This window comes from Ruegeria sp. G2, assembly GCF_056533505.1.
In genome coordinates, this window is sequence record NZ_JBQFON010000001.1 from 508,757 (window position 1) to 621,197 (window position 112,441).

Annotated in this window: 116 protein-coding genes, 1 tRNA gene, 1 other RNA gene and 2 pseudogenes (2 of these 120 cut by a window edge); 72 read left to right on the forward strand and 48 right to left on the reverse strand. The window is 54.9% G+C overall.

Annotation, left to right across the window (positions count from 1 at the left end; translation table 11 throughout):
- Positions 1-107: the beginning of a type I glyceraldehyde-3-phosphate dehydrogenase gene (gene gap, locus ACR0DU_RS02470; protein WP_170770706.1), read on the reverse strand. The gene continues 895 nt to the left of window position 1, outside the view; the window shows 107 of its 1,002 coding nt (coding positions 1-107); its start codon is at positions 105-107; its stop codon lies beyond the left edge, outside the window.
- Between the two features lie 180 nt (positions 108-287).
- Here gap and ACR0DU_RS02475 point away from each other — a divergent pair, with 180 nt between their 5' ends.
- Both ACR0DU_RS02475 and ACR0DU_RS02480 read left to right on the forward strand, forming a co-directional pair.
- The gene (locus tag ACR0DU_RS02475; protein WP_480872299.1) at positions 288-1,259 is read left to right on the forward strand and encodes a DUF808 domain-containing protein; all 972 of its coding nucleotides are present in this window, start codon (positions 288-290) and stop codon (positions 1,257-1,259) included.
- Positions 1,260-1,378: 119 nt separating this feature from the next.
- Positions 1,379-1,687, forward strand: coding sequence for a hypothetical protein (locus ACR0DU_RS02480; RefSeq protein WP_480872300.1), 309 nt, complete (start codon positions 1,379-1,381; stop codon positions 1,685-1,687).
- Positions 1,688-1,741: 54 nt separating this feature from the next.
- Here ACR0DU_RS02480 and tkt read toward each other — a convergent pair whose 3' ends face one another.
- Positions 1,742-3,766 (reverse strand): transketolase, encoded by a 2,025-nt coding sequence (gene tkt, locus ACR0DU_RS02485; protein ID WP_480872301.1) that lies wholly within the window; start codon positions 3,764-3,766, stop codon positions 1,742-1,744.
- Between the two features lie 235 nt (positions 3,767-4,001).
- Here tkt and ACR0DU_RS02490 point away from each other — a divergent pair, with 235 nt between their 5' ends.
- Genes ACR0DU_RS02490 through ACR0DU_RS02500 form a run of 3 tightly spaced genes read left to right on the forward strand, consistent with a single transcriptional unit; the run spans position 4,002 to position 5,577 of the window.
- On the forward strand, positions 4,002-4,835 hold the full coding sequence (locus ACR0DU_RS02490) for a hypothetical protein (RefSeq protein WP_480872303.1): 834 nt from the start codon (positions 4,002-4,004) through the stop codon (positions 4,833-4,835).
- Positions 4,835-5,227, forward strand: coding sequence for a cell division protein ZapA (locus ACR0DU_RS02495; protein ID WP_480872305.1), 393 nt, complete (start codon positions 4,835-4,837; stop codon positions 5,225-5,227). Before ACR0DU_RS02490 ends, ACR0DU_RS02495 begins: the two co-directional genes overlap by 1 nt.
- Positions 5,227-5,577, forward strand: coding sequence for an MliC family protein (locus tag ACR0DU_RS02500; protein WP_010439860.1), 351 nt, complete (start codon positions 5,227-5,229; stop codon positions 5,575-5,577). Before ACR0DU_RS02495 ends, ACR0DU_RS02500 begins: the two co-directional genes overlap by 1 nt.
- Before the next feature lies 1 nt (position 5,578).
- Here the strand turns inward: ACR0DU_RS02500 and grxD are convergent, their stop codons facing one another.
- From grxD to ACR0DU_RS02525, 5 genes are all read right to left on the reverse strand, one after another.
- Entirely contained in the window at positions 5,579-5,941 is a 363-nt protein-coding gene (gene grxD, locus ACR0DU_RS02505; protein ID WP_170539459.1) for a Grx4 family monothiol glutaredoxin, read from the reverse strand.
- Between the two features lie 249 nt (positions 5,942-6,190).
- Positions 6,191-6,427 (reverse strand): BolA/IbaG family iron-sulfur metabolism protein, encoded by a 237-nt coding sequence (locus tag ACR0DU_RS02510; protein WP_039530494.1) that lies wholly within the window; start codon positions 6,425-6,427, stop codon positions 6,191-6,193.
- Between the two features lie 142 nt (positions 6,428-6,569).
- A complete protein-coding gene (purL, locus tag ACR0DU_RS02515) occupies positions 6,570-8,729 on the reverse strand; it encodes a phosphoribosylformylglycinamidine synthase subunit PurL (protein WP_480872306.1) in 2,160 nt (719 codons plus the stop codon).
- Positions 8,730-8,919: 190 nt separating this feature from the next.
- Complete coding sequence (locus tag ACR0DU_RS02520; protein ID WP_480714988.1) at positions 8,920-11,157, reverse strand: mechanosensitive ion channel family protein; 2,238 nt, start codon at positions 11,155-11,157, stop codon at positions 8,920-8,922.
- A gap of 268 nt (positions 11,158-11,425) precedes the next feature.
- Entirely contained in the window at positions 11,426-12,334 is a 909-nt protein-coding gene (locus ACR0DU_RS02525; RefSeq protein WP_170469946.1) for a LysR family transcriptional regulator, read from the reverse strand.
- 169 nt (positions 12,335-12,503) lie between these two features.
- Here ACR0DU_RS02525 and ACR0DU_RS02530 point away from each other — a divergent pair, with 169 nt between their 5' ends.
- The 10 genes from ACR0DU_RS02530 (at position 12,504) to ACR0DU_RS02575 (ending at position 23,920) form a co-directional block, all read left to right on the forward strand.
- Positions 12,504-15,923 (forward strand): indolepyruvate ferredoxin oxidoreductase family protein, encoded by a 3,420-nt coding sequence (locus tag ACR0DU_RS02530; RefSeq protein ID WP_480872308.1) that lies wholly within the window; start codon positions 12,504-12,506, stop codon positions 15,921-15,923.
- Between the two features lie 78 nt (positions 15,924-16,001).
- Positions 16,002-16,880: a lysophospholipid acyltransferase family protein gene (locus ACR0DU_RS02535; RefSeq protein ID WP_480872309.1), complete on the forward strand. Its 879-nt coding sequence runs from the start codon at positions 16,002-16,004 to the stop codon at positions 16,878-16,880.
- Positions 16,881-16,888: 8 nt separating this feature from the next.
- Entirely contained in the window at positions 16,889-17,698 is an 810-nt protein-coding gene (locus tag ACR0DU_RS02540; RefSeq protein WP_480454827.1) for a glutamate racemase, read from the forward strand.
- A 94-nt stretch (positions 17,699-17,792) separates the two neighbouring features.
- Positions 17,793-18,821 carry an N-acetyl-gamma-glutamyl-phosphate reductase gene (gene argC, locus ACR0DU_RS02545; protein WP_480872311.1) on the forward strand — a complete coding sequence of 343 codons (1,029 nt, stop codon included), beginning with the start codon at positions 17,793-17,795 and terminating at the stop codon, positions 18,819-18,821.
- A gap of 7 nt (positions 18,822-18,828) precedes the next feature.
- Positions 18,829-19,275 (forward strand): cytochrome c maturation protein CcmE, encoded by a 447-nt coding sequence (gene ccmE / locus ACR0DU_RS02550; RefSeq protein ID WP_170778730.1) that lies wholly within the window; start codon positions 18,829-18,831, stop codon positions 19,273-19,275.
- 123 nt (positions 19,276-19,398) lie between these two features.
- Positions 19,399-20,010, forward strand: coding sequence for a holin-associated N-acetylmuramidase (locus tag ACR0DU_RS02555; RefSeq protein WP_480872313.1), 612 nt, complete (start codon positions 19,399-19,401; stop codon positions 20,008-20,010).
- Positions 20,001-20,579 carry a holin family protein gene (locus ACR0DU_RS02560; RefSeq protein WP_480872314.1) on the forward strand — a complete coding sequence of 193 codons (579 nt, stop codon included), beginning with the start codon at positions 20,001-20,003 and terminating at the stop codon, positions 20,577-20,579. Before ACR0DU_RS02555 ends, ACR0DU_RS02560 begins: the two co-directional genes overlap by 10 nt.
- A gap of 74 nt (positions 20,580-20,653) precedes the next feature.
- Entirely contained in the window at positions 20,654-22,618 is a 1,965-nt protein-coding gene (locus tag ACR0DU_RS02565; RefSeq protein WP_170779295.1) for a heme lyase CcmF/NrfE family subunit, read from the forward strand.
- On the forward strand, positions 22,615-23,070 hold the full coding sequence (locus tag ACR0DU_RS02570; protein ID WP_480872316.1) for a cytochrome c-type biogenesis protein: 456 nt from the start codon (positions 22,615-22,617) through the stop codon (positions 23,068-23,070). Before ACR0DU_RS02565 ends, ACR0DU_RS02570 begins: the two co-directional genes overlap by 4 nt.
- Positions 23,071-23,143: 73 nt before the next feature.
- Positions 23,144-23,920, forward strand: a complete 777-nt coding sequence (locus ACR0DU_RS02575) for an enoyl-CoA hydratase-related protein (RefSeq protein ID WP_170469967.1) — start codon at positions 23,144-23,146, stop codon at positions 23,918-23,920.
- Positions 23,921-23,928: 8 nt separating this feature from the next.
- On the opposite strand, the gene bmt is transcribed toward ACR0DU_RS02575, so the two are convergent.
- The gene (gene bmt, locus ACR0DU_RS02580) at positions 23,929-24,942 is read right to left on the reverse strand and encodes a betaine--homocysteine S-methyltransferase (protein WP_480651171.1); all 1,014 of its coding nucleotides are present in this window, start codon (positions 24,940-24,942) and stop codon (positions 23,929-23,931) included.
- Between the two features lie 122 nt (positions 24,943-25,064).
- Positions 25,065-25,385, reverse strand: a complete 321-nt coding sequence (locus ACR0DU_RS02585) for a DUF1476 domain-containing protein (RefSeq protein WP_480872318.1) — start codon at positions 25,383-25,385, stop codon at positions 25,065-25,067.
- A gap of 187 nt (positions 25,386-25,572) precedes the next feature.
- Between ACR0DU_RS02585 and purC the strand changes: the two genes are divergently transcribed.
- The 6 genes from purC (at position 25,573) to ACR0DU_RS02615 (ending at position 33,819) form a co-directional block, all read left to right on the forward strand.
- Entirely contained in the window at positions 25,573-26,328 is a 756-nt protein-coding gene (gene purC / locus ACR0DU_RS02590; protein ID WP_010439911.1) for a phosphoribosylaminoimidazolesuccinocarboxamide synthase, read from the forward strand.
- A gap of 101 nt (positions 26,329-26,429) precedes the next feature.
- Positions 26,430-26,660, forward strand: coding sequence for a phosphoribosylformylglycinamidine synthase subunit PurS (purS, locus tag ACR0DU_RS02595; protein WP_010439914.1), 231 nt, complete (start codon positions 26,430-26,432; stop codon positions 26,658-26,660).
- Between the two features lie 26 nt (positions 26,661-26,686).
- Complete coding sequence (purQ, locus tag ACR0DU_RS02600) at positions 26,687-27,355, forward strand: phosphoribosylformylglycinamidine synthase subunit PurQ (RefSeq protein WP_480872320.1); 669 nt, start codon at positions 26,687-26,689, stop codon at positions 27,353-27,355.
- Between the two features lie 36 nt (positions 27,356-27,391).
- The gene (locus ACR0DU_RS02605; protein ID WP_480872322.1) at positions 27,392-29,170 is read left to right on the forward strand and encodes a sensor histidine kinase; all 1,779 of its coding nucleotides are present in this window, start codon (positions 27,392-27,394) and stop codon (positions 29,168-29,170) included.
- Positions 29,171-29,181: 11 nt separating this feature from the next.
- Positions 29,182-30,516: a sigma-54-dependent transcriptional regulator gene (locus ACR0DU_RS02610; protein ID WP_010439922.1), complete on the forward strand. Its 1,335-nt coding sequence runs from the start codon at positions 29,182-29,184 to the stop codon at positions 30,514-30,516.
- A 510-nt stretch (positions 30,517-31,026) separates the two neighbouring features.
- Positions 31,027-33,819: an Rne/Rng family ribonuclease gene (locus ACR0DU_RS02615; RefSeq protein WP_480872324.1), complete on the forward strand. Its 2,793-nt coding sequence runs from the start codon at positions 31,027-31,029 to the stop codon at positions 33,817-33,819.
- A 55-nt stretch (positions 33,820-33,874) separates the two neighbouring features.
- On the opposite strand, the gene ACR0DU_RS02620 is transcribed toward ACR0DU_RS02615, so the two are convergent.
- Complete coding sequence (locus tag ACR0DU_RS02620) at positions 33,875-34,108, reverse strand: sulfurtransferase TusA family protein (protein ID WP_480872326.1); 234 nt, start codon at positions 34,106-34,108, stop codon at positions 33,875-33,877.
- Between the two features lie 105 nt (positions 34,109-34,213).
- Between ACR0DU_RS02620 and ACR0DU_RS02625 the strand changes: the two genes are divergently transcribed.
- The 4 genes from ACR0DU_RS02625 (at position 34,214) to ACR0DU_RS02640 (ending at position 38,565) form a co-directional block, all read left to right on the forward strand.
- Positions 34,214-34,966, forward strand: a complete 753-nt coding sequence (locus tag ACR0DU_RS02625) for a cytochrome c biogenesis CcdA family protein (RefSeq protein WP_010439928.1) — start codon at positions 34,214-34,216, stop codon at positions 34,964-34,966.
- 87 nt (positions 34,967-35,053) lie between these two features.
- Entirely contained in the window at positions 35,054-36,265 is a 1,212-nt protein-coding gene (locus ACR0DU_RS02630; protein WP_480872328.1) for a hypothetical protein, read from the forward strand.
- Complete coding sequence (locus ACR0DU_RS02635; RefSeq protein ID WP_480872329.1) at positions 36,262-37,611, forward strand: cytochrome P450; 1,350 nt, start codon at positions 36,262-36,264, stop codon at positions 37,609-37,611. The genes ACR0DU_RS02630 and ACR0DU_RS02635 overlap by 4 nt, the downstream gene beginning before the upstream one ends.
- A 72-nt stretch (positions 37,612-37,683) precedes the next feature.
- Positions 37,684-38,565: a fructose bisphosphate aldolase gene (locus ACR0DU_RS02640; protein WP_480872331.1), complete on the forward strand. Its 882-nt coding sequence runs from the start codon at positions 37,684-37,686 to the stop codon at positions 38,563-38,565.
- Positions 38,566-38,577: 12 nt separating this feature from the next.
- Here ACR0DU_RS02640 and ACR0DU_RS02645 read toward each other — a convergent pair whose 3' ends face one another.
- Genes ACR0DU_RS02645 through fumC form a run of 4 tightly spaced genes read right to left on the reverse strand, consistent with a single transcriptional unit; the run spans position 38,578 to position 41,028 of the window.
- A complete protein-coding gene (locus ACR0DU_RS02645; protein WP_480872333.1) occupies positions 38,578-39,180 on the reverse strand; it encodes a DNA-3-methyladenine glycosylase I in 603 nt (200 codons plus the stop codon).
- A 59-nt stretch (positions 39,181-39,239) separates the two neighbouring features.
- Positions 39,240-39,461 (reverse strand): ribbon-helix-helix domain-containing protein, encoded by a 222-nt coding sequence (locus ACR0DU_RS02650; protein ID WP_480872335.1) that lies wholly within the window; start codon positions 39,459-39,461, stop codon positions 39,240-39,242.
- Positions 39,458-39,634, reverse strand: a complete 177-nt coding sequence (locus ACR0DU_RS02655; RefSeq protein WP_010439938.1) for a DUF4169 family protein — start codon at positions 39,632-39,634, stop codon at positions 39,458-39,460. The genes ACR0DU_RS02650 and ACR0DU_RS02655 overlap by 4 nt, the downstream gene beginning before the upstream one ends.
- Complete coding sequence (fumC, locus tag ACR0DU_RS02660) at positions 39,634-41,028, reverse strand: class II fumarate hydratase (RefSeq protein WP_480714969.1); 1,395 nt, start codon at positions 41,026-41,028, stop codon at positions 39,634-39,636. The genes ACR0DU_RS02655 and fumC overlap by 1 nt, the downstream gene beginning before the upstream one ends.
- A 207-nt stretch (positions 41,029-41,235) precedes the next feature.
- Between fumC and ACR0DU_RS02665 the strand changes: the two genes are divergently transcribed.
- On the forward strand, positions 41,236-41,799 hold the full coding sequence (locus ACR0DU_RS02665; protein WP_480872336.1) for a hypothetical protein: 564 nt from the start codon (positions 41,236-41,238) through the stop codon (positions 41,797-41,799).
- Between the two features lie 28 nt (positions 41,800-41,827).
- On the opposite strand, the gene ACR0DU_RS02670 is transcribed toward ACR0DU_RS02665, so the two are convergent.
- From ACR0DU_RS02670 to ACR0DU_RS02700, 7 genes are all read right to left on the reverse strand, one after another.
- The gene (locus tag ACR0DU_RS02670) at positions 41,828-42,298 is read right to left on the reverse strand and encodes an SspB family protein (protein WP_480872338.1); all 471 of its coding nucleotides are present in this window, start codon (positions 42,296-42,298) and stop codon (positions 41,828-41,830) included.
- A 76-nt stretch (positions 42,299-42,374) separates the two neighbouring features.
- Positions 42,375-43,625 (reverse strand): chromate efflux transporter, encoded by a 1,251-nt coding sequence (gene chrA / locus ACR0DU_RS02675; protein WP_480872340.1) that lies wholly within the window; start codon positions 43,623-43,625, stop codon positions 42,375-42,377.
- Positions 43,622-44,437, reverse strand: coding sequence for a chromate resistance protein ChrB domain-containing protein (locus ACR0DU_RS02680; RefSeq protein WP_480872342.1), 816 nt, complete (start codon positions 44,435-44,437; stop codon positions 43,622-43,624). The genes chrA and ACR0DU_RS02680 overlap by 4 nt, the downstream gene beginning before the upstream one ends.
- Positions 44,438-44,564: 127 nt before the next feature.
- Positions 44,565-44,999 (reverse strand): ester cyclase, encoded by a 435-nt coding sequence (locus ACR0DU_RS02685; protein ID WP_480872344.1) that lies wholly within the window; start codon positions 44,997-44,999, stop codon positions 44,565-44,567.
- Positions 45,000-45,098: 99 nt separating this feature from the next.
- Positions 45,099-45,445: a transfer-messenger RNA gene (gene ssrA / locus ACR0DU_RS02690) on the reverse strand.
- Positions 45,446-45,481: 36 nt separating this feature from the next.
- Positions 45,482-45,844 (reverse strand): DUF4345 family protein, encoded by a 363-nt coding sequence (locus ACR0DU_RS02695; RefSeq protein ID WP_480872345.1) that lies wholly within the window; start codon positions 45,842-45,844, stop codon positions 45,482-45,484.
- 48 nt (positions 45,845-45,892) lie between these two features.
- Positions 45,893-46,624 (reverse strand): FadR/GntR family transcriptional regulator, encoded by a 732-nt coding sequence (locus ACR0DU_RS02700; protein WP_480872347.1) that lies wholly within the window; start codon positions 46,622-46,624, stop codon positions 45,893-45,895.
- Between the two features lie 89 nt (positions 46,625-46,713).
- Between ACR0DU_RS02700 and ACR0DU_RS02705 the strand changes: the two genes are divergently transcribed.
- The 17 genes from ACR0DU_RS02705 (at position 46,714) to ACR0DU_RS02785 (ending at position 62,824) form a co-directional block, all read left to right on the forward strand.
- Positions 46,714-47,505, forward strand: a complete 792-nt coding sequence (locus tag ACR0DU_RS02705) for a DUF2182 domain-containing protein (protein ID WP_480872349.1) — start codon at positions 46,714-46,716, stop codon at positions 47,503-47,505.
- A 4-nt stretch (positions 47,506-47,509) separates the two neighbouring features.
- Complete coding sequence (locus ACR0DU_RS02710; RefSeq protein ID WP_010439955.1) at positions 47,510-48,214, forward strand: DUF1326 domain-containing protein; 705 nt, start codon at positions 47,510-47,512, stop codon at positions 48,212-48,214.
- Positions 48,184-48,720 carry a DinB family protein gene (locus ACR0DU_RS02715; protein ID WP_480872351.1) on the forward strand — a complete coding sequence of 179 codons (537 nt, stop codon included), beginning with the start codon at positions 48,184-48,186 and terminating at the stop codon, positions 48,718-48,720. Before ACR0DU_RS02710 ends, ACR0DU_RS02715 begins: the two co-directional genes overlap by 31 nt.
- Before the next feature lies 1 nt (position 48,721).
- On the forward strand, positions 48,722-49,816 hold the full coding sequence (locus ACR0DU_RS02720; RefSeq protein WP_480872352.1) for a dimethylsulfoniopropionate demethylase: 1,095 nt from the start codon (positions 48,722-48,724) through the stop codon (positions 49,814-49,816).
- Positions 49,817-49,865: 49 nt separating this feature from the next.
- Positions 49,866-50,861 (forward strand): acryloyl-CoA reductase, encoded by a 996-nt coding sequence (gene acuI, locus ACR0DU_RS02725; RefSeq protein ID WP_170470038.1) that lies wholly within the window; start codon positions 49,866-49,868, stop codon positions 50,859-50,861.
- A gap of 186 nt (positions 50,862-51,047) precedes the next feature.
- Positions 51,048-51,611, forward strand: coding sequence for a ribosome recycling factor (gene frr / locus ACR0DU_RS02730; protein WP_170470041.1), 564 nt, complete (start codon positions 51,048-51,050; stop codon positions 51,609-51,611).
- Positions 51,612-51,620: 9 nt separating this feature from the next.
- Complete coding sequence (locus ACR0DU_RS02735; RefSeq protein ID WP_170770779.1) at positions 51,621-52,352, forward strand: isoprenyl transferase; 732 nt, start codon at positions 51,621-51,623, stop codon at positions 52,350-52,352.
- A complete protein-coding gene (locus ACR0DU_RS02740) occupies positions 52,349-53,131 on the forward strand; it encodes a phosphatidate cytidylyltransferase (protein ID WP_480872354.1) in 783 nt (260 codons plus the stop codon). The genes ACR0DU_RS02735 and ACR0DU_RS02740 overlap by 4 nt, the downstream gene beginning before the upstream one ends.
- On the forward strand, positions 53,131-54,303 hold the full coding sequence (dxr, locus tag ACR0DU_RS02745; protein WP_480872356.1) for a 1-deoxy-D-xylulose-5-phosphate reductoisomerase: 1,173 nt from the start codon (positions 53,131-53,133) through the stop codon (positions 54,301-54,303). The genes ACR0DU_RS02740 and dxr overlap by 1 nt, the downstream gene beginning before the upstream one ends.
- A gap of 5 nt (positions 54,304-54,308) precedes the next feature.
- Positions 54,309-55,661 carry an RIP metalloprotease RseP gene (gene rseP, locus ACR0DU_RS02750; RefSeq protein ID WP_480872358.1) on the forward strand — a complete coding sequence of 451 codons (1,353 nt, stop codon included), beginning with the start codon at positions 54,309-54,311 and terminating at the stop codon, positions 55,659-55,661.
- 347 nt (positions 55,662-56,008) lie between these two features.
- Positions 56,009-58,369 (forward strand): outer membrane protein assembly factor BamA, encoded by a 2,361-nt coding sequence (gene bamA / locus ACR0DU_RS02755; RefSeq protein WP_480605551.1) that lies wholly within the window; start codon positions 56,009-56,011, stop codon positions 58,367-58,369.
- Positions 58,370-58,441: 72 nt separating this feature from the next.
- Positions 58,442-58,960, forward strand: a complete 519-nt coding sequence (locus ACR0DU_RS02760) for an OmpH/Skp family outer membrane protein (protein WP_480605554.1) — start codon at positions 58,442-58,444, stop codon at positions 58,958-58,960.
- Between the two features lie 72 nt (positions 58,961-59,032).
- Positions 59,033-59,506, forward strand: a complete 474-nt coding sequence (gene fabZ, locus ACR0DU_RS02765; RefSeq protein WP_010439978.1) for a 3-hydroxyacyl-ACP dehydratase FabZ — start codon at positions 59,033-59,035, stop codon at positions 59,504-59,506.
- Positions 59,503-60,288, forward strand: a complete 786-nt coding sequence (lpxA, locus tag ACR0DU_RS02770) for an acyl-ACP--UDP-N-acetylglucosamine O-acyltransferase (RefSeq protein WP_170470062.1) — start codon at positions 59,503-59,505, stop codon at positions 60,286-60,288. The genes fabZ and lpxA overlap by 4 nt, the downstream gene beginning before the upstream one ends.
- Before the next feature lie 3 nt (positions 60,289-60,291).
- Positions 60,292-61,086, forward strand: a complete 795-nt coding sequence (locus ACR0DU_RS02775; protein WP_480872360.1) for an LpxI family protein — start codon at positions 60,292-60,294, stop codon at positions 61,084-61,086.
- Positions 61,086-62,243 carry a lipid-A-disaccharide synthase gene (gene lpxB, locus ACR0DU_RS02780; protein ID WP_480872362.1) on the forward strand — a complete coding sequence of 386 codons (1,158 nt, stop codon included), beginning with the start codon at positions 61,086-61,088 and terminating at the stop codon, positions 62,241-62,243. The genes ACR0DU_RS02775 and lpxB overlap by 1 nt, the downstream gene beginning before the upstream one ends.
- Positions 62,243-62,824 (forward strand): cadmium resistance transporter, encoded by a 582-nt coding sequence (locus tag ACR0DU_RS02785; RefSeq protein WP_170470071.1) that lies wholly within the window; start codon positions 62,243-62,245, stop codon positions 62,822-62,824. Before lpxB ends, ACR0DU_RS02785 begins: the two co-directional genes overlap by 1 nt.
- Here the strand turns inward: ACR0DU_RS02785 and mnmA are convergent.
- Positions 62,821-63,966, reverse strand: a complete 1,146-nt coding sequence (gene mnmA / locus ACR0DU_RS02790; protein WP_170539558.1) for a tRNA 2-thiouridine(34) synthase MnmA — start codon at positions 63,964-63,966, stop codon at positions 62,821-62,823. The two genes, ACR0DU_RS02785 and mnmA, sit on opposite strands and share 4 nt — an antisense overlap.
- Positions 63,967-64,096: 130 nt before the next feature.
- On the opposite strand from mnmA, the gene sciP reads away from it, so the two are divergent.
- From sciP to ACR0DU_RS02815, 5 genes are all read left to right on the forward strand, one after another.
- Complete coding sequence (sciP, locus tag ACR0DU_RS02795) at positions 64,097-64,390, forward strand: CtrA inhibitor SciP (RefSeq protein ID WP_170470893.1); 294 nt, start codon at positions 64,097-64,099, stop codon at positions 64,388-64,390.
- A gap of 84 nt (positions 64,391-64,474) precedes the next feature.
- Positions 64,475-65,191 (forward strand): response regulator transcription factor CtrA, encoded by a 717-nt coding sequence (ctrA, locus tag ACR0DU_RS02800; RefSeq protein ID WP_170470075.1) that lies wholly within the window; start codon positions 64,475-64,477, stop codon positions 65,189-65,191.
- Between the two features lie 125 nt (positions 65,192-65,316).
- Positions 65,317-67,569 carry an NAD-dependent DNA ligase LigA gene (gene ligA / locus ACR0DU_RS02805; protein WP_480872365.1) on the forward strand — a complete coding sequence of 751 codons (2,253 nt, stop codon included), beginning with the start codon at positions 65,317-65,319 and terminating at the stop codon, positions 67,567-67,569.
- Complete coding sequence (recG, locus tag ACR0DU_RS02810; protein WP_480872366.1) at positions 67,566-69,656, forward strand: ATP-dependent DNA helicase RecG; 2,091 nt, start codon at positions 67,566-67,568, stop codon at positions 69,654-69,656. The genes ligA and recG overlap by 4 nt, the downstream gene beginning before the upstream one ends.
- A gap of 110 nt (positions 69,657-69,766) precedes the next feature.
- A complete protein-coding gene (locus ACR0DU_RS02815; protein WP_010440002.1) occupies positions 69,767-69,889 on the forward strand; it encodes a hypothetical protein in 123 nt (40 codons plus the stop codon).
- Between the two features lie 187 nt (positions 69,890-70,076).
- Here the strand turns inward: ACR0DU_RS02815 and ACR0DU_RS02820 are convergent, their stop codons facing one another.
- A complete protein-coding gene (locus ACR0DU_RS02820; protein WP_170470084.1) occupies positions 70,077-70,715 on the reverse strand; it encodes a MarC family protein in 639 nt (212 codons plus the stop codon).
- Between the two features lie 57 nt (positions 70,716-70,772).
- Complete coding sequence (locus ACR0DU_RS02825; protein WP_480872368.1) at positions 70,773-71,225, reverse strand: iron-sulfur cluster assembly scaffold protein; 453 nt, start codon at positions 71,223-71,225, stop codon at positions 70,773-70,775.
- Between the two features lie 48 nt (positions 71,226-71,273).
- Here ACR0DU_RS02825 and hisI point away from each other — a divergent pair, with 48 nt between their 5' ends.
- Positions 71,274-71,663, forward strand: a complete 390-nt coding sequence (gene hisI, locus ACR0DU_RS02830; protein WP_480605567.1) for a phosphoribosyl-AMP cyclohydrolase — start codon at positions 71,274-71,276, stop codon at positions 71,661-71,663.
- 29 nt (positions 71,664-71,692) lie between these two features.
- On the opposite strand, the gene gluQRS is transcribed toward hisI, so the two are convergent.
- The 4 genes and pseudogenes from gluQRS to ACR0DU_RS02850 all read right to left on the reverse strand — a co-directional run.
- On the reverse strand, positions 71,693-72,538 hold the full coding sequence (gene gluQRS / locus ACR0DU_RS02835) for a tRNA glutamyl-Q(34) synthetase GluQRS (protein ID WP_480872370.1): 846 nt from the start codon (positions 72,536-72,538) through the stop codon (positions 71,693-71,695).
- Positions 72,535-73,149 carry a class I SAM-dependent DNA methyltransferase gene (locus tag ACR0DU_RS02840; RefSeq protein WP_480872372.1) on the reverse strand — a complete coding sequence of 205 codons (615 nt, stop codon included), beginning with the start codon at positions 73,147-73,149 and terminating at the stop codon, positions 72,535-72,537. The genes gluQRS and ACR0DU_RS02840 overlap by 4 nt, the downstream gene beginning before the upstream one ends.
- Positions 73,150-73,187: 38 nt before the next feature.
- A complete protein-coding gene (trmFO, locus tag ACR0DU_RS02845; protein WP_480872374.1) occupies positions 73,188-74,528 on the reverse strand; it encodes a methylenetetrahydrofolate--tRNA-(uracil(54)-C(5))-methyltransferase (FADH(2)-oxidizing) TrmFO in 1,341 nt (446 codons plus the stop codon).
- Between the two features lie 251 nt (positions 74,529-74,779).
- Positions 74,780-75,574 (reverse strand): annotated as a pseudogene (locus ACR0DU_RS02850) (enoyl-CoA hydratase); the annotation flags it as partial.
- A gap of 49 nt (positions 75,575-75,623) precedes the next feature.
- On the opposite strand from ACR0DU_RS02850, the gene ACR0DU_RS02855 reads away from it, so the two are divergent.
- A complete protein-coding gene (locus ACR0DU_RS02855) occupies positions 75,624-76,067 on the forward strand; it encodes a PaaI family thioesterase (RefSeq protein WP_480872376.1) in 444 nt (147 codons plus the stop codon).
- Between the two features lie 59 nt (positions 76,068-76,126).
- Here ACR0DU_RS02855 and ACR0DU_RS02860 read toward each other — a convergent pair whose 3' ends face one another.
- Complete coding sequence (locus ACR0DU_RS02860) at positions 76,127-76,354, reverse strand: DUF1127 domain-containing protein (protein WP_010440019.1); 228 nt, start codon at positions 76,352-76,354, stop codon at positions 76,127-76,129.
- Positions 76,355-76,453: 99 nt separating this feature from the next.
- Here ACR0DU_RS02860 and ACR0DU_RS02865 point away from each other — a divergent pair, with 99 nt between their 5' ends.
- Entirely contained in the window at positions 76,454-77,857 is a 1,404-nt protein-coding gene (locus ACR0DU_RS02865) for an aminotransferase-like domain-containing protein (protein ID WP_480872378.1), read from the forward strand.
- Between the two features lie 3 nt (positions 77,858-77,860).
- Here ACR0DU_RS02865 and ACR0DU_RS02870 read toward each other — a convergent pair whose 3' ends face one another.
- Positions 77,861-78,226, reverse strand: coding sequence for a nuclear transport factor 2 family protein (locus ACR0DU_RS02870; RefSeq protein WP_480872380.1), 366 nt, complete (start codon positions 78,224-78,226; stop codon positions 77,861-77,863).
- A 245-nt stretch (positions 78,227-78,471) separates the two neighbouring features.
- Between ACR0DU_RS02870 and rplM the strand changes: the two genes are divergently transcribed.
- A complete protein-coding gene (rplM, locus tag ACR0DU_RS02875; protein WP_010440027.1) occupies positions 78,472-78,930 on the forward strand; it encodes a 50S ribosomal protein L13 in 459 nt (152 codons plus the stop codon).
- A gap of 6 nt (positions 78,931-78,936) precedes the next feature.
- Positions 78,937-79,422, forward strand: a complete 486-nt coding sequence (gene rpsI / locus ACR0DU_RS02880) for a 30S ribosomal protein S9 (protein ID WP_010440030.1) — start codon at positions 78,937-78,939, stop codon at positions 79,420-79,422.
- Positions 79,423-79,482: 60 nt separating this feature from the next.
- On the opposite strand, the gene ACR0DU_RS02885 is transcribed toward rpsI, so the two are convergent.
- The 10 genes and pseudogenes from ACR0DU_RS02885 to ACR0DU_RS02930 all read right to left on the reverse strand — a co-directional run bounded on the left by ACR0DU_RS02885 (position 79,483) and on the right by ACR0DU_RS02930 (position 89,991).
- A complete protein-coding gene (locus ACR0DU_RS02885) occupies positions 79,483-80,643 on the reverse strand; it encodes an ABC transporter substrate-binding protein (RefSeq protein WP_480872381.1) in 1,161 nt (386 codons plus the stop codon).
- Between the two features lie 30 nt (positions 80,644-80,673).
- Positions 80,674-82,560: an AMP-dependent synthetase/ligase gene (locus ACR0DU_RS02890; RefSeq protein WP_480872383.1), complete on the reverse strand. Its 1,887-nt coding sequence runs from the start codon at positions 82,558-82,560 to the stop codon at positions 80,674-80,676.
- Between the two features lie 5 nt (positions 82,561-82,565).
- Positions 82,566-83,339 carry an ABC transporter ATP-binding protein gene (locus ACR0DU_RS02895; protein WP_480872384.1) on the reverse strand — a complete coding sequence of 258 codons (774 nt, stop codon included), beginning with the start codon at positions 83,337-83,339 and terminating at the stop codon, positions 82,566-82,568.
- The gene (locus ACR0DU_RS02900) at positions 83,336-84,100 is read right to left on the reverse strand and encodes an ABC transporter ATP-binding protein (RefSeq protein WP_480872385.1); all 765 of its coding nucleotides are present in this window, start codon (positions 84,098-84,100) and stop codon (positions 83,336-83,338) included. The genes ACR0DU_RS02895 and ACR0DU_RS02900 overlap by 4 nt, the downstream gene beginning before the upstream one ends.
- Entirely contained in the window at positions 84,097-85,194 is a 1,098-nt protein-coding gene (locus ACR0DU_RS02905) for a branched-chain amino acid ABC transporter permease (RefSeq protein WP_480454863.1), read from the reverse strand. The genes ACR0DU_RS02900 and ACR0DU_RS02905 overlap by 4 nt, the downstream gene beginning before the upstream one ends.
- A gap of 5 nt (positions 85,195-85,199) precedes the next feature.
- On the reverse strand, positions 85,200-86,075 hold the full coding sequence (locus tag ACR0DU_RS02910) for a branched-chain amino acid ABC transporter permease (RefSeq protein ID WP_480872386.1): 876 nt from the start codon (positions 86,073-86,075) through the stop codon (positions 85,200-85,202).
- A 42-nt stretch (positions 86,076-86,117) separates the two neighbouring features.
- On the reverse strand, positions 86,118-87,146 hold the full coding sequence (locus ACR0DU_RS02915; RefSeq protein WP_480872388.1) for an alcohol dehydrogenase catalytic domain-containing protein: 1,029 nt from the start codon (positions 87,144-87,146) through the stop codon (positions 86,118-86,120).
- 211 nt (positions 87,147-87,357) lie between these two features.
- On the reverse strand, positions 87,358-87,876 hold the full coding sequence (locus tag ACR0DU_RS02920) for a hypothetical protein (RefSeq protein WP_480872390.1): 519 nt from the start codon (positions 87,874-87,876) through the stop codon (positions 87,358-87,360).
- 222 nt (positions 87,877-88,098) lie between these two features.
- Positions 88,099-88,857, reverse strand: a pseudogene (locus ACR0DU_RS02925) (IS5 family transposase).
- A gap of 102 nt (positions 88,858-88,959) precedes the next feature.
- Positions 88,960-89,991, reverse strand: a complete 1,032-nt coding sequence (locus tag ACR0DU_RS02930) for a LacI family DNA-binding transcriptional regulator (protein WP_480872392.1) — start codon at positions 89,989-89,991, stop codon at positions 88,960-88,962.
- Positions 89,992-90,104: 113 nt separating this feature from the next.
- On the opposite strand from ACR0DU_RS02930, the gene ACR0DU_RS02935 reads away from it, so the two are divergent.
- The 5 genes from ACR0DU_RS02935 to ACR0DU_RS02955 are packed head-to-tail and all read left to right on the forward strand — an operon-like array spanning position 90,105 to position 96,058.
- Positions 90,105-91,616 carry a tripartite tricarboxylate transporter permease gene (locus ACR0DU_RS02935; RefSeq protein WP_480872394.1) on the forward strand — a complete coding sequence of 504 codons (1,512 nt, stop codon included), beginning with the start codon at positions 90,105-90,107 and terminating at the stop codon, positions 91,614-91,616.
- A complete protein-coding gene (locus ACR0DU_RS02940) occupies positions 91,613-92,068 on the forward strand; it encodes a tripartite tricarboxylate transporter TctB family protein (RefSeq protein WP_170778629.1) in 456 nt (151 codons plus the stop codon). The genes ACR0DU_RS02935 and ACR0DU_RS02940 overlap by 4 nt, the downstream gene beginning before the upstream one ends.
- A gap of 41 nt (positions 92,069-92,109) precedes the next feature.
- Positions 92,110-93,069, forward strand: coding sequence for a Bug family tripartite tricarboxylate transporter substrate binding protein (locus ACR0DU_RS02945; RefSeq protein ID WP_480872396.1), 960 nt, complete (start codon positions 92,110-92,112; stop codon positions 93,067-93,069).
- 59 nt (positions 93,070-93,128) lie between these two features.
- Complete coding sequence (gene sauS / locus ACR0DU_RS02950) at positions 93,129-94,550, forward strand: acylating sulfoacetaldehyde dehydrogenase (protein ID WP_480872398.1); 1,422 nt, start codon at positions 93,129-93,131, stop codon at positions 94,548-94,550.
- Complete coding sequence (locus ACR0DU_RS02955) at positions 94,547-96,058, forward strand: AMP-binding protein (protein ID WP_170778622.1); 1,512 nt, start codon at positions 94,547-94,549, stop codon at positions 96,056-96,058. The genes sauS and ACR0DU_RS02955 overlap by 4 nt, the downstream gene beginning before the upstream one ends.
- 236 nt (positions 96,059-96,294) lie before the next feature.
- Here ACR0DU_RS02955 and ACR0DU_RS02960 read toward each other — a convergent pair whose 3' ends face one another.
- From ACR0DU_RS02960 to ACR0DU_RS02970, 3 genes are read right to left on the reverse strand one after another with little or no spacing between them, the layout of a single operon-like run.
- Positions 96,295-96,777, reverse strand: a complete 483-nt coding sequence (locus tag ACR0DU_RS02960; protein ID WP_480872400.1) for a glycine cleavage T C-terminal barrel domain-containing protein — start codon at positions 96,775-96,777, stop codon at positions 96,295-96,297.
- Positions 96,774-97,385, reverse strand: a complete 612-nt coding sequence (locus tag ACR0DU_RS02965) for a hypothetical protein (RefSeq protein WP_480872402.1) — start codon at positions 97,383-97,385, stop codon at positions 96,774-96,776. The genes ACR0DU_RS02960 and ACR0DU_RS02965 overlap by 4 nt, the downstream gene beginning before the upstream one ends.
- A 12-nt stretch (positions 97,386-97,397) precedes the next feature.
- Complete coding sequence (locus tag ACR0DU_RS02970) at positions 97,398-98,960, reverse strand: trimethylamine methyltransferase family protein (protein ID WP_480872403.1); 1,563 nt, start codon at positions 98,958-98,960, stop codon at positions 97,398-97,400.
- Between the two features lie 107 nt (positions 98,961-99,067).
- Between ACR0DU_RS02970 and ACR0DU_RS02975 the strand changes: the two genes are divergently transcribed.
- From ACR0DU_RS02975 to ACR0DU_RS02985, 3 genes are all read left to right on the forward strand, one after another.
- Positions 99,068-99,940: a LysR substrate-binding domain-containing protein gene (locus ACR0DU_RS02975; protein ID WP_480872405.1), complete on the forward strand. Its 873-nt coding sequence runs from the start codon at positions 99,068-99,070 to the stop codon at positions 99,938-99,940.
- A gap of 72 nt (positions 99,941-100,012) precedes the next feature.
- Positions 100,013-100,549 (forward strand): dihydrofolate reductase family protein, encoded by a 537-nt coding sequence (locus ACR0DU_RS02980; RefSeq protein WP_480872407.1) that lies wholly within the window; start codon positions 100,013-100,015, stop codon positions 100,547-100,549.
- Positions 100,546-101,118, forward strand: a complete 573-nt coding sequence (locus ACR0DU_RS02985) for a TetR/AcrR family transcriptional regulator (RefSeq protein WP_480872409.1) — start codon at positions 100,546-100,548, stop codon at positions 101,116-101,118. The genes ACR0DU_RS02980 and ACR0DU_RS02985 overlap by 4 nt, the downstream gene beginning before the upstream one ends.
- A gap of 372 nt (positions 101,119-101,490) precedes the next feature.
- On the opposite strand, the gene ACR0DU_RS02990 is transcribed toward ACR0DU_RS02985, so the two are convergent.
- The 4 genes from ACR0DU_RS02990 to ACR0DU_RS03005 all read right to left on the reverse strand — a co-directional run bounded on the left by ACR0DU_RS02990 (position 101,491) and on the right by ACR0DU_RS03005 (position 103,544).
- On the reverse strand, positions 101,491-102,570 hold the full coding sequence (locus ACR0DU_RS02990) for a hypothetical protein (protein ID WP_480872411.1): 1,080 nt from the start codon (positions 102,568-102,570) through the stop codon (positions 101,491-101,493).
- A 167-nt stretch (positions 102,571-102,737) separates the two neighbouring features.
- Positions 102,738-102,926 (reverse strand): HupE/UreJ family protein, encoded by a 189-nt coding sequence (locus ACR0DU_RS02995; protein WP_170770845.1) that lies wholly within the window; start codon positions 102,924-102,926, stop codon positions 102,738-102,740.
- Positions 102,927-102,942: 16 nt separating this feature from the next.
- Positions 102,943-103,104 carry a HupE/UreJ family protein gene (locus ACR0DU_RS03000; protein ID WP_480872412.1) on the reverse strand — a complete coding sequence of 54 codons (162 nt, stop codon included), beginning with the start codon at positions 103,102-103,104 and terminating at the stop codon, positions 102,943-102,945.
- Between the two features lie 350 nt (positions 103,105-103,454).
- A tRNA-Ser gene (locus ACR0DU_RS03005) sits at positions 103,455-103,544 on the reverse strand.
- Positions 103,545-103,667: 123 nt separating this feature from the next.
- On the opposite strand from ACR0DU_RS03005, the gene ACR0DU_RS03010 reads away from it, so the two are divergent.
- The 9 genes from ACR0DU_RS03010 (at position 103,668) to ACR0DU_RS03050 (ending at position 111,118) form a co-directional block, all read left to right on the forward strand.
- Complete coding sequence (locus ACR0DU_RS03010; protein WP_480872414.1) at positions 103,668-104,510, forward strand: DUF2059 domain-containing protein; 843 nt, start codon at positions 103,668-103,670, stop codon at positions 104,508-104,510.
- Entirely contained in the window at positions 104,510-105,316 is an 807-nt protein-coding gene (locus ACR0DU_RS03015; protein WP_480872416.1) for a DUF2059 domain-containing protein, read from the forward strand. Before ACR0DU_RS03010 ends, ACR0DU_RS03015 begins: the two co-directional genes overlap by 1 nt.
- A gap of 209 nt (positions 105,317-105,525) precedes the next feature.
- Positions 105,526-106,137, forward strand: coding sequence for a 50S ribosomal protein L21 (locus ACR0DU_RS03020; protein ID WP_170539672.1), 612 nt, complete (start codon positions 105,526-105,528; stop codon positions 106,135-106,137).
- A gap of 11 nt (positions 106,138-106,148) precedes the next feature.
- Positions 106,149-106,418, forward strand: a complete 270-nt coding sequence (gene rpmA / locus ACR0DU_RS03025; RefSeq protein ID WP_010440093.1) for a 50S ribosomal protein L27 — start codon at positions 106,149-106,151, stop codon at positions 106,416-106,418.
- 95 nt (positions 106,419-106,513) lie between these two features.
- A complete protein-coding gene (locus ACR0DU_RS03030; RefSeq protein ID WP_010440095.1) occupies positions 106,514-107,122 on the forward strand; it encodes a LysE family translocator in 609 nt (202 codons plus the stop codon).
- Positions 107,119-107,655, forward strand: a complete 537-nt coding sequence (locus ACR0DU_RS03035; protein ID WP_010440096.1) for a GNAT family N-acetyltransferase — start codon at positions 107,119-107,121, stop codon at positions 107,653-107,655. Before ACR0DU_RS03030 ends, ACR0DU_RS03035 begins: the two co-directional genes overlap by 4 nt.
- A 37-nt stretch (positions 107,656-107,692) precedes the next feature.
- Complete coding sequence (obgE, locus tag ACR0DU_RS03040) at positions 107,693-108,727, forward strand: GTPase ObgE (protein WP_480872417.1); 1,035 nt, start codon at positions 107,693-107,695, stop codon at positions 108,725-108,727.
- Positions 108,715-109,821, forward strand: coding sequence for a glutamate 5-kinase (gene proB, locus ACR0DU_RS03045; protein ID WP_480872419.1), 1,107 nt, complete (start codon positions 108,715-108,717; stop codon positions 109,819-109,821). Before obgE ends, proB begins: the two co-directional genes overlap by 13 nt.
- 34 nt (positions 109,822-109,855) lie before the next feature.
- Positions 109,856-111,118 carry a glutamate-5-semialdehyde dehydrogenase gene (locus ACR0DU_RS03050; RefSeq protein ID WP_480872421.1) on the forward strand — a complete coding sequence of 421 codons (1,263 nt, stop codon included), beginning with the start codon at positions 109,856-109,858 and terminating at the stop codon, positions 111,116-111,118.
- On the opposite strand, the gene ACR0DU_RS03055 is transcribed toward ACR0DU_RS03050, so the two are convergent.
- The gene (locus tag ACR0DU_RS03055; protein ID WP_480872422.1) at positions 111,115-111,711 is read right to left on the reverse strand and encodes a histidine phosphotransferase family protein; all 597 of its coding nucleotides are present in this window, start codon (positions 111,709-111,711) and stop codon (positions 111,115-111,117) included. The two genes, ACR0DU_RS03050 and ACR0DU_RS03055, sit on opposite strands and share 4 nt — an antisense overlap.
- A 42-nt stretch (positions 111,712-111,753) precedes the next feature.
- On the opposite strand from ACR0DU_RS03055, the gene ACR0DU_RS03060 reads away from it, so the two are divergent.
- A complete protein-coding gene (locus tag ACR0DU_RS03060) occupies positions 111,754-111,936 on the forward strand; it encodes a DUF3553 domain-containing protein (protein WP_010440107.1) in 183 nt (60 codons plus the stop codon).
- A 104-nt stretch (positions 111,937-112,040) separates the two neighbouring features.
- Positions 112,041-112,441 carry the 5' portion of an L-ornithine N(alpha)-acyltransferase gene (gene olsB / locus ACR0DU_RS03065; RefSeq protein WP_170683861.1) on the forward strand. 355 nt of this gene lie beyond the right edge of the window, so the window shows 401 of its 756 coding nt (coding positions 1-401); it begins with the start codon at positions 112,041-112,043; its stop codon lies beyond the right edge, outside the window.

Below are 112,441 nucleotides of genomic sequence, written 5' to 3' on the forward strand. Positions count from 1 at the left end.
GCGTTGACCTTGATCACTTCGATGTCGTTACGCGCCGATGCGGCGATGTGCGACAGTGTACAGCGGCCGATGCGGCCAAAACCATTGATACCGACCTTGATGGTCATCCGACGTCTCCAAACTGCGCTTGTGTTGCTGGCCATATAGCCGTGAAAACCGAATCTCAAAAGGGCAAAAATGGCATATTTTTAAGGTGTTAGCGCAAACCTGCGCCGGTTGCGCTAACGCTTGCGCTAAGGGTTGTATCAGGTAGTGTCGGCAACAGCGGATAAACAAGAGGATGCGCGATGAGTGGTCTGTTGGCCCTGTTGGATGATGTGGCAGGCATTGCAAAGGTTGCAGCGTCATCAGTGGACGATGTCGTAGCGGCGGCTGGCAAGGCCGGGGCCAAGACTGCCGGTGTAATAATCGACGACGCGGCGGTAACTCCTAAATACGTGCAGGGGTTCGCGCCGGCACGAGAATTACCCATCATCTGGCGCATCGCTCGCGGATCGGTTTTCAACAAGATTGTCTTGCTGTTGCCCGTGGCACTGCTGTTGGCGAACTTTGCGCCATGGCTGATTACACCTTTGCTGATGATAGGTGGCTCGTATCTGTGCTTTGAGGGCGCCGAGAAGATTTTTCATGTCTTGTTCCCGCATGGCAGTCACGTCATCGAAGAAGACATGAAAAATCGCGACCCAGGGCATTTGGAAGAGCAGAAAGTCAAGGGGGCAATCAAGACCGATTTCATTCTGTCCGCCGAGATCATGACCATTGCATTGGCGGCTATCGAAGCGCCCAACATCTGGATGCAGGCTACGACGCTTGCGGTGGTTGGGTTGGGTGTGACTCTGGCAGTTTACGGTTCGGTTGCGCTGATAGTGAAGATGGATGATGTCGGGTTGTATCTGGCTAAGAACGCACCGACGCCCGTAGGCCGAGGTCTTGGTCGGGGCTTGGTCAAAGCCATGCCCGGCGTGATGAAGACACTTTCAATCGTTGGAACTGCCGCGATGCTCTGGGTCGGAGGATCGATTATCATCCACGGGATGGAGGTTCTGGGCTTTGGCTGGTTGGGCCATCATATTCATGACTGGGCTTATGCGGTGGGACACGCAGTGCCTGCCCAATGGGAAAAAGCCGCCGAATGGATCGCAAAAGCGACAATGGATGGGGTGTTCGGTTTGGCTTGGGGATTTGTGTTGATCCCGTTGGCGACGAAGGTCATTGCGCCGATGATCGGGAAGTTTTCAGGTAAGCCTGAATCTCACTGAATCGAAGGCATGAAGTGATGGAGCTAAGTCATCTACCAGCTTTTCGACCGGTTCAATACCGCACCCGGTTTAAGTTGAGGGGGCTCGCTGCCAAACGTAAAGCAGCGGCGTTGGCTGCAATGAACCTTGGTGCGGAACAAATGCCGTTTGAACCGAACGCACCGTATCTGGTTCTGCATATTCGGATCGACACGGCGGACAAAGCTGCCGAACGTTCCGAGTGGGCAGGCGGGCGAATGTTCAACCTGCTTACGGGTCAATCTGCGCACTTCATTCCGCTTTATGGAACGCATGTGCGGCAAGTTTTGTCTTGGGCAGGGCAAAACGTACCCGGAGGGATCGTGCCAGCGGAACGGTACGAACTGCGATTGGACTTTGCGAAATTGGCATATGAGGCGTTAAGGGCGAAATTGGGCCAGCCAAAATAGCAAAGGGCGGCCGAGAAAGCCGCCCTTTGTATCTACAACTGTTGAGCCGAGTGCTTACAGCCCCATCAGTTCTTTTACCTTCGCGACAGCCGCTTCTGCGGTAATGCCAAAGTGCTTATACAACTCACCTGCCGGGGCTGATGCACCAAAGCTCGACATGCCAATAAACCCAGCTTTGGCTTCGCGGCCACGTTCACCCAGCAACCAGCGGTCCCATCCGCCAGCGCGTACGGCGGCCTCGATGCCAACGCGGACGGCACCGGCAGGTAGGACGCGCTTACGGTAGGCTTCATCCTGTTCGGCAAACAGCTCCATGCAAGGCATTGATACGACGCGGGTGCCAATGCCCTCGGCCTCCAGCATCGCTTTGGCTTCCATGGCCAGCGAAACCTCGGATCCGGTAGCGATCAGTATGGCCTGACGTTTGGCTTCTGCGTCAGCGAGCACATATGCGCCTTGTGAGGTCAGGTTTTTACCTTTGTGCTCGGTCCGCACTGTTGGCACGCCCTGACGGGTCAGCGACAGGACCGAGGGGCTGTCTTTGAAGGTAAGTGCCAGTTCCCAAGCTTCGGCAGTCTCAACAGTGTCAGCGGGGCGGAAGACATAGGTGTTTGGCGTTGCGCGCGAAATCGCCAGATGTTCCACCGGCTGGTGGGTCGGGCCGTCTTCGCCCAGACCAATCGAGTCATGTGTCATCACAAAGACCGTAGGCACCTTCATCAAGGCAGCCAAACGCATGGAAGGGCGGGCATAGTCAGTGAAAGCCATGAAGGTGCCGCCATAGGGACGGATGCCCCCGTGCAGAGCCATGCCGTTCATGGCAGCTGCCATGCCGTGTTCGCGGATGCCGTAGTGGATGTAACGACCTTTGCGGTTTTCTGGCAGGAACACGCCCATATCCGCTGATTTGGTGTTGTTTGAACCGGTCAGGTCAGCCGAACCACCGATGGTTTCTGGCATGATCGGGTTCACCACGTTCAGAACCTTTTCGGACGACGCTCGGGTTGCCAGTTTCGGCTGATCTTCCGACATCTGTTTCTTGAATGACCGGATGGCACCAGCCAGTTTCTTCGGCGCTTCAAACGCATAGGCACGGTTGAATTCCGCCTGCTTACGCTCGGAGATTTGCGCGAAACGCTCTTCCCATGACGCGCGCTCGGCAGCACCACGTGTACCGATAGCTTCCCATGCGGCTTTGACCTCTGTTGGGATGACAAACGCGTCATGCGGCCAGCCATAGCCGTCTTTGGCCGCCTTCAACTGATCCTGATCGGTCAGCGCGCCGTGGCCTTTCGAAGTGTCCTGCGCCGCGTGGCCAAGTGCTATGTGGCTCTCGCAGGCGATCATTGTCGGCTTGTTCGACTTTTTCGCCCGCACGATGGCATCGTCGATGGCCTTGGGGTCATGACCGTCAATCTCAAGCACATGCCAGCCCGAAGCCGCAAAACGGCGTACCTGATCGGTGCGGTCGGCGATATCAACGGTGCCGTCGATGGTGATGTTGTTGTTGTCCCAGAAGACGATCAGCTTGCTCAGTTCGTGTCGGCCAGCCAGGGTGATCGCCTCTTGGCTAACGCCTTCCATCAGGCAGCCGTCGCCCGCAATCACATAAGTGTAGTGATCAACGATCTTCTTGCCGTAATGCGCGCGCTGTATTTCCTCGGCCATGGCAAAGCCCACAGCGTTCGAGATGCCCTGACCCAGAGGGCCAGTGGTGGTTTCGACACCGTCTATCAGGAAGTTCTCGGGGTGGCCGGCTGTTTTGGCGCCCAACTGGCGGAAGTTTTTGATTTCTTCCAGCGTAATGTCGCCATGACCAGTTAGGTAAAGCAGCGAATAGACCAGCATCGAACCGTGACCCGCCGACAGGATGAACCGGTCACGATCCGGCCAATTCGGGGCAGAGGCGTCAAATTTCAGGTGCTTTTCGAACAATACAGTCGCAACATCGGCCATGCCCATTGGCATACCGGAATGGCCGGAATTGGCGGCGGCGACGGCGTCGAGGGTCAGGGTGCGGATGGCCGCAGCCTTGTCCCAGTGTTCGGGGTTGGCATTGCGCAGCGCAGTCAGGTCCACGGGCGTTATTCCTTTGGGTTACGGGCAGATTTAGCGCTGAATACCATCCGTCTGACAAAGTGCAAGTAGAACCGGGTTCTGCGCCGATCTGGCGCTTCAAGAGCGGTGTGCAAGTGATTGAAACCAAACAGTGGGTATTTTCTGTTACATTCCGTTAGACTAGTGCAGAGAGCCGCCGCTTTTGATTCGGACAGGCGTATAGCAGAACGAACCTTGATAAAGAGGTGACAGGGGCATGAGCCAGATCGAAGAATTACAACGCCGTATCATTACTGCGATGGAGCGGATCGGCACCGGAGTCGAGGCACTGCAGGACGCTGGGCCAGCGGTCGATAATGGTGCTGCGTTACGATCAGAACTTGAAGAAGAGCGCTTGGCCAATGCGCAGTTGGAAGAGCGGCTGAAATCGCTCATAGAAAGGCACGCTCTTGAGATTGATGCCCTCCGGGAGCAGGCGGGATCAGGAGAAGAAGTTGCTGCACTGCGTGGTCAATTGGCCGAGGCGACCGCAAAGCTTGCAACGGTCGAGGCCGCGCGCGCAGAGTTAGCCGAGGCCAAGGCCGCTCTGGATAACAGCGACGAAGTAAATTCGCTGAAAGCCGAAATCGAAACCCTGCGAACCATGGAAAATGCCGCAGAAGAAGCCGAGTCGTTGCGGGCCGAGGTTGAGCAATTGACCCCCATCGCAGATCGCGCCGAAGAGATGGAGGCAGAGCTGTCCCGTCTGCGCGCTGAATTGGTCGATAGCGAGCGGCTGACCGAATTGAACGCCGAGCTTGAAATGCTGCGTGCCGAGCGTGCCAGCCATGGCGCGGCGATGTCGCGACTGGATGACGATTTGCAACGGTTGCGCAAGGCAAACGAACAGTTGCGTGGAACAGTGGATGAGTTGCGCGCCGCGGCAGAAGATGGTGTGACCGATGCAGACATGCTGAATCGCGCAACTGCTGCAGAGTTGGAGGCAACGCGTGCCGCAAGAGCCTCGGACGCGGCCGAAGCACACGCGGTTCTGGCCCGGCTCGAACCGTTGTTGACCCATGCCAATCTGGCTGAAGGAGAGGTTGAATAATGCCCGAGGTGACCATTCATATCGGTGGACGAGGATTTGATGTCTCGTGCCAGGACGGTGAAGAGCCCTTTCTGCAGGCCGCGGCCAAGCTTTTGGATGATGAAGCACAGGTATTGTCGGACCAGATCGGACGCATGCCTGAATCGCGCATGTTGTTGATGGCCGGACTAATGTTGGCCGACAAAGCTGCAGCGCACGAAGATCGCCTGAAGCTGGCAGAAGCAAAGCTTGTGGAAGCCGAAGCCGAATTGAATCGCCTGCGTAGTCAACCTCTGCGCGAGCCCGAGCGAATTGAAGTTGCAGTGGTGCCACCCTCGGTAACAGACACATTGGCGGAGATGGCCGCGCGTGCAGAAGCGCTGGCTGCGGTGATCGAGGAAAGGAACGCCTGATGGGCTTTGTTCGAACGGCTGCAGGGGCCGCGGTATTGTCTTTGTACGCTACGGCAGGTTTGGCCGAGATCGACATACTGTCTGTGACATTTAACTGCGAGAACAACACGCAGGTGCCAGTGTCCTATTTCAACGCCGCAGATGGATCAGGTGCTGCCGCGATGCTGATTGAGGACCAGTTAATTGCGCTGAAACAGGTTCAAAGCGGATCAGGTATTCGCTACGAATCTGTAGACGGGGCAGGGACATACACCCTTCGATCCAAAGGCTGGGAAGCTACGATCAGCCATCAGGCCCAAGGCAGCACAGCCCCCGAACGTGTCTTGTTCAAGGACTGCTCTAGCCGGTAAATTAGGCGTTTGCTTCACGGATTTTGTCGGCTGCATCTTTGTCGTAGCCGACATTGTTTTCTTCAAACAAAGTATCCAGCTCTCCCGAAAGGGTCATCTCGGTGATGATGTCGCAGCCGCCGACGAACTCGCCTTTGACGAAAAGCTGGGGCACAGTTGGCCAGTCCGAATAATCCTTGATGCCCTGACGGACAGAGTCGTCCGCCAAAACATTCACGTCGGTATATTCGACACCCATGTAGTTCAATACACCAGCGACGCGCGACGAGAACCCGCACTGCGGCATCTCTTTGGTACCTTTCATATACAGCACCACGTCATTGGCTTTGACGGTTTCGTCGATCTGGGTTTTCACGTCGGTCATTTGGTGTTTCCTTTGCTCTTCGGCATTATTGCATTGGCGTAGTCTTGAGGATTCTTCGGAATATGGGTCTGCGCCGAGCTAATTGCACCGTCATGTGAATTGTAGGAGGAATGCAGGAGGTGTTCTCCCTGTCCGGGTGGCGATCCTCGTCTTGTATTACGTCCCGTCTTTGAATGGTTCCAAGCTATGAGCGCGATCAATACAACAAAGACGGTGAATGTAATTGAGATTACAATCGCGTGCTCCATTTTACTCCGGTACTTTCGTGGTCAGCGCCAGCGCGTGCAACTCTCCATCGGGGCCATCCATCTTGCCTTTCAACGCGGCATAAACAGCACGTTGTTGCTGAACGCGGTTCTTGCCGCGAAAGCTCTCATCCACGACCATGGCGGACATGTGCACGCCATCGCTGCCACCAACCTGGATTTCCGCATTTGGAAAGCTCTCGCGTAGCAGAGTTTCAATTTCGTGGGCGCTCATCGGCATGTAGTTTCACTCCTGAAGGTCTTTCCCAAGATGTAGAGCGATGAGACGGGGCGTGCAAGATGGGGCCAGTTCCGTTCAACAACAATTCCTGCGCGCCGACACGCGCAAGAAATCTGTTTGATCGCACCAAAACAAAGATTGATTAGGCGACGGCTTGGGCAAAGCTGCTGCGGAACGTATCCGCCAGCTCGGCAAGCGAGACTTCGGAGCTGCCGATTTTAACACTGTCTCCAGTGAAACGTCCGACCGACAGAAGGGGAACACCCGCCTGACCAGCTGCGATCATCAATGCTTCGGCCTGATCAAAGTTACAGGCGACCAGATAGCGCGCCTGATCTTCTCCGAACAGGAACTCGGTCGAGGCGTCGTCGAGGCAAACGCCGACACCAGCAGCCTCGGCTAGTTCAAAAGCAGCTAGGGCAAGGCCACCGTCACCCAGATCGGTGCAGGCTTTGATCATTTCACGATTGGCGCGAATGAACTCTCCGTTGCGCTGTTCAGCGTCCAGATCGACATGTGGGGCGTCCCCGTCTTCGCGGTTGAAGACTTCGGCCAGAAGGGCCGACTGGCCCAGATGACCTTGGGTTTCGCCGATAACCAGAGCGACATGGCCTTCACGAACCTCGTTGCCGATGATTTCATCGGCAGTTTGCAGCAGGCCTACGGCCCCAATCGTGGGAGTTGGCAGGATCGCCTGCCCATCAGTCTCGTTATATAGCGACACGTTGCCGGAAACGATGGGCATGTCCAAGGCTCCGACTGCGGCTCCGATACCTTGGATTGCCCCTACAAACTGGCCCATGATTTCAGGCTTTTCGGGATTGCCGAAATTCAGATTGTCAGTGGTGGCCAGCGGCTTGGCGCCCACGGCAGTCAGGTTGCGGTAGGCTTCGGCTACGGCCTGTTTGCCGCCCTCAACAGGGTTTGCGCGGACATAGCGCGGGGTCACGTCGCTGGTGAATGCCAGCACCTTGTCAGTACCGTGCACACGCACCATTCCAGCACCCAGACCAGGCGTGCGGGAGCTGTCGGCCATGACCATGGTGTCATACTGTTCGTACACCCACTGCTTGCCTGCGTAGTTCGGCGAAGAGAGCAGGGCGCGAAGGCCATCAACCGGGTCGATCTGGGGCACATCTGTCAGCTCTTCCGGGTTGGGCGTTGGTTCCCATGGGCGGTCGTACTCTGGTGCCGTTGAAGACAGTTTGGAAAGGACGAGGTCCGCTTTGACTTCGCCGTTGTGCATGATCAGGAACCGGTCTTCGGCGATCGTTTCACCAACAATGGCGAAATCCAGATCCCATTTCTCGAAAACCGCACGGGCTTCGGCTTCAAGCTCAGGTTTGAGGACCATCAGCATCCGCTCCTGAGATTCAGACAACATCATTTCATACGCGGTCATGTTCTCTTCGCGTTGAGGGACATTCTCCAGATCAAGGCGAACGCCAAGGCCACCCTTGTCTCCCATCTCAACGGCCGAACAGGTCAACCCTGCCGCACCCATATCCTGAATCGAGATCACGGCGCCGGTCTGCATCAGTTCCAGCGTGGCTTCCATCAAGCGTTTCTCGGTGAAGGGGTCGCCGACCTGAACAGTCGGGCGCTTTTCTTCGATTGTGTCGTCGAATTCCGCCGAAGCCATGGTCGCACCGCCCACACCATCGCGTCCGGTTTTAGCACCTAGATAAACAACCGGCATACCGACACCCGAGGCCGCCGAATAAAAAATCTTGTCACTGTCGGCCAGACCTGCGGCAAAGGCGTTAACAAGGCAGTTGCCGTTATAGGCTGGATGGAACCGAACTTCGCCACCAACGCAAGGCACACCGAAGCAGTTTCCGTAGCCGCCGATGCCTTCAACCACACCATTCACAAGCTGACGGGTTTTGTGGTGGCCGGGCTCACCAAATGACAGCGCGTTCATCGAGGCGATGGGGCGTGCGCCCATGGTGAAGACATCCCGCAAAATACCACCAACGCCGGTCGCGGCACCCTGATAGGGCTCAATGTAGGAGGGGTGGTTGTGGCTTTCCATTTTGAACACCACGGCCTGACCGTCTCCAATATCAACCACGCCAGCGTTCTCACCAGGGCCGCAGATAACTTGTGGGCCGGATGTGGGCAGCGTGCGCAGCCATTTTTTCGAAGATTTATATGAGCAATGCTCGTTCCACATGGCCGAGAAAATGCCCAGTTCGGTGAATGTCGGTTCGCGCCCGATGATCTCGAGGATCATGTCGTATTCCTCGGGCTTGAGCCCGTGTGCAGCAATCAGATCCGGGGTGATGGCGGGCTCTTGCATCTTTTGTCCTGTGTCCATAGTGGCCGAGATTGCGGGCCTTTTAGGGCAAGGGCGCTTCCGTGGGAAGGGTCAAGTCACCGCAGGGCCATTTAGAAAAGAAAATGCGGAACCGACAATGCCGCCGATTCCGCACATCTGGAGGTTGGCTTATAGATTGGCGCTGTAAAATCCCAGCGCCAATCCTACCGATTTAGGCCGGGTTCTGACCTTTGTTGACGGCATCAGCTGCAGCTGCACCGGCGGCTGCTTTTTGTTCTTCAGTCATATTCTCGCTGCCAGGTATCGCAACGCGCACCTCGCGGCGGGCGAAGTCGATGCCATTGGCGTTGAACTCTGCTTTCACGCGATTGAAGATTTCCTTCCGCAGCGTGAACTGCTTGCCCGGCTTGGCCATGAACTTGCCTCGGATGATCATACCGACATCATCAAAGTCGAACACACCCTGAGATTTGAACGGCTGCAGGAACCCATCTTTATGAGTCTCGTCCTGCATCATCTCGGCACCGATCTTCTTGAAGATCTTTTTGACCTTATTGGGATCGGTATCGAAAGGCACTGTGAACTTGAGCTTCATGATGACCCAGTCGCGGCTGAAATTGGTCAGCTTTTGAATCTCGCCATATGGGATCGTGTGAACGGGCCCGCGATGGTGGCGCAATTGCATGGATCGGATCGAGATCTTTTCGACCGTTCCCATCGTACCGCCGACATCGACATATTCGCCGACACGGAAGGCGTCATCGATCAAGAAGAAAATACCGCCTACGATATCGGCCACCAGTTTTTGCGCGCCAAATCCAATAGCCAGACCCAGAACACCAGCACCGGCCAGTAGCGGTGTAATGTTGATCCCAAGCGCACTCAACGCCAGCAGGCCAAAGATGACGCAGATTGTGACCTGTGCAGTGATCCGCAGCAAAGGCAGAACCGTTGCCAGACGCGAACCACCAGCACCGCCACCTTCGCCGCCAGCTTCTTCATCCAGCTCTTCCGCAGCAGTTTGTTCTTTCGCCAGACGACGATTGATCCAGAGTGAGACTATCTCGTTCAAGATGTAGCCGACTGCGATGATCAGCAGGAACTGAATGACCGCGCCACCGACTTCGGCTCCGATGCCAGCTGATGCGACATGGCGAAGGTCAAGTTGCCAGGCACGCGAAATCATGAGGACCACGAATAGTCCCGCAATAACCCGCCCAATCCGGATATAACTGCGCTTGGCCGAGCGATAGGCGCGTTCCGCCAAAGGTCCTTCACCCGAAAGCGGTGGCTGCAGATGGCGCACCAATCCACGTATCAACGTGTCTAGCGCTGGTGCGATCAACAGCCAGAACATAGTGGTGAAATGCGCCCCGGTTCCAAGCACGCGCAAGATTGCCGGATTACGCTGTGCCACGAGGAATTCAACGAGCAACCAGATCACCACCGACACGCCAATGGCGAAGTAGGGGTAATAATGCGCGACTTCCTCATCAAACTTGGTGCGATCCGGGTCTGTGCCCAGCATCATCTGCGACAGTCCTTCACGAGCAGTCCAGGCGATTACACCGATATAGATGTGGATTGCCGCATTCAGCCAAAAGCCGATGCGCGTCTCGCTTGGAGTAATTCCGTTGAGTCCATTGAAGCGGACAACAAACAGCGTGAAACCGATCAGGATCAGAAGGCCAATCAGATTTCTGTGCAGGTATTTAGCCCAGTGGTCATCAATATTCACCAAGCGGTATTGAGGTTTTTGCGGCGCGAGTACAAATCGCGACACAGCTGCCCCAAGACGCGGGACCCAAATCAAGAAGAATACGAATGGCGCGGCAAACGTGATTTGTTCGGGGGTCAGTAATGCGCGACCAAGCGCCCGGATAACCACGTAGAACACGATGAGACCGGCAATTTCGCGGCAAAACCGGCGGAATAGGTACTGCACGGCTCCCCTAAGGTCAGCTTCATCTCCGACTTCGGATGCCTTTGACCAGCGACGGGTTAATATGCTGAACAGCTTTTCTGCTACATATCCGACCAGTAGGACCGATAGCACTAGCCCGATCAAGGTAAGGACCCCGGTTTCGTTGAATTTATCCGCAAAATTGCTGAACGCTTTTATTTGCGCACTGACGATATTGGGAACTGTCGTTAGTACTTGCGTCCAGGAGGTAACCATTTCCGCCCAGATCTCGTTCAGTTCAGTCAGCGGATCTTCGTGACCTTCCTTCTCTGCGGCATGTTTTTCCGCAACCGCGTCAAGGCGTTCAAGCAAGATCGCCCGCACCTGGTCATCAGACATACGCGCAACCAGATCATCGACTTGCTCAGGCGTTAGATCCTGGGGGATCGTAACCGTAGAAGTTGTGCTTGTGTCTTGTGCGTGCAGCGGCACCGCCAGAAACAAGACTGAAATCATCGCCAACAATAGGCGCAATGAATGGAACATGAATTAGCCCTCGAACACGATTTTAAGTGTTTTTTCGGGATCATAGGCTCGTGTATTCAATTTTCCCAGTGCTTTCCTGAGAATTGCCAAACGTAAGGCCAAAAAAAAGGCCGAGCACTAAGCTCGGCCGTAGTCCAACAGGGAGGTATGAAGATGATGAGCGTTACAGCATCATCGCCTTCAATTGCTCATTTAGGGATCAGTTTGTTAACGATCAAGGTTTAATAGGAGATAAGATCGTCATGCCCGCTATGCCCTGAGTGCATGGCTAGAGTTTCCCCATCTGCCTCAGATGTTTGCGGTGGGCGATGATTTCGTCCTGCACGAAATCACGAAAGGCCGCGATCCGCTTGGAATGGCGAAGCTCTTCGGGATAAGCGAGGTAAACCGGTACATCAGCAGTTTCAATGTCCGATAGGATCGGAACCAGATCGGGAAAGTCTTCGGTCACATAGTCGGGAAGGACACCAATTCCAAGATCGTGGAGTACACCTTGCAGAACGCCAAAATAGTTGTTCACAGTTAATAGCGATCCAGGATTATAGGTCATTAGGTGCTTTACCATCGAAGCGCCGGCCCCGACCTGAGGCGCGGATGGTGTCTGGCAGATCAGCCTGTGCTTGGTGATTTCTTCCAGTGATTCAGGTTTGCCACCGTGGCTGTCCAGATAGGCTTTGGTGGCATAGAGCATCATTTGCACTGTCATCAGGCGCTTGCGCACCAAATCCGCCTGACTGGGCTCTTTCATACGGATGGCGACGTCTGCTTCGCGCATCGGCAGGTCAAGAACGCGTTCTTCCAACATCAGATCAATATTGAGATCGGGATATCTTTCGTAAAGCTTTGGCAGTCGAGGTGCGAGCCAGAGCGTGCCGAAACCAAATGTGGTGGTAACACGCAAAACACCGAACACCTCGTCCTCACTGTCCCGAATTCTTGCAGCCGCAGTGTCCAGACGTTTGGACATTGCCGAAGTCGCGTCGAACAGCAATTCGCCTTGTTCAGTTAGAATCAGGCCACGGGCATGGCGGTGGAATAAGGTCGCATCCAGTGATTCTTCGAGAGCGCGAATTTGACGGCTCACAGCAGATTGAGACAAATTGAGCTTGTCCCCTGCATGTGTGAGGCTGCCTGCATCCGCAACCGCGTGAAATATTCTGAGCTTGTCCCAATCCATCGCCGCAACTTTCGTTATCTTTCGGCAGCCCTATATGAAACACGTAACAAATTCCACATTCAAACCGGGAAATCGTTACGGCAAAGGAGAAAATTGCTATACAGGTCAGCAATTGTGACCTAAAATACCTAAAGATACAGCACACTAATCCGACGAGGGGAGACGTCAGATGAGTCAGCCGAAGATCACGTTAAATGATCGGTTTGATCTATCCAAAAGCCCGGTTCTTTTGAACGGAACGCAGGCGTTGGTACGTCTGATGTTAATGCAGAAAGAACGTGACCGCGCGACGGGGTTTAATACCGCGGGTCTGGTTACGGGATATCGAGGATCACCCCTCGGGGCTGTCGATTTGCAGATGTCACGCGCTGAAAAGCAATTGGCCGAAAGCGATGTGACGTTTCAATACGGTCTGAATGAAGACCTTGCCGCCACCGCATTGTGGGGCAGTCAGCAAGCCGGGTTACGTGGCGACGGCAAGTTCGATGGTGTATTTGGCCTTTGGTATGGCAAAGGCCCTGGGGTCGACCGGTCCGGAGATGTGATGCGTCATGCCAACATGGCCGGTACCGCGCAACATGGCGGCGTCCTGATGGCCATGGGCGACGATCATACGGGCGAAAGCTCGACCGTCCTGCATCAGTCTGAATGGTCTTTGGTCGATATGTATATGCCAGTCGTCAGCCCGGCCGGAGTTCAGGAAATCCTGGATTACGGCGTCTACGGATTTGCGCTAAGCCGATTTGCTGGGGTTTGGGTCGGGTTGAAAACGATGAAGGACACGATCGAGGTCACTTCGGTCGTTGATGGTAGCCCCGATCGGATGCAGATAACGATACCACAGTTCGATATGCCCGAAGGAGGGCTGAACATTCGGCTGGGAGACACGCCGCATCTACAGGAAGCGCGGGTCATTGACTATAAACGTTTTGCGGCTGAGACGTTCTCGCATGCGAACAAACTGGACAAACGGGTCTGGGGAAAACCCGGTGCCAAGATCGGGTTTGTTGCCGCGGGCAAGAACTGGCTTGATCTGATGCACTCAATGTCACTGCTTAACATTGATGCAGACGAGGCTGAGCGACTTGGCATTACAACTTACAAGATCGGCCAGACCTTCCCTCTGGATATGAGGGGTTTCCACGATTGGGCGGAAGGTCTCGACCTGATTGTGATCGTCGAGGAAAAGCGCAAGCTGATTGAGGTTCAGGTCAAAGAGGCGATCTTCGACGATCGGCGTGGTCGTCGCGTTTACGGCTGGTACAAAGGCGGGGCAGGGACGTTGCACCGCGAAGAGCTGTTCCCGACCAGAGGGGCGCTTGATCCAATCATGATTGCTGAAAAACTTGGGCAGATTCTGGTTGAGGAAGGCCATGATACTGATGGCGTTCGCGCAGGTCTTGCAAAACTGGACGAGGCGCGCCGCGCTGATAATGCTCAGGAAATCGCAGCAAGATTGCCCTATTTTTGTTCAGGATGCCCGCATAATAGCTCGACCAAGTTGCCGGAAGGCAGCCGTGCCTATGCCGGGATTGGCTGTCATTACATGGTGCAATGGATGGATCGCGAAACCACCGGATTCACCCAGATGGGCGGTGAAGGGGCGAACTGGATTGGCGAGGCTCCGTTCTCGACCACCAAGCACGTGTTTCAGAATCTTGGCGACGGAACCTATAATCACTCGGGCGTTCAAGCGATCCGGGCCGCGTTGGCGGCTGGCACCAATATAACCTTCAAAATTCTATACAACGATGCCGTTGCCATGACTGGTGGGCAAGAGAACGAAGGTGGTCTGAGTGCTGAGCGTATCGTCGCTGAGGTCAGCGCGATGGGTGTCAGCAACGTTGCCGTCGTCTATGACGAAAAAGAAGATGTGAACTTCGGGGCGCTACCCTCGGGCGTCGAGACCTTTGAGCGTGCCAAACTGATGCAGGTTCAGGAAAAGTTCCGCGAAATCGAGGGCGTATCAGTCATTGTTTATGTCCAGACCTGCGCTGCCGAAAAGCGCAGGCGGCGCAAGCGGGGCACGTTCCCGGACCCGGACAAGCGCGTGTTCATCAATACCGATATCTGTGAAGGTTGCGGGGACTGCGGCGTCCAGTCGAACTGTGTCTCAATCGTCCCGAAAGAGACCGAGCTCGGGCGCAAACGTGCAATTGATCAGTCGAGCTGCAACAAGGACTTCTCATGCTTGAATGGGTTCTGCCCTTCCTTCGTGACGGTAGAGGGCGCGAAAATCCGCAAAGAAGCCACGACTGAGCTTGATTTACCTGACCTGCCGGAACCTGAGCTGCCGCAGATCGATGGAACCCATAATGTCGTAATCACGGGTGTTGGCGGCACAGGCGTCGTCACGATAGGTGCGGTACTGGCACAGGCTGCACAGATCGACGGTAAAGGGGCAGGCATGATGGAGATGGCGGGCCTCGCACAAAAGGGCGGTGCCGTTCATATCCACTGCCGGCTTGCAAACCAGCCGGAAGACATCAGCGCGATCCGTGTCGCCACTGGTGAAGCGCACGCGCTGATCGGCGGTGATCTGGTGGTCTCGGCAGGGGCAAAAACGCTGGGTCTAACGCAGACTGGTCGTACCGGGGCAGTCGTGAACAGCCATGAGATCATTACCGGTGATTTCACTCGAGATACCGAGTTTACTATTCCAAGCGATCAGCTGCAGCTTGCCCTGCAAGCACGGCTAAAGGATAGGGTCGCACTGTTCGATGCAACCGATCTGGCCCGCGCGGTGATGGGGGATTCGATCTATTCCAACATGATGGTCTTTGGCGCCACATGGCAGCGTGGCCTGCTACCGATCAGTCATCAGGCGATCATGGAAGCGATTGAACTGAACGGTGCGGCGGTCGAACGCAACAAACGCGCGTTCGAAATTGGCCGCTGGGCTGTGACCCATCACGAAGAGGTCAACAAAATCCTAAGCCCGAACGTGGCCGAATTACCTAAATCGTTGGATCAGGTGATCGATTTCCGCGCGGCACATCTGATCGACTATCAGAGCAAGCGATTGGCCAAACGCTATCTTAATCTGGTCGAAAGCGTCGATGATCAGAAGGTCCGTGAAGCGATCGCCAAAGGCTACCATAAGCTATTGTCCTATAAGGATGAATATGAGGTCGCACGGTTGCTGCTCGACAGTCGCCAGAAGGCAGAGGCCGAGTTTGACGGCGACTTCAAAATGACCTTCCATCTTGCACCGCCAACTTTGGGCACAAAGGGCGATAATGGACGTCCGGCCAAGAAAGCCTTTGGCGAGTGGTTTCTCGGCCCTCTGAAAGTGCTTGCAAAACTGAAAGTTCTGCGTGGCACTCCGCTGGATTTGTTCGGCTACACGGCCGAGCGCAAAATGGAGCGTGCTTTGATCCGTCAGTATGAAATGGATTTGAAAGAGGTTCTGCCCAAGCTGACATCCGAGACTAGCGATGCAATTACGGCGCTTGCTGCTCTGCCTTTGGAGATTCGTGGATTTGGTCCGGTTCTGGTCGCGAATGAGGCCAAGGCCGCGAAACGGCGCGAAGAATTACTGGCTGTTATCCGCAATGGCGGGCCTCAAATGCAAGCTGCGGCAGAGTGAGGCTTTACAATCCTGTCATAAAATCTAGGCAAATTGGTTACCTCGTCATATTTAGTCGGTAGCAAACCGGAGTAGCCAATGCCGCCGCATCATCACGTCGCTCGTGACATATCCTACGCTCATTCCGCAGAAACGCGGGGTGGGCGTATGGTGATCAAGTTGATGGAAAACACAACGGGCCGCCTGCGTCTTATCCGTCGCGCAGATGGCTACGATCAGGAAGTCGCACAGGGACGTGATTTCTGGTCGGTGATGGTGGAACGCTATGGGCTGACATTGGATGTGGTCGGTGGCGCGTTATCGAATATTCCTAAAGATGGCCCGCTGATTTTGATTGCGAACCATCCATACGGCATTCTGGACGGGCTGATGATGGGTCATATCCTGTCTCAGACGCGCGGAGATTTTCGTATTCTTGCCAACCATGTCTTCCGCAAAGCTGAAGATTTGGATCGGATCGTCCTGCCAATCTCTTTTGATGCTACCAAAGAGGCGATGCGGTTAAACCTTGAGACCCGCAAGACTGCTCTGAGCTATTTAAGCGACGGTGGCGCAATCGGGATATTCCCGGGTGGCACCGTCAGCACGGCTGCGAAGCCATTTGCGCATCCGATGGACCCGGGGTGGCGCGGATTTACCGCTCGGATGGTGGCCAAGTCTGATGCGACTGTTGTGCAGGTGTTTTTTGAAGGACACACCTCGCGATTGTTCCAGATTGCTAGCCATCTGCACAACACATTGCGCATGGGTCTTCTAATCAAAGAGTTCAAGAAACGTGTTGATACTCCAGTGCGCGTGGTTGTTGGAGACCCTATCGGGCGCGACATTCTGGACCCATTGGGCAAGGATACGCGCAAGATGATGGATTTCCTGCGCAAAGCGACGTATGAGCTGTCTCCAGAGCCATTAAAGTCTTATGACTACGGCTATGAATTTGAGGAACGGCATCGCGCCTGAAGGGGCAAATGGCAGTAGGTATCTTTGATTCCGGGTTGGGCGGTCTAACCGTCCTGAACGCCGCGCAGAAACATCTGCCGGACGTGGATTTCCTGTATTTTGCGGACAGCGCACACGCGCCTTACGGCGTTCGCGATGCCGAAGACATCTACAACCTGACCCGCACTGCCGTTCATGATCTTTGGGATCGCGGCTGCAATCTGGTGATTCTGGCCTGCAACACAGCCAGTGCTGCCGCTTTGCGCCGGATGCAGGAGGCGGGCGTGCCCGATGGTAAGCGGGTACTGGGCGTGTTCGTTCCTTTGATCGAAGCGCTGACCGAGCGGCAATGGGGTGACAATTCACCTCCGCGCGAGGTCGAAGTGCAACATGTCGCGCTGTTTGCGACGCCCGCGACTGTGTCTAGCAGGGCGTTCCAGCGGGAATTGGCATTCCGGGCGATTGGCGTTGATGTTGAGGCGCAGGCCTGTGGCGGTGTGGTCGACGCCATTGAGGATGGCGATATGATCTTGGCCGAAGCCTTGGTGCGCAGCCATGTGGATGCGCTGAAACGCAAGATGCCGGAACCGCAAGCGGCTATTCTGGGTTGCACCCATTACCCCTTGATGGCGGAAACGTTTCAGAATGCATTAGGCCCTGATGTGAAGGTCTATAGCCAAGGAGACTTGGTGGCTGAAAGCCTTGCAGACTATTTGAAACGTCACCCAAACATGCTTGGCGAAGGTGCAGGTGGGTTTTTGACCACCGGCAAGCCCAACACCGTGTCGGATCGCGCAACGCAATTCCTCCGACGACAAATCACCTTTGAAGCCGCCTGATTTTGGTCAAGGACGGCGCTTTTCTGATTTTGTAATTCGTTGACCGTCGCATCGGCGGTCACCCCATGTGACACATGAATGAAAGAGGTCTGACATGACCCATAAAATCGCAATTCTAGGTGCTTCCGGCTATACCGGTGCGGAACTGGTACGGCTGATCGCTGGGCACCCGAATATGGAGATCAAGGCTCTGGCCGCCGAGCGCAAGGCCGGACAGACAATGGCGCAAGTGTTCCCGCATCTGCGGCATATGGATTTACCAGTCCTTTGCAAGATTTCCGAGATCGACTTTTCCCAGATCGACCTGTGCTTTTGTGCCCTGCCGCATAAGACCAGCCAGGAAGTCATCCGTGATCTACCCAACACATTGAAAATCGTTGACCTTTCGGCTGATTTCCGGCTTCGGGACGGAGACGAATATCAAAAATGGTACGGCAACCCGCACGCCGCGTTGGGACATCAGGAAGAAGCCATTTACGGCCTAACTGAATTCTATCGTGATGATATCAGTTCTGCGCGGCTCGTCGCCGGTACTGGTTGCAACGCAGCGACTGGGCAATATGTGCTGCGGCCATTGATATCGGCGGGCGTGATTGATCTGGATGACATCATTCTGGACCTGAAATGCGCAGTTTCAGGCGCAGGTCGGGCACTGAAAGAAAACCTTCTGCACGCAGAGCTCAGCGAAGGAGCAAATGCCTATGCAGTAGGTGGGACACATCGGCATCTGGGTGAGTTCGATCAGGAGTTTTCTGAGCTTGCCGGTCGGACCATTCATATTCAATTCACTCCACATCTGATCCCGGCCAATCGGGGTATTCTGGCGACCTCTTACGTGAAGGGCGATCCGCAGAGCGTCTATGAGACTTTGCAATCGGCCTATGAGGATGAGCCGTTCGTCGAGGTGCTGCCCTTTGGCGAAACACCTTCAACCCACCATGTACGGGGGTCGAACTTTTGCCATATCGGTGTCGTTGGTGATCGGATCGAACGCCGCGCAATCGTTGTGGCAGCTTTGGATAACCTGACAAAAGGTAGCAGCGGGCAAGCCTTGCAGAACGCCAACCTGATGTTAGGTGAGGATGAAACTCAAGGGCTGATGATGGCCCCTCTGTTCCCGTGAGGACGGTATGAAAACGCTCAAGAAACGTCGTCGAATACAGATCATTGTGCTAGCCGCGGTGGCCCTTGCCTTATCGACGGCGTTGATTGGGGTGGCCATGAAAGATGGCATCAACTTCTTCCGTTCACCCAGTCAAGTGATCGCCGAGCCGCCTAAGCCGTCCGAAGTGTTCCGCATCGGTGGGCTTGTCGAAGAGGGCTCGATCATACGTGGGCAGGGTGAAACTGTGTATTTCGTCGTCACCGATGGCGGTGAAAGCGTCAAAGTCGCTTTCACGGGTGTCCTGCCTGATCTGTTTTCAGAAAATCAAGGTATGGTCGGTACAGGTAGCTATGTGAACGGTGTCTTCGAAGCCACTGAAATCCTTGCGAAACACGATGAAACCTATATGCCGAAAGAGGTTGTGGACGCATTGAAAGACCAAGGTGTTTACAAAGAAGCCGGCGACGGCTGAGCAATTTCAAAGTTTTCAGATCTTGGGGGCGTTGCGTTCAAGGAACACGCAGCGCCCTTTGTTCTATCGTCGGATTAACTTATTTGCCGGACCGTTTGCCTGACCACAGCAAAGGGGGCGGGCATGCGGACGGTTCGACAGATCGCAGATGAAATCGTGGCGCGGGAAGGTGGCTTTGTCGACGATCCCGACGATCCCGGTGGGGCAACAAAATTTGGTGTGACGATCCACACCATGCAGCGTTTGGGTATTGATCTGGATCGCGACGGTGCTGTGACACATCGGGATGTGAAAGTTCTGACCAGGGTGCAGGCCATAGACATCTTTGTCGAGCACTATTTTGAAAGGCCTCGCCTTGGTTTGTTACCCCAGACTGTACAGGCCTCGGTGTTTGACATGTACGTCAATGCGGGTTCGCAGGCAGTTAGAATATTGCAAAACCTGCTGTGCCAAATGGGGTTTGAGGTCACGGTTGATGGCGTGATCGGGGCCCAAACCGCGCGTGCAACAGATGCTGCTGCCAAACCAAAACCTCAGGCCCTAACAGATGCCTATGGCGTCGCACGGCGTAACTATTATTTTCGGTTAGCAGATCGGAGGGTTTCACTACGTAAATATGCCCGAACTCGGGCCGGGGGCAAAGGCGGTTGGATCAAGCGCGCTGAAGAGTTTTTGTCTCCTCAGTATCACCTGACGGATGCAGACTTTCAGAGGAGGATTTCAGGATGGGTTTGATCTCTGGCCTTTTAGCCCTGTTGTTCGGTGGAGGCCGCAATGTGGTTCGTGAAACTACCGAGATATTTCGAGAAAATGCTGAAAGCGAGGCGCAGCGGACCACAGCGTTACGCAGTGCGGCGATGGTGCAGTTCGGGGCCGAGTTCCAAGTGCCCCGAAAAGGGGGGTTTGATCGATTTATGGATGGGCTGAATCGTCTGCCGCGCCCTGCTTTGGCGTTGGGCACCTTGTGCCTGTTCCTTGCCGCTATGATCGACCCGCTCTGGTTCGCGGCGCGCATGCAGGGCATTGCACTGGTGCCGGAACCGCTGTGGTGGCTGTTGGGTGTGATCGTGTCATTCTACTTTGGTGCGAGGCATCAGATAAAAGCGCAGGATTTTCAGCGAGAGATCAATCAAACGGTGCTGCAAGCGCCAGATGTATTGGCCAACATAGCGAAAATCCGTGAACTTCGCGACGACAGTCCCGGTATCGCGGATACCCGGTCGGACGCGGCCCTGACCGAAGCAGTAATACAGGCCGATTTCAACCCTGCACTAGAAGATTGGCGACGGCTGCGCGCAGCCTGAGGCGCGACACTATGTGCGGCGATACTTGACGAATGTTAATGGCACATGCCGACCTGCCGCAGTATAAGCGCGTCATGATTACAGAGCTCGGCCATTTCGCACTGATCCTAGCCTTCCTGGTCGCCATCGTTCAGACTGTGGTGCCTCAGATCGGGGCTGCCAAACGTTGGAACGGATGGATGGTTTTCGCAGAACCTGCGGCCATCGCTCAGTTTTTGCTGACCGCGTTTTCCTTTGGAGCACTGGTCTGGGCTTTCGTGGCGTCCGACTTTTCGTTGCGGATTGTGGTTGAGAACAGCCATTCCGCCAAGCCGATGCTGTACAAGATCAGCGGGACTTGGGGAAACCACGAGGGCTCGATGCTGCTATGGGTCCTTATCGTCACAATTTTCGGGGCGATGGCCGCGATCTTTGGCGGCGGATTGCCCCCGACGCTCAAAGCACGGGTTCTGTCGGTGCAGTCGGCCATTGCTGTTGCGTTTTTTGCGTTCATTCTGTTCACATCTAATCCGTTTGATCGCTTGCCAGTTCCACCTTTCGACGGTCGGGACCTGAACCCACTGTTGCAGGACCCGGGCCTAGCGTTTCACCCACCGTTTCTCTATCTGGGTTATGTCGGCCTGAGCATGGCCTTCAGCTTTGCTGTCGCGGCCCTGATCGAAGGCCGCGTGGATGCGGCATGGGGCCGTTGGGTGCGACCTTGGACGCTTGCGGCGTGGATTTTCCTGACCATTGGTATCGCACTGGGGTCTTGGTGGGCCTACTACGAATTGGGTTGGGGCGGTTTTTGGTTTTGGGATCCGGTCGAAAATGCCAGCTTCATGCCATGGCTGCTGGCCGCAGCGCTGCTGCATTCGGCCATCGTTGTCGAAAAGCGCGAGGCGTTAAAAAGCTGGACTATTTTGCTGGCGATCATCGCCTTCGGGTTCTCGCTGATCGGGACGTTTATCGTACGCTCAGGGCTTTTGACCTCGGTCCATGCCTTCGCAAATGATCCCGAGCGCGGGGTATTCATCCTGTTCATTCTGGTGATTTTCATCGGCGGCGCACTGACTCTGTTTGCAGCCCGTGCGCAGGCGATGGAAGCGAAGGGCGTGTTCGGGATGGTTAGCCGGGAAAGCGCTCTGATTCTGAACAATATCCTGCTGGCAGTCAGTTGTTTCGTCGTGTTCTTTGGTACGCTGTGGCCCATGGTGGCTGAGATGGCATTTGACCGGAAACTCTCGGTCGGAGCGCCATTCTTTAATGCGGCCTTCACACCATTCATGATTGCCCTAGGGATCGTGCTGCCTGTTGGCGCTATGCTGCCTTGGAAGCGGGGCAGATTGGGTCGCGCGGCCTGGTCTCTGCGCTATGCATTCATTCTTGCAGTAGCGTTGGCGATACTGGTCTGGGTGATGCAGACAGGGCGCAGCGCTTTAGGGCCTGTTGGTCTGTTCCTTGGCGCTTGGATTACGTTCGGCGCTCTTGTCGATCTTTGGAGCCGAACAGGCCGCAAAGGCAGCCTTGCGCGTCTTATCCGTCTTCCGGGAGCCGATTGGGGCAAAGCCGTCGCCCATACCGGCTTGGGTGTCACAATGTTTGCCATCGCGGGGCTGACAGCGTGGGAAGTCGAAGATATTCGAGTCGCCCAACCCGGTCAGCCATACGAGGTTGGGCAGTTCACGTTGACATTGCAGGATGTGCGCCGGGTTCAGGGACCGAACTATTTCTCGACGATGGCGGATGTGATGGTGGAACAGGATGGGCGTTTTGTTACGACGCTTAACCCCGAAAAGCGTGACTACCCCGTGGCCCGCATGCCGACGACAGAAGCCGCAATCGACTATCGGTTCCTGCGTGATCTTTATGTTGTGATCGGTGATCAACAGGCGGATGGGGGCTGGGTAATGCGAACCTACATCAAACCTCTCGCCAACTGGATTTGGGGCGGATGTATCTTGATGGCTCTGGGTGGTGCGCTCAGCCTTTCGGACCGCCGTTTCCGGGTCGCAGCTGGCGCGCGTAAGACGCCTGCAGGTGGGGTGCCGGCTGAATGAAACGTTTACTTTTGATACTGCTGCTGATCGCGTCACCGGTTTTGGCTGTTCAGCCGGACGAGGTTCTGGATGACCCGGCGCTTGAAGCGCGGGCGAGGGATATCAGCACGGGCTTGCGCTGTCTGGTCTGTCGGAACGAAAGCATTGATGAAAGTAATGCCGAGCTTGCGCGTGATTTGCGCATTCTGCTGCGAGAACGTCTTGTTGCGGGCGATACGGACCAAGAGGCAGTCGAATTTATCGTTGATCGCTATGGCGAATACGTTCTTCTGAAACCAACCACGACCGGAGCCAATCTGATGCTTTGGTTGGCAGGCCCGATCATGTTGCTGATCGCGGCGGGCATGGGCTGGAGCTTTTTGCGGAAGCGTTCGCGGCATCAACAAGCGGCGCATTCTGATACGCTGACCGATGAAGAACAGGAACGCTTGCGCCAAATCTTGGAAGACTGACGCGCGGTTCTACTTTTCCTTTTTCCACATTTGCGTCAGGGTTTTGCGAAACACTGCGCAGGTGAGGTTGTACATGGAATACGAAGCGGTCCTTCTGGATATTACCGATGATTTGGCGGTTTTGACATTGAACCGACCAGACAAGATGAATGCGCTGACGACGCAGATGCGAGCCGAGATCACCTATGCGATGAAAGAAGCGGCTCGCCATGCCAGGGCAATTGTTTTGACAGGGGCTGGGCCTGCGTTCTGTTCTGGCCAGGATCTAGGGGACGCGTCGAGCACAGGAAAGATCGATCTCGAACGAGCATTAAGGGATGAATATGAGCCTATGCTTGAGGCGGTTTACGACTGCCCGGTGCCAACGATCGCGGCCGTTAACGGGGCGGCAGCAGGGGCAGGGGCGAATCTTGCACTCTGTGCCGATGTCGTAATCGCAACCGAGAGCGCCTATTTCCTGCAGGCCTTTGCTCGGATCGGATTGCTGCCCGATGCTGGCGGAACTTGGTTCATGCCGCGTCAGATGGGATTTGCCAAAGCGATGGGGGCTGCTTTGTTTGCAGACAAGATCAGCGCGCGTCAGGCGGACGACTGGGGGTTGATCTGGGAAGCAGTCTCTGACGATCAGTTCGACGCGCATTGGCGCGAACGGGCCGCCTATCTGGCTAATGGCCCAACTGCCGGGTTCCGGGCAATCAAACAGGCGATCCGGGGGACCTACGATAGAACATTGCCGAAACAGCTTGCCGCCGAGGCGCACCTGCAAGGCGAATGCGGTAGAACCCGTGACTTTGCCGAAGGTGTGGTGGCATTTCTGGAAAAGCGCCCCCCGAAATTCGAGGGGCGCTGAGAGATCATTCAGGCGCGGCGGCGACGTCGTGTGCGTCGTTCAGGCACCGCCTCGTCGCCGGTGCCATCTGAGGCTGAGGTAAACGGACCAAGCGCCGATGTAATCTGATCCAGGGTCGGGCGATCTCCGCGTTGGCCGCTATCCAGTGCTTCCCGCATCTTGCGCAGATGCGCAGGCATGGTACCGCAGCACCCGCCAATAATTGTCGCACCTGCATCTCGGGCCATGGCGGCGTATTGGCCCATCAGTTCGGGCGTTCCGTCGTAGTGGATATGTCCGTCCACGTATTTCGGAATGCCCGCGTTTCCCTTGGAAATCAGCGGACGTTCGCTGCCCTGAGCAGCGAAACCAAGCACTGTACGTAAAATGTCGGACGCACCCGTACCGCAATTGGCCCCAAAGGCCACAGGGGGATTGGGCAGGGTTTCGACAATCATCGCCAGATCAGAGGATGTAACACCCATCATGGTCCGGCCCGCGGTGTCAAAGCTCATTGTGCCGCACCAGGGCATGTCGGCCAGTGCAAAGGCCTCGGCTGCGGCGCGGAACTCTTCTGGGGCGCTGATGGTCTCAAGCCACAGAACGTCTGCGCCTCCGGCTTTCAACGCCTCTGCCTGCTCATGAAACATCTCGACGGCTTCAGCATGCGAAAGGCTGCCAACGGGTTCCATGATTTCACCAGTCGGGCCAACGGAACCCGCCACAACAATTGGGCGGCCTGCTTTGTCTGCAACTTCACGACCCAGCTCTGCTCCGATACGGTTCAATTCGGTCACGCGGTTCTGGGCATCATGCAGTTTTAGACGTGCTGAGGTGCCGCCGAATGTGTTGGTGAGAAACAGATCGCTCCCAGCATCGACCGAGCCTTGATACAGCGCGCGAATCTTGTCGGGTGCATCGACGTTCCACAACTCAGGTGCATCACCAGATTGCAGGCCCATGTTGAACAGGTTCGTGCCCGTCGCACCATCCGCAAGAATGACGTCGACGGTTTCAAGTAGAGTGCTGAGCGCGTTTGTCATTGAGGTATTCCAAAAGTAAGGCCGTGGCCCGTCAAAATATGAGACGCCCCGTGTCTCATGACCGGGGCGTCAAATCAAATTCATAAAACTCATGAAGATCATGAGTTTTGCATTTTACGCAATCAATCTTCGGCTTCCGCCATAACCTGTTCCTTGGCTTCAATCAGCAGTTCGGCCATTTTCTCACGAATCTTGGCCTCGTCTGCAAGATCGCCAAGATAGCCTTTAACCGCCTCGACGACATCGTCCTCGCTGACATTCTGCAGATCGGTATGGACCAGTTCCTGGCCATATTTCCGCGCTTGCTCTACGGTTTCGCCCTTCAGTGTCGATGCCCAGACAGCCATAAACCGGTTACGGCGCATCCGCGCGATGAACTGCATCTTTTCGTCATGAGCGAATTTGCTTTCAAATGCGGCTTCGCGTTCGTCGAATGTGGTCATTGGTTGGGGACCCCTTGGCTTGAATTCTCTTTCCTGATGATATGACTATACGACGCCTCGGGCGCAAGGTATTTGCGCTGCGTCAAAGCCTCTCGGGGTCGCGAACTTGCGGGAAGGCGGGGCTTGCACTATGAGGGCGCCAACGTAAGGGGACTCATTCCCTTTCCCCAGCCTGGAAAGGTCGCTCATGGCGCGTCGCAAGAAGATTTACGAAGGTAAAGCCAAAATTCTGTATGAAGGCCCGGAACCGGGAACCATCGTGCAGTATTTTAAGGACGACGCCACTGCTTTCAACGCCGAGAAAAAAGATGTCATCGACGGCAAGGGTGTTCTGAACAATCGTCTGAGTGAATTCTTCATGACTGGTCTGGCCCAGATCGGGGTGCCAACGCACTTCATCCGCCGTCTTAACATGCGCGAACAACTGGTGCGGAATTGCGAGATCGTGCCGCTGGAAGTCATCGTGCGCAACTATGCCGCCGGAACGATGTCCAAGCGTCTCGGTATCGCCGAGGGGACTCAGCTGCCGCGCCCGATTGTTGAATACTGCTACAAGGACGATGCGCTGGGTGATCCGCTGGTGACTGAAGAGCACATCGCGGCATTCGGTTGGGCTAGCCAGCAAGACATGGACGATATCCTAAGCCTTGCACTGCGTGTGAATGATTTCATGAGCGGCGTGATGCTGGCGGTTGGCATTCGACTGGTCGATTTCAAGATTGAGATCGGGCGCGTCTTCGAAGGTGATTTCCAACGCCTGATCATTGCGGACGAGATCAGCCCCGACAGTTGCCGTCTTTGGGATATCGAAACCGGTCAGAAACTGGACAAGGATGTGTTCCGCCGCGACCTGGGCAGCCTGACGGATGCCTATTCGGAAGTAGCCCGTCGTCTTGGTGTTCTGCCCAAAAGTAATGTGACCAAGCCAACACTGATCAACTGATCTTGCCCCAGACGGGCAGGGTTGTCCGACACGCCCAAGCGGGGTATCCCGCGCGCAACGAAACGGATCGGAGAGCGGTCCACCAGTGGAGTTTTCGAAAAATGAAGGCACGTGTGCATGTGATGCTCAAGAACGGGGTTCTGGACCCGCAGGGTGAGGCAGTGCGTCACGCATTGGGTGCGATGGGTTTTGATCAGGTCGAAGGTGTCCGTCAGGGCAAAGTGATCGATTTGGAACTGGCCGACGGCGCGACCGAAGCGGACGTAACTAAAATGTGCGAAAAGCTGTTGGCCAACACGGTCATCGAACGCTTCGAGATCGAACTGCTCTGAGTTTTTCCGACCTAGGAGGGTCCGCCATGCGCGCAGCCGTCATCGTTTTCCCCGGTTCCAACTGCGATCGCGATCTCGCTGTCGCCTTCGAACAGGCCGGTTTTTCCGTCGATATGATCTGGCACAAGGATGCCGCGCTGCCCGAGGGTATCGATATCGTCGGTGTTCCGGGTGGATTTTCCTACGGCGACTATCTGCGCTGTGGCGCGATTGCAGCGCAGTCACCGATTTGCAAAGCGCTGGCTTCGCATACCGAGCGTGGTGGTTACGCCGTCGGTATCTGCAACGGGTTTCAAGTACTGACCGAAACTGGAATTCTGCCCGGCGCACTGCTGCGAAATGCCGGTCTGAAATACATCTGCAAAACTATCGGACTAAAAGTCGAAACCAGCGACAGTGCATTTACCGAAGGGTATAATGCCGGTGATGTGATCGATATCCCGATTGCCCATCATGATGGTAACTATTTCGCCGACGACGCGACCATTTCTGAACTTAAGGATCAGGATCGCATTGCCTTCACTTACGCCGAGAATCCCAACGGTTCGCGCGACGATATTGCGGGCATTTTATCACACAACCGCCGCGTGTTAGGCATGATGCCCCACCCCGAGCGGGCGGCGGATTCAGGCCACGGAGGCACCGATGGAACGGCGCTCTTCCGCGCATTGGCCGGGGTGCTGGCACCAGCGTGACTTGAGGTCATCAGTCGGGACGCGTAGCGTCGGGACATGACTGCCAAAGATCAATCAGACAGCAGCGGGTTCCTGAACCGACTGCGTGGCTCGCCAATGGGCTGGCGGTTGCGTCTAGCTGTGTTCTTGCTGCTGCTTGTAACGGTCGCCACGGTCTGGATTACCAACAGTCTTCTGACCAGCCGTTTCACAGAATCCACCCGCAACCGAGCTGAACTCCGTCTGGCGCTGTATTCCGGTAACTTGCTCAGTGAACTGCGTCGCAATTCCATCGTTCCGCAACTTCTTTCCAGAGACCCAACGCTGATCTCGGCGTTGCAGTCCAGTGACTACACGCTGTCGACTCAGCGGCTGATCTCTTTTGTAGAAGAAATCGGAGCGGCGTCGCTGGTTCTGTTGGACGGAGATGGGCTTACGGTGGCGGCAACCGATCGCAATCGATTGGGTGAGGGGCATCGTAGCTCTCCCTACTTCATTGATGCGATGCGATCGAATGCTACGATATTCTCGGTCATCCCGCGCGAGGCGGGGGGATACAGCTTTGTCTATTCACGCAGAATTGAAGCCAATGCAGAGATACTCGGGGTGATTGTGGTCGAGGTCGATTTGCAGAAATTCGAGCGCGCCTGGGCCGGGATTTCTGATGCCGTGATGGTGACAGACAGCACCGGTGCGATCATTCTGTCGACTGAACCGCAATGGCGTGGCTTGGAAGAAGGAAGCGCAATCCTGCGCCAGCCCCCTCAAAGTGCCATTCAACGTGCGATCCGCGCGACGGCCGACTGGAATGCGCTGCCGCCTGATGCTTACTTGCAGGGTGAAGCTGTGATGCGAATGGAAACTCGCATACCGTTCCGGGGCTGGCAGATGACATCGTTCACCACCTATTCGTCAATCCGGGAACGTGTGAACAGCGTCCTCGCGCTTGAAATCATGGCATTTGCGATTCTTCTGGCGCTCACCTTCTATGCGCTCAGTCGCAGGGCCACCTCGCGCATGACTTTGTTCCAGCGAGAGTCGGCGGAGCTTCGCGCATTGAACGCCAGGCTGCAGCGGGAAATCGCTGAGCGGGAAAGGGTTGAAAAGACGCTGGAAGTTGCCGAGCAAACGCTTGCTCAAAGCTCGAAGCTGGCGGCTCTGGGTGAGATGTCGGCAGCGGTGAGCCACGAGTTGAACCAGCCGCTGGCCGCTATGAAAACCTATCTGGCAGGCGCGCGTTTGCTTTTGCGTCGGAACCGACCCGAAGAAGCGCTGGCCAGTTTTGGTCGCATTGATGGTTTGATTGAACGGATGGGTGCGATCACGCGCCAGCTAAAGTCGTATGCCCGCAAGGGCGCGGATGCGTTTTCGCCTGTAAATCTAGGCGAAGCGCTGGCATCGAGCCTGTCGATGATGGAGCCGCAGCTCCGTCAAAGGCACGTTAAGATAACCCAGATTTTACCCGAAGTTCCTGTTATAGTGATGGGGGATCGGATGCGGATTGAACAGGTTATGGTCAATCTCTTGCGCAATGCGCTGGATGCCACCAAATCTGTAGCTGAACCTGATGTCGAAATTATCCTGGCCGCAGGAGATACTGCTGTACTGACCGTACGTGATAATGGCCACGGGATCGAAGATATCGAAAACCTGTTTGAGCCGTTTTATACCACCAAACGCCCCGGCGACGGTGTTGGTCTGGGGCTTGCCATCTCGTCCGGGATCGTGAACGACCATGGCGGACGTTTGACCGCACGAAACGGCCAACAGGGCGGCGCGGTGTTTGAGATGCAATTGCCCATTCTGGGAAGCGACGGCCTTGAGGCCGCGGAATAAAGGAAGTGACTATGGCACAGGCCATGAAAATCGCCATCGTGGATGATGAACAGGACATGCGCCAGTCGATTAGCCAGTGGCTGGCTCTGTCGGGGTATGACACGGAAACATTCGCCAGCGCCGAAGATGCGCTCAAGGTGCTTGGTCCGGAGTACCCAGGGATCGTGATCTCTGACATCAAAATGCCGGGCATGGATGGCATTCAGCTTTTGAAGAAATTGATGGGTGCGGATAGCACATTACCGGTGATAATGATCACGGGCCACGGCGATGTTCCAATGGCCGTCGAAGCCATGCGTGTGGGTGCCTTTGATTTTCTTGAGAAACCGTTCAATCCTGACAAAATGTCTGAACTGGCCAAGAGGGCCAGCAACGCACGACGTTTGACACTGGACAACCGGGCGCTGCGCCGTGAATTGTCGGGTGGCACTCAGATCATGAATAAGCTGATTGGCGCCAGCCCCGTCATGGAACGCTTGCGCGAGGATATTCTTGATCTGGGGCAGGCCGATGGTCACGTTCTGATCGATGGTGAAACGGGGACCGGGAAGACTTTGGTGGCACATGCCTTGCACGCTGTCGGGAGCCGGGCGGGCAAAAAGTTTGTACTGGTTTCTTGTGCCGCGTTGGAGGAGGAAGCGCTGTCGAAGCGCTTGTTTGGTCCGATGCTGCCAGAGGATACTCAGTTGCCTGCTATCGAAGAAGCACGAGGCGGGACATTGGTTTTGGAAGATGTCGAAGCGCTGAGCGATACGCTGCAGGCGCGTTTGCTGAGTGTTATGAACGAACAGGGGACGCCTGCGGAAACGCGGATCGTTGCGATCTCGAATCTGCAGGAGGCCGGCAAGACATCCGAGGATGTTTTGCGGCCTGACCTGTTCTACCGGCTTGCGGCCTTGCGCATCACGATGCCGCCGCTGCGTCAGCGCGGCGAGGATATCCTGACTCTGTTTACGCGCTTGAGCGAACAGTTTGCCGAGGAATATGGTTGCGATGCACCCCAAGTCAGCGCACAAGAAGCGGCGCAGCTATTGCAAGCCCCTTGGCCAGGGAATGTTCGTCAGTTGATCAATATTGCCGAGCGTGCAGTGCTTCAATCGCGACGCGGGTCAGGGACGATTGCGTCGCTGCTGATGTCAGATCATGAAGAGATGCAGCCCGTAATGACCACCGAGGGCAAGCCGCTAAAGGAATATGTCGAAGCTTTCGAACGGATGCTGATCGACAATACGATGCGCCGCCATAAAGGTTCGATCGCATCCGTGATGGAAGAGTTGTGCCTGCCGCGCCGAACTTTGAATGAAAAGATGGCAAAGTATGGATTGCAACGCTCCGATTACCTGTAGGCCGGAGAGGGGGCCAGCCCCCTCTTGAGCCTTAGGCTCAATTCACCCACGAGATATTTTCAGCCAGATGAGGAGATCCTGTGCTGTGATCTGTGGGTGTTATTCAGTTTGCCCATTGTCTTTTCCACAGGACTGCTTTTATTGTGTTCGGACGGGCCGGGCGATTTGACGCCCAGAAGTCCCGAATCATTGAGTTTCGCTGCTGATCTGCTGCTGAGGATCATGTCCACGCAGTTCAGCAGGCCGATTGTGCCCCAGCCGGGGCAACTGAGTACCTGAACCCGTTCTGGCGGGTGAAAGGAATAATGGGCAGGCCGCGGCCCTATCCCGTGCCTGTCGGAGAAGAACCGCGATGACGCGCGCGCAACGATTGAGTATACGGGCAGGGGGCCACAGCGCCGCACCCTGCCGCGCGCCGTCTGAAATCGCCCGTACAAGACACCTCCCCAAAAGCGCCTGTCCGCCTGGACGGGTCAGGACAACGCGTTTGGCGCGGTGCACCAAGGACACATGGCTAAGAAAATGCTTATCGATGCCACCCACGCGGAGGAAACCCGCGTTGTGGTGGTCGATGGAAACAAGGTTGAGGAATTTGACTTTGAATCCGAAAACAAACGCCAGCTTGCTGGCAACATCTATCTTGCAAAAGTAACGAGGGTTGAGCCGTCGCTTCAGGCGGCTTTTGTGGATTATGGCGGGAACCGGCACGGGTTTCTGGCGTTTTCTGAGATTCATCCGGATTATTATCAAATCCCGGTCGCCGACCGCGAAGCGCTGATGGAAGAAGAGCGCGCTTATGCCGAAGCCATGAGGGCACGGGATGAGGCGGAGGAATCCAAACCAAAAAAACGTCGCTCGCGCTCACGCAGCAAGGCGGCAGATGTGAAAACGGATGACCCGGTCGAAACCCTCGAAGTTTCGTCCGAACCCACCGGTATGGAAACCATCGATCTGGGAGATGAAACTGAGGAGACCGATCTATCGGTTCCCGAGGGGACTTCGCCCATGGAAACGGTTGCTGAGACCCCTGTAGAGGAACCGGCCGACGAAGCAGTTGACCAGTCGGAAGAGACCGCGATTGAGCAGGTTGCCGAGCAAGAGGCACCCAGCGCGGAAGATTCCTCTGAGGAGCAATCCGAAGCTGTTGCAGGGGATGTCACAGAAGGAGCATCCGAAGAGACTGCCGAGGATGCGGCTCAAGAAGAAGCCGTTGAGGGCTCTGTTGACACGGAGACCTCGGAGGAGGCTGATCAAGACGTGGACGAGAGCGAGGAGGCCAAGGCGCCGGACGCTGCCTCGAAAGACGACTCGATCGAATCCGTAGCGGATGAAGATGATAGCGAGGACATCCGTCCTCCGCGTAAACCGCGCCCACGCCGGTACAAGATTCAAGAAGTCATCAAGGTGCGCCAGGTTTTGCTGGTGCAGGTGGTCAAGGAAGAACGTGGCAACAAGGGTGCGGCGCTGACCACATATCTTTCGTTGGCCGGTCGTTATTGCGTGCTGATGCCAAACACGGCGCGCGGTGGAGGGATCAGCCGCAAGATCACCAACGCGGCCGACCGGAAAAAATTGAAGGACATCGCCTCGGAGATCGACGTACCAACAGGTGCGGGTCTGATCGTGCGCACGGCAGGGGCCAAGCGCACCAAGTCAGAGATCAAGCGCGACTATGAATACCTGCAACGTATGTGGGAACAGATTCGAGAACTGACGCTGCAATCCATCGCGCCGGCAAAGATTTACGAAGAAGGCGACCTGATCAAAAGGTCGATCCGCGATCTGTATAATCGTGATATCGATGAAGTTCTGGTTGAAGGTGAGGGCGGGTATCGCATCGCCAAAGACTTCATGAAGATGATCATGCCGTCCCATGCCAAGAACGTGAAACGGTATGAGGATGCGCTGCCACTGTTCGCGCGTTATCAAGTGGAGAGCTATCTGGCAGGGATGTTCAACCCGACGGTTCAGTTGAAATCGGGTGGCTACATCGTTATCGGCGTGACCGAAGCCTTGGTGGCAATCGACGTGAACTCGGGTCGGGCGACCAAAGAAGGCTCAATCGAGGAAACTGCGCTTAAAACGAACCTAGAGGCCGCAGAAGAGGTGGCACGCCAATTGCGTCTGCGCGATCTTGCGGGCCTGATCGTCATCGACTTCATTGATATGGACGAGCGTAAGAACAACTCGGCTGTTGAAAAACGCTTGAAGGACAAGCTGAAAACAGATCGCGCCCGTATTCAGGTGGGCCGGATTTCGGGCTTTGGTCTGCTTGAGATGAGCCGCCAACGTCTGCGGCCCGGTATGCTTGAAGCAACGACACAGCCGTGCCCGTCTTGCCATGGCACCGGTCTGATCCGATCGGATGACAATATGGCGCTGTCGATCTTGCGCCAGATCGAAGAAGAAGGCACCCGCCGCCGCTCACGCGAGGTTCTGGTGAGGTGTCCGGTCAGCATCGCCAATTTCCTGATGAACCAGAAACGTGAACATATCGCTCAGATCGAGGCGCGGTATGGTTTGTCGGTGCGCATCGAGGGGGATGTGCATCTGGTAAGCCCTGATTTCTCGATGGAGAAGTTCAAAACCGCCAGCCGCGTTGTTCCCGAGGCTACTGCCCCGGTGGTATCGGTGGATGCGTCCCTGATGGATTTGGTCGACGCCACCGAAGAGGAAGAAAGCGAAGAAGAAGTCACAGTACAGAACGAGGAAGAGGCCAAGCCGAAGCGCAAGCGTCGTCGGCGTCGGCGCAAAAAGAACGCGGGCGGTTCAGAGGCGTCTGATAGTGATACTGACGAAACTGAGGCCGAGAATAACGCTGAGGCGGCTGAACGGGCTGAAACTGTTGAGACCGAGCAGGCCGAGGCTGAACCGGTTAATGAGGAAGCGGCTGAGAAACCAGCCAAGCCCAAGAAGCGTCGGGCGCCGCGTCGCCGGAAAAAGGATGCAGATACTGACACCGGTGCCAACGAAACTCAGCCTGCCACAGATGACACGGCGGCTGAACAGGCGAACGAACCAGTTGCCTCCACAGTTGAGGTTTCCGACGCCGAACCAGAGCAAACCCCAGAAGCCCAGAACCCCGGGGAAGCACCCGAACCTGAGGTTGCCGAGGCTCAGCCAGTAGAAGCTTCTGAACAGGCTGAACCAGTGGCCATAGAGGCCGAGGAACAGCCAATAGAGATTGAACCTGAAGTTGTTGAGACTGAGACCCCGGAGCCTGTCTTGGAGGTTGTGACGGAAGAACCTGAACCTGCGCCAGCCAAGCCAAAGCGGCGCGGGTGGTGGTCACTCGGGCAATAATGAAAAGGCGGGCTGATTGGCCCGCCTTTTTCTTTAATACTATCGTGACGAGTCGCTAGTCGGATTTTCGGATCAAATAGATCTGATGACCATCTACACTGTCTTGTGAAATGAGCGTGTGACCCGCCTCAGTACAGAAATGCGGCACGTCGATTATCGCCGCCGGATCATCAGCAAGCAGGCGCAGGACGCCACCTACAGGTAAGGATTTAAGCCTTTTTCGGGCCTTGAGGACGGGAAGAGGGCATAACAATCCCAGCGCATCTAATGTATCTGTCTCATCTGTCATTTGGTTGAGATATTTCCAACAAGTGGCACTGTCCAGCGTGCAACCACGAGGATGTGACCGAATGGCCCCGTGACGAAACCCACTTGATACCATATGTGCTGATCCATGTTCGGAATTGAGATCATCGATGCAGGTCTTTTACCTGCCATGTTTGTCGCCTTGCTCGGCGGGCTGATCAGCTTTTTGTCGCCCTGCGTGTTGCCGATTGTGCCCCCCTATCTTGCGTATATGAGCGGCGTGACCATTCACGAGATGCAGGACGAGGCGCGCGCGCGGCGCAAGGCTACCCTGTCGGCGCTTTTCTTTGTTCTGGGTCTGTCGACGGTATTTCTTCTGCTGGGCTTCACAGCATCGGCCTTTGGGGCCTTCGTACTCCAGAATCAGGTGCTTTTTGCTAAATTGTCAGGCGCGGTGGTGATTGTTTTTGGCCTGCACTTTCTGAATGTGTTCCGTATCCCTCTGTTAGATCGCGAAGCGCGCGTTGATGCTGGAGAATCCGGTGGTTCCGTATTCGGGGCCTATATTCTGGGCCTGGCGTTTGCTTTTGGCTGGACGCCCTGCATCGGTCCTCAACTGGGGGCAATCTTATCGTTGGCCGCGTCAGAGGCGTCTGTCGCACGCGGCACGTTGTTACTAGGTGTTTATGCTGCAGGGCTGGGTATTCCGTTTCTTTTGGCCGCAATGTTCCTGAACCGCTCCATGGCCGTTATGAACCGTATCAAACCTCACATGGGTACGATCGAAAAGGTGATGGGTGGGTTGCTATTGTTCGTCGGTATCATGCTGATCACTGGGCTGTTCACGGAATTCAGCTGGTGGCTGCTTGAAACATTTCCGGCTTTGGCGAATTTTGGTTAACCCTCTGGCACTAAACGTGGATGGTTAAACAGCGGGTCTTACCTTGACCTTGCCGCTGCGCTAATCTGCGGATCAGAGGGCCGGGTCATGAGCAGTCAACAAACCCAACCACAGGTGCGCAAGCGCCGGGTGTTTTATATACCCGGCTATGATCCGATTCCCCCACGCCGCTATCGCGAACTCTATCGAAGAGAGAGCCGTACCCAGGCCGCGATATCTGGCTACGAGATCGAAGTGATCGGCAAAACCGATGGTGGAGCCTATGGTTGGCGCGTTCTTTCACATCAAGACGGTGTATCTGTTGAGACCGAGATCGAGGTTTTGGTTTGGGCTGATATCGTTAAGGATAGCATGGCGCGCTCGATACTGGCGACGTATTTTCAGATGGTACAGACCGCCTGGATCTACATATCAACGGGAACGCTTTGGCGCCTTATGCAATTGCGCAAGGGTCCGGTTATCGCCGCACTATATCCGGTAGGAATGTTATTGTCTCAACTTGCGCTGGCTTTGCTGGTTGGGTGGGGTGTTGCTGTTGGGTTAAGCACGTTCATGTGGTGGTGGTCTGTGCCGCCTGCTGCTGTGGCCGTTTACGCTCTGATGCGCAGGTTTCGAGCGATCGACAACCGATTGTTCGCCTATTACCTGATGCATGACTATGCGCATTCCGCACGTTTAAAAGGTGCATATTCACCTGAGCTGACAACGCGGCTTGACCAGTTTTCAGATCAGATTTTGCAGGCCCTCGGATCAGACGTTGATGAGGTTTTGGTCGTCGGCCATAGCTCTGGGGCTCATCTTGGCGTGACAGCCCTGGCTGAGGTTCTAAGGAGGCAGGGCAAGATCGGCGGGCCGGCCTTGTCATTCCTGTCATTGGGGCAGGTCGTGCCGATGGTTTCCTTTTTGCCAAAGGCCCGCGCATTGCGAACCGATCTGCAATATCTCTCGGGTAGCGAGGGACTGACCTGGGTCGATGTATCAGCACCCGGAGATGGCTGTGCGTTTGCCTTGTGTGATCCGGTAGCGGTTAGCGGAGTATCCCGACCCGGCAAACGCTGGCCGCTGGTACTGTCTGCAGCGTTCACTCAAACCCTTTCACCCGAGCGCTGGAAAAAGCTCAGGTGGCGGTTCTTTCGGCTGCATTTCCAGTATCTGTGCGCGTTCGATAGGCCCAATGATTACGACTACTTCAAAATAACCGCGGGCCCGCAAACGCTGGGAGAAAGGTTTGCTAACCGAACACCTTCGCGTTCACGCATTGAACGCACCATTTCGAAACACACTACGGTGGCGGCATGAGGCCACCTAAACCTGCTTCACGACCCGACAAGGTTTCACTCTGGCGGTATATGCGTTTATTTCGACAGGACCTTCTGTCGGCGCAACCTCAACGTTTGTATCGGGCCTGGATGGCTGAGTTTCGGACGCCTTTCTTTCGATCGTTCCTGATCAACCAACCGGAACTGATCCGCACTGTGTTGAAAGATCGACCCGATGTGTTTCCCAAATCAAGCCGCATCAGCGAAGGTTTGCGCCCGCTGCTGGGGCAGTCCGTGTTTCTGACCAATGGGGCGGTCTGGAAGCAGCAGCGCAGGATCATCGATCCTGCGTTTGAAGGTGGCCGATTGAAAGACACATTTCCTGCGATGGTAGATGCGGCGCAAGCTTGCGTCGACAGGCTTGAGGTGCGCATTGGGCAGGACGTGGAATGTGAAGAGATCACCAGCCACGTGGCCGCAGATGTCATCTTTAGAACCTTGTTCTCGGTTCCGATTGAGCATGAGGTAGCTGCGCAGGTTTTTGAAAAGTTCAGGATCTATCAGCGCGAACAACCTTTGTTGAACCTAGCAGCCTTTGTACCGCTTCCCAGATGGGCCCCCCGGTTACATTCGCGCAAGACGCGTCAGACCGCCCGACAAATACGCGCTCTGATCAGCCAACTAACACTTGACCGAGCAGCAGCAATCAAGAACGGAACAGCACCTGATGATCTCGCCACAAAGATCATGACGACTAACGATCCAGAGACAGGCAAATGCTTTGACGCGCAAGACATGGTCGATCAGGTAGCCATTTTCTTTCTCGCGGGGCATGAAACCAGCGCATCAGCGTTGGCATGGGCTCTGTATCTACTGACCTTGTATCCCGATTGGCAGGATAAGCTGGCAGAAGAGGCGCAAGCGCTGGATACACCCGAATTCTCGGCCATGTCCCACCTACGACTTAGCCGCGACGTATTTCGTGAGGCGCTGCGCCTGTACCCACCTGTTCCAATGATGGTGCGTGAAGCCTCCTGTCCGGAAAAATTCCGTGACAGAGATATTCCACAAAAATCTCAGATCGTAGTCAGCCCCTGGCATTTACATCGCCACGAACGTTTATGGGACAGACCAGACGAATTTGACCCCGGGCGATGGGCAACAGAGAATGGAAAGTCATGTCAACGCGACGCCTACATCCCATTTTCTGCCGGCCCTCGGGTTTGCACAGGTGCGGGGTTTGCCATGGTTGAGGGTCCTCTCATACTGTCGATGCTGCTGCGTCGATATCGCTTCGAAACAATCGAAGGCAAAACGCCCGTACCGGTCGCACATCTGACCGTCAGATCAAAGGATGGGATTTGGTTGCGCCTAGTTGAGCGCTAACAAACTACCATCGTTCGTCGGCTTGCTGTATGCGGTTGGAAAATGCGGAATCATATTGAACGGGAATGAGTTATGTCGAAAGCAGAACAGCGCGCGCAGATGTCCGAAGGCGCAGGATTTATTGCAGCCCTGGATCAAAGCGGCGGTTCAACCCCAAAAGCACTGGCTTTGTACGGCGTTGATGCCTCTGGGTATAACTCGGACGAAGAGATGTTCGGAGAGATCCAGAAGATGCGCGCCCGGATCATTCTGGCAGAAGATTTCACCAAGGAAAAAGTGATCGGGGCGATCCTGTTCGAACGAACGCTGAGTGAAGAAATCGAAGGCAAGAAGGTCGCAGATTACCTATGGTCGGTCAAAAACATCGTGCCATTTCTGAAGATCGACAAAGGGCTTGAGGATCAAGCTAATGGCGTTCAAATGATGAAGCCTATCCCGGGGCTGGCAGAAACCCTGTCCAAAGCGGATGGCGTTTTTGGAACCAAGGAGCGCTCGGTCATCCACGAAGCCAATGCGCAGGGCATCGCGGATGTTGTTGCACAGCAATTTGAAGTGGCCCGGGTCGTTACAGACGCAGGCATGGTGCCGATTGTCGAGCCTGAAGTAAACATCCATTCGGAAACCAAAGCCGAGGCCGAAGACATCTTGAAATCAGAAATCCTGAAGAACCTCGATCAATTGGCCGAGGGGCAGGAGGTGATGCTGAAGCTTACCATTCCAAGTCAGGCCAACTTGTATGACGAGGTAGCCGACCACCCACGTGTCCTGCGCGTGGTTGCGCTGTCGGGTGGATATTCGACCGAGCAGGCTTGTGACCTGCTTGGCAAGAACAGCAAGATGATCGCGTCTTTCTCTCGCGCGCTGACTGAAGGCTTGTCCAAGCAACAATCCGATGCGGAATTCAATGCAGCGCTCGGAAGCAACATTGACAATATCTACCGCGCCTCGATCTGATCGCAGGAGATTTTATTCTGGCTTGATGAAATCGCGGCGCATTTGCGTCGCTTTTTCGCGCATGGCACATCCGACTGCGTGATCATTAATCAACCCCATGGCCTGCATGAAGGCAAACACGGTCGTAGGACCGACGAATTTCCAGCCGCGTTTTTTCAGATCTTTCGACATCGCAATGGATTCTGCCGAAGTGGATGCGCTTTGCGGGGCAAGTGGCGTCTCAGGCTCGTACCTCCAGACATACGCTGCCAATGATCCTTCAGCTGCGATTAGGTCCTGCACGCGACCGGCGTTATTGATCACGGCTTCGATCTTGCCGCGGTGACGTACGATGCCTTTGTCGTCCAGAAGACGATTGATATCTGCATCAGAAAACTCTGCTATCTTGTTGAAATCAAAGTTTCTAAACGCTGCTCTGAAATTCTCGCGTTTTGACAGAATGGTGCGCCAGCTCAGGCCTGACTGAAAGCTTTCAAGGCATAGTTTTTCAAACAACCGTCTGTCGTCGGAAACGGGATATCCCCATTCGTTGTCATGATAGTCGAAGAATTCAGGGGCGGCGTTGCACCACGCGCACCGAGGCTTTCCATCTGGGCCCGTTGCCAAATCGCTCATGAATGTACCCTTTTTGTTCCCCGCGAGGATAAGCGACGCGATTGGCTGAAATCAAGCAATCATTCAGTTTGACGATACCAATTCAGAATGAAAACGCGAATGGCCGAAGCTAACCCGGTTTCAGGATCACGTTTTGCATCAATATTTGCCGCCAGAACATTGATTGGAATATCTTTTTTCCGCGCAATGTCACGGAGTGCCTGCCAGAATTCATCCTCAAGCGAAACGGATGTTCGATGACCTTGCAAGGTCAGGGAGCGTTTGACAGGCCGCCCGCTCATTCGTCGACCTTGTGACCGTCGAGGTCGCGGCGCTGGCGCATTTGCTCCAGCTTTACCACAGCTTTCTCGGATTTGGTCTGTCCGTGTTTCGCAGCGTTTGCATCTGCACGGGCCTTCTTTTCGGCCCGCGCTTTCTCTTTTCGATACCGGTTCAGGTTGACCGGCTTGCCCATCAGTTCTTGGGCCCGATCATCTTCTCTGGGCGGACAACTGCATCGAAGGTTTCTTCGTCGACAAAGCCCAGCGCAATTGCTTCTTCCTTGAGAGTCGTGCCATTCTTGTGCGCCGTCTTTGCGACGGTTGTGGCGTTGTCATACCCAATGGTGGGGGCCAGAGCTGTCACCAGCATTAACGACTCTTTCATCAGTTTATCGATGCGCGGTTCATTGGCTTTGATGCCTAGTAGCATCCGTTCGGTAAAGCTGTCGGTCGCATCACCCAACAGTTGGATGGATTGCAACAGGTTATACGACATCATTGGGTTATAGACATTCAGTTGGAAATGTCCTTGCGAGCCAGCAAACTTCATTGCTGCGTCATTGCCCATCACGTGCGCGGCCACTTGTGTCAACGCTTCGGCCTGGGTCGGATTGACTTTGCCAGGCATGATAGACGAGCCGGGTTCGTTCTCGGGCAGGATAAGTTCACCTAGGCCCGAGCGGGGTCCCGAACCTAACAGACGAATATCATTTGCGATTTTATAGCAGGATCCGGCGATCGTGGCCAAAGCACCGGACAGGAAGACCATGGCGTCATGAGCGGCCAACGCTTCGAATTTGTTCGGTGCAGTAACGAAGGGAAGGCCGGTGATTTCGGCCATATTCTTGGCGACAGCCTCGTCCCAACCGTCATGAGTATTCAATCCAGTACCAACGGCGGTGCCACCTTGTGCCAGTTCATAAATGCCGGGCATCGAGGCTTCGACCCGCGCAATCCCCTGACGAATCTGATGCGCGTAACCGCCGAATTCCTGTTCCAGTGTCAGTGGGGTGGCGTCCTGTGTGTGGGTGCGACCGATCTTGATGATCCCGGCGAACTCTCTCGCCTTGGCCTCCAGCGCGGACGCAAATTTCTCGAGCCCTGGCATCAGCACATCTCGTACACTCATTGCGGTGGCGATGTGCATAGCAGTAGGAAAGGTATCGTTCGAGGACTGACCCATGTTGCAATGATCGTTCGGATGCACTGGCTCTTTCGAGCCGATCACGCCACCCAAAATCTCGATCGCGCGGTTTGCGATGACCTCGTTCGAGTTCATGTTGGATTGAGTACCCGATCCGGTTTGCCAGACGACCAAGGGGAAGTTGTCATCAAACTTACCCTCGAATACTTCTCCTGCGGCCTGAATAATCGCGTCAGCGATCTTATCATCCAACTTGCCCGTCGCCTTGTTTTCCATTGCGCAGGCCTGCTTGATCACGCCCAGCGCACGCACAATTGCGACGGGTTGTTTTTCCCACCCGATTGGGAAGTTCATGATCGAGCGTTGTGTTTGTGCGCCCCAGTATTTGTCGGCGGGCACCTCAAGAGGGCCAAAGCTGTCGGATTCGGTACGGGTTTTAGACATCGGTCGCTCCGGTCTGGTATGCAGTCGTATGCCGTTTAACCGCAGCGGGGCTGAGGCGCAATCGGCCAGTTGAGCGCACCATAAACCTAGGCCGGACAAAGGTATAGACGAAGCGCCGCACCAATTAATTTCTGTTAGCGAAAACAGTGCCATTGTGCGCAGACGGACTAAAGTTAGAATGTAGTTACATAGAGGACGGAGTCAGCCATGCGAGTATCATTTATGAACAGACCCCTGCATGCGGTTGCGTTGGCGTTTGCCGCATGTATCTGGCTGGCCGCATCTTTACAGCAAGCCAACGCGACCAACATTGAGCCTTTTGTCGGCGATTATACTGGATCTGCCGAAGTTATTGACGCCGATGGTACTTCGACGCCTCGGGATATGAGTGTTTCAATCCATGAGATTAAAGGTGGTTTCAACGTAAGTTGGACCACCACGACCTACAAAGCAGATGGGCGCATCAAGGATGAGAAATATTCGGTTGATTTTCAAAGCTCGGATCGTGCGGATGTTTATTCTGCCGCGATGAAACGCAACGTGTTCGGGCACGAGGTGCCGCTTGACCCGATGAAAGGTGAACCATTTGTCTGGGGCAGGATTGAAGGCGACACTCTGACTGTATTTTCGTTGTTCATCGCAGAAAATGGGGGCTACGAGTTGCAACAGTTTGACCGGACCTTGGCAGATGGCGGTCTGGATTTGTCATTTTCGAGGTTCCGGGACGGAGTCAAATCACGCTCGGTCGAGACATTTTTGAAAAAGAAGTAAACCCCGCATAAAGCGGGGCTTTATCTGATCACTTGCGGAAGCTATCCAGCGAAACAACATCCGCATCATGGTGCTGTGGTTCCGGTTCTTCCGCTTCCAGTTCGATTGGGGCTTCATCCGCCACAAAGACTTCGTCGTCCTCATCCTCGGGGCTTTCAAAGCGCAAGCCAAACTCGACCGAAGGATCAACGAAGGTTTTTATTGCCATATACGGTATGTACAGCGGCTCAGGCGCATCGCCGAAATTCAGGGTGATCGAAAATCCTTCTTCACCGACTTCGAGATTCTCGAACCAATGCTGCATGACGATCGTCATTTCACCGGGATACCGCTCTCGTAGCCAGTCAGCCAGTTCAACGCCTTCATATCGTGTATCTAAGGTGATGAAGAAATGATGTGCTCCGGGCAGGCCAGTCTTGGACACATCCGTCAGGACGGTCTTGATCAGGCCCCGCATGGCCGTGTGCATCAGATTCCCGTAGTCGATGTCTTGCGACATGTTTGATCCTCGAAAGTGGTTATTACCAGCATAGTTCATTCGGACGGAAACGAAAGGCCGTGCTGGGCTGTATTGATCACAAAAACTGCAACCCGATCCCGGCCAGAACCATAATTCCTAATGTGGTCGCTAAACCGGATTTCATACGGAAAATCAACAGGCCAGCTAGCACCGTAAGAACAAGCGCCCTGATATCGAGCGTAGCAGGATCGGGCAGGGGGATTGACACAGGTCCCAATGACCAACCGGGGAGAGAGCCAAACAGAACGTTCAACCCAAACCACACGGAGAGGTTGAGAATCACTCCGACAACCGCAGCCGTGATGCCGTGCATAGCGGCCCCAAGCCGAGGGCGTGCTGCAATTCTGTCCAGTTGTGGCGCTGCGAGGAAGATCCAGAGGAAGCAAGGAACAAATGTCGCCCATAAAGCGACAACTCCGGCCGCCAGCGCAAGTGATGGCCCTCCGGCAACCTGTCCAGTCAGCATCGCCACAAATTGCGTCACAAGGATTAGAGGTCCCGGCGTGGTTTCGGCCAGGCCAAGCGCGTCGATCATCTGATCCGTGCTGATCCATTGGTATGTGTCCACAACGGTCTGGGTCATATAGGCCAGCACCGCATAAGCTCCTCCAAAGGTGACGACGGCAAGACGGGCAAAAAACCAACCCAAATCGGTGAGTAATTCTTGCCCTGACAATTGCAAGAAAAACAGAGGCCCCAGCCACAATATGAGCCAGAATACTGCCGTTTGAACGGGTTTACCTAATGCCGGGCTTGCCTGGACGGCTGTAGGAGCTTGGCCTTTGGACGTGGCAAAGCCCCAAAGGGCCGCGCAGAAAATGATCAGAGGGAATGGCAGGTTGAACAGAAATATTCCAAGAAACGCGAGCCCGGCGATCATCTGATGTTCGGTATCGGTCAACGCCTTTTTCGACAGATTACGCAAGGCTTGAAGAACGATGATAATGACGGTGGCTTTGATGCCCAAAAACCCCGCCTGAACCAGTGGCAATGTACCATACGCTGCATACAGCGCTACAAGTATTGCAATGACCAGCGCCCCGGGCAGGACAAACAAGCCACCTGCAATCAAGCCTCCGGTCACACCACGCAATCGCCAACCCGCGTATGTTGCCAGCTGCATGGCCTCGGGTCCCGGCAATAACATGCATAACGAAAGCGCGCGTAGATAGGTTTGCTCGTCCAGCCAGGGGCGTTTCTCGACGAGTTCCTGATGCATCAGTGAAATCTGCGCCGCTGGCCCACCAAAGGACAAAAGCCCAATACGCCCGAAAACGCTGAACAACTCACGGTACGATGGTGTCATTTCCCGTGACCTGCTGGCCAGTCATGTGTTTCACCAGATCCATCCCGCGCCCATCGATAAAGCGCATCGTAGATATGTAGACCAGCCTCCAGTTGTTGCTGATCGTCCCGATATTGGCGCGACAGTCCGACCGATATTGCCAATAATCCAGCAGCTTCAGGGGCTAAATCGTGCTTGTTGGTGTCTGCAGCGCGTATGATGGTGGCCAATCGGTCCATTGGTTCTGAATGCAGGTTGAACACGTCCAGCATGGTATCGAAGGTGCATTTCTCACCGCGATGGCTCCAGTCGACACCTTCAACGTCAAAGGGGGTGGCGCCGAAATGCTCCGCCACTCCCTGTATTTCGGCAGGCGCCACAAAAAGGAAGCGCGCTTGAGTGTCGACAAACCTTCGGATTAACCAAGGGCACGCAATGCGATCAATCTTGGGGCGATGTCGTGTCACCCAAATCGTACCGCCCTGGACAATCTCAGGCAGGGCAGAAACAGGCACGGAGGGTGCCCCAGGCAGATCGCGCCAGGCAAACATGCCGCCCTCAAGATATTCGGACATTACGCCTTCGGATTGCAGCCAAGAAACGACACCTTGGCTTAGTTTCCTGCCTTTTTGACAAATCACAACAGAAGAGCGATCTCCGATCCTTTCTCTGATTTTGTCAACATCTTTGAAGGAACGACGAATAGCGCTCGGAACAAGCACAGGGTCGTCCGCAAAATCCGCCTCGGTTCGCACGTCGATAAGGACAGGCGCCTTGGGTGTACCGATTAAGCGAAGCAGTTGTCGGGGTGTTATTGCATTGGGGGCAGCCATTGCATGTTTCCTTGTGGCTTTGGATACATGCGAACTTGGGCTGCCGCCTCACGGGGTGTTCGCAAGCTTACCCCTTGAACCTCTGCTATCGCGTGGATGCGGTAGGGGTCAAGCTTGCGGTTGTGGTTTAACCGACCCAGTCCAACCTTTGCCCAGTCATGCAAACCGGAAGCGTATCCTGCGGGAACTGCCCAAGCTGCTCAAAGAGTGAAATGAAATCGAACTGATTATACGCCTCGACCATTTTCTCGCCTTTGAATCGGGCCATGACTTGCCCGGTAACCTCTAATGGTGCGCCGTTGTCAGCCCGAAAAGTACGGACATGAAGAACTCCGGACACCCAATCACCGTTTTCAATGATTTTGGGGAGGTCGACCTTGATTTCGCCCAGCACATGTCGGAAGGCCATGACCAGATCGCGAAAATCATCGGCTCCAACTTGCATTTCAGGTATCAACCCCTCGGCCATGGCGTCTGGTGCAAAAAACTGATCGATTGCGTCGGTATTGCCCTGTTCCCAAACCTCAGAATACCACGCCCTAAGCCTGTCAGAATTCGTCATCTTAACCCTCCTGTCGCCTGGACAGAAATGTGGGATAAACAAGTGAATAAATCCTGAATCTCTGATGAGCTATGAGCAATAAACAGACATAACAGGGAAAATGCAGGTTTCTGTTGCCAGGTACCTGCGAACCCCGCCTTACGCGGCTAGGCGCAAGGGCTTAAGTTTCGGTCTTGCTACTGCTTACACAGCAACTGCAACCGGAGCACGATTGTCGTTTGCAATTGTACTATTTTCGCCGGTAACGGTGGCAGACAGCCGAGACAAAGCTAACCCCTTTAGACGTTCGTCGATCCTGTTTCGGCCCCATGGTCCTCAAACGAAGGATGTTGGTGGAGCCGCCGGGTACCGCCCCCGGGTCCGATCCGCTTATTACGAGCGCGTTTATGTCCATAGTCCCGAAGGACCTCTCTTATATAGGTGAGGTGACGATGGGATGCAAACTCGGAATCTGGGCTATGGGGTGGTTTGGTTTCAATGGGTTAGGATGCTCTGTTCATGTTTGCCAGAATAAGCCAGATGGCGAGAACAAGTTCGATTCCACCAAAAATCATTGCTTTCGCCAAAGGTGGATGATCGAGAGCAACAGAAACGAATCTGCCAAGTGCCGCACCAGAATAGACTATCCCCAGCATCACATAAGCCATCGGATTGTTAAGCCACAGCACTGCAGCGCCGGTGACGACAAACAGCCCACCAACCGAGGCGCGCATTTCACTGAGACCCATGGTGCTTTTGGTCGGGACCAGATCCAATGCGTTAGCAGTATGCGCAGGCGCCAGGAAGCCAAATAAACCGAATGCTATTGTCAGCAAAGCGGCAACTACATTGAGGATAGTGATCATTTCCACCTCATAATTCGTTTTCAAACCCCTGTTATAAAATCATTTAGATCAGGCCGGTTTGCGTTTTTTCTGGGCAACATCTTGCGCCAGTTGCCGAGTATAGCTCTCAAGCTGAACCAGCGCCGCATCAACCTTTTCAGCGTCACGCGCCTCTAAGGCATTGGCGATGTTGGTGTGCAACGCGATGATTTCTTCCCGCGAACGAGCGGTGAAGGTGATCATGTTCATTAATGGCTGCATCGCCTCGACAGCGCCAGCCAGCTGGTAGGACAAGACCGGATTGCCAGCGCCATCGACCAGCGCTCGATGGAAGGCAACATCTGAGGCGCAGAATGCTTCGTCAGTCAGACCGGGCTGTGCCTGCCGAAAGATCTCGGCCCGCATTGTCGCAAGCTGATCTGCCGTTCGACGTTGCGCAGACAGGGACGCACAGGCTCGTTCCAACGCGTACCGTGCCTCGCACGCAGTGTCGAAACTGACCGCGTTCATCGACAGTAATAGCGTTGAGGTCGTAACCTGTTGAGAATAAGCGCCTTCAAAGCTTAGTCGATTTACAAACGCGCCCCCTGTGGCCCCACGTTGTGTACGGATCAGAGATTGTGCCGCCAAGCGTTTCAAAGCTTCGCGAACAGTCGGGCGCGAGACATTGAATTGCTCGGCAAGTTCAGATTCGGAGGGCAAGCGTTCATCGACGATGAGCTGCCCCGATATGATGGCATCCCGGATCGCTTGGGCAATTTGAGCCGATAGATCGGCAGAGCTTTGGGGGTCAATCTTCATGGTCGCTTGGATCAAAAGTAAATTTTTATTTGTCTGACATTTAAAAGTCTGACATTTGAAAAGCAAGAGAGTTGAGTCGGGAGAGGCAAGTGAGTCGCTCAGTTTTCCGCAGCGCGCTTTGGTTGGGCTTCTACATCGCGATCCTTTGGGCGTGGTGGATGATGGTCTCGATGAGCCGCGATATGGATTTGGACTGGATCGGGCGGCCCGGCCCGATGGGACAGGCCATGGCGGCGATGGACCCGCGCATGGATATGTATATGCCCATGGCCGAGTTTCGCCCGCTGTTCTCGATGTGGGCAATCATGATGGCGGCAATGATGCTGCCAACACTAGTCCCCACATTGCGCAGTTACGATGATCTGATCCGCAGCGCGAATGGCACGCGGGCAGGGTGGCTGGGCGTTCTATCCGGGTACTTCATAGTTTGGGTGGGTTTTGCTGCGTTGATCACCGGCCTGCAGCTGGCACTGCTGTTCGGAGGTGCGGTTGATATGCTGGGCATCGCCAAATCGCCCTACTTGGCTGCAGGCCTGCTTATGGCAGTGGGCGCGTTCCAATTCACCCGTGCAAAAGAGGTCTGCCATGGCGTTTGTCATGCGCCCATGATGTATTTTCTGGGACATTGGAAAGCGGGTTTCTCAGGCGGCCTGCGCATGGGCCTTGGGTTGGGTGCATTTTGCGTTGGCTGTTGCTGGGGCTTCATGGCTCTGGGCTTTGTGGGCGGCGTCATGAGCCTGCTGTGGATGGGGCTGGCGACGCTGTTCATGGTTTTGGAAAAACTACCCCAAATCGGACACGTAGTGACCCGGCCGATGGGGTTCATCTTAATAGCGGGCGGTCTGGCACTGCTCGTACATCACATTACTTACGGAGGATAGGTCTATGGCTAAGAACAGAAAACCGGATGCGGATAAGCTGCCGGTCAGTCAGAGAATTGACAGCCGAATGCCCAATCCCAAGCGCCGAGAGATGAGCCCGACCGACTGGGCAGTCAAGGGTGAACTGATCCTGAACTGCTCCTGCGATGTGTTTTGTCCTTGCGTCGTCTCGCTAGGCGCACACCCTCCGACCGAAGGACATTGCCATGCGTGGATGGGAATCGTGATCGACGAAGGGCACTATGAAGGCGAGGACCTGTCAGGTCTCAACGTCGGGCTGTTGGTTGATATCCCCGGGCGCATGGGAGAGGGCCAGTGGAAAGTCGCGGCTTACGTCGACGAACGCGCCAGTGGGAAGGCCTATAACGGGTTGCTGCAAATATTCAGCGGGCAGGCAGGCGGCACTACCGGTCTGTTCACCATGTTGGTTAGTGAAATCATCGGGGCAGAGCGTGCACCGGTTCAAATCGAGCGAGATGGGACAAAGCGCCGGATCATGATCGGGCGGAAAATTCAAGGCGAGATCGAGATGCTGGCTGGTAAAGACCCTGAGCATCCAGTGATGGTTTCAAACTCGAAATATTGGATGGGCCCGGACATCATCGTGGCCAGAGGAACGAAATCCAAGGTACGTGATTACGGTCGCGTCTGGGACTTTGGCGGGAAATCAGCGGAGATTTGCCCCATCGACTGGCACGGGCCAAAGTAATGATCACCGGTGCCTATGCCCGTGAGTTGGCGCGTTATAGTCGATGGGAGAACAGTCAGTTAAAGGGTTTTCTTAAGACTCTTTCCGACGAAGAACTGACGCGGAAACGGGGCGCCTTTTTCGGTTCAATCATGGGAACAGCCAATCACCTGCTTTGGGGGGACTGGATCTGGATCTCACGGTTCGACAAAGGCCCTGGACCAGGCGGTGGCATCCCAGAGAGCGTGTCAATCTGCGCTGGTTTGTCCGACTGGTTGCCGCTGCGGGATACCATTGACGATCGGATTACTAGGTGGAGCGAAACGTTGGGAGACGACGAACTTACGGGCCCGTTCACATGGTATTCCGCTGCAAAAGAAGACGATGTAACAAAGCCTTATGCGCAATGCATCATTCACATGTTCAATCACCAGACTCATCATCGCGGACAATTGCACCAAATGCTGAGCGAGGCAGGCTCTGATGCGCCTGTGAGCGATCTTGTCTTTCTGCCAGAGGATTTCTGACATGGCAGTCATTACACCGAACCGACGCGTGCGCAAAACCCCGTTTACTCCGGGTGTCGAAGCCGAAGGGGTTAAGGGATACACTGTCTATAATCACATGCTTCTGCCTACAGTCTTCGAAAGTGTCGAGGCTGATGCTGCGCATCTGAAAAAGCATGTGCAGGTGTGGGATGTCTCGTGTGAGAGACAGGTTCTGATCAAAGGCCCGGACGCGCTGCGACTGATGAAAATGCTCAGCCCGCGCGATATGGACAAGATGCAGGCAGATCAGTGTTATTATGTGCCGATCGTTGACCAAAATGGCGGTATGCTGAATGACCCGGTGGCGATCAAACTGGCAGATGACCATTACTGGCTTTCCGTCGCTGATGGAGATCTTTGGCAATTTGCTCTGGGCATCGTGCTTGCCCTGGAGCTGGATGTCGAAGTTTCCGAACCAGACGTGTCTCCGCTAGCTGTTCAAGGCCCCAGGTCAGATGATCTGATGGCACGGGTATTTGGAGAAGATGTCAGGGACATAAAATTCTTCCGATACAAGAGGTTGCCCTTCGAAGATACATCGTTTGTCATCGCCCGATCCGGCTGGTCGAAACAAAGTGGGTTCGAGATCTATGTCGAAGGGGCGGATTACGGAATGCCGCTTTGGGATACGTTGTTCGCAAATGGTCGCGACCTGAATGTACGAGCGGGTTGCCCCAACGGAATTGAACGGATCGAAAGCGGCCTATTGAGTTTTGGGTCGGATATGCGACGCGAGAACACTCCTTATGAATGCGGGCTTGAGCGCTTTTGCAATTCTCCGCTGGATTACATCGGTAAGGCCGCTTTGGCGGATCACGCGGAAAACGGGCCGCCCAGACAAATCCGTCCGCTGACTATCGAGGGCGAGATCGGCCCGTGCACCGAATCCTGGCCTTTGATGGCTGAGGGTCGTCAGGTGGGGCAAGTGGCCTCTGCTGCATATTCGCCCGAGTTCGAGGTGAACGTCGCCATAGGGATGGTGGACCGGTCGCATTGGGCACCCGGCACACGGATCGAGTTGATGACTGAACACGGTATGCGATGGGCCGTCGTACAAGAGAAATTCTGGCGCTGAGCCCTGTATCTGAGGACATGCCCATACGGGCAACTAAAGGAGTAAGTTTATGTTTAATTCACTCGTCGTTGAAAAAGATGAAGAAAGTGGCCTCGCAAGCGCCTCGGTAAAACAGATATCTCTGGATGATTTGCCGGATGGAGAAGTGACTGTTGCTGTCGAATATTCAACGGTTAACTACAAAGACGGGCTGTGTATGTCGCCAAAGGGTGGCGGCTTGGTGCGGAGTTATCCGCATATCCCGGGTATCGATTATGCGGGCACCGTCGAGCAATCCTCTGATGATCGCTATAAACCCGGTGACAAAGTCGTTTTGACGGGCTGGCGCGTGGGTGAGGCGCATTGGGGCGGGTATTCTCAGAAAGCGAATGCCCGTGCAGATTGGCTGGTTCCTTTGCCGCAGGGTTTGGATACGCGACAGGCGATGGCGGTTGGCACCGCAGGATTTACGGCCATGTTAGCCGTCATGGCGCTGGAAGATCATGGAATGCAGCCGGGCCATGGCCCGGTGCTAGTCACGGGTGCCGCAGGCGGCGTAGGTTCGGTCGCCACTGCCATTCTGGCTCATCTGGGATATGAGGTCGCAGCAGTAACCGGTCGCCCGGATACCGCTGACTACCTGAAGTCTTTGGGTGCAACCACAATTGTTCCGCGCGACGAATTGAACGAAACCACCAAGCGTCCGCTGGAAAGTGAAACCTGGTCCGGGTGTGTTGACGCAGTGGGTGGCGCCATGCTCGCCCGCGTATTGGGTCAGATGAAATATGGGGCATCAGTTGCTGCCGTTGGACTTGCCGGAGGTGCGGGTTTGCCTGCGACTGTGATCCCATTCCTACTGCGTGGCGTGAATCTGTTGGGTATCGACAGCGTCATGCAGCCCTATGACAACCGTGTTCGCGCTTGGCAGCGTATTGCTACCGATCTGCCCATGGAAAAGCTTGAGGCCATGATTCACCCAGCAACACTGTCTGATCTGCCGCAATTGGGCGCGGATATTCTGCAGGGACAAGTCAAAGGTCGCGTCGTAGTCGATGTGAACACCTGATATTGATTGTACCAAGAAGAATCCGACCGAATTCAGTGTTCGGTCGGTCCCTTGGTCGCGATTGGGGCCGGAATGCCGGAAACAGTTCTGGTCATTGCCACAATTCATCCGCATGATTGCTATACATCCCAATTGTGATGGCTTAAGACCCATCCAAACATCACCTGAAGACGGGGAGTGAGCAGCATGTCTGATGATTTCGTACTCGACACCGATGATCTGAAACGCCGTATGGACGGCGCAATGGCCAACCTCAGAACCGAATTCGCTTCATTGCGGACCGGGCGCGCGTCGGCCTCGATGCTTGAGCCCGTGATGGTTGACGCGTATGGCTCGATGACTCCGATCAATCAGGTCGGCACCGTAAACGTCCCCGAACCACGTATGGTTACCGTAAATGTCTGGGATAAAGGTCTTGTGGGCAAAGTTGAAAAAGCAATTCGTGAAAGCGGGCTTGGCATCAATCCACAGCTGAATGGCACGATCATCATGCTGCCGATTCCTGAGTTGAACGAGGAACGCCGGCGTGAATTGGGCAAGGTTGCAGGCCAATACGCCGAAAGCGCGCGTGTTTCGATCCGGAACGTGCGCCGCGACGGTATGGACCAGATCAAGAAAGCCAAAGCCGATGGCATGTCCGAGGATGATCAGAAATTCTGGGAGGTAGAAGTGCAGGAGCTGACCGACACGATGATCAAATCCGTCGATGAGGCACTTGAGACCAAGCAAGCCGAGATTATGCAGGTCTGAGACTCGGTCATGCCAAAGGATCCCGATAACGCTTTGCAAACCGGTCCGCGCCATGTGGCCATTATCATGGACGGCAATGGTCGATGGGCTCAGGCACGGGGACGGCCTCGGTTGTTTGGCCATCACGCAGGCGCGCGGCGTGTTCGTGAGGTGGTCGAGGCCTGCCCAGGGCTCGGGATCAAATATCTGACGATCTTTGCGTTTTCGACAGAAAACTGGAAGCGTACGCAGGTGGAGGTTGCAGGCCTCATGAGCCTGTTCCGACGCTATATTGTCAAAGAAACCAATACGCTAAAGAACAATGGTATCCGGGTGCGATTTATCGGTGACCGCGTACGTTTGGATGCCAAACTTACCGAGCTGATGGATACGCTTGAACGTGAAACGCAGGATAATGATCTGGTTCATCTGACAGTCGCCTTGAACTATGGCGGTCGAGATGAGGTTGCTCGCGCAACCAAACGTTTGGCGCGTGACGTGGCCGAAGGTGTTTTGCGTCCCGAAGATGTGGACGAGGAAACTCTGCCCAAATATCTGGACACGCGGGTTCTGCCGGACCCTGATCTGGTAATCCGTACCAGTGGTGAAGCCCGAATTTCGAATTTCTTGCTCTGGCAATCTGCCTACTCAGAGTATGAATTCATAGATACATTGTGGCCCGACTTTACTGCTGCCGAGTTGGAACGTTTATGCCTGAACTATGGATCGCGTGAACGGCGATTTGGGGCGGTTCCGGCATGAGTGATGGCCGATGGTCTGATCTGACCGCTCGGGTTTTGTCAGCGTCCGTGTTGGTCCTCATAGCGGCCATCATGGTGTGGCTGGGTGGACTTTGGTTCGAGGCATTTATTGCCACTGCGTGCGGGCTCATGACGTGGGAGCTGGTGCGGATTGTAGACCCTCAGCAACGAGGTGTCGCGATTCAGCTTGCGATATTGACCGGTTTCGCCGTCGTTCTGAGTTACCATTTGCCGCCGCTGTATAAAATTCCATTTTTGTTGGCACCTGCTTTGGTTGGCGCGGGTCAAATCAAGTGTGCGCGTGGTACCTACGCGCTTTTTGCGATCTGGATAGCAACTTCGGGGTTGGGCTTTATCTCGATACGCGAAAGCTTGGGGTTTGGATGGATGGTGTGGCTGATCCTTGTTGTCATAGCGACGGATGTTGCCGGGTATTTTGTGGGCAAAACGCTTGGTGGACCTAAGTTTTGGCCAAAGGTCAGCCCCAAGAAAACATGGTCCGGAACAATAGGGGGATGGGTCGCCGCAGGAATAGTTGGTGCATTATTTGCGTTCTACGCGGGTTTTGGTTTGGCTTTCGTAGTTGTATCGGTTCTCGCCTCGATGGCGAGCCAGATCGGCGATATCGTCGAAAGCTCAACAAAACGCAGGTTTGGAGTTAAGGACAGTTCGAACTTGTTACCCGGTCATGGTGGCTTTCTGGACCGGTTCGACGGGATGATGGGGGCCTCGGTCTTTGTCCTGTTGGCAGGGTTGCTTTATGCACCCGGAGGCATGTGATGCGAAAGGTATCGATATTCGGCGCGACGGGATCGATCGGGCAGAACACGCTTGATCTGATTTCGAGGGATCCGAATGCCTATGATGTCGTCGCACTGACAGGTGGCGGCAATATTTCGAAATTGGCGCAAGATTCGGTCCGTCTGGGCGCAGATATTGCTGTCACCGCGTTTGATGACAGGTTGGATGACCTGCGTTCAGCCTTAGCCGGAAGCGGTGTTCAAGCGGCTGCAGGGCAGACGGCTTTGATCGAGGCAGGTGCGCGCCCTGCAGATTGGATTATGTCAGCGATTGTCGGCGCTGCAGGGCTTGCTCCGGGGATCGAAGCCCTTAAGCAAGGCGCGACGCTTGCGCTGGCGAACAAGGAAACGCTGGTATGTGCAGGACCTTTGGTGCTGGAGACTGCTCGGAATTACGGCGCAAGGCTTCTTCCTGTCGATAGTGAGCATTCGGCAGTCTTTCAGGCCCTTGTTGGCGAAGACATGGCAAGTGTCGAGCGGATCATTATCACGGCAAGCGGTGGCGCATTTCGGGATTGGCCGCTGAGTGATCTGGCGAACGCAACTGTCGAACAAGCGTCAAGCCATCCGAATTGGAACATGGGGCAGCGAATTACAATCGACAGCGCTTCGATGTTCAATAAAGCGCTGGAAGTCATAGAAACAAAAGAATATTTCGGCATTCAGCCCTCTGAAATCGAAGTTCTGTTGCACCCCGAATCTATTGTTCATGCGATGGTTGGGTATCGGGATGGTGCCTTGATGGCACACTTGGGTGCACCCGATATGCGCCATGCCATCGGATACGCATTGCACTGGCCCGAGCGGCTCGATCTACCTGTCGCAAGGCTTGATCTGGCTCAATTGGGGCAATTGAGCTTTAGCGCTCCGGATGAGGCCCGGTATCCTGCGTTGCGTCTTGCACGCGAAGTAATGCAACGCGGAGGATTGTCGGGTGCGATCTTCAATGCCGCAAAAGAGCGCGCGCTGGACCACTTTATCGCCCGTAGAATTCGGTTTCTGGATATGGCTGACGCAGTTTCGTCGGTTTTAGAGCGATTTGAGGCGACAGATGGCCTTATTGATGCTCCGTCGACTCTTGATAATGTACAGCAAACGGACCATCTCGCACGTAAGTGGGTCGATGAAACCGTATTGGAACGAGCAGGATAATACCTTTGGACATACTCTCTTTGATCCCGCAATTCGGCAATCTTCTCTATACGATAGTTGCCTTTGTTATTGCGCTTTCAGTAATTGTCGCTGTGCATGAATACGGTCATTATATTGTCGGGCGCTGGTCGGGCATTCATGCCGAAGTGTTTTCGATCGGCTTCGGTCCGGTTCTGTGGAGCCGGGTAGATAAGCGCGGCACACGGTGGCAGGTCGCGTTGCTTCCATTTGGCGGATACGTCAAGTTTTTGGGGGATGCCAACGCTGCGTCTGGCAAAGATACGGATGCGATGAACGAAATAGTCGAGCAGAGCCCGGAAGAATTGCGTCGAACGATGCATGGGGCACCGCTATGGGCACGTACCGCCACTGTGGCGGCTGGGCCTATGTTCAACTTCGCGATGTCGATCCTGGTTTTTGGATTTGTGTACTGGTCGCAAGGCGTATCACGAGAACCTTTGACAGTCGGTTCCTTGCAACCGCTCCCCGGAGTCGAGCAGGGGTTGCTTGAAGGGGACGAAATTGTTGCGATTGCAGGCGTGCCGACACCGGATTTTGATAATGCAGGCAGTTGGTCGGACTTCGTTGATGCTCTGCCCGTACAGCCTGAACTGGACTATACTGTAATCCGGGACGGTGAGACCATCGATGTTTCTGCCCCGTGGCTGTTTCCAGCGTTGATCCAGCAGGTTACACCACGCAGCGCTGCAATGGACATACAATTGCAGCAGGGCGATGTAATTACAGCGGTCGATGGCGACCCGATTTTCAATTTCGAACAATTGAAAGAACGTGTCGAAAGCTCGGACGGGCGCGTGTTGCTTCTGGACGTTTGGCGCAATGGAACCGAGCTTGAATTTGCTCTGGCCCCCAGACGTACTGACGAGCCGAAAGCAGATGGTGGTTTTGTGACCCATTGGCGGATCGGGATCGTTCGGGGGATGATGTTCGAACCTCAGACTGTTCCCGCCGGCATCTGGGATTCCGTAAAAACCGGTTTTGCCCAGACCGGACGCATTATCGAAGGGTCATTGTCCGGTATGTGGCACATGATCACGGGGGCAATCAGCACGTGCAATATATCCGGCCCGATCGGGATTGCGGAAACCTCTGGCGCGATGGCCAGTCAAGGTGCACAGAATTTCATCTTCTTTATCGCGGTACTTTCTACGGCGGTTGGGCTGCTGAACTTGTTCCCGATCCCAGCGCTTGATGGCGGACACTTGTTGTTTTACGCCTACGAAGCTGTCTCGGGCAAACCACCCAGTGACAATGCCCTGCGGATTTTGATGGGGATTGGGATAACGCTGATCCTTTCGTTGATGATCTTCTCTGTCAGCAATGACCTGTTCTGCTGAATAAGGTGTGACAGGCACCGTTTGGACGCAATATTGCCGCAATTGAAGCTTATCTTCATTAGTGTAATTCGATGAGCGGGCTAGAGAGCGATGACCGAAGCGTTGCAGAGATCTTACAAAAGCGTCAGCGTCCTTTTTCAGTTGAACTGGGATGTATTACTTAGCTTTGGCGTAACCGCCCTGGCATTGGCTGTAGGTGGATATATCGTCGGTTTGTGATTCTTCAGACCAAGGCAATGAAAATGTAACGGCCCACCGGGCCGTTTTTTTGTGTTTGCTCTTTTGACATGGCTTCTCAATCCGGCTACTCAGCAACTACAGGCTGAGATTTCTGGGTAGTGATAAAAATGACTGATTGCAGGGGCACGAGCACATTCTGCGGCGCTCGAGGGCAGAAGACCAACATTTTGTGGCAGGCACTAACGCTCTTTTTTCTATTTGCTACACCGGGTTTGCTGGTATTACCGGATCCTGCTCAGGCGCAATCTTACACGATTAACCGCTTCGAGGTTGAAGGCAATCGACGGATCGAAACCTCGACAATCATCGCACGCACGGGAATCGAGCCAGGGCAAACTGTTAGCGCCGGACAGATAAATGATGCTTTTCAGCGTTTGCTTGACAGTGGTGTTTTTGAAACAGTCGAACTGACTCCTCGCGGAAACACACTGGTTATTGCGGTTGAAGAGTACCCGACGATTAATCAGATCAGCATTGAGGGGAACCGTCGCGTTAAGGATGACGTACTGCTCGAGGCGATCTCGTCTCAGACCCGCCGCGTCTTTACCCCGCAATTGGCAGAAGCCGACGCAGATTTGATCGCCGAGATCTATTCTGCGCAGGGCCGGGTGTCAGCAACGGTGATTCCACGCATCATCCGCCGAAATGACAATCGTGTGGATTTGGTTTTTGAGGTGGCCGAAGGCACCACCATCGAAGTTGAGCGCGTCAGCTTTGTTGGCAACCGTGCTTACTCCGACCGCCGCCTGCGTCGTGTGCTCGAGACCAAACAAGCAAATATTCTGCGGACTTTCCTGCGGGGCGACACGTTTATTGCTGATCGTATCGAATTCGATAAGCAGGTCATCCGCGATTTCTACCTTTCGCGCGGTTACATCGATTTCCGAGTAAACAGTGCCAATGTGGAATTCACGCGTGAACGGGATGCGTTTTTCCTGGTTATGAATATCACCGAAGGTCAGAGATTCGCCTTTGGTCAGATTTCAACTGTAAGCGAAATTCCTGGCGTCGATCCGGCACCCTATCAGGCAGCACTAAAGGTCAAGCCTGGTGTTATCTACTCGCCGACTTTGATTGAAAACTCGATTGCTCGACTTGAGCGTCTGGGTCTGAAACAGGGCGTTGATTTCTTGAGGGTTGAACCTCGGGTGACGCGCAACCCGCGTGATCTGACGCTGGATGTTCAGTTTGTCCTAACCCGCGGCCCGCGTATTTTTGTCGAACGCATCGACATCGAAGGCAATACCACAACACTTGACCGGGTGATCCGGAGGCAATTCGATACCGTGGAAGGTGACCCCTTCAATCCCCGAGAAATCCGTCAGAGCGCCGAACGTATTCGTGCGCTGGGCTTCTTCTCAACCGCTGATGTTGAAACCCGCGAAGGTACATCTCCAAGTCAGGTCATCGTTGATGTCGATGTTGAAGAACAACCAACCGGATCGCTTAGCCTGGGTGGTAGCTACTCGGTCTCGGACGGTTTCGGGATCGCCATTGGCCTGAACGAATCCAATTTCCTGGGCCGTGGCCAGAATCTAGGGATCACGCTTTCGACGGCTCAAGATTCTGAGCAGTATACAATTAACTTTACCGAACCTTATCTGCTGGGGCGGAAATTACGCTTTGATCTTGGGGTAGGTCTTGCAAGCACCAACTCAAGCTTTGCGAGTTACGACACCAAAACCGTCTTTTTTAATCCTCAGGTCAGCTATGCCATCGGCGAACTTTCAGCGCTGCGTTTGCGTTACGGCTGGAACCAAAGCGAAATGACCCAGCAGAGCAACGAGACCAATGGGGCGGTCATCGCTTCCGAAATTGCTCAGGGCAAAAGAACCAGCAGTTCGATTGGTGTTTCTTATGTGTACGACAGTCGATTGGGTGGCTTGAATCCCAATGCAGGCGTCTTGTTTGAGCTTGGCGTAGATGCAGCTGGATTGGGCGGCGACAACGAGTATATCAAGACCACAGCCCGCGCGATCGCTCAGAAACGCGTACTCAACGAGGAGGTCGTGCTACGGGCATCTCTGGAACTTGGCGCGCTCAACTGGACCGGGGATGATTTTAGCCGGACCATTGATCGATTTGTGCTTGGCCCGAACACGTTCCGTGGTTTCGAACCTGCCGGTCTTGGGCCGCGCGACCTTTCCAACGGTCAGGACGATGCCATCGGTGGTAACTATTATTGGGTTGCCCGGTTCGAGTCTGATTTCCCCTTAGGCTTGCCTGAAGAGCTCGGATTGCGGGGTGGTTTATTCTACGACGTAGGTAACCTTTACAACATCAACAACGTGGATACGTCGGGTGCCGATATCGTCGGAGCCAGCGGATCCATCCGCCATGTGGTAGGTGTCTCGGTTCTGTGGACAACGCCATTTGGTCCGCTGCGCTTCAACTTTTCACAAGCGCTGAAGAAAGAAGAGTTCGACAAGGAACAGAGCTTTGACCTGACCATTCAGGCACAGTTCTGATCCCAGATGTTGACTAAAGTTATGAATAATCTGCAGGGCCCGCTAAGGGCCCTGTGTGTTTGGGCGGCCCTGATGGCGCCAAGTCTATTGTTGGCGCAACAATTGGGCGTTCCGCAATCAGACGTACTTACCATTTCAAGTGAACGGCTATTTGCTGATTCTCGTTTCGGTCAGCGCATTTTTCGCGAGATTGAGGCCGAGAGCGCTCTGCTAGCGGATGAGAATGAGTTGATCGTGGCACAGCTCAGCAAAGAAGAGAAAGACCTGACGGACAAGCGCTCTGAAATGTCCGCCAGTGAATTTCGACCTTTGGCCGAGGCTTTCGATGAGAAAGTCCAGTCGCATCGGGATGGCCAACGAGCCAAACTGGATGCTTTGGCGCGGCACGGAGAAGAAGCACGCAATCAGTTCTTTGAGATGGCTCAACCTGTATTGATCGAACTTCTACGCGAATATGGGGCGTCGATTGTCATCGAGCGTTCAAATGTTGTTCTCAGCTCGGATGCGTCGGATATTACCGATACCGCAATTGCCCGGATTGACGCGGCAATTGGCGACGGGTCTGCACTTGAAGACGCTAATGACGAATAGGCTGGCTTGCCCTTAAGTACGCGTATTGCTAACCACGCTTGAAAGAGACATCCAAAACAGGACATCCGCACCATGACCACGGAAACCCAGAGCGCCGACATTCAGCTGATTCAGCGTATATTGCCGCATCGCTATCCGTTTTTGCTGGTCGACAAGGTCGTGGATATTGACGGCTATCAATCTGCAGTTGGCATCAAGAATGTCACTATGAACGAGCCGCATTTTCAGGGTCATTTTCCTGGCACGCCGATCATGCCCGGTGTGACCATTGTCGAAGCGATGGCGCAGACTGCAGGTGTCATGTTGGGTGTTGGTATGGACGTGATCGACAGTGAATTGCTGATCTATTTCATGAACATCGACAAATGCAAATTCCGCCGCAAAGTCGTGCCCGGTGACGTGCTTGAGATGCATGTCGAAACTGTGCGTGGCAAGAAAGGCGGCAAGATCTTCAAGTTCAGTGGTCGCGCGACCGTTGAGGGTGAGGTCGCCGCCGAAGCCGAATTTTCGGCCTATGTCGACTGGGACATGGAAAAGACAACATGAGCGGCATTCATCCCAGCGCCATTATCGAAGACGGTGCGCAGATCGGGCAGGGCTGCACGATTGGTCCGTTCTGCCATATCGGGCCGTCCGTCCGTCTAGGCGATCGGGTTGAGCTCAAGTCCCATGTGGTAGTCACCGGCGATACCTCAATTGGTGACGACACAGTGATCTTCAGCTTTGCTGTTGTCGGCGAAATCCCACAAGACAAAAAGTTTGGCGGCGAAAACACTCGGCTTGAAATCGGTGAACGCAATCGCATTCGCGAGCACGTCACCATCAATACCGGCACGGATGGCGGCGGTGGCGTCACGCGGATTGGCGATGACTGCCTGCTGATGGCTGGCGTCCACGTTGCGCATGATGTGCAGATCGGTAACCGGGTCATTTTGGTGAACCACGCAGGCGCAGCAGGTCATTGTATAATCGAGGATGACGTCATCGTTGGCGGTATCTCGGGTCTGCATCAGTTCGTGCGCGTTGGTCGCGGGGCCATCATCGGTGCGCTGACTATGGTTCCGAACGACGTGATTCCGTATGGTCTGGTTCAGGCACCACGCGGTGAGCTTGATGGATTGAATCTGGTTGGGTTGAAACGGCGCGGTGTCACGCGCGAGGATATCTCAGCGCTGCGCGCAGCATTCAAAGAGTTGTCGGAAGGTGATGGCACCTTCATGGATCGCGCCAATCGTTTGGGCGAGGAGGCAGACAACGAATATGTGCGCCAGATTGTCGAGTTTGTGACGGGGCAAACGGACCGTTCCTTCCTGACGCCGAGGAAATGAGACATGTTGGCGCTGATCGCAGGAACTGGGGCATTACCGGACGAGGTGGTTGCATGTTTGCCGAACCGACCCTTGATTTGCGCGCTGGAAGGGTTTGAGCCTGAAAGGTTGAATGTTGACGTGGTCTTTCCGCTTGAGGAATTGGGCAGCTTTATCGCCGATCTGAAAGCGCGCGGCGTGACCGAGATTTGCATGGCTGGGGCTGTGCGCCGGCCCACCGTAAATCCTGCGCGCATTGATGCTGCGACGATGCCATTGGTCCCGATTTTACAAAAGGCCATAATGGCCGGTGATGACGGTGCCCTGCGCGCGGTTATCGGGATTTTTGAAGATTCTGATTTGACGGTCCGTGCCGCGCACGAGATCGCACCGGATTTGCTACCGCCGCTCGGCGCGCTGACTGAGGCACAACCCTCGGATACTGATCACGCAGATGCTGACCGTGCGGCAGGTATCCTGCGCAGCATGGGGACTGCAGATGTCGGTCAGGCATGTGTAGTGCTGAAAGGGCAAGCGCTAGCAATTGAGGGCATCTATGGTACTGCTTGGATGTTGCAGTCGCTGACCCAACGCCCTGACGCGGGTGGGGGTATTCTGTACAAAGGCCCCAAACCCGATCAGGACCGGCGCGCGGATATGCCTGCTATCGGACCCGGCACCGTATCGGGCGCGGTTGCGGCGGGCTTGTCAGGTATTGTCATCGAAAAGGGCGGTGTCATTGTCCTGCAACGGGACCGAGTGATTGAAGAGTGCAATCGCCTCGGTCTATTTCTCTACGTTCGCGAGCGCACCGTCTGATGCGCGTATTCTTGGTCGCGGGTGAACCGTCGGGCGACCGATTGGGCGCCGCTTTGATGGAGGGACTTAAAACCCTTTCGCCAGAGGTGCAGTTTGATGGGGTCGGCGGTCCACTGATGCAGGCGCAAGGACTGAGCAGCCGCTTTCCCATGTCCGAACTCAGCGTCATGGGATTGGTCGAGGTTTTGCCCAAGTTCTTTCACTTGAAGCGCCGGATCGCCGAGACCGCTCAGGCGGTTCTGGACACGCAGCCGGACGTGTTGATCACCATCGACAGTCCGGACTTCTCGCTGCGGGTCGCTAAACTGGTGAAGGCGTTCAGCAGTATTCGAACCGTCCACTACGTTGCACCCAGCGTTTGGGCCTGGAGGCCAGGGCGCGCCGACAAAATGGCGAAGGTGATCGACCATGTTCTGGCGCTGCTGCCGTTTGAGCCGCCATATATGGAGCGGGTAGGGATGGAGTGTGATTTTGTCGGTCACCCCGTCGTAAACGAGCCGATTGCGTCTGAACAAGATATCAAGAAATTCCGTGCGGATCATGAACTGGGCGACGCTCCCATTGTTCTCGCATTACCCGGCTCTCGGCGGGGAGAGGTCGAACGATTGGCCCCGATATTTGGCGCTGCTCTGCAAGAATTCCTGACAGATCGACCCGATACCCGTGTCGTCGTGCCTACAGTCGCCCATATGGTTGATGTGGTTGCCGAACAAGTTCAGGATTGGCCGGGACATCCGATTGTTGTCGATCCACGAAAGTTGCCGTCGGACCATGCACAGGTTCAGAAGAGGGCGGCCTTCGCGTCAGCCGATCTGGCATTGGCGGCATCGGGCACCGTGTCACTGGAACTGGCTGCACAGTCAACGCCGATGGTGATCGCTTATAATCTGAATTGGCTGACCAAATTGATCGCGAAGCGCATGGTCAAGCTCGATACGGTGACGCTTGTCAATCTGGTCTCGGACACGCGTGCTGTACCTGAATGTCTGTTGGACGACTGCCAGCCGCTAAAGATCGCGCCAGCACTGGAAGAGGTTGCAGCTACGCCGGACGCCCAACATGAGGCTATGGCGATAACGATGGAGCGCCTTGGGCGGGGTGGAGAGGCGCCGGGTCTGCGCGCGGCAAAAGCCGTTTTGGACAGAATGAACACGTGATGCTGGATCACGTGATCTTTGCCGCCTCTGCCTACATGGCACAGGTTCTGACTAACCTCGACAACCTCGCAGCGCTTGTTGCGCTGATGATGGTTTCCGGTCCGCGACGGACCGTTGCGGGGTTCCTGCTTGCGCAGATATTGATCATCGCCGCCGCCTTGTTGCTGGCTTTGGGTGTCGATGACGTGGTGCCACATTGGGCTGGCTATCTGGGTGTGATCCCGCTTGGCCTCGGCGTGATTGGGGTTATCCGGCAGTTTCGGGGATCAGAGACCGAGGAGGCTCCGCAAGTATCCTCAGGTGCCTCAACCGTTGTAACGATGTTGCTGTTCATAAGCCTGTCGATGGATACATTCGCTGTGCTCGCACCGCTTTTGGCAGACTCGGCCCCAAGCTACCGTATTGCAGGCGTTACAGGTGCGGTTGCTGCGGCCCTGACGCTAACCATGCTTGGTCTGCTAGGCGCGCGATCTCCGATCATGACCGGCGGGTTTGCACGGCGACTTGAGAAACTGGTTCCTTACGTAATGATCTGTGCCGGTATCTATATCCTCAGCAATTCCTGGACCGACGCGATTTAATAACCGCGCCAGATCCAGCCGCCGCCAAAGATGCGGCTTCCACCAGTTTCGTAAAACACACAAGCCTGACCCGGAGAGATACCTTCTTCGGGCGTAAACAGCTCAACCTCGGCCGTCGTGTCGGACAGAGGCCGAATGATCGCCTCGCGCGGCGGGCGGGTCGAACGGACCTTGACCGAAACATGCCATTCGTTTTTTGACGTGAAGGGTTCATCCCCAAGCCAATTGATTTCACGCACCGGAACGGTCCGTGTAGCCAACATCTCTTTGGGGCCGACGACAACCTGCTTTTTGTCGACGTCCAGCTTTACTACATACAACGGCTCACTCAGGCCACCGATGCCAAGCCCGCGGCGCTGACCGATTGTATAGTGAATCACTCCATCATGCTGTGCCAGAACACGGCCATCGGCATGTACGATTTCGCCCGGCTCTGCAGCACCTGGGCGCAACTTTTCGATTACGCTGGCGTAGTTGCCGTTCGGTACAAAGCAGATGTCCTGGCTGTCAGGTTTGTCCGCAACCGCCAACCCGTATTGCGCCGCCATCTCGCGCGTGGCGTCCTTGGAGGGCAGGTGCCCCAAAGGAAAGCGCAGGAAATCCAACTGCTCGGGCGTTGTCGAGAAAAGGAAATAAGACTGGTCGCGGTTGGCATCCTCAGCACTATGCAACTCGGCCCCATTGGTTCCCATCTTACGCTGGATATAATGACCGGTGGCCATACAGTCGGCCTCTAGGTCCTTGGCGGTTTCCAACAGGTCCTTGAACTTCACCCGCTCATTGCAGCGGATACAAGGCACCGGAGTCGCTCCTGCCAGATAGCTGTCAGCGAATTCGTCGATTACAGCGTCTTTAAAGATGTTCTCATAATCCAGTACATAATGAGGGAAGCCGCGCTCTTCGGCCACGCGGCGCGCGTCGTGGATATCGATCCCAGCACAACACGCGCCTTTCTTGGCAAGCGCCGCGCCGTGGTCGTAAAGCTGCAGCGTAACACCTACAACGTCATAGCCCTGATCAGCCAGATAGGCCGCGACAACAGAGCTGTCCACGCCGCCAGACATAGCCACAACCACCCGCGTTTCCGAGGGCGGTTTGGCAAAGCCAAGCGAGTTTAGCGGGGTCTCGGTATCGAGGGCCATTGACGGTTCCAGTCCGGGTTAAGAAAGACCGGCAGAATATAGGAAAATTCTACACACTCTCAAGGGGCGGTTTCACACCGTTTTAAGTAGATTGGATGCAGCTTTGTCGCAGCAGAAGAAGGTGGAACAGATGTATTTGCACAAAGTGGAAGGTCCAAGATCGGTCACCTTGCCGGATGGAAGCGTGCTAACACGCGCCGATCTACCCCCGGCAGACACGCGGCGATGGGTAGCTTCGCGCAAAGTAATTGTCGTGCGTGGAGTGCTTTACGGGCTAATTTCCCTGTCTGATGCAAAGAAACGCTACGGCATCAGCGATGAGGAATTCAATTCCTGGGTGTCAGCCGTCGCAGAGCACGGAATCGATGCGCTGAAGGTGACTGCATTAAAAAAATATCGACAACCTAAAGGAGAAGATGAATAAATGATTCAACGGTAACGTCAGATTAACCATTTTTATACAGGCTCAGATCAGTTGAAGAATTTGACCTAATTGGAGCAGTGAAAAATGCGCATACTTCTTGTCGAGGATGATCCAACCACGTCCAAGAGCATTGAATTGATGCTGACGCACGCAAATCTCAACGTATATGCGACGGACCTTGGCGAAGAAGGAATCGATCTGGCCAAGCTGTATGATTATGACCTCATTCTGCTTGACCTGAATTTGCCTGATATGAACGGCCACGAAGTGCTGCGCCAACTGCGGATCGCACGCGTGGAAACACCGATCCTGATCCTGTCGGGCGCGGACGACACCGAAAGCAAGATCAAAGGCTTCGGGTTTGGTGCAGACGATTACCTGACCAAACCCTTCCATCGCGAAGAGCTGGTGGCGCGTATTCACGCGATCATCCGGCGCTCCAAGGGGCATTCCCAGTCCGTGATCCACACAGGGCAGGTGGCCGTCAATCTGGATGCCAAGACCGTTGAGGTAGAAGGAAAGACCGTGCACCTGACGGGCAAAGAATATCAGATGCTTGAGCTTCTAAGCCTGCGTAAAGGTACAACTCTGACCAAAGAGATGTTCCTGAATCATCTCTACGGCGGCATGGATGAGCCAGAATTGAAAATTATCGATGTGTTCATCTGCAAGTTACGTAAGAAGCTCAGCAACGCCACTGGTGGTGAGAATTATATCGAAACAGTCTGGGGTCGCGGTTATGTTCTGCGCGATCCACAATCCAGCAATATGGGTGAAGCCCGCCTTGCCGTTGGTGCCTGATTTGATCTGACTGCTACCGTCGATGGTCCAGGACGGTAATTTCACTCGCGTCTCAGCACAACACTGGACCTGATCATGGCCTCGTCCTATCACTGGATTCTAATATGACGTGACAGGGCGGGGCCATGAGCGATACCACTGCAATCGCAGAATTGACGGAAGACGAAGCACGTGCAGAACTGGCTCGGCTTGCCAAGGAGTTGCAGAGGGCCAACCAGCTTTATCACACTGAAGATGCGCCGGAAATATCAGATGCCGATTATGATGCCCTCAAACGTCGCAACGCCGATATTGAGGCGCGCTTTCCAGAACTAAAACGTGCAGACAGCCCTTCGGATCAAGTAGGGGCACAAGTTTCAGACGGGTTTTCCAAAGTCACGCATGCAGTGCGGATGATGTCACTTGGCAATGCCTTTGACGATGAGGATGTTGCCGATTTTGACCGCTCAATCCGCAAGTATCTCGGGTTAGGGGAAGACGTACCGCTTGAATATACAGCCGAGCCAAAGATCGATGGCCTCTCGTTATCCTTGAGGTATGAACACGGCGAGCTGATTCAGGCGGCGACCCGAGGGGATGGTGAGACCGGGGAAAACGTGACCGCCAATGCGCGCACGGTGTCGGATATTCCGCACCGAATTGAAGGTGCTCCAGATATATTCGAGGTTCGCGGCGAGGTTTACATGTCTCATCATGATTTCGAAGCGCTGAACGCCCGGCAAATTGAAACAGGTGGAAAGACTTTCGCAAATCCGCGTAACGCAGCAGCTGGTTCGCTGCGCCAACTGGACTCGGAAATAACTCGGTCACGTCCACTAAAGTTTTTTGCCTATGCCTGGGGCGAACTGTCGAAACCTCTGGCTGAAACGCAAATGGCGGCAATCGAACGACTCAAAGCATTGGGCTTCCAAGTCAACGCGCTTACGCGTCTCTGTTCCACGACAGGTCAGATGCTGGATCATTACCGCGCGATCGAAGAACAGCGTGCGATTTTGGGATATGACATCGACGGGGTGGTCTACAAAGTTGATGATCTGAGTCTGCAATCCCGGTTGGGATTCCGCTCGACAACGCCCCGCTGGGCGATCGCGCATAAATTTCCGGCCGAACTGGCCTGGACCCGGCTTGAAGCGATCGACATTCAGGTGGGTCGGACCGGAGCGCTTAGCCCGGTTGCACGTTTGCATCCTGTGACTGTCGGTGGGGTCGTTGTGTCGAACGCGACGCTGCACAATGAGGACTATATCGCGGGGCGGGACGCCAAAGGCGGGGTTATCCGCGATGGCAAAGACATACGCATCGGCGATTGGGTGCAGGTTTATCGGGCAGGGGATGTGATCCCAAAGATTTCCGATGTTGATCTGTCAAAACGGCCGGATGATGCAAAACCTTATTCCTTTCCAACGACATGCCCGGAATGTGACAGTGAGGCGATCCGCGAAGAAGGTGATGCTGTACGCCGATGCACCGGGGGTTTAATTTGCCCAGCGCAGGCGGTGGAGAAACTTAAACATTTCGTGTCGCGCAAAGCCTTCGATATCGAAGGGCTCGGTGCCAAACAGATCGAGATGTTCCACAACGACCCCGTTCTGCCTATCAACACACCTGCCGATATCTTCACCTTGAAAGAACGAGACGCTGAAAATCTTGCCCGTTTGAAAAACCGCGACGGTTGGGGAGAGACCTCGGCCAGCAATCTGTTCGCCGCGATTGATGACAAACGAACCATTCCCTTCGCTCGATTGTTGTTTGCACTCGGAATTCGCCATGTGGGCGAAGTCGGCGCCAGGGATTTGGCCCTGTTCTATCGGGATTGGGATCAAATGACCGCGTCAATCGATACGGCGCGACCCGCAGCACTTGCGCAGCGTGCCGCTGACGAAGCGGAAGATGCAGAGAGGATCGCAGCTATCGAAGAAGGTCGGCGTGCCAGGGTGAAAGAGGCGCGGGATGCAATGGTTGCAAGCCTAAATGTACCAGCGGACGCTGTCAGCGTTTGGACGGATTTGATTGCTATTGACGGCATTGGAACCACGCTGGGGCTGTCGCTGTCTGACGCCTTTGCCAACCCGGATGAACGAAAGGCGTTTGATGAACTACGCAGTCACTTAACTATTGTTCCACCAGATGCGCCTGCATCGGACAGCCCGGTTGCAGGAAAAACGGTCGTCTTTACAGGAACGCTTGAGAAGATGACGCGCGCCGAAGCCAAGGCGCGCGCCGAGGCGTTGGGTGCCAAGGTGTCGGGTTCAGTCAGCCAAAAAACCGATTTGTTGGTGGCGGGTCCGGGTGCTGGGTCGAAGGCAAAGAAAGCGGCCGATTTGGGTATCGAAACCCTGGATGAAGACGGCTGGCTTCAACTGATCGGCGATCTATGAGCGGCAGGCCAGAGCAACTCTTTCCGCTGTTCGCAGGGCTTGAAACGCTGGATGGTGTGGGACCAAAAACAGCGCAACTTTTCGGCCAATTAGACATCGAGTCGCCGCGAGATGTCTTGTTTTCATTGCCATATGCGCTGATCGACCGGCGCCGACGCGATACCATACAAGGGGCCGATCTTCCGACCACATTGACGGTAGAGGTCACGATCGGAACCCACCGGCCTCCGCGTAACAAAGGTGGTGCATACCGCATTCATGTCGAGGACAGCCAAGCGGATTTTCAACTAGTGTTCTTTCACGCGCGCGGGGATTATCTGAAGAAACTGTTGCCGCAGGGTGCGCGCCGCGTGGTTTCGGGAAAGCTGGAACTGTTTGATGGAATGGCCCAGATGGTACACCCCGATCACATGGTTGCGCCAGAAAACGCAGGTGAGTTACCAGAGTTTGAACCGGTTTATCATCTGACCCAGGGCGTTACGCAGAAAACAGCGTACAAGGCGGCGCAAAGTGCACTCAAGCGGGTGCCTGCTCTGGCTGAATGGGCAGACCCAGCTCAGGTGGCTCAGCAAAACTGGCCTGACTGGTCGGCTGCAATTCGTGCTGCTCATCATCCGCATGGAGCGGATGACGTAGCCCCTTTTGCACCCGCAAGGGAGCGTCTGGCCTATGATGAATTGCTCGCCCATCAGCTGACTTTGGCTCTGGCACGACAGCGTGAGCGGAAGGCGCGTGGCATCGTCAGCCTTGGGACAGGGGCGCTACAATCTAAGGTGCTTGCAGGCTTGCCGTATCGACCAACCGATGCTCAATCCCGTGCGATCGAAGAAATTTCGGCGGATATGGCCTCGGGTTCCCGCATGAATCGATTGCTGCAAGGCGATGTCGGCGCGGGAAAGACGCTTGTGGCGTTTATGACGCTTTTGATCGCGGTTGAAGCAGGCGGGCAAGGGGTAATGATGGCACCCACCGAGATCCTTGCCCGACAACATCTTGAAGGACTGCGACCCTTAGCCGAAGAGGCCGGAGTTGTGCTGGAAATTCTGACCGGGCGCGACAAAGGGGCCGAACGTCGGGCGAAGTTGGCCGCACTGAAACAAGGTGAAATTCAAATACTGGTCGGCACCCATGCGGTATTTCAGGACGATGTCGAGTTTAAAGCCCTAAGGCTGGCCATCGTTGATGAACAACACCGTTTTGGTGTCCGCCAGCGGATGGAATTGTCCGAAAAAGGCCAGCGCGCGGATGTTCTGGTGATGACCGCAACGCCCATCCCGCGCAGTTTGGCGTTAGCGCAGTATGGTGACATGGATGTCTCGGTTCTTGATGAAAAGCCACCTGGCCGAAAGCCAATCAAGACCGCGATAGTCAGCACTCAGCGCATGGACGAGGTTGTGGCCCACCTGAGCGGCGCGATTGATGCGGGCAAACAATGCTATTGGGTGTGTCCACTAGTCGACGAATCCGAAGTCTCAGACCTGACCGCCGCCGAGGAGCGTTTCAAGCGGCTGCGCGCGATTTTGGGGGATGATGTGGTGGGGCTGGTGCATGGCCAGATGCCACCCACTGAAAAAGATGCTGCAATGGCAGCGTTTCAGACTGGCCAAACCAAGGTTCTAGTCGCGACCACGGTGATTGAAGTTGGGGTCAATGTTCCCAATGCCACAATCATGGTGATTGAACGGGCAGAGATTTTCGGATTGGCGCAATTGCACCAGTTGCGGGGGCGGGTTGGACGCGGAGAGGATGCTTCGACCTGTTTGCTGATGTATCAACCGCCACTTAGCGAAGGTGGCCGCAAGCGTCTAGAAGTTCTGCGTGAAACCGAGGACGGGTTCCGCATTGCCGAGACCGATTTGCAGATGCGCGGCGCGGGTGACTTGATCGGTACAGCGCAATCTGGCTTGCCCAAGTTCAGGATTGCCGATCTCGAACGGCAGGCCGGATTGATGGCTGTAGCGCAATCAGATGCGCGCGCGTTGCTCTCTTCAGACCCCAAGTTGACATCAGACCGAGGCCAGGCGGCGCGTCTTCTTCTGTGGCTCATGAAACAGGATAAAGCGATCCGTTTGATTTCAGTGGGTTAGACCGTGAATCCCATTAAGTTCGCAAATGTTCTCAAAAAGTTCTTTACCGACTCGTTAAAATATGAGAACAAAAGGTCAACAAATGATTAAACCCGACCGGAGGTGAGACCATGCTGAGCCAGATCAAAACTGCCTTTACCCGTTCGCAATCCACGATATTGCAGGATGCAGCAGGCGCGGTTTCTCTGGTTGTGATGCTGGTGGTTGCCCTTCATCTGCCAAGCGGGTTCTAAGCCTTTCTGCCTGCGATCTCGTGCCGATCACACCGCGCTTGTCTCCCCGTCATGATCAAGGGTGACCTGCCTGTCCCATTTCCCTTGAAGGGGCCAGCCTCGGCCCCGTGCGGTAATCCGGACCCTACATGAGAAACGCATGACTTGCCGCCGCCCTTTCCGCCCGGAAGGTGCGGCGGTTCTTTTTTTAGAGCTGACCGGTTTTGATGATCTCAATAGTCGCCGACAGGACAGAGTTGACCGCGACTGAGGCCAGTATCATCCCCATTACGCGGCTGATGATGGCTGCACCTGAATGCCCGATTAACCGGATGATCGGTTCTGCCAGTAGCATCAGCACAAACGCGATGGCGATCACGGCTAGCATAACCAATGCAGTGATACTTTGATCAGCGACGCTGTATCGGTTGTTGTCGGTCAAAACAACGATAGCGAGCATCGCGCCAGGGGAGGCGAGGGATGGAACGGCGAGCGGGAAAATGGCCGGGTTGGTCTTGTGCATTTTATCGTCCAGGTCCTCTTCGGCCTGACGTTGTTCAATCTCTTGCTTGCTTTCGCCAAAAATCATGGTCAACGCGAAGAGGAACAGTATTATCCCACCGGCAACCTGAAACGAGTTCAGGCCGATGTCCAAAGCCTCGATCACAAGTTGTCCGAAGATGAGAAAGAACATTAGTATTCCCGCGCTCACCAATGCCGCCAATAGGGCGGTCTTGCGACGGGCCCCAGCGGCAATACCGGCAGTGACGGCGATAAAGACGGGGATCGTGCCGATCGGGTCGATTACAACCCAAAGCGTCACGAAATGTTCCAGCAAATTGTTCACGTTAACCCCCAAATCAATTAGGGGCACACTATACGTCTTTGTTTGGAAAGGCCACGATCAGGCGCAGTTGGCTTGTTCTACCTGCTCCATCGCTTCCGCAGTTGCGTCCAGTGCCAACAAGATCGACGCATGCCGGTTCCTATAGTCCCGTGCGGGCATTAAAACCTCGAGCCCGTCAAATGGAGCGTCGGGGGCCGGGCCGTCTTTCTTCAACATTGCCGAAAGCTGATCACGCGCGGTTTCTACCTGAGCCCGTGTCGTACCGATCACCGCGCTGCCGACAACCGAAGCCGAAGCCTGGCCCAAAGCACAAGCCTTAACATCCTGCCCGAAGTTGGTAATCCGACCATCCTCGACTTTGACGTCAACAGTTACTGTCGAGCCGCATAAAGGTGCACGTTTTTTCACTGTCGCATCGGGACTTTCCAAGCGGTCCAGATGCGGAATATCCGCCGCCAGCGCCAGAATGCGTCCGGAATAGAGCTTGATTAGATCGGTTTCGCCGCTCATGGCTTTCCCTCGTTTTCTATTCCCCATACATAATGGCGAGATTCTGGGATGCAAAAGGTTTTTGCGATGGCTGACACAGTCTTGTTTGACCCGTCGACACTGAAATTCAACGAGGCTGGTTTGATCCCTGCGATTGCGCAGGATGAAGAAACCGGTGAGGTTCTTATGATGGCATGGATGAACGCCCAGTCCATCGAGCGCACGTTGGATACTAGGCGCGTCACCTATTGGTCGCGGTCGCGACAGGCGTTCTGGGTCAAAGGCGAAAGTTCGGGCCATGTGCAGGAGTTGGTGGATTTTCGCGTCGATTGTGACCGGGATTGCCTTCTGATCGTAGTGAAACAAACGGGTCCGGCCTGTCACACAAATCGGCGGAGTTGTTTCTATACAGCGGTTCGCGATGGCACCGAAGTCGAGCTTATGTCACCGATTGAATGAAGCGTTAGGCGATCGGTTTGCTTCTCAGATCAAAGCCCGACCATCGCTCTGATTTCGGCCGGTGTAGCGCCTTGATCGCGATAGAGAGAAATCGCGCGCGCATCATCTCGTTTTGCAAGCCGTTTGCCAGCCTCGTCCCGGATTAGACGGTGGTGGTGATATACCGGCGTTGGAAGCCCAAGCAAGCCCTGCAGCAAGACGTGTATCTGCGTAGCGTCGAACAGATCTTCACCTCGGACCACATGCGTTATGTCCTGATCTGCGTCGTCAACGACTACGGACAAATGATAAGAACTGCCCATATTGCGCCGAACGAGGATGATATCGCCGACTGCGTTGAGAAGCGTATCGGCATTAAGTGAGTGCGTTCCCGCATGTTTCGCTCCGGTTTCACGAAAAGTGCGAAGCTCTGACGCCTCTAGCGCTTTTTCCATATTGAGGCGAAGAACATCCTCGGGGCCCGCATCGAGCAGGAGCCGCTGACGGCATGTACCCGGATAGATGCGCCCATCTGGTCCAAACTGGGGCGCTCCTTCCTGTGGGGCCCCAGCCGCGGCCTCGATATCGGCACGCTTACATTGGCAAGGGTAAACCAACTTCAGATCGATCAAGGTTTCGAGCGCGTGTCGATATTTTTGAATTCGATCTGATTGGCGCATCACCGGCAGAGGCCATGTCAGGCCAAGCCAGTGCAGATCGTCATAGATTTGGTTTTCCCAATGAAGGCGAGAACGCGACTGATCTATATCTTCGATCCGCAAGTGGAATTCTCCACCTGCAGCCTGCGCTTGATCATGGGCCAGAAGTGCAGAATATGCATGGCCCAGATGCAATGGACCTGTCGGAGAAGGCGCAAAGCGCGTTATGAATCTCACGCTTTTTCAACAACATAGACGTTAGATTTCATGTCCATTCCGGGGAGGTGAGGGCCATATTCACGAAATAACAACCGTGCGTGCCCCATGTCCAGCCAATCGTTGAGACGCGCGGTATAGGCGTGATCGGCCAAGGTATGGTCATTGAAAGAAAAGGCCAGATACCCACCGCGTGGTAACGCATTCATAAGAAGATCAAATGTTTCAGGCGGAGCCGCGCCGGCTCCAATAACCCCTATGGATGTGATGGCAGAGTAAGCACCCGCCTCAATCGGTTCGGGGTTGGTGACGTCAAAGCCTATCAGATTGCGATAGACACCCTTGGCCGCTGCCCCTTTCAGCATATTCGGCGATGGGTCCATGCCGTCGATCACGTGGAAACCGGCCTTGCTCAGCGCAACACCCGAAAGCCCTGTGCCACAGCCATAGTCCAGAACCGGCACTTGGGCATCTGCGATAAATGACCACAATGCGGCGGCAACACGATCCGGGGTGACGTAGCCATGCTCATCGACTTCATCATCATACGAAGCCGCCCAATTCTGATAGTGTTCCTGCGTTTCCTGGGCAGAGTTCAGATTGTATGTGTTTTTCAGAAACTTGTCGCTCATACCTCACATGTTAGGCGCAGGGTAGGCGTGCCGTCCAGTCAACACTGGTTTAACCAGTCTCTCCAGACAGCTTTTGCCCGGTCTGTATACGCCTTGTAGCGATCTTTACGGCCCCGACGACCACCTTTCAGACCATCGACCGGGCGGAATAATCCGAAATTCACGTTCATGGGCTGGAACGTTTTGGCCTCAGCACCGCCGGTAATATGGTGGATCAACGCGCCCATCGCGCTGTCTTGAGGCACTTCGGGCAAGGTCTTGCCCAAAATCTCGGCGGCAGCAAGACGACCAGCCAGCAGGCCCATCGCGGCACTTTCAACATAGCCTTCAACCCCAGTGATCTGGCCCGCAAATCGAATATTGGGCCGGGATTTCAGCCGCATCTGCGCATCTAGCAATGTCGGAGAATTGATGAAGGTATTACGATGAATGCCACCCAACCGCGCAAAGCTGGCGTTTTCCAGCCCTGGGATTTTACGAAAAACATCCGTTTGTGCGCCGTATTTCATCTTGGTCTGAAAACCAACGATGTTGAATAAGGTGCCCAAGGCATTGTCACGCCGCAATTGAACAACAGCGTGTGGCTTTACATCCGGTTGGTGCGGATTGGTCAGACCAACGGGTTTCATCGGACCGTGACGCAAGGTTTCACGGCCGCGCTCGGCCATTACTTCGATCGGCAGGCAGCCGTCGAAATAACCAGCGGTTTCACCCTCGTGGAACTCGGTCTTGTCAGCCGCCAGCAGCGCATCAATGAAGGCTTCGTGCTGTTCACGATCCATCGGACAATTGAGATAGGCCGTCCGTTCTTCTTCGGTCTCGCCCTTGTCATAGCGCGACTGCATCCATGCTTTGCTCATATCAATGCTGTCGGCGTAGACGATAGGCGCTATGGCGTCGAAAAAGGCTAGTGCTTCGGCACCTGTCTCTGACCGTATGGCCTCACTCAAGCCGGGTGAGGTCAGCGGGCCTGTGGCGAATATCCAGTGGCCCTCACTGGGCAGGCTGATGACCTCCTCGTCAGTGACTGATACGTGTGAATGTGCCTTCAACTTGGCGGTCACAGATTCAGCAAAAGGATCACGGTCAACCGCCAGGGCACCACCTGCTGGTAGGCGGTGGCTATCAGCCGTGGTCATAATCAACCCGTTTGCTGCGCGCATTTCCCAATGCAGCAATCCGACAGCGTTCTGTTCATCATCATCTGAGCGGAACGAGTTCGAACATACCATCTCGGCCAGATTGCCGGTCTGGTGCGCAAAGGTACCTACATTAGGTCGCATTTCGTGGATCACAACATCCACGCCCATTTCCGCCGCCTGCCAGGCGGCCTCGGACCCGGCCATGCCGCCGCCCACGATATGCAATTTGTCTGTCATGGGCTGCCAAATAGGTCACAGCAACGTCATACGCAATGCGAAGATATCAGCAACTTTGCGCAGGGAGTTTTTTGGGGTCGCCGCTGCGGGAATGTCTGCGCCGGTGAGAGAAACCAGCTGGAGGGACCTTCCGCCCACGGCGACCCAAAAGCATATTCAGGCCTTGGCCTTGTCCCAGCATTGCCACAGTGTCGCCCTTTTGAAAAGTGAAAAAATGCGAACAGTGCTGAAAAATGTATGAAATAACAGCGTCACTGATGCCAATTGGGCGGACGTTTCTCTATAAATGCGCTTATGCCTTCCTCGGTATTCCGGTCCATCATATTCTGTGCCATTACTTCGGCAGTATACGCGTAGGCCTTGTCAACGGGCATGTTAACTTGTTGATAAAAAGCTGTTTTACCGATTTTCACCGCACTGCTAAGCTTTGCCGCCAACTTCTCTGCAAGCGCATCAGTTTCTTCCGCCAGCAGGTTTTCAGGGACAACCCGATTGATCAGACCAAGCTCGGCTGCGCGCTCGGCTGAAACAAAATCACCGGTCGTCAGCATCTCAAACGCCTGTTTACGCGGAATATTCCGGCTGAGTGCCACCATCGGGGTCGAGCAAAACAGGCCGATATTAACGCCATTTACGCCAAACCGTGTACCCTCGGCCGCAATTGCCAAATCACAGGTTGCTACCAGCTGACAGCCTGCCGCCGTGGCGATTCCGTGCGTCTGGGCAATAACAGGCTGGGGCAGGGACTGGATAGATAGCATCATCTTTGCGCAGCGGTCGAACAGATCCTGAAAGTAAGAAAGCCCTCGGTCGCTGGCCTGTCGTCCTTGCGTCATCTGTTTCAGATCGTGCCCGGCACAAAACGCTTTTCCTGCCCCTGAAAGAACAACGACACGAATCGAATTATCATCACGCAGTGCATCGAGCTCGGCCTGCAACGCGGCGAGCATTTCGTCACTCAGTGCATTCAAACGCTCAGGCGCATTCATCTTGAGCCGCGCAATAGCTCCTGTGTCGTTACGTTCCAGAATTGCCATCTTGCCCTCCCGCTGGCGTTCGGGCCAACTCTAGGCGGGCAGAGCCATGAGGGGAAGCATGTCGTTAGCACTGAGCAAACAAGATTTGACAGAGTATCTGGAAGAAGTATTTCCACAGGTCCACAGCGATTTTGTTGTGGAAGAACTGACCGAGACGTCAATCACGATGCGACTAAGGGTCGAGGACCGACATCTGCGCCCTGGCGGCACCGTATCCGGGCCGTCCATGTTCGGGCTGGCAGATGTTAGCGTTTATGCGATGGTTTTGGCGCGAAAGGGTCGGCAATCGCTGGCGGTAACTACAAACAGTTCGCTGGATTTCCTTCGCAAGCCGGAAGGTGGCACCGACTTAATTGCCGAATGCAAGTTGCTGAAATTAGGTCGAACATTGGCAGTAGGGGATGTGCTGATGTACTCGAACGGCTCGGACAAACCGGTCGCACGGGCGAGTATGACGTATTCCATTCCTCCAGAAGGTTCAGCCGCCGCCGCGTTTGGATAAAAAAGGGCCGGGGACAAACCCCGGCCAGTAAGAGGTCCCTTAGATGGGACTGGGGATAATTACTTCATCCAGAAGTAGCGGCTTACTTCTTCATCAGCGCGATGGCGGGTCAGTCCTACATCGCGAAGCAGCCTGTCATCCAGCTTGCCTAAATTGACGCGGCTTCGGCGGCGTTGTTCCCACTGTGTGACAATCGCCGCAAACCGCACGGCCAGCGCGGCGATCAGCGGCAGCCGAGGGCTGTCGTTCAGCAGCAAGAGGGCGGGGTTGTGCATTGCGCGTGTCATCTTGGGTATCCTTTCAAATTGTATTGACACAAAGCTAAGATGTTCGGTACAGTGCGTTGATACATTTAACATTGTATCGAAATCAAAGGAAGAATTGTAATGGATACAATTTGGCCAGAGGCATTACCTAAATCCAAAGGCCCAAAGTACACTCTGGTCGCCGACACGATCCGAAAAGCAATAGATAACAAGACACTGGAGGTTGGAAAGAAACTGCCTCCGGTACGGGAACTGGCGTATCGATTAAAGATCACACCAGGCACTGTCGCGCGTGCCTATACGATCCTGACCGATGAAGGCTTGCTACAAGCCGAAGTCGGGCGTGGTACATTTGTCGCCCCGCCGCGATCGCCCATTTTGGATGATGTCTGGTCGCGGCAGTTGCACCTGAGGGACGATAAATATGAGTCCAACGTTAGCCTGTTCAGCCCACGCCTGCCGGATGTAGGGCAGGTGACCTTAATCCGCGAATGCCTTGAAAAGGTTGCGAAAGGCGATCCGCGGATGTTCATGAACTATCCAACCCGCGATGCTTATCTACCGGTGCGCCAAGTTGTGACTGACTGGTTATCGGATCTTCCACTTGGTTCATTGAATGCTGATGACATTGTACTGACGCATGGCGGACAAAGTGGTATTTGTGTTGTTTTTCAAACCGTACTGAGGGATCCCAGACCCGTCGTACTGGTCGAGGATCTATCGTATGCCGGTTTCCGGCGGGCCGGCGAGTTGATGCGCGCCGAGATTGTCGGGGTAAAGATGGATAAATGGGGCATTAGCCCCGACGCGCTGGATCACATCCTCAGGCAAACCAAGGCGCAGGCGATCTGCGTCTCACCCGAGGTGCAGAACCCGACGGGCGGGCATTCTCCGCTGGAGAGGCGTAAAGAAGTGGTCGAGATAGCGCGAAAGTATGAATTGCAGATCATCGAAGATGATTGCTATCGCATGGGTGAGGCACGCGCGCCCAGCTATCGTGCGTTGGCACCTGAGCGGGGCTGGCATGTCTCTTCAATTTCCAAAACGCTGACGCCAGCGCTACGTGTTGGATTCGCGATTGCCCCGCGGGAGCGAAGCGTAGATTTGCGCCGATCTGCCGAGTACGGGTACTTTGGGTTGGCCCAACCCTTAGCCGAATTGACGCGACTATTGTTGGGGCACCCAGAGGCGAGGCAACTGGCACGAGATGTTCGCTCCAAGATGGGAGAATATGTGCGGGTCGCAGTAAACGCCTTGGGCGGCTTTGACCTCAATTGGGATTCAGAGATTCCCTTTGTGTGGCTGCATCTACCTTCGGGTTGGCGCTCTGCTGCCTTCAGTCGCGCAGCTGAACGTGAAGGTATTCAATTGCGATCTGCCGACGAATTCGCGCTTAGGGACGGCAGGGCACCGAATGCTGTCCGAATTGCAGTGAACGGGCATGTCTCGTTAGCTAAATTCGAAGATGCAATGCTGCGCCTGCGCGCGTTGTTGGATAACCCACCCGAACAAATAAGCGTCTAAGTTTTAATTCAACGGGGAAGGGTCGCCAAAAAAACCGGCCAGATGCCCAATCTTGCCGTCGGCATCGAGGCGGATGAAATCATGCCCCGCAACCATGATCGAACCATCGGGTGAAACCATATGCCAAGTGAAGTGGACGACGTCATGATGTGAGGTGGGGGCGCTTGTCAGTTCAACGCGGCCTTGCGTATCTTTCAGGACTTCTCCGATATGTGCGCATAACTTATCTCTTCCAGTTACCGCAGCGGTAGGATCGACATAGCGGCCATTGCCAGCAAAACATTGATCAAGCAGTTCCAGTCGTCTATTCGGGTTCGTTTCCTGCCAGGCCGCACCATAAGCGGCAATTACATTGTTTAGTTCTTGCATGGTAGCCTCCGGGGACAGGTTGGTTTTAATGAGTGGGTTACAGTTGCGCGCCTAATAGATTTAGATAGGTTGGCGGATAAATCATTGGGGTAAAATAATACCTATTTTGTAAGTATCTGTTATCGCATAATTTATTCTACCTTGCGTGTATTGACCTGCATCACGAGTAGGTCTAAACCCCATCCATCGAATTCGGGCCGCTCCGCCACGGGGCGGTCTTTCACATCAAACAGGACTATCCTGCCATGAAAACCTTTTCTGCAACACCTGCAGACATCGACAAGAAATGGATCCTGATCGACGCAGAAGGCGTTGTTCTGGGCCGTCTTGCCTCGATCGTCGCCATGCGCCTGCGTGGCAAGCACAAAGCGTCGTTCACCCCGAACATGGACATGGGCGACAACGTCATCGTGATCAACGCTGACAAAATCCAGATGACCGGAAAGAAGCGCGAAGAGAACTTCTACTGGCACACTGGCCACCCGGGCGGCATCAAGTCGCGCACCAAGCAGCAGATCCTCGAAGGGGCACACCCCGAGCGCGTCGTGACCCAAGCGGTCAAGCGCATGCTGCCGGGCAACCGTCTGGCACGCCAGCAGATGACCAATCTGCGCGTTTACGCCGGTGCCGAGCATCCTCATGAGGCGCAAGCGCCCGAAGTTCTGGATGTTGCATCCATGAACAAGAAAAACACCCGGAGCTAATGACCGATGGCTGATCAGATCAATACTCTCGAAGAGCTGAGCGCCGTCGCAGGCGTTGAAACCGTGGCCGAAGAAGTCATCGTGCGTGAACCCGTACGTGACGAACTGGGCCGCTCCTATGCCACCGGCAAGCGTAAAGACGCCGTTGCCCGCGTTTGGATCAAGCCGGGTTCCGGCAAGGTCACCGTGAACGGCAAGGATCAGGACAAGTATTTTGCGCGTCCCGTTCTGCAGCTGATCCTGCGCCAGCCGTTCCAGGTTGCTGGTGTTGAAGGTGAGTTCGATGTTGTTGCAACCGTCAAAGGCGGTGGCCTGACGGGGCAGGCCGGTGCGGTCAAGCACGGCATCTCGAAAGCGCTGCAACTGTACGATCCGAACCTGCGTGGCGCTCTGAAAGCCGCTGGCTTCCTGACCCGCGACAGCCGCGTTGTGGAACGTAAGAAATACGGTAAACGCAAAGCGCGTCGTTCGTTCCAGTTCTCGAAGCGTTAATCGCTGCGAACTTCGAATTGGAAAGGGCTCGCAACTGCGAGCCCTTTTTCTTTGGTGGTTTTATTCTTCGTAAACCAGTTTCCACGCACCATTTTCGACGACGCTGACAAAGACAGTGTCAGCACCCTGATGGTCATCCGGCCCATAGGTTATCTGGTTGCCGACCAGCTCATCCATGTAATCCAGCGACTCCATAGCGGCGATGAAGCTTTCGTGGGTCAGGTCAGGACCTGCCGCCTCGAGCGCTTTGACCATCATCTCGGCTGCTGAATAGCCAAGCATTGAGAAACCGACCGGATCCTCACCTGTAGCCTCTTTATATTCTGCGATAAACGCTGCCGGGGCAGGTTCTTCCGCGCGTGCCCAGAGATCCAACCAAGACGCCGCGGCATAAAATCCGTCCGTGACGCCACCGGGCACCTGTGCGACCACGGTCAAGAAGCTGGCCGAGGTTCCGAGGAATTTCATGTCGGTCAGGCCCATCTTTTTGGCCGTTCCGACAACGGTGATCGCCTGACGTACGCCGAGAGCCATGGTGACGATATCGCAACCTTCTTCCTTAAGCTTGCTCAAAGACCCTACGAAATCTGTCTCGTCCGGCTTATGGGTGGTCTCTGCGCCGAAAGTGATGCCAGCTTCTTCAGCCCCAGCTTTGCTGCCTTCCAGGATTTCCTCGCCGAAATCGGTGGGTAGATACATTGTGCAGACGGTTTGCGATCCGAATTCACCGTTTAGATATTTCACTCCAATCCGCGCCTGGTCGTAATAGGTCGAGAACGACGTGAACTTGTTCTTCATCGGCTCTTGCAGCATCTGCCGCGCGGCGGTCAGAGGAGCGACGTTGGGAATACCTTTCGGGTCCAGCAGCTTGAACCCGGCGACGTTCATCGGCGTACCCAGCGATTGCAGCATGGCAAACACCTTATCGCGGTTCAGAAGCTTGTTATAACCCTGCATCGCGCGTGGCATCTGGTAGCCATTATCCTCGACCACAAAGCGAATCTGACGCCCGTGAACGCCGCCCTTAGCGTTGACCCGATCAAAGACCACATTCGCGCCCTTCGTGGCCGGTACTCCCACGGCAGCGAAGATGCCACTGAGGTCGTTAACAGAGCCAATGACGATCTCATCATCGCTCACACCCTGGGTTTGCGCCCAGCCTATTGTGGCAGATGCAGTTAATGCCGTGGCTGCAGCAAACCCCTTAATCAGTTGTTTCATATTTCTCCTCCCTGTTGGGTAGTCCCTTAACTAATTGTACATATCTTCAATGAGATGTGCGTGTTTCTTTTCCACAAGACCACGCTTGAGTTTCATCGTCGCAGTCAGCTCTTCATCCTCTGCAGTCAGCAACACATCGATCAAACGAAAATCCTTGATCTGTTCGACCCGTGCAAACTCTTTGTTTACGGCTTTGATCTCTGCACCAATTAGTTCGGTGACTTCCGATGCCCAACAGAGGGATGCAAAATTCGAGAAGGGGATTTTACGCTCTTGCGCGAATTTCTCGACGTTCTCCTGATCGATCATGATCAGAGCAGTTAAATACTTACGCCTGTCCCCGATGATTACCGCGTCCGAGATGTACTGGCTGAACTTCAATCCACTCTCGATCTCGGCGGGCGTGATATTCTTGCCACCCGCAGTGATGATGATGTCCTTGAGGCGACCTGTGATGGTGACAAAGCCATCCTCGTCGATATGCCCCATATCCCCGGTGCGCAGCCAGCCGTCGCAGGTGAAGCTTTCAGCCGTTTTGGCATTGTTGCGCCAGTAGCCCTGAAAAATGTTCAGACCTTTAACCTGAATTTCCCCATCATCCGAAATACGCATGTCGTTGCCGGGCACTGGCATTCCAATGGTGCCGATCTTGTTGACCCCAAGCGTGTTCAACGCTGCTATGCCGGCGGTTTCCGTCATCCCGAACCCTTCGACAATTGGTACGCCGATGGCCCAATACCATCTAAGCAGATCAGGAGAGATCGGCGCTGCGCCAGAGCCACCCCTACGGAGTCGGTCTAGGCCCAGCATCCGGCGGAGGTTGCGCAATACCAGCCGATCCCAGAACCAGAACCGCATCGCGACAGGCGAGGGCACAGGCTTGCCCGTAAGGATGTAATCAGCCCGCGCCGTGCCCGCCTTGAGCGCCTGCACAAAAGCGAAACGCCCGGTCGGCGTGGCTTCTTTTGCCATGAACATGACCTGCGAGTAGATTTTCTCCCACACTCGTGGAACGGCGGTAAAGGTGGCGGGAGAGACTTCTTGCAGGTTGGCGAATACCGTTTCGGGGCTTTCGGCGAAATTCACTGTGCTTTTCATCGCCAGTGGGTAATAGATCGACACATCGCGCTCGAGGATATGACAGAGCGGCAGAAAACACAGTTGTTCGTCGGTCGACTGAGACGGCAGGGAATGCGCCCCGGCCTCGATCGCCGCCATGATGTTTTCATGGCTTAGCATGGCGCCCTTAGGATTGCCGGTGGTGCCCGATGTATAGATGAGCAAGGCAGTGTCTTGTGTCGAGGCCGCAGCGATCTCCGATTCGAATGCGCCAGGTTCTTCGGCCTCAGCCTGCCGCCCCAGAGCGTACAAGTCCCCAATCATCATGCAACGCGGATGGTCGAGATCGTGCAGGCCTTCGTCTTCAAGGATAATGACCTTAAGCAGATCAGGTAGGTCCTCTTCCACCTCGAGGAACTTGTCCAACTGCTCTTCGTCTTCAACGATCAGAAACCGGCTGCCACTGTCGTTGATCAAATATTTCAGCTGGTTGGCAGAGTCCGTTGTGTAGACGCCCGAAGCAATCCCTCCGACGCATTGGATGCCCATATCGAACCATGCCCATTCCTTACGGTCTTCGGACAGGATTGACACAACTTCGCCACGTTGCAGGCCCAACTTGCGCAGGGCCAGCCCGATCCATCTGGCGTGCAGCCAGTAGTCGGCCCATGAATAGGATTTCCAGATGCCGAAATCCTTTTCACGATGCGCTGTGCGTGATCCCAACTCGGCACAACGTTTTTGGAACAGCTTGCAAATCGTCACGCAACCATCAACCCGCAGCGGGCGCTGCCCGGGCGTCGCGTTGAACTGCACGCCGTTGATCGTGATCTGAGGGGGTAGGGGGTTCGCGTCCATCCGGCTCACCTCCACGTCTTCTTGCGTTTCCAGCGGCGGTTTTCGCGCGCGCCTTCTTCCTGAACGCCCAAATAGAAGTTCTGGATGTCTTCGGATTGCAGCAATACATCGGCGGCACCATCCATGACGATCCGCCCGATCTCCATAACATAGCCATGATGGGCAAGTTCCAAGGCGGCATTGGCGTTCTGTTCAACCAGCATCATCGTCATTTTCTGCTCGTCATTGAGGCGCTTGAGGATGCCAAAAATCTCTTGCACCAACAACGGTGACAGGCCCAGCGAGGGCTCGTCCAGCAGCATGATACGGGGGTTGGCCATCAAACCGCGCCCGATTGCCAGCATCTGCTGCTGTCCACCAGACAAGGTGCCGGCCTCTTGACCCCGGCGTTCTTTCAGAACGGGAAAGTAGGAAAAGACCAGATCGCGGTCGTGATCGATCTGACCTTTGTCTGACAGGGTATACGCGCCAAGGCTCAGATTCTCATCGACGGTCAGTAGCGGAAAAACCTCGCGCCCCTCTGGCACATGGACGATGCCTTGCTGTACGACCTTGTGCGGTTCCGATCCCTGTATCTGCAGGCCGTCGAAAGTAATGGTTCCCTTCTCGGGGTCCATCACGCCCGAGACGGTTTTCATTAGTGTCGTCTTGCCTGCACCATTCGCACCAAGGATCGAGACGATCTGCCCTGCATGCACGTCGAGCGAAACGCCGCGAATGGCCATGATCGGGCCATAGAAGCTTTCGATATTGCGGATTCTGAGAATTGGCTCATTCATGAGGCTTTCCCCAGATAAGCCTCGACCACGGCTGGATGCGATTGAACCTCAGCAGGGGTTCCTAGCGCAAGTTTCGCTCCGTCAGCCATCGCCAGCACCCGGTCGGAAACGCCCGAGACCAGTCCCATGTCATGTTCCACCATCAGCACGGTGATCCCCATCTGCCGTCGGATATCATCGATCCACCAGCGCATATCGGTGGTCTCTTCAACCGACAGGCCCGAGGCGGGTTCATCCAGCAGCAGCAGTTTCGGATCGGTGGCCAGCGCGCGTGCAACCTCGACCACCTTACGCACACCATAAGGTAGGCCCGAGATCATCTTGTCGCGGAAAGCCTGAAGATCGAGGAAGTCGATGATCTCTTCTACCTTTTCACGGTTTTCAATCTCTTGCTTGCGCGCAGCGGGCGTAAACAGAATTTCCGAGAACAGGTTGGTTTTGCGGTGCCGGTGGCGCCCGACCAGAAGGTTCTGTAGAACGGTCGCGTGTTCGAACAGTTCAATGTTCTGGAATGTACGTGCCACACCATAGGCCGCTACGGCCGAAGGTTTCACGCGCAGCAAGTCGTGCCCATCGAACCGGATCGCCCCTGCGTAAGGATCGTAAAACCGGGAGATCAGATTGAAGACTGTAGATTTGCCAGCCCCGTTCGGACCAACGATGGCAAAAACCTCGCCCTCCTGAACATTAAATGACAGATTATCGACTGCGGTGAGACCGCCGAATTTCAGTGTGACGCTTTCAAACTCCAGCAAGTTCATCTCAGACGCTCCGTCTTGAGATACGATTTTTGTCGTTTGAACATGTCCTTGCGGTAGAAGGGGAACAGCTCGAACCACGTCCGGATTTTCAGCCATCGGCCATAGAGGCCCATCGGTTCGAACAGGATGAAGCCGATCAGGATCATGCCGAAGATGCCGAACTCCAAGCCCGGAATGGCAACGGTGTTGCCGCCAAATAAGGCAGCTGCATATTCCTTCGAGATCGACAGGAACTGCGGCAGGAAACCGATCACGATTGCACCCAGAAACGCGCCATGGATAGAACCCAATCCGCCGATCACGATCATCATCAGCAATTGGATCGAAATGACGACACTGAAAGTCTCGTTGTTGAACGCCCCCGCAAACATTCCCATCAGTGCGCCTGCCAACCCAGTAACTGCACAAGACAGGGCGAACGAGATCGTCTTTGTGCGCGCGATATCCACGCCCATCGCCTGCGCTGAGACCTCAGAATCTCGTACGGCGATGAAGCTGCGGCCCAAGGGCGCGCGCAATAGGTTGATATAGCCCAGTGTCACGACAACGGCGACGGCCAGCACCAGCCAGAAGAACGGGGCCGGGGTGGCCCAACGATCGACCAGATGTCCAAAGATCTCGACACCACCCAGATATTTACCCGCGACACCTCCGGTGATGGGTTCGGCCAGAACGATGATGTCGTCCATGAGCACAGACAGGGCCAAAGTAAAAATCGCAAGATAGATGCCGTGCAGACGCAGGGCAGGGATGGCAACCGTTGCACCAACGATACCGGTCAACAAGCCCGCCACCGGGAAAGCCAGTAGAAAAGGTACGCCCGCTTCTATGAGCACAACATTTGCATAGCATCCGACGGCCAGAAATGCGGCGTGGCCGAGGCTGGCTTGTCCAGTGTGACCGGTCAGGATCATCAGGCCGAGCCCTGCTATTGCCCAGATCAGCACATTGGTCAGTTCACCCAGATAGAAATCATCCAGCCACCAGGGCGCAGCGGTAACGATTGCCAAAAGGATAAGATAGAGGCTGAGTTGATAGCCATCCTTCCAGGGGCGGATGTCTTGCATATAGTCGGTTTTGAACACGATCCGCATGGCGCTCAGACCTTCTTGACCCGCACCTGGCTGAACAGCCCGTGCGGTCGAAAGATCAGTACCGTCAGCAAGAGCGCATATGGTGCGATCTGGCTGTATCCGGCGGCGACATAGCGGCTGGCAAAGGGTTCGATCACTCCGACAATCAGCCCTCCGGCCAATGCACCCGGAAGGCTGCCGAACCCTCCGATCACAGCGGCCGCAAAGGCTTTGATTCCCAGCAATCCGGTCGTGGGATCAACCGAGCCTTTGGCGGCGAACAATATTCCGGCGATTCCGGCAACGACACCTGCCAAGGCCCAGATAAACCCCTGAACGCGCTTGACCGGGATACCCATATAATAGGCTGCCAACTGGTTCTGAGACGCACCCTGCATGGCAAGCCCCAACTTGGTCTTGCTGAAAAACACATAAAGGCCCCAGGTGAGTAGGATAGTGATGACGATAACGGCCACATCTTCCATGCCTAGAACCAGTCCACCAAACCGGATTTCCTTCCCGGCCAGAGGATTCTGCAACGTTTGTGGCTCGTGCCCCCAGATCAGACCGGCGGCAAACCGGATCACAAAGCCCAAAGCGATGGTCAGGATCACGACCGCGGTCTGACTTTCACCAAACAGGCGACGGATGATCAGCCGATCAATCAAATATCCCAACGCCCCCATAATCATCAATGAGATTGGCAGCGCTAGCCAGAAGGGCAGACCCATATATTCAGTATTCGTAAGGCCGATAGTGACAAACGCACCCAGCATCATGAAATCGCCTTGCGCGAAATTCACCGCCTCGGTCGCTTTGTAAATCAGAACAAAGCCCAGAGCGATCAGGCCGTAAACGCAGCCATTCGCCAGCCCGCTGATCAGCAGCTGTGCGTTATCCAATCTCACCCTCCCTCAGCCGGTTACGTCCGGCGCTTTGTTCTACTATGGCGTGATAATCACCTTGCCGTCACTCTTTTTTAGAGCGTCTGCCAGATTTGGCAGTACTTCTCGCAACGAAAGCCTTGCGGAAACATCAGTGTGCCAGTGTCCGTCCGCAAATCGCGCCTGTACTTCGCCGACAACGCGCATTTGATCAGCCGGGGGCGTGTCCATCATCCAGCGGGTCAACCAAAACCCTTCGATCCGTTTGCTCATAAAGATCAACTGTCCCATCTGGGTCAGCTTTGGCAATTCAGTGCTGAGCTTGCCGTAACACACCCAGCGCGCGCCATTGGGCATAGCACAAAACACTTGCTCGGACAGTTGGTCCGCAACGGCATCAAGGAACACACGAGGTTTTAGGGTTTTGCTGATAGTCGCGAACTGCGTGGCTGCATCAGCGCCACCAGTCACCACCACCTCTGCAGCGCCGAGGGCCTTTAGCGGGTCAACCGTCTCAGCTCGTCGCACCAACGCGATTGGTTTCAACCCAAGGTCCCGCCCAAGGCTGCACATCAATTTTCCGAGTTGGCTGGTTGCTGCGGAAACTACAAAGGCCTCACCTGCATTCTTCGCGATATCCACCATCGCCATAGCTGTCAGAGGGTTAACAATCTGCGCAGCACCGTCTTCGTCTGAGATATCGGGCCGCAAAGGGATGCACATCTGAGCTTGCGTAACGACATATTCGGCCCATGCACCTGAGCCTGCTGCAACAAACGCCACCCGCTGATCCTGCAGGGCCTCGGCGCCGGCTCCTGTGGCTACAACGTCTCCACATCCTTCGAAACCCGCAGCAGCACCTTTGACCCGAGGCTGACCGTATTCGCCTTTGATAAAATGGATATCAGATGGGTTAACCGAGGCAGTTCGCAATCTGATCAACACCTGACCCGGCCCGGGAACGGGCAAGGGCAGATTAGCTTCGGCCAACCAATCCGATGCCTTTTCCAAAGTGGGTCCGGTGGCAGTACCGGAATAGCCGTCATGTGTTTGAACAATGGCAATCATGGAGTCGGGCAGAGCGATCATTTTACAATCCTTTTGGAAAGGAAGTTCAACACAATGTGGAAACTACTTCAACGTAACACTTTGACAAACATCTAAAATTGTATTTCCCAGTGTTGCAGAACCAAGCATTCGTGGGTTTGTTGTATTACTTTGCACGATCGCAACACTAAGGAAATCAAAGTGCCCAAGCTTAGCTGAACCAGCCCCAACCGGGCTGGTTCAAAGTGCCGCGCTACTGCGTCAGCAAGTTGCGCAGGTCTTGTATCTTGGCGACGATCAGCTCGGGCGATGCTTTAATATCGTCGAGAATCGTAAGAGCTTTGGATTTAATATCCTCAGTTAGAGTGCTGTCCTGGATCGATGTGACCATGGCGTCATAGTCAAAATTCTGTGCAGTCAGCATTCCCTCTTGAACCCAGGAATTAAACAGCTCTTGCCCCTGCGCCGTGAGCGCAGCAACTTGCTCTCCGGCGTCGGAAGCTGCATCGCTGGCTTGTTCTGCGACAGATGACGCCGCTTCACTTGCCTGATCTGTAACCGAAGATGCGGCCTCAGACGCTTGCTCGGTCGCCGCTTCAACCGCATCGCTCGCAGCCTCTTGAATGGCTGTGGCTGCCTCGCCAACAGCGTCGGATGCGTCCTCGGCAGCCGATTGAAGCTGTTCGGCCGGTGTTGGTTCAGGTTTTGTGGCGAAATAGTATGCCCCTCCGCCAATGATGGCGATGGCAACAATTAACAATAGACGCGACATAGGAGGTCTCCTTCAAATAATGTGTCGCCGACATGGGTTGAATTTACCCTAGCGCCAAGGGGAAAACCCGTGAATCTGCAGCACATTCCGGGTTTGAGCTACACTGTGCTGATAGGCATGGTATCCGGTGGCAACATCATGCCGTATTCGGTCGATTGATCAGATAAAAACATGTTTCGGAAGTTTGTGGTGGAAACTCAAGCGTCCAACTAGGCTCAGGACTCATAGCCAATAAATAACGAGCGCGGCGAGCGCGATTGCGGACAGAAAGACCTTCGGGCATCTGTCGCATCTTGTTGCAACTCGCCGCCAGTCCTTCAGCCTGCCGAACATGATCTCGATCCGGTTACTTCGTTTGTATCGTCGCTTGTCGTATCGAACTGCCGTCTTGCGTTGTTTTCGACCGGGGATACAGGCGCGTATTCCTTTGTCTTTCAATGCTTCTTTGAACCAATCAGTGTCATAGCCTCGATCACCCAGCAGCCAATCGACCTTTGGTAGACTGGAAACGAGAGCCCGATCGCCGGTGTAATCAACTGACCTGACCGGCGGTTATGAAGAAGTTCAACGGTCATCCAGTGCTGTCACAGATCGCGTGAAGCTAGGTGTTCATCCCGCCCTTTGTCCGCCCGACCAGACGGCTACGTCCCCCTTTTTCACCGCAAGGCTCGACGCCGCGCGATGGGCTTTGAGGCAGGTTGCGTCGATCATGACTGTATTCTTTTCACCTTGATCTGCGGCCAAACCAATCAACATCTCAGCAAAGATACCCTTATCGCTCCATCGCTTCCAACGATTGTACAATGTCTTGTGCGGCCCGTATTCTTTGGGTGCGTCGTGCCACCTTAACCCATTGCGATTGATGAAGATAATCCCGCTCAGCACACGCTTATCGTCAACCCAGGGCTTGCCATGGGACTTCGGAAAGAAAGGTGCAAGCCGCTCCATCTGCGCGTCGCTCAACCAGATTAGATCAGATATGTTCACCGCTCGTTTTTCGACCCGTGAATCACGCAGCCAAACGGAATTCAATGGCTCCTGAGCCTAACAATTTCAGTTGGCGAAATAATCTGTCCAAGTAGGTTAATATACTGACACCGGGCTTGTCGTTCCTCTAACGACACACTCGAGTTCGCAACAGATTTTAAAAGGTTCTGGATGTTCTGACGTAATGTAGTCGGTGAACCTCTCGCCGGCGAGTTTGCCGATATTTTCTGCCGGGATGCGAATGGTTGTGAGGCCCGGCTCAACATCCGCTGATCCTTTGAAATCTCCGATGCCGATAATCGACAGGTCATCGGGGACCTTCAATCCAAGACTTTGGGCTGCAAACAATGCTCCCTGTGCAATGACGTCATTTCCGCAAAGCAGCGCCGTTGGACGAGAGTGCTTCGATAAGAGGGTCAGGGCTGCTTGCTTAGCTTGCGACACACTATACGGGGCTTCAGACTCATGTTCACTCGGAACGGAAATACCCATTTCGTTAAGCGCAGCATGCACTGCAGATATCCGATGTTGGGCGCGGTCATTGCCATTGGTTTGGGGAAAGATCAGCCCAATGTCACGGTGCCCCAAGGCCAGTAGATGTTCCGTCGCAAGACGCCCGGCCAGCCGATTGTCGGCCCCAACACACGGTAGGATGGATTCTTCCGAAAAATTCCATATAGCGAGCGCGGGTATTTTCTGCTGTTCGATCAGTCGGGCGGTGGCGTCAGAATGTTCCAATCCAACCAGCGCCACTCCGTCGACACGATGTTCAAGAAATTTTCGTACCATCGCGTATTCCCGATCGAGGTCATATCCATGCGACGCCAGCAACAGGCTGAATCCGGCATTGTCGATTGAGTCCGAGAAGGCCTGAATCACTTCGGCAAAAATGGCGTGGTTGATCGTGGGGACGACCAGCCCGATGGTGCCGGAACGTTTGCCATGCATCGTCTGCGCCGCACGGTTTCGGATATACCCCAACTTTTGCACCGCCCGATTGATCTTTTTCCGAGTCGCGGGGTTGACCAAATTCGGATGATTGAACGTGCGCGACACTGTTGACGGTGACACTTTTGCGGCCTTTGCAACCGCTACAATATCCACCTTACCCTTTTGAAAATTAGACATAATATTCTCTCACTTGATCGAATTTATGAAAACATTTGCAATACTATTTTCATCGCCTACGCTGATTTGTCAACAAAAGTAAAAGTGTGAACCGATGGGTTGGGAGGCCCTGAATGGAATTCATTTATTACTTCGGAGATGTCTTCACCCCGCTGTCTTTTATGCTGCTTTTGGGCGGCACGATTGGCGGCTTGATTCTGGGTGCGACGCCGGGTCTGTCTCCGACAATGGCGGTTGCCTTGCTGATCCCGTTCACCTTCCAGCTTGAGGCGGCGCAGGGGCTGATCCTGCTGGGAGCTGCCTATACGTCGACCGTTGCCGGAGGGGCGGTCAGTGCGATCCTGCTGAAGATTCCCGGCGCACCTGCCAATATTGCGACCACGCTGGATGGCCACACAATGGCGAAACAGGGTCAAGGGGCACGCGCGTTGCAGCTGTCCTTTCTGGCCTCGGCCGTCGGGGGCATCTTTGGTGTGCTGCTGCTGATCTTCCTGACCCCAGTTCTGGCGCAATGGGCGCTTGCCTTTGGCCCGTCGCACCTGTTCTGGCTTGCCATTCTGGGGGTGACTGTGATCGGTACGCTGGATTCCGCCTCGGTGGTCAAGGGTCTGTTGTCCGGCTGTATCGGGTTGTGGCTGGCCACAATCGGGTTTGATGACATCATGGGCGCGCAGCGCTTCATCTTTCACCCTGCTTTGGGCGGCGGGATCAATATCATCGCCGCGCTGATTGGCCTGTTTGCGATACCGCAGGTGCTGACAATGTTCGCAAAGGGTCGCCACAACGCCGGTGCCGAAGTGATCGAAGTACAACGGCATTCTATCCTCGAAGCCTTCCGCGAACTCTTTAGCCGCACACGCGCGTTGAGCATCGGAACGCTGACCGGCTCGATCATCGGCCTGATCCCTGGCGTCGGAGGGCAGATCGCCGGGCTTGTAGCCTATGACCAGACCAAGAAGTTCTCGTCCGAAAAAGACAAATTCGGCACAGGACATTCCGAAGGCGTAATCGCCGCAGAATCCGCCAATAACGCGATGGTAGGCCCGTCTTTGGTGCCTCTGCTAACCCTGTCGATCCCAGGCAGCCCAACCGCCGCCGTGTTGCTGGGTGGGTTGCTGATCCACGGAATTTTTCCGGGCTCGGATCTGTTCGACAACCATCCCGACGTGGCTTGGACCTTCATCAATTCCATGCTGATCGGACAAGTCCTGATGTGCATCTTTGGCCTCTATGTCGCTGGTCTGGCCGCCCGAGTCGCACAGGTTCCGCAGTCGGTTATGGCTGCCATCGTTCTGGCGCTATCGGTCTTTGGGGCCTATTCGGTGCAGGGTTCGATGGGCGATGTCTATGTCATGGCTTGCCTTGGTATCGGCATGTTCTTCCTAGAGCGCTTTGGTTTTTCAGCCGCACCACTGGTGTTGGGGTTAATCCTTGGGCCAATCGCCGAAGCCAACTTCATTCAAGGCGGGATGATCGCCGACGCAACTGTCGGCAAGGCTTCGTATTTCCTGACCGGTGGACTGAACCTGTTGCTGATTGCAGTGGTGCTGGCCTCAATCGCTTACTCGGTCTGGATGGAACTGCGCCACCGTCGCTACACCACGAAAGAGGAGGCGCAGGCATGAACCGCTCACAACACGTATTCGGGTCGGGTCTGGTCTTTGCCGTAGGTCTATGGGTGACCTGGGTCAGTTATACCCAGCAACCGGCCGAGGCATTTCTTTTCCCGCGTCTTATCGCATCTGTTTTCGTGGTTCTGGCCGGATGGACTTTTGGCAAAGCGTTGATGGGTCTGTCCAAAGTCGGGAATGGCGTAACACGAACGATGTTCCTGAACATTCTGCCGGGTTTGATCATTACACTGATCTACGTGTTCTGGGCGGCCAAGTCGCTGGGCTTCTACACAGCGACGGCCATCGCATTTTTCGTTCTGCTGTCGATTTATGATCCAGCCCCACATTCCGAAACCAAAACCTGGGTTAAGCGCGGCGTCATCACGGCAGTCTTTTTGGCAGTGATGTACGGGCTCTTCGCCATGCTTCTGAACGTCTACACACCAAAGGAAATTCTGTTCTAACCGCGCAGGGCGCGGAGAACTAAATTAGGGAGGAAACGCAAATGAAACGAATGATTGCAGGGGCCGCATTGGCCTTCATGAGCCTGACAGGAGCCTCAGTAGCAGAGGAATACCCCGAACGGCCGATCATGATGATGGTCAGCTACGGCGCGGGAGGCGCGATCGACTTTCAGGCGCGCATTGTCACCATGACGTCCGGAAACGAGGACGCGCTGGGAATGCCCATTGCCATTATCAACAAACCCGGAGCAGGTGGCCGTGTGGGCTGGAACTGGTTTGCCACCCAGGCTGATCCGGATGGCTACACTCTGGCAGCCTACAACGTTCCCCATTTTATCGCTCAGTCGATCAAAGGTGGGGTGGAATACTCGACCGACAGCTTTGAACCCATCGCGAACTGGGGCGCTGATCCGGCTGTATTTGTCGTTGGCGCGGACAGTGAGTTTAACTCGATGGAGGATGTTGTCGCCTTTGCCAAGGAAAACCCCGGCAAGCTGACCGTTTCCGGCGCGGGCCTATTTGTGGGTCACCACATTGCAGCCTTGCAGATCGACAAAGCCGCTGGAACCAAGATGGCCTACATCCCGACCAAAGGCGGCGGGGCCGCAGCCATGAAAGCCGTGATCGCAGGTGAAGTCATGGGAGGTATCAACAACCTGTCAGATGCGTTCCGAGCGCAAGAAGCGGGCAACGTCAAAATACTGGGTGTCGCCGATCTTGAGCGTAACGCATTCCTGCCCGACGTGCCGACAATGATGGAACAGGGGTTGGACGTCGACAACTCGTCGGTCAATTTCCGAGGCGTGATGGTGCCCAAAGGCACTCCACCCGAGGTTATCGAGAAACTCTCGGCAACAGTGCCCGAGATGTTCGCCAATTCCCGCGTCGCCAAGAAAATGGAAGCTGGCGGTTCCCCAATGCACATAATGACACGTGACGAAGTGATCGAGATGTGGGCGCAGCGTCAGCAGACACTAAACGAGTTGCTGGCCGGCCTCTAATCCGGACGGACGCAGCGGGGCGGAGCTGTTCCGCCCCGAACAACATATCGAGGACCAAAATGAACGCTCAGGACGGGATTTCGCCGGAAATAGCCGAAGTAGATCGTATCGTTGCTCAGGCGCGCAAGGCGCAGAGGGATTTCGAAGCTGGTGGAAGTCAGTTGCTTTACGACAAAGCGGCACTGGCAGCGGGATGGGCCATCATGGAACCAACGCGCAATCGGACACTGGCGGAAACTGCGGTTGAAACCACCGGTCTGGGCAACGTGCCGGACAAAATCACCAAGAACCACCGGAAGACACTCGGCCTGCTGCGCGACATTGCCGACGTGAAAACCCACGGCATCATCAGTGACGACCCGAAAACAGGTATTACCGAAATTGCGCGCCCAATCGGCGTGATCGGCGCGGTTGTACCCTCGACCAATCCTGCCGCAACGCCCGCGAACAACATCATCAATGCGCTCAAAGGCGGTAATTCTATCGTGGTGGCTCCGTCGCCCAAAGGCGTGGCGTCCTGCGAAATGTTGGTTGATTACATCCATTCCGAATTCGACAAGCTGGGGCTGGACCGCAATTTGGTTCAGATGATCCCCGCGCCCGGATCCAAGGCCAAGACACAACGGTTGATGGAAACTGTTGATCGCGTGATTTGCACTGGCAGCCAGAACAATGTCCAACGTGCGCAATCCTGTGGCACGCCGGCCGTTGCGGTTGGCGCTGGCAATGTGATTGTAATTGTGGACGAGACCGCTGATTTGCAGGCAGCGGCAGCTAAAATCACGGCATCAAAATGTTTCGACAACGCGACTTCTTGTTCTTCCGAGAACGCGCTGGTCGTAGTGGACGCAGTCTATGACAAGTTCGTAGCCGCAATGGCTGCCGAGGGCGGCGCTTTGGTGCCGTCCTCTGAGGCAAGTGATATCGTGGCGCGACTTTGGCCTGATGGCCATCTCAACCGTTCAGTCATAGCCCAGGACGCCGAAAAAATGCTCGAAGCCTTGGGGATGGCGGGCAAAGTACCTGAGGGGACTAGATATCTGGCGGTGGAGACAGACGGAATCGGCCCGGATCATCCTTTGTCAGGCGAAAAGCTCAGTCGGGTCCTGGCTCTCTATCGTGCGGCAGATTTTGAGGCGGCCAAAGCCATAGCGTCTCGGATTTTGGTGCATCAGGGGGCCGGGCATTCGGTTGGCATACATACTGGCGACGACGAGCGTGCGATTGGATTGGGTCATGGTTTGCCAACCTGCCGGGTCATCGTAAATCAGCCGCACACCTTTGCCACTGGCGGCAGTTTCACCAATGGAATGCCTTTTTCCCTCTCGATGGGCTGCGGTAGCTGGGGTGGCAATTCCATCGACACCAACCTGCATTGGCGGCATTTCGTGCAGACCACCAAAGTCGTTCGGGAAACATCCCCGCGTGAACCCGAACTGGAAGAGATCTTCGGTGACTACTGGTCGGAGGCCGGACAATGATGGATCCGCCCAAGGGAACTGTTCGTGACTGGTTAGACTACAGGGCAAGCCAGGGAGGAACCGGTTTTGTTTTCCCGGATGGGGTACCGGAGCTGAGTTGGAGTGAGTTGCGCGAAACGGCCCACCGCATCGCAGTTATGTTAACCGGCATGGGTGTGGAGAAAGGAGAAAGCGTCGCGATCCTGTACCCTAACTGCCGTGAAGCGCTAGAGATCCTTTTCGGCGTCCTGTATGGCGGGTTCCGGGCGACGATGATTAACCTTGTCGCAGGTGACAGCGCCGTGGCCTATGCACTGGAACACAGTGGTGCACGCTATGGCTTTGTGCATCCCGGACAAACGGAACTCTTCGAGCGCACAACCGAACCCGTCAGAATCACCGCATTGCAAGTTGAAGACGCTGCCGATGTTGGCGGTAACTTGCACAGTATCTCGTCCGATAGCCATGCGCTGTTGATGTACACCTCGGGAACGACGGGGCGTCCAAAGGGCGTGATTCACACACATTCCAGCCTGCTGGCAGGCGGCTGGACGACTATGGTCGCTCATGAGTTATCCGAGGCCGATCGCGGGTTTTGCGTTTTACCGATTTATCATATCAACGGGCTGTGCGTTACAGTTATGGGAACGCTTGTCTCAGGCGGGTCTTTGGCTATGTGCGAACGATTTTCGGCCAGCCGGTTCTGGGACAATTTGGGTAAGGCTGAAGCGACTTGGTTTTCGGTTGTACCAACCATCATTTCTCACTTGCTGCATTCGGATACAAAACCAGATACGCCTACTCGCCAACGCGTGCGTTTCGGTCGTTCTGCGTCGTCAGCGTTGGCACCGGACGTGCAGCGGGCCTTTGAAGACCGGTTCGAAATCCCCATCGTGGAAACTATGGGTCTCACGGAAACAGCAGCGCAAATTCTGTCCAACCCATTGCCACCAGCCGTTCGCAAGATCGGCTCTCCCGGCATCCCATACGGGAACGAAGCGGCAATTGTTGATGCCGACCTGCGACCTGTTCCACACGGAACAGAAGGCGAACTGGTTATTCGCGGACCAAATGTAATGCTGGAGTACCTCAACGACCAAAACGCAACCAGGGGCACGTTTACGTCTGACGGATGGTTGCGAACCGGTGATCTCGCCCGCATGGACAAGGACGGTTATGTTTTTGTCACCGGCCGATTGAAGGAGCTGATAATAAAAGGCGGCGAAAACATTGCGCCCCGTGAGATTGACGAAGCACTTTATTCGCATCCCGATGTTGTTGAAGCCGCCGCATTTGCGCGTCCCTGCAAAAGCTATGGCGAAACCGTCGAGGCAGCGGTCAAAATTCGTGAAGGGTCCCAGGTGACGTCGCTGGGCCTTTCGAAACTTTGTGAAGCTCAATTGGGTCGTTTTAAGTCCCCCGACGAAGTTCATATCTTGCCGGAACTTCCAAAAGGGCCGTCGGGAAAGATTCAGCGAAACAGAATACTCGAGATCGTTGCCGAGAAGGCTAACGACGTGAAGATATGAACATCTTTGACGCTGGGTGTTTGAAAATCCAATGTTCGCACTTCATATGCTGCGCAGCGACACCGTCAGAGTGGCTTAGGATCTTCTTTGAGCCTGGCTGCCGTCTATCGCGGTGCTGAAATGCTACGCATCACACCAAAGGCGGCTTTGGCCGACTGCACTGCGGCATCATATTTGGAACGTTGAAGTCCGCTTTGGGCCGCCAACAGTTTCTACAGAAACCCGCAACGATCTCCTTATTCGTGCGTTCGTAGCTTCGTTGGATCGTAGATGGGGTAGCTCGCGATCTTTGCTTTTGTCTTGAGGCCCTCGCCTGCGACGGAGAGCGTCGTTCCAACAGCGAGTCCTGGAACAACATGCGCAAGAGCAAGGGATTTACCCATCCGGTGTGAGTAGCAGGGGCTGTTGATCACGCCGACAGTTTTGCCACCCCACAAAAGCGTTTCACCGCCAACAACCATGTTGGTGTGGTCGATTTCCAGGCAAACATTGTTTATTTTTTCGGCCCCCTTTGCCGCCAAGACGGCCGCTTTTCCGCGATAGTCAGCCTTGGTTGTGCTGACGGAAAAGCCTAAGCCAACCTCCCATGGGGTGTTTTCCTCGGTCATGTCATAGCCATAAAACAGCAGCCCGGCTTCGATACGCACCTTGTCCAAAGCGGTAAAGGAACAGGGCATGACTCCCTGTTGCGCGAGCTTGTCCCAGATATCCGTAATCACTGCCCCATCTGCAAAATCTCGTAACCGCGTTCGCCGGAATAGCTTGTGCGTGAGATACGGCACGGATAGCCAAAAAGCTTCGCCAGTGCGTGTTCGAAATAGTCCAACTCTGCCAAGTCGATATCTGTGTGGGCGTTCAGGATCTCCAAGGAGGCAGGACCCTGCACCGAAAGGTCATGCAGATCGTCAGTAAAGTCGATCTGAACGTCACGCCCTGCCGCCGAGGCTTCCAGCAGCGCCATGGTGTCGCCGGAGCCGTGCACGACCATCCATTCATTGCCACCATTGTTCGACACGATCGCATCGTCAGCGATCCCGCCTCCATCGGTCAGAACACAGAGGTAGGCAGCCTTGCCCGGTCCAACTTTGGTCAGTTCGCGCGTGGTCAGATGGTCCAGTACTGCTTGGGCTTCGGGGCCGCGCACGAACACTTTCTTCAGGGGAGACATGTCGAACATACCAGCCCGTTCACGGACCGCATCGTGCTCATCATTGGGATCGGAGTTATAGGTCCAGGCCGTACCCATGCCGTTCCAGTCCTCCAACCCAGAGCCAAGCGCGGTATGGCGCGATGCAAGGGCGGATGTGCGGCTAAGCTCTTCGGTCATGGGGCTTCCTTTCTAGTACCATTCGTCCGGCATGCTTGCCTTGCGTTCAGACACGAAGTCTTCAAGCGCGGCTTTTGTGCCGGGGTTCATTTCGGGCTGTTGATAATCGTCAAGCATTTGGCGCCACCGCGCCGTAGCGCGTTGGTCTGACTTGAGCGCGCCGTTCTCCGTCCAGGTCTCGAAAGGGCCGGCATCCGGGATTTGCGGTTCAAAATTCGCCGATTTGTAGTGACGCAGCGTGTGGCTGGTGGAGAGGAAATTCTCACCCGGGCCGGTTTCGAGATAGGCATCTCGACCGAAAGCCTCGTCGTCGACGTCAAAACCCTGCAAAAGTTTCAGCATCGCGCCGCAGTGATCTACGTCCATGATGAACTTCTCGTAGGACATGACCAACCCACCTTCGAGCCAGCCCGCTGCATGCCAGACCTGATGTGCGCCGGATAGAAGTGTGGACCACATGGCCCCCGTACTGTCCTGCATCGCTTGTCCGTCCGGGGCGTTGGACGCGGTGATTTGTCCGCCGCCCGAGCGCACCGGAACACCAAGTCTGCGCCCCAGTTGCGACAACGCCATGGTGACCATGTTCGCCTCTGCCGATCCGAAGATCAGAGCGCCCGTGCGGAGGTTCATGCTGGAGTGAAAGGACCCCATGACAACCGGGCAACCGGGCCGGACAAGCTGCGCCAGGGCGATACCGACCATGGCTTCGGCCAGTGTCTGCGCGACCACTGCTGCGGGTGAAAGCGGCCCCATGGCACCTGCAAAGATCGCCGGAGAGATACACACGCATTGGTTTGCTTCGGCATAGATGCGCAGCGCGGACGACATGGTGTCATCGAAAACCAGTGGAGAGTTGACGTTGATATTGGCCTGCATCACGGCGTTGTATTCCATGATGTCGCCTCCAAAGACCAATCGCGCCATGTCGATGCTGTCCTGCGCGCGGTCTGGCGCGGTGACCGATCCCATAAAGGGCTTAGTCGATAGGGTGAGATGGGCCAACACCATATCCAGATGCCGCTTGTTCACGGGAATGTCTGTCGGCTCAACTACGGTTCCGCCGGAATGATGTAGGGCAGAGGAGCTGTATGTGAGTTTGATAAAGTTCCGGAAGTCTTCGAGCGTCGCGTACCGACGACCATTGGTCAGATCGCTGACAAAGGGTGACCCGTATCCCGGCATCAGGACAATATTGTCGCCACCGAGGGTAACGGTGCTGGTCGGGTCCCGACCGTGCAGTTTGAACTCGGACGGTGCTGTGGCGCAAAGGTCGCGCGCATGTCCCGGGTCAAACCGAACACGCTCACCTTCGACGTGAGCACCTGACTCGGCAAACATCTCTAACGCCGCGTGGTCGCCTCGAAAATCGATCCCGATCTTGCCCAGAATCCAGTCCGACTGTTCTTCGATCCGCGCCAAAGCCGCATCGCTCAGCAACGCGTATGCAGGTATCTTTCGCTTCGCAAACGGAGCGCTGGCCGCAAGTGTGCCTCGACACGACGACCGACTGCGACGGGATCGGCTGCGGCGCTCTGCAGGTTGCGGTGTATCCTTTGTTGCGTTCAAGGAACCCAAACGCGTTACTCCTGCTCTTCAGTATCGGATTTAGAATGGGCAATGTTGCGTGATTGGAAATCGAAATTTTCTGGTCTCAGCGTTCAAATTTCTTATACAACGAGGGTATGCCTCGTCACTTTCATCATCATGACCTTCTGCGGCTGTTTGCCGAGATTGCCCGATATTCCAGTTTCTCGGATGCTGCCACGGCCCTGAACATGACCAAAGGCGCGATCAGCTATCAGATAAAGACGCTTGAGACAGACTTAGGAATGGCCTTGTTTCGGCGCACGACGCGCGGCGTCACGCTTACGAATGACGGGCTAAAGCTGCTGGTGACTTGCCAATCCAGGTATGAAGAAATTGAATCCGGTATCCTGACATTGAAGGGGAAAATCTCACGGTCTCTGACCGTTGGCGTGTCCACCTATTTCGCGGCGCGCTGGCTATCTCCTCGCCTGATGACGTTCATGCAACGCCACCCGGATGTGCAGTTGCGCATTCAACCGATGATCGAATTCTCTGATCACGAGATGCAGGATGTTGATCTGGCGATTAGATGGGGAAACGGTGAGTTCGGTCACGGCAATGTAACCCGCTTCATGCCGATGTCGCCCTATCCCGTTGGGAATGCCTCAGCGGCCCAAATGGTTGCAGAATCGGGAATAGATGCCTCCATATCACAACTCATCTTGCTCAGAGATCGTGATGACAGCAACGCTTGGTCCGATTGGCTGACCGCGGCACATCTGCCCCTGCAATCGCGGCAGGATGTATTGATCGTTCCTGACCCCAATGTCCGGGTGCAAGCCGTCATCGACGGGCAGGGCATCGCCTTGATGGATGACCTCGTGTCGGCTGATTTGGAGGCGCAACGGCTGTTCCGGTTGTCCGATACTGAACTGCCCGACTACGGATACTTTCTTGTTCAGCCACATAACACCGTTGCGACGGAGGCCGTGGCCGCCTTCTCGGAATGGTTGACCAAACAATCCTGACCACGTTTGGCTTGAACATCATCAACTCAATATTTATACGCCGTATAAATTAAGGCTTACGGAGGCACCGATATGACAACCGGGCACATCATGATGGCCATGAGCCTGGATGGATTTGTTGCGAGACCCGACCACGCGCTTGACTGGCTGAACAAGCAAGCGACGCATAACGAAGATCACGGCTTTGCAGAGTTTCAGGGCCGGATGGATGTGATCGTCATGGGGTCGGGATCGTTTCGCACGGTTGTGGGATTCGGGGAGTGGCCATACTCCATCCCCTGCATCGTGATGAGCCGCACTATGACAGACGAAGACGTTCCCATGGAGCTGCGCAGCAGGGTTGAGGTTTCAACGCTTGAGCCGAAAGTTCTTTTCACCAACTTGCAGAAGCGCGGATTACAACGGGCCTATGTCGATGGTGGCGCGGTTATTCGATCGTTTATCGAGGCGGGTCTTATCGAAGACATGAAGATTACCATCGTCCCAATCCTTCTTGGTGATGGCATCCGGATTTTTGGTTCCAACGACAGGGACATTGATCTGGAACTGATGTCCTCAACACCTTTCCCTTCGGGGCTGGTGGACCTTGAATACAAGGTGAAACGGTGACGAAGGTCGTTTCAGTCGGACGGCCGGTAAAGTCGTCGCAAAAGCTCTCAAAGCAACTGATCCTCAGAACGGCGCTGCCGATCGTTCAGAAAGGCGGCGTTGAAGGGCTGTCATTTCGTGTGCTGGCTGAACAACTGGGCGTTACCCCGATGGCAGTCACGTATCACGCAGGTAGCAAGAAGCAGCTTTTGAGCGATCTGGTTGAGCTTGCATTCGAGGGCGTCCTGGGTGGCATTGAGGACGGTCCTCCGGTCAAACGGGCGCGTAGCATACTTGCGGCCCACTACCGGTATGCGTTGAAGAACGCCAATCTTCTGCGTGCGATCCTCAATGACGTGACACTCATGAGCGAGGACCTTGTCCGTGTTGCGGCGGAATTGAAGGCCTGCACAGACCAACTGAAGAACAGCGATGGCGGAGATGTCCTTGTTCACCTTCTGATCGACTATGCGCATGGCTTTGTGCTCTCTGCCTCCAGAGGAGAAAACAATCCGCTCACAATCGACGACTTTCTGCGCGGCGTTGACTGGATTCTGATTCAAGCAGCTGGAATGGACGAGGCGATTTAAGATGAAGTACATCCGTGCGGTGCACCAGAACACCTTTGAAGACGTAGACATCAGTATCTAAGCAATAATATCTCGGTACTTGCGGGTGTTTCTGGTTCGGGAAATTACTCGCTGTTTGAATTCACTGTGGGGGATATTCTGCACCGGCGGCGAATGTCTAGAAAGCAGAATACCACCACAGCATCTCAGCTGGCTGTTGGATGTCACCTTAGGACCGTTTTCGGTACTTGTGAGCGTGGGCAGAGTGCGGAATTCGCCGCGTTTCCGCGAGGCACATTACTGAACACAGATCAAACATTCGATAAAGTTAGGACATTGATTGATCTACAGTCAGAGCGTGAGAATTCGGCAAGAAACCAATTTTAGTTCCGATCAATCCTTGAATTTTGCATCCACAATCGCAGCGAGAACAAATCGCGTTGCTGGATCAATTTCGTCGCCTTGGAGAAGGCTTTCGAATTGATGGTTTAATGCCTTTGAATGCCAGTTTTGCATGGTCGTTGCGACGCGGGCAGCCAAAGACGCGTTATTAGCCATGGCCTCAGAATACAAACCAATGATGAATGGTCTATATTCCGGATGAACGGTGCCGCCATCAGCCAATGCCCGAACAAGTTCCTTGACGCTTGCATGGTGCAAATGGGATTGCCCGAGTGCCTCTCCGATTGCGCGGATTGCTTTCATGCCATCGACTTCGATCCCGGCAAGTGCCCATTCATACACATTTGATCTTTTTGATCGTAAAACCTCCGCAAAGTTGGACCTAACAACAGCAGCGGCCTCTTCGTCAGTCTGCAGGCCCAGTAGCCGGATGGTAACCGGTACAAAACTGATGCGATCAATTCTGCCGAATTCTTCCAATAGCTGGCTTGTCTCAACAGAGGTATTTAGGGGGTGCACAACTTGATACGGTGCCCGATGTATCTCGATCAATGAGACGTTGCGCAAGATCGGGTCTGGGTGTGACAGGTAGTTGGCCAAAAAGGCTATTCGTTCCTGCTTAACGGATATTGTGGAAGGCCAGAACGCTGCGGCCTCTCGCAAGCGATTCACAAATTCGGCTCTTTCAGGCGTCATCAGAAAAATTCGCGTCCAACGCCGGGATATAGCGCGGCCAGCGCTATCCCGGTCAATAGAGCCGTAAGTGAAGAGCATAGTCTTGTCGGGATCGGATTGCAGCGCGCGCCTTGTCACACTGTCGATCAGGAACGGGATCTCGGGTAGTCTACTAATTTTCCGAGCATTTTCTTTCCACACTTGAATTGGCGCGAACTTGAAAGGATTGTCTGGCTGAGGTCGCGCGAGGACGATGAAATCTGCCGAAAGAATATGGTCCGCAACAGAAGCTTCCGGTAGTTCGATGCAAACCGAACATGCGTGCAGCGACCGGGGCCAAGCCACGACACAGAAAAACAGACTGAGAATGGCCATCAACAGCGGAAGATGTGGCATCCAATTGATTTGCTTCTCCGCACTCGACATAAGAAACCGTTCTACCCCCTAAATCCCTCAACACGTTCAACCCGCCAAAACTGAGCCTATCAGATAAATGGTCACCGTGTTTAGAAATTGCCGTTTCTCTGCTTTGATCCGTTCGAATGCCGGAGAAAGCTTCGTGATCAACTCGCCAGTGAAAGGATCCCGGCAACAGACATGATTTGACCGATTTCTACACCAAGGTTGAACCCCAAACGAGCAACAAATTTGTCTCCCTCTGGTAGCCCGATTTCATTCAGAGCACTGGCAGAACCCAGGCCGTGTAGAAGGCCACAAGAAAATGAGACAATCCACGGCCATCTCTCTGACATGCGCAAGTGCTCGCTATCAAATTTTTACAATTTCGACCGCAAGAATGACGAATAACAAAACGATGACAGCTTCCACAGGTGGGGAAGGGACATGGATCAAATTCAATGAAGCCAAGGCCAGTGTAATACTATGCGCGAAGGTAAAGGCGGTGATAGCACCAAGTATGGTCCGTTTCACCCCGCGCTCTGCTAGTTCGCGCAGCGCTACATTTTATACTTGTAGCGAATGGCGATAACGGGGGCTACCACAGCAGAATAAAAGCACCACGCTGAATGCCTCTCATGGGCCGGGAATAGATCGTGGAATACGAGACAGGGTTCTATGCTTCAGGAGTTCCGAGGTTGCTACGAGCCCATCCCAGTCTTTGTATTTTTGTGCGGCGCGGACTTATGCAGACATGTTTGCTTAAACTCTAAAACTATTTTGAGATATCTGGTTACTGACCCAGTTGTTGTCTAACGGATAGTACACCAATAGCGAGCGACGCTTCGCGCCGCTTACAAAGGCATGTACTTGTCTTAGCAAAGTGGCGGAGAGACAGGGATTCGAACCCTGGGTGGGCTTGCACCCACAACGGTTTTCGAGACCGCCCCGTTCGACCACTCCGGCACCTCTCCGCGGGGGTCTGTGAAGGGGGGATTTAGTGGTGAACGGGCAGGGGCGCAAGTGGAAAATTCCGGATTTTAGTGATCCTGGGATTTTCCATTGCCAGATACAAGAAAACTCCTAGGCTGATGGGTATGACCTACCATCTACGCCAGTTTACCATCAGTGTTATAATTCTGCTTCTTTCGCTAGGTGCCATGACGGTGCAGTCGCTTGCCGCCAGCCGAGACCAGATTGAGGCATTTCTGACCACAACAGGGTTTGACGTTGCGTTGGAAAGTATCGCGCATGCGTCTGCCTCGGCCCCGCAAATGCTGGGAATTGACCCCGACGGTTTCGGTTCAGATTGGACGCGACTGACTGAAGAAGTATTCGATACAGAACTCATGTACGATACCGCTGTTTCAATCCTCGAGCAGACGCTCAGCGACGAGGCGTTGGACCATGCTGTGACATTTTATGCATCCGCGCTGGGGCAAAGACTCGTCGTTGCCGAAAACGCGGCTCATTCGGATGAAGATGATGATGCGAAGCAGCTTGCGGGGCAGGAAATTGTGTCCGAGCTCATCAAAAATGGATCTTCCCGCGTCGAAAGCCTGAAACGAATGAACCGCGCTGTAGATGCAAGCGGCACTTCCTTACGTGCACTGCAGGAGATTCAGGTTCGGTTTTTGATGGCGGCCAGTGCGTCCGGCATCATCGACTTGCAACTCAATGGGGATGAGCTGCGTGAAATGATGCGCCGCAACGAAGGCGATATGCGTCGGTCGCTGCAACTGTCAGCATTGGCCGGCGCGGCTTACACCTATCAAGAATTCTCAGATGATGATGTCGACGCTTATGTCGAGGCCTTGGAACAACCTTTGATGCAAGAGGTGTATGAGCTGTTGAACGCGATCCAATACGAGATCATGGCAATGCGCTTTGAGGTCTTGGCCGCCCGCATGGCCGAGCTTCGTCCGGCGCAGGATATTTGATGCGCGTTCTCGCCGCTGCGATCTTGTTGGTCGTATGGGCAGTGCCCTTGGCAGCCAATCAGCAGGCTGAACGGTTGATGCGGGCCATGCATTTGTCGGATTTCCTGGAAATACTAAGCGAAGAGGGCTTGGACCAAGGGAAGTCGATTGACGAGTCGATGCTAGGCGGATCGGGAGGGTCGTATTTTCAGGCTCAGGTTGCTGAATTGTATGATCCGTCATCCATGTACGAACGCCTGTCGCAATCGGTTGGGCGCATAATGACCAATGCACAATTGGAACAGTCTTCGATCTTTTTCGAAAGCGATCTTGGGCAGAGCATTGTTTCTCTTGAAAATTCAGCACGGAAGGCTCTGGCGGATGATACGATCGATCAGATGGCGCGAACGGCCTATTTTGAGACTGATCGTGAAGACATGTTTTTTCGTTTGGTGGACGAGTACGTACAAGTTAATGACCTAATCGAACAGAATGTCCGGGGAACGATAAGTGCAGACTTCAGTTTCTACCGTGGGCTCGCCTCGGGACAGAACGGGTCATTGGATGAGGCATCCGTGTTGGATGAATTGCTGTCCCAACATGAGCAGACCAAGGCAGAAACGACGGAATGGATGTACTCATTTCTTCTTTTAGCCTATCGGCCTTTGAATGAAACGCAATTGCGCGAGAACATTGCCTTTTCGCGCACGGATGCCGGACGCGCCCTAAACGCGGCTTTGTTCAAGAGTTTTGACGAGATGCTCAACAGCATCTCATACCAGCTTGGCCAGGCCGTTGCGCAGGCAATGAGCGCCTCAGAACTTTGATCCCGGTTTTGGGTTGACTTTGGCAGGCAATGCTTGGATAAGCGCGCATCCCGGCCGGTTTTCCGCGCCGGGTATCGTTATTCTTTGACCCGATAGCAACGCGATAAGGGTCATCCACACTGCCCGAAAAGGGCGCGCTGTTCGAGGTGGCGAAAGCCAGAAACACCCAACCGGGGACCACAGAACGCGGTTAGACAAAGGAAAGACGCATGTTTGCGGTCCTCAAGACTGGCGGCAAGCAGTACAAGGTTCAGGCGGGTGATATCCTCCGCGTTGAAAAGCTGGCTGCCGACGCAGGTGAAAAAGTTCAATTCAACGATGTTCTGATGCTGGGCGGTGACGCTCCGGTTGTTGGTGCACCTTTCGTTGAAGGCGCAGGCGTACAGGCCGAAGTGATCGAACAGATCAAAGGTGACAAGGTCATCAAGTTCGTCAAGCGCCGTCGTAAGCACAGCTCAAAGCGTACCGTTGGCCACCGTCAGAAGCTGACACTGGTCAAAATCACCGACATCTTGTCGTCGGGCGCTGACAAGTCGGGCATCAAAGCTGCAACCGGTTCAGCTCCGGCTGGCGAAGCGGCACCTGCTGCAAAGCCTGCCAAGAAAGCCGAAGCCAAAGCAGAGGCACCCGCCGCTGCTGCTGCTGACGATCTGACCAAGCTGAACGGTGTCGGCCCTGCCGCTGCCAAAAAGCTGGTTGAGGCCGGTATCGAGAGCTTTGCTGCTCTGGCCGCCTTGTCGGATGAGCAGATTGCTGCTATCGACACCATCAAAGTGAAACCCGAATGGGTTGAGCAAGCCAAAGAGCTGGCTCAAGGCTAAGGAGAGAGAGAATGGCACATAAAAAAGCTGGCGGTTCCTCCCGTAACGGTCGCGACTCAGCAGGTCGCCGCCTTGGCGTGAAACTGTATGGTGGCCAGGCAGCCATCGCAGGCAACATCATCGTACGTCAGCGCGGCACCAAGTTCTGGCCGGGCGAAGGCGTAGGTATGGGCAAAGATCACACAATCTTTGCAACTGTCGATGGCGCCGTGAAGTTCCATAAGGGACTTAAAAACCGCACCTTTATTTCGGTCCTGCCAGTGGCGGAGGCCGCAGAGTAAGCCGAAACCCAGAAGGTTTAAGAAAAATTCATGGGGGACCGGCACAAAGTGCCGGTCCCTTTTTCGTTTTAACGCAGTCGTGATCACCAGAGCCGATGACAGTCGCAACCACCAGTTTCCTGATTTTTGCCGCCTCGCAGGTTGGCACACCGGGACCAGCCAACATGGTCCTGCTGGGAACAGGTGCGCGTTATGGGTTTCGGTCGGCACTGCCGTTTGTAGGCGGGGTCATTCTGGGCAAGCAGTTGATCATCTGGCCGGTTGGTTTCGGACTGATGCAAGTGGCCGATCAGGCGCCGCTGGTGTTTGAGGCGCTCAAATATGCTTCGGCTGCCTATATTTGCTGGCTTGCGTGGAAAATCGCCAATCTGCGGCTTTCTCGCGGTCAAACGGATAAGCAAGTGCCCGGATTTCTGGCGGGGTTAATTGTACACCCGCTTAATCCCAAGGCCTGGGCGATGATTATTGCGGGCTTCACTGGATTTGTGGCCGCAGGGACACCGAGTTTTGAGGCGACTCTCACGATCGCTCTCTGTTTGTTGATCTGCCAGATCGTGTTGCACCCGATTTGGACATTTGCAGGAGATCGGATCGCCCATGCGGTTGAAGGTCGGCCTGCCGAAAAATATCTGATGTGGACGTTAGCCAGTTTGACAGTTGCGTCCGTACTTTTTGTGTTGTTCGGAGGAGGAACGCACTCATGAAACTTGAGGCAATAATAAATCAGCCGGTCATTGAAACCGAGCGGTTCGACCTGCGCCCCCTGCGCCGGTCGGATATGGGACTAATTGAGCACTACGCCGGCGATGAACGTGTCGCGCGCATGACCACGCGGATCGCCCATCCGCTGCCGCCCGGAGCTGTCGAGGCGTTCGTAACGCGCGCCATGTCGGACGAGCGGGACGAGGACGTTTGGGCGATGGATGCGACCAAAGATGGCGGGCCCGAGCTGATTGGCTTGATTTCGCTTGAAAAGCTGGATCGCAATCAATCCGAAATCGGCTATTGGGTCGCGCCGGTTTATTGGAACACAGGCATTGCATCTTTGGCTGTTGAAACGCTGGTCAAAGCCAATCCGCTGGAAAACGCGACCATGTTCGCCAGCGTGTTTCAGGACAATCCGGCCTCAGCTCGGGTGCTGACTCATTGCGGGTTCCAGTATCTTGGCGATGCGGAAACTTATTCGGTGGCGCGCGATGCGAATGTGCCCACCTGGACGTATACAAAGAAACTCTGACTTGTGGCCGATGGGGCCTTTGCAGTAGGGGACAGCTATGAAATTTCTCGATCTTGCAAAGGTCTACATCCGGTCCGGGGCCGGAGGTGGCGGCTGCGTCAGCTTTCGACGCGAAAAGTACATCGAATACGGCGGACCCGATGGCGGGGACGGCGGTAAGGGCGGTTCGGTATGGGCCGAGGTCGTAGACGGACTAAACACCCTGATCGACTTCCGTTACCAGCAGCACTTCTTCGCCAAGAACGGTCAACCCGGGCGCGGTCAGCAGCGTACTGGCAAGGATGGTGATGACATCATCCTACGTGTGCCCGTCGGAACTGAGATTCTCGATGAAGACGAAGAGACCGTAATCTGCGACCTGACGGAAGTTGGTCAGCGGGTACTGTTAGCCAAAGGTGGCAACGGCGGGTTCGGTAACCTGCATTTCAAATCAGCCACCAATCAGGCTCCACGCCGTGCCAATCCGGGGCAGGCGGGGATTGATCGCACGATTTGGTTGCGGCTGAAGCTGATTGCGGATGTGGGTCTGCTTGGGATGCCCAATGCGGGCAAGTCGACATTCCTAGCAGCCACATCCAACGCTCGCCCCAAGATTGCCGACTATCCGTTCACCACTCTGCATCCCAATCTGGGCGTCGTAGGCGTTGATAACGTGGAATTCGTCGTCGCCGACATTCCTGGCCTGATCGAAGGCGCGCACGAGGGGCGTGGGATTGGGGATCGCTTCCTCGGCCATGTCGAACGCTGCGCCGTTCTGCTGCATCTGGTCGATGGCACGTCCGAAACCGTCGCCGAAGATTACCGCACCATCATTCACGAACTTGAGGCCTATGGCGGCGAGCTTGCGAACAAGCCGCGTATCACCGTTCTGAACAAGGTTGACGCTCTGGATGAGGAAGAACTTGAGCTTGCCAAGGAAAAGCTCGAGCAATCCGTGGGTGGCCCGGTTATGACGATGTCTGGCGTTGCGCATCTGGGTGTAACAGAAGTGCTGCGTGCTTTGCGGGCACAGATTGATGAAAACCGCCTGCGGCAAAAACCCATCGAGGAGGCAGAGCCTTGGCAACCCTGACCGCCGCAAACCGCATGGTGGTCAAGATTGGGTCCGCCTTGCTGGTGGATCGGAATACCGGCCAGTTGCGATTGGAGTGGTTGCAATCGCTCGCACAGGATGTGGCATGGATAAAAGGGCAGGGGACAGATGTCATCCTGGTATCTTCAGGCTCGATCGCGCTTGGGCGTGGAGTCCTTGGATTGCCAATGCAGACGCTGCCGTTAGAGCAATCTCAGGCCGCGGCTGCTGTCGGTCAAATTCGGTTGGCCCGAGCGTATGAAGAAGTATTAACGCCACATGACATCAAGACCGCGCAAGTTCTGGTGACGCTAGAGGACAGTGCAGATCGGCGGCGATACCTGAACTCTCGTGCGACGCTTGAGACATTACTTGGGTTAGGTGTTGTGCCTATCGTTAACGAAAATGACACAGTGGCGACCGATGAAATTCGGTATGGCGACAATGACCGGTTGGCCGCACAGATCGCCGTGACGGTCGGCGCAGATCAATTGATTTTGCTTTCAGACGTTGACGGGTTCTATACTGGCAACCCGATCGAAGATACCACCGCAACTCGATACGATGTGATCAATCAGATCACGCCCGAGATTGAGGCCATGGCCGGTGATGCGGGATCAGGTCTGTCCAAAGGCGGAATGAAAACAAAGCTTCTCGCCGCCAAGATGGCAACGGCTGCCGGCTGCACCATGGCAATAACTGAAGGGTCAACATTGAACCCGCTGAAAGCGCTGGAAAACGGCGCGAATTGCACTTGGTTTACAGCAACACTTGATCCGCATGCTGCCCGGAAACGCTGGATATCGGCCATGAAACCGCGTGGTGAGATCATGATCGATGATGGTGCGGTTACAGCTCTGACAAACGGTAAAAGCCTTCTTCCTGTTGGAATTGTTGAAGTGACCGGCGAATTTGGACGTGGTGACCCAGTTACGATCCTAGACCCAGCAGCGCGACCACTGGCGCAAGGCCTCAGCCGCTATACCGCGCAAGAGGCCGACGCGATCAAGGGGCGCAAGTCCTCTGAAATCGAAACCACACTAGGCTATCCGGGCCGCGCAGTGTTAATCCATCGCGATGACCTGGCGCTATGATAGAATAGAGAGAACCACCTGAAAGGCTTACGAGATGAAAGACTTCGACAGTATTCCCAGCCTGATGGAAGACCTCGGCAAACGCGCGAACATGGCTTCGCGCGAACTGGCATTTGCCAGCGCCGAACGAAAGCACGCGGCGTTGATCGCGGCTGCAGATGCCGTATGGAACAATCGCAATGACATCATTGAGGCCAACAAGAAAGATTTGGAGTTTGGTCGCGAGAAGGGCCTAAGCCCCGCGATGATGGACCGCCTGATGCTGGATGAGGCGCGCGTTCAAGGTATGGTTGACGGCTTGCGAACCGTGGCTGAACAGGCCGATCCGGTGGGTGAGGTTCTGGCCGAATGGGACATGGCCTCGGGTCTGAACATTCAGCGTGTACGCACGCCTTTGGGTGTGATCGGAGTGATCTATGAAAGCCGCCCCAATGTGACGGCGGATGCGGGTGCGCTATGCCTGAAGTCGGGCAATGCAGTAATCCTGCGCGGCGGGTCCGAGAGTTTTCATTCGTCAACCGCTATTCATGCCTGTTTGGTCGAAGGACTGAGGGCCGCCAACCTGCCCGAACATGCAATCCAACTGATACCGACCCGTGATCGTGCCGCAGTGCAAGAGCTGCTAACGATGACAGATTACGTTGACGTCATTGTCCCGCGCGGCGGCAAAGGTTTGGTCGGTCTTGTGCAGCGCGAGGCGCGTGTGCCGGTCTTTGCCCATCTTGAAGGCATTGTTCATATCTATGTCGATAAGGCTGCAGACCCTCAGAAAACGCTAGATGTGGTATTGAATGCAAAGACGCGGCGCACCGGCATCTGTGGTGCTGCGGAGTGTTTGTTGGTGCATCAGGACGTGGCGGAAACCCTTGGACGTGACGTCATTGCGGCGCTTCATGCGGCGGGTGTCGAGGTTCATGCACAAGGCATCTTGGCCAATGATCGCACTATTGACGCAACTGATGAGGATTGGGGCAAGGAGTTTTTGGATAGCATCATCGCAGCCAAGCCTGTTGCTGACATCAATGCTGCGATCGATCATATCAATACGTATGGTTCCAGCCATACAGATTGCATCATGACCGAGAACACTGCTGCTGCAGCGCATTTCTTTGAACGCCTCGATAGCGCTATTCTGATGCACAACGCCTCAACCCAGTTTGCCGACGGTGGCGAGTTCGGAATGGGCGCCGAGATCGGCATCGCCACGGGCAAGATGCATGCGCGCGGACCTGTCGGGGCAGCTCAGTTGACCAGCTTTAAATATCTTGTGCGTGGAAACGGAACGACGAGGGTTTAGAATCTCAGTTTCACAAGGGTTGTGGTCGTTTCTACCGCAACCCGACGCCGCATCGCAGCGGCGGTTTCGGGCAACAGTGCAAATTGAACATGCGCAGGACTGACTTTGCTGGCAAAACAGCCGGTTGAAACCCCTTTCCACAAATCGGGGTCTAGATTCAGTTTGTCGGATGTTCCTGTCACAGTCCACGCATCACCCCGAGTTTCGATCTCCACCTCACCACCAAACGGCATCGCGCTTTCGCAGCACATCACGGCGAGGAAGGCGAGTTTAACCTGATTGCGCGGCACGGGTTCGGTCAGGTTCCACGTGATCCGAACCCGGCTCGCCTTTTCAAGATCCTTCACCAGTTCAATTACCTCAGTTCTTCCCAGCGGTTGATCACTGGCTGCCCCAAAGGCCACGCGAAAGAACCGGATGCGCGCGCCCGCGCTTCCGACGCTGCCGGAAATCAGCTCCATCTCGGGACCCTGGACTGCGCCAACCATCTCCAACAGTTCAAGCCCGTTGGTGATTGCCCCAATTGGGCTGATCAGATCATGACAGATCCGAGAGCCGATCAATTCGGCCAGGTTGACGTCTGAAGCGCCCATGCGTACCTCCTGCTGCATCTGCCTCAGGACCCGGAGCCCAATATGACAGACCTGAATGCCATTCTTGCACCGGGCATGTATGTCCGCCACCCCGATTTCCCCGATTGGGGCGTTGGACAGGTGCAGTCCAATATCGGGGGCAAGATCACCGTGAACTTTCGCGAGCAGGGGAAAGTGGTAATCGACGGGACACGCATAGCCCTGATGCCGGTCTTTGATCCGTGAAACTGGTTTAGGAAAGGTTAACAACTCAGGCGAAACGCGGGCGAGTTGCCTTTGGCAGCGCAATCGCGTTATCAGCGCGCAATCGACATAATGGAACATATTTGATGCCCGACAAAGGCCCCTCATTCACTGTCAAATTGGCCGAAAACGAGGCTGAACTGCGGGCGGCCCAACGTCTGCGCTATGACGTGTTCGTCCGGGAACTGGGTGGCGGCGGTGAGATGGTCGACCATGAGGCCGGGCTCGAACAAGATCGCTTCGATCCATATTTCGATCATATGCTGGCCATAGACGATACAACTGATGAGGTGATCGGCGTTTATCGACTGCTCCCGGGTGAACGGGCGGCGGAACTCGGGCAGTTCTATTCCGAAGATGAGTACGATCTAAGTGTTCTCAAGCAAAGTGGTCGCAAACTGCTGGAGCTCGGACGTTCGTGTGTTCATCCGGACTACCGCGGCGGCACTGCGATGTATCATTTGTGGAATGGTTTGGCCGCCTATGT

Bases quoted from the DNA above. Each gene is read 5' to 3' on its own strand.
- ACR0DU_RS02720 (WP_480872352.1), top strand. From the start codon at position 48,722: ATGGCAGTCATTACACCGAACCGACGCGTGCGCAAAACCCCGTTTACT.
- ACR0DU_RS02530 (WP_480872308.1), top strand. From the start codon at position 12,504: ATGAGTCAGCCGAAGATCACGTTAAATGATCGGTTTGATCTATCCAAA.
- ACR0DU_RS02570 (WP_480872316.1), top strand. From the start codon at position 22,615: ATGAAACGTTTACTTTTGATACTGCTGCTGATCGCGTCACCGGTTTTG.
- ACR0DU_RS02700 (WP_480872347.1), bottom strand. From the start codon at position 46,624: ATGAAGATTGACCCCCAAAGCTCTGCCGATCTATCGGCTCAAATTGCC.
- rpmA (WP_010440093.1), top strand. From the start codon at position 106,149: ATGGCACATAAAAAAGCTGGCGGTTCCTCCCGTAACGGTCGCGACTCA.
- ACR0DU_RS02665 (WP_480872336.1), top strand. From the start codon at position 41,236: ATGCGAGTATCATTTATGAACAGACCCCTGCATGCGGTTGCGTTGGCG.
- ACR0DU_RS02865 (WP_480872378.1), top strand. From the start codon at position 76,454: ATGGATACAATTTGGCCAGAGGCATTACCTAAATCCAAAGGCCCAAAG.
- ACR0DU_RS02945 (WP_480872396.1), top strand. From the start codon at position 92,110: ATGAAACGAATGATTGCAGGGGCCGCATTGGCCTTCATGAGCCTGACA.
- ACR0DU_RS02935 (WP_480872394.1), top strand. From the start codon at position 90,105: ATGGAATTCATTTATTACTTCGGAGATGTCTTCACCCCGCTGTCTTTT.
- ACR0DU_RS02630 (WP_480872328.1), top strand. From the start codon at position 35,054: ATGAGCAGTCAACAAACCCAACCACAGGTGCGCAAGCGCCGGGTGTTT.
- ACR0DU_RS02855 (WP_480872376.1), top strand. From the start codon at position 75,624: ATGTCGTTAGCACTGAGCAAACAAGATTTGACAGAGTATCTGGAAGAA.
- rplM (WP_010440027.1), top strand. From the start codon at position 78,472: ATGAAAACCTTTTCTGCAACACCTGCAGACATCGACAAGAAATGGATC.
- trmFO (WP_480872374.1), bottom strand. From the start codon at position 74,528: ATGACAGACAAATTGCATATCGTGGGCGGCGGCATGGCCGGGTCCGAG.
- chrA (WP_480872340.1), bottom strand. From the start codon at position 43,625: ATGACACCATCGTACCGTGAGTTGTTCAGCGTTTTCGGGCGTATTGGG.
- ACR0DU_RS02905 (WP_480454863.1), bottom strand. From the start codon at position 85,194: ATGCGGATCGTGTTCAAAACCGACTATATGCAAGACATCCGCCCCTGG.
- ACR0DU_RS02990 (WP_480872411.1), bottom strand. From the start codon at position 102,570: ATGCCACATCTTCCGCTGTTGATGGCCATTCTCAGTCTGTTTTTCTGT.
- ACR0DU_RS02685 (WP_480872344.1), bottom strand. From the start codon at position 44,999: ATGACGAATTCTGACAGGCTTAGGGCGTGGTATTCTGAGGTTTGGGAA.
- ACR0DU_RS02650 (WP_480872335.1), bottom strand. From the start codon at position 39,461: ATGAGCGGGCGGCCTGTCAAACGCTCCCTGACCTTGCAAGGTCATCGA.
- ACR0DU_RS02695 (WP_480872345.1), bottom strand. From the start codon at position 45,844: ATGATCACTATCCTCAATGTAGTTGCCGCTTTGCTGACAATAGCATTC.
- ACR0DU_RS03030 (WP_010440095.1), top strand. From the start codon at position 106,514: ATGACAGTCGCAACCACCAGTTTCCTGATTTTTGCCGCCTCGCAGGTT.
- ACR0DU_RS02975 (WP_480872405.1), top strand. From the start codon at position 99,068: ATGCCTCGTCACTTTCATCATCATGACCTTCTGCGGCTGTTTGCCGAG.
- bmt (WP_480651171.1), bottom strand. From the start codon at position 24,942: ATGACAAACGCGCTCAGCACTCTACTTGAAACCGTCGACGTCATTCTT.
- ACR0DU_RS02520 (WP_480714988.1), bottom strand. From the start codon at position 11,157: ATGTTCCATTCATTGCGCCTATTGTTGGCGATGATTTCAGTCTTGTTT.
- ACR0DU_RS02890 (WP_480872383.1), bottom strand. From the start codon at position 82,560: ATGGACGCGAACCCCCTACCCCCTCAGATCACGATCAACGGCGTGCAG.
- bamA (WP_480605551.1), top strand. From the start codon at position 56,009: ATGACTGATTGCAGGGGCACGAGCACATTCTGCGGCGCTCGAGGGCAG.
- ACR0DU_RS02920 (WP_480872390.1), bottom strand. From the start codon at position 87,876: ATGTCGCGTCTATTGTTAATTGTTGCCATCGCCATCATTGGCGGAGGG.
- ACR0DU_RS03050 (WP_480872421.1), top strand. From the start codon at position 109,856: ATGAAAGACTTCGACAGTATTCCCAGCCTGATGGAAGACCTCGGCAAA.
- ACR0DU_RS02980 (WP_480872407.1), top strand. From the start codon at position 100,013: ATGACAACCGGGCACATCATGATGGCCATGAGCCTGGATGGATTTGTT.
- ACR0DU_RS02560 (WP_480872314.1), top strand. From the start codon at position 20,001: ATGGGTTTGATCTCTGGCCTTTTAGCCCTGTTGTTCGGTGGAGGCCGC.
- ACR0DU_RS02895 (WP_480872384.1), bottom strand. From the start codon at position 83,339: ATGAATGAGCCAATTCTCAGAATCCGCAATATCGAAAGCTTCTATGGC.
- ACR0DU_RS02655 (WP_010439938.1), bottom strand. From the start codon at position 39,634: ATGGGCAAGCCGGTCAACCTGAACCGGTATCGAAAAGAGAAAGCGCGG.
- purQ (WP_480872320.1), top strand. From the start codon at position 26,687: ATGCGCGCAGCCGTCATCGTTTTCCCCGGTTCCAACTGCGATCGCGAT.
- ACR0DU_RS02640 (WP_480872331.1), top strand. From the start codon at position 37,684: ATGTCGAAAGCAGAACAGCGCGCGCAGATGTCCGAAGGCGCAGGATTT.
- fabZ (WP_010439978.1), top strand. From the start codon at position 59,033: ATGACCACGGAAACCCAGAGCGCCGACATTCAGCTGATTCAGCGTATA.
- acuI (WP_170470038.1), top strand. From the start codon at position 49,866: ATGTTTAATTCACTCGTCGTTGAAAAAGATGAAGAAAGTGGCCTCGCA.
- ACR0DU_RS02760 (WP_480605554.1), top strand. From the start codon at position 58,442: ATGGCGCCAAGTCTATTGTTGGCGCAACAATTGGGCGTTCCGCAATCA.
- sauS (WP_480872398.1), top strand. From the start codon at position 93,129: ATGAACGCTCAGGACGGGATTTCGCCGGAAATAGCCGAAGTAGATCGT.
- ACR0DU_RS02860 (WP_010440019.1), bottom strand. From the start codon at position 76,354: ATGACACGCGCAATGCACAACCCCGCCCTCTTGCTGCTGAACGACAGC.
- ACR0DU_RS02940 (WP_170778629.1), top strand. From the start codon at position 91,613: ATGAACCGCTCACAACACGTATTCGGGTCGGGTCTGGTCTTTGCCGTA.
- ACR0DU_RS02525 (WP_170469946.1), bottom strand. From the start codon at position 12,334: ATGGATTGGGACAAGCTCAGAATATTTCACGCGGTTGCGGATGCAGGC.
- ACR0DU_RS02900 (WP_480872385.1), bottom strand. From the start codon at position 84,100: ATGAACTTGCTGGAGTTTGAAAGCGTCACACTGAAATTCGGCGGTCTC.
- ACR0DU_RS03020 (WP_170539672.1), top strand. From the start codon at position 105,526: ATGTTTGCGGTCCTCAAGACTGGCGGCAAGCAGTACAAGGTTCAGGCG.
- ACR0DU_RS02645 (WP_480872333.1), bottom strand. From the start codon at position 39,180: ATGAGCGATTTGGCAACGGGCCCAGATGGAAAGCCTCGGTGCGCGTGG.
- argC (WP_480872311.1), top strand. From the start codon at position 17,793: ATGACCCATAAAATCGCAATTCTAGGTGCTTCCGGCTATACCGGTGCG.
- lpxB (WP_480872362.1), top strand. From the start codon at position 61,086: ATGCGCGTATTCTTGGTCGCGGGTGAACCGTCGGGCGACCGATTGGGC.
- fumC (WP_480714969.1), bottom strand. From the start codon at position 41,028: ATGTCTAAAACCCGTACCGAATCCGACAGCTTTGGCCCTCTTGAGGTG.
- ACR0DU_RS02475 (WP_480872299.1), top strand. From the start codon at position 288: ATGAGTGGTCTGTTGGCCCTGTTGGATGATGTGGCAGGCATTGCAAAG.
- ACR0DU_RS02565 (WP_170779295.1), top strand. From the start codon at position 20,654: ATGATTACAGAGCTCGGCCATTTCGCACTGATCCTAGCCTTCCTGGTC.
- ACR0DU_RS02955 (WP_170778622.1), top strand. From the start codon at position 94,547: ATGATGGATCCGCCCAAGGGAACTGTTCGTGACTGGTTAGACTACAGG.
- lpxA (WP_170470062.1), top strand. From the start codon at position 59,503: ATGAGCGGCATTCATCCCAGCGCCATTATCGAAGACGGTGCGCAGATC.
- ACR0DU_RS02625 (WP_010439928.1), top strand. From the start codon at position 34,214: ATGTTCGGAATTGAGATCATCGATGCAGGTCTTTTACCTGCCATGTTT.
- ACR0DU_RS02670 (WP_480872338.1), bottom strand. From the start codon at position 42,298: ATGTCGCAAGACATCGACTACGGGAATCTGATGCACACGGCCATGCGG.
- ACR0DU_RS02995 (WP_170770845.1), bottom strand. From the start codon at position 102,926: ATGTCAGAGAGATGGCCGTGGATTGTCTCATTTTCTTGTGGCCTTCTA.
- ACR0DU_RS02585 (WP_480872318.1), bottom strand. From the start codon at position 25,385: ATGACCACATTCGACGAACGCGAAGCCGCATTTGAAAGCAAATTCGCT.
- ACR0DU_RS02635 (WP_480872329.1), top strand. From the start codon at position 36,262: ATGAGGCCACCTAAACCTGCTTCACGACCCGACAAGGTTTCACTCTGG.
- ACR0DU_RS02785 (WP_170470071.1), top strand. From the start codon at position 62,243: ATGCTGGATCACGTGATCTTTGCCGCCTCTGCCTACATGGCACAGGTT.
- ACR0DU_RS02615 (WP_480872324.1), top strand. From the start codon at position 31,027: ATGGCTAAGAAAATGCTTATCGATGCCACCCACGCGGAGGAAACCCGC.
- ACR0DU_RS03060 (WP_010440107.1), top strand. From the start codon at position 111,754: ATGACAGACCTGAATGCCATTCTTGCACCGGGCATGTATGTCCGCCAC.
- purL (WP_480872306.1), bottom strand. From the start codon at position 8,729: ATGCAAGAGCCCGCCATCACCCCGGATCTGATTGCTGCACACGGGCTC.
- ACR0DU_RS02735 (WP_170770779.1), top strand. From the start codon at position 51,621: ATGCCAAAGGATCCCGATAACGCTTTGCAAACCGGTCCGCGCCATGTG.
- ACR0DU_RS02870 (WP_480872380.1), bottom strand. From the start codon at position 78,226: ATGCAAGAACTAAACAATGTAATTGCCGCTTATGGTGCGGCCTGGCAG.
- ACR0DU_RS03015 (WP_480872416.1), top strand. From the start codon at position 104,510: ATGCGCGTTCTCGCCGCTGCGATCTTGTTGGTCGTATGGGCAGTGCCC.
- hisI (WP_480605567.1), top strand. From the start codon at position 71,274: ATGCAAAAGGTTTTTGCGATGGCTGACACAGTCTTGTTTGACCCGTCG.
- ACR0DU_RS02555 (WP_480872313.1), top strand. From the start codon at position 19,399: ATGCGGACGGTTCGACAGATCGCAGATGAAATCGTGGCGCGGGAAGGT.
- ACR0DU_RS02740 (WP_480872354.1), top strand. From the start codon at position 52,349: ATGAGTGATGGCCGATGGTCTGATCTGACCGCTCGGGTTTTGTCAGCG.
- ACR0DU_RS02610 (WP_010439922.1), top strand. From the start codon at position 29,182: ATGGCACAGGCCATGAAAATCGCCATCGTGGATGATGAACAGGACATG.
- ACR0DU_RS02620 (WP_480872326.1), bottom strand. From the start codon at position 34,108: ATGACAGATGAGACAGATACATTAGATGCGCTGGGATTGTTATGCCCT.
- ACR0DU_RS02840 (WP_480872372.1), bottom strand. From the start codon at position 73,149: ATGAGCGACAAGTTTCTGAAAAACACATACAATCTGAACTCTGCCCAG.
- ACR0DU_RS03055 (WP_480872422.1), bottom strand. From the start codon at position 111,711: ATGGGCGCTTCAGACGTCAACCTGGCCGAATTGATCGGCTCTCGGATC.
- obgE (WP_480872417.1), top strand. From the start codon at position 107,693: ATGAAATTTCTCGATCTTGCAAAGGTCTACATCCGGTCCGGGGCCGGA.
- purC (WP_010439911.1), top strand. From the start codon at position 25,573: ATGGCGCGTCGCAAGAAGATTTACGAAGGTAAAGCCAAAATTCTGTAT.
- ACR0DU_RS02535 (WP_480872309.1), top strand. From the start codon at position 16,002: ATGCCGCCGCATCATCACGTCGCTCGTGACATATCCTACGCTCATTCC.
- dxr (WP_480872356.1), top strand. From the start codon at position 53,131: ATGCGAAAGGTATCGATATTCGGCGCGACGGGATCGATCGGGCAGAAC.
- rpsI (WP_010440030.1), top strand. From the start codon at position 78,937: ATGGCTGATCAGATCAATACTCTCGAAGAGCTGAGCGCCGTCGCAGGC.
- recG (WP_480872366.1), top strand. From the start codon at position 67,566: ATGAGCGGCAGGCCAGAGCAACTCTTTCCGCTGTTCGCAGGGCTTGAA.
- ACR0DU_RS02965 (WP_480872402.1), bottom strand. From the start codon at position 97,385: ATGACCGAAGAGCTTAGCCGCACATCCGCCCTTGCATCGCGCCATACC.
- purS (WP_010439914.1), top strand. From the start codon at position 26,430: ATGAAGGCACGTGTGCATGTGATGCTCAAGAACGGGGTTCTGGACCCG.
- mnmA (WP_170539558.1), bottom strand. From the start codon at position 63,966: ATGGCCCTCGATACCGAGACCCCGCTAAACTCGCTTGGCTTTGCCAAA.
- ACR0DU_RS03010 (WP_480872414.1), top strand. From the start codon at position 103,668: ATGACCTACCATCTACGCCAGTTTACCATCAGTGTTATAATTCTGCTT.
- ACR0DU_RS02540 (WP_480454827.1), top strand. From the start codon at position 16,889: ATGGCAGTAGGTATCTTTGATTCCGGGTTGGGCGGTCTAACCGTCCTG.
- sciP (WP_170470893.1), top strand. From the start codon at position 64,097: ATGTATTTGCACAAAGTGGAAGGTCCAAGATCGGTCACCTTGCCGGAT.
- grxD (WP_170539459.1), bottom strand. From the start codon at position 5,941: ATGACCGACGTGAAAACCCAGATCGACGAAACCGTCAAAGCCAATGAC.
- frr (WP_170470041.1), top strand. From the start codon at position 51,048: ATGTCTGATGATTTCGTACTCGACACCGATGATCTGAAACGCCGTATG.
- ACR0DU_RS02775 (WP_480872360.1), top strand. From the start codon at position 60,292: ATGTTGGCGCTGATCGCAGGAACTGGGGCATTACCGGACGAGGTGGTT.
- ACR0DU_RS02815 (WP_010440002.1), top strand. From the start codon at position 69,767: ATGCTGAGCCAGATCAAAACTGCCTTTACCCGTTCGCAATCCACGATA.
- ligA (WP_480872365.1), top strand. From the start codon at position 65,317: ATGAGCGATACCACTGCAATCGCAGAATTGACGGAAGACGAAGCACGT.
- ACR0DU_RS02490 (WP_480872303.1), top strand. From the start codon at position 4,002: ATGAGCCAGATCGAAGAATTACAACGCCGTATCATTACTGCGATGGAG.
- ACR0DU_RS03035 (WP_010440096.1), top strand. From the start codon at position 107,119: ATGAAACTTGAGGCAATAATAAATCAGCCGGTCATTGAAACCGAGCGG.
- ACR0DU_RS02605 (WP_480872322.1), top strand. From the start codon at position 27,392: ATGACTGCCAAAGATCAATCAGACAGCAGCGGGTTCCTGAACCGACTG.
- ACR0DU_RS02825 (WP_480872368.1), bottom strand. From the start codon at position 71,225: ATGAGCGGCGAAACCGATCTAATCAAGCTCTATTCCGGACGCATTCTG.
- ACR0DU_RS02500 (WP_010439860.1), top strand. From the start codon at position 5,227: ATGGGCTTTGTTCGAACGGCTGCAGGGGCCGCGGTATTGTCTTTGTAC.
- ccmE (WP_170778730.1), top strand. From the start codon at position 18,829: ATGAAAACGCTCAAGAAACGTCGTCGAATACAGATCATTGTGCTAGCC.
- ctrA (WP_170470075.1), top strand. From the start codon at position 64,475: ATGCGCATACTTCTTGTCGAGGATGATCCAACCACGTCCAAGAGCATT.
- ACR0DU_RS02480 (WP_480872300.1), top strand. From the start codon at position 1,379: ATGAACCTTGGTGCGGAACAAATGCCGTTTGAACCGAACGCACCGTAT.
- ACR0DU_RS02710 (WP_010439955.1), top strand. From the start codon at position 47,510: ATGGCTAAGAACAGAAAACCGGATGCGGATAAGCTGCCGGTCAGTCAG.
- ACR0DU_RS02680 (WP_480872342.1), bottom strand. From the start codon at position 44,437: ATGGCTGCCCCCAATGCAATAACACCCCGACAACTGCTTCGCTTAATC.
- ACR0DU_RS02885 (WP_480872381.1), bottom strand. From the start codon at position 80,643: ATGAAACAACTGATTAAGGGGTTTGCTGCAGCCACGGCATTAACTGCA.
- ACR0DU_RS02510 (WP_039530494.1), bottom strand. From the start codon at position 6,427: ATGCCGATGAGCGCCCACGAAATTGAAACTCTGCTACGCGAGAGCTTT.
- ACR0DU_RS02575 (WP_170469967.1), top strand. From the start codon at position 23,144: ATGGAATACGAAGCGGTCCTTCTGGATATTACCGATGATTTGGCGGTT.
- ACR0DU_RS02915 (WP_480872388.1), bottom strand. From the start codon at position 87,146: ATGATCGCTCTGCCCGACTCCATGATTGCCATTGTTCAAACACATGAC.
- ACR0DU_RS02930 (WP_480872392.1), bottom strand. From the start codon at position 89,991: ATGTCTAATTTTCAAAAGGGTAAGGTGGATATTGTAGCGGTTGCAAAG.
- ACR0DU_RS02495 (WP_480872305.1), top strand. From the start codon at position 4,835: ATGCCCGAGGTGACCATTCATATCGGTGGACGAGGATTTGATGTCTCG.